Origin of the sequence: Flavobacterium sp. MMLR14_040 (assembly GCF_033657265.1) — a bacterium.
Classification (GTDB): domain Bacteria; phylum Bacteroidota; class Bacteroidia; order Flavobacteriales; family Flavobacteriaceae; genus Flavobacterium.
This window is the reverse complement of sequence record NZ_JAWVWO010000004.1, coordinates 173,014-288,356: the sequence shown is the minus strand read 5'-3', so window position 1 is coordinate 288,356 and position 115,343 is coordinate 173,014. Positions and strand designations below refer to the sequence as shown.

General features: G+C 32.8%; 84 protein-coding genes and 2 tRNA genes (2 of these 86 only partly in view). 44 read left to right on the top strand and 42 right to left on the bottom strand.

What is annotated here, in order from left to right; translation table 11 throughout:
• Positions 1–57, bottom strand: partial view of a hypothetical protein gene (locus SD960_RS08430; RefSeq protein WP_318802221.1) — the beginning only. It extends 1,086 nt beyond the left edge of the window; only the first 57 of its 1,143 coding nucleotides appear in the window; it begins with the start codon at positions 55–57; its stop codon lies off the left edge, out of view.
• 364 nt (positions 58–421) lie between these two features.
• On the opposite strand from SD960_RS08430, the gene SD960_RS08425 reads away from it, so the two are divergent.
• Positions 422–724 carry a helix-turn-helix transcriptional regulator gene (locus tag SD960_RS08425; RefSeq protein WP_318802220.1) on the top strand — a complete coding sequence of 101 codons (303 nt, stop codon included), beginning with the start codon at positions 422–424 and terminating at the stop codon, positions 722–724.
• Positions 725–1,181: 457 nt separating this feature from the next.
• On the opposite strand, the gene SD960_RS08420 is transcribed toward SD960_RS08425, so the two are convergent.
• From SD960_RS08420 to SD960_RS08380, 9 genes are all read right to left on the bottom strand, one after another.
• Complete coding sequence (locus SD960_RS08420; protein WP_318802219.1) at positions 1,182–1,514, bottom strand: hypothetical protein; 333 nt, start codon at positions 1,512–1,514, stop codon at positions 1,182–1,184.
• On the bottom strand, positions 1,514–12,130 hold the full coding sequence (locus SD960_RS08415; protein WP_318802218.1) for a thrombospondin type 3 repeat-containing protein: 10,617 nt from the start codon (positions 12,128–12,130) through the stop codon (positions 1,514–1,516). Before SD960_RS08415 ends, SD960_RS08420 begins: the two co-directional genes overlap by 1 nt.
• Positions 12,093–12,809: a hypothetical protein gene (locus SD960_RS08410; protein WP_318802217.1), complete on the bottom strand. Its 717-nt coding sequence runs from the start codon at positions 12,807–12,809 to the stop codon at positions 12,093–12,095. Before SD960_RS08410 ends, SD960_RS08415 begins: the two co-directional genes overlap by 38 nt.
• A 4-nt stretch (positions 12,810–12,813) precedes the next feature.
• The gene (locus SD960_RS08405; protein WP_318802216.1) at positions 12,814–16,191 is read right to left on the bottom strand and encodes a hypothetical protein; all 3,378 of its coding nucleotides are present in this window, start codon (positions 16,189–16,191) and stop codon (positions 12,814–12,816) included.
• 115 nt (positions 16,192–16,306) lie between these two features.
• Positions 16,307–17,746, bottom strand: coding sequence for a hypothetical protein (locus SD960_RS08400; protein WP_318802215.1), 1,440 nt, complete (start codon positions 17,744–17,746; stop codon positions 16,307–16,309).
• A 110-nt stretch (positions 17,747–17,856) separates the two neighbouring features.
• A complete protein-coding gene (locus SD960_RS08395) occupies positions 17,857–19,419 on the bottom strand; it encodes an immunoglobulin domain-containing protein (RefSeq protein WP_318802214.1) in 1,563 nt (520 codons plus the stop codon).
• A 12-nt stretch (positions 19,420–19,431) separates the two neighbouring features.
• Entirely contained in the window at positions 19,432–25,101 is a 5,670-nt protein-coding gene (locus SD960_RS08390) for a hypothetical protein (protein WP_318802213.1), read from the bottom strand.
• Positions 25,098–25,700: a hypothetical protein gene (locus tag SD960_RS08385; RefSeq protein WP_318802212.1), complete on the bottom strand. Its 603-nt coding sequence runs from the start codon at positions 25,698–25,700 to the stop codon at positions 25,098–25,100. The genes SD960_RS08390 and SD960_RS08385 overlap by 4 nt, the downstream gene beginning before the upstream one ends.
• Positions 25,684–26,184, bottom strand: coding sequence for an OmpH family outer membrane protein (locus SD960_RS08380; protein ID WP_318802211.1), 501 nt, complete (start codon positions 26,182–26,184; stop codon positions 25,684–25,686). Before SD960_RS08380 ends, SD960_RS08385 begins: the two co-directional genes overlap by 17 nt.
• Before the next feature lie 466 nt (positions 26,185–26,650).
• On the opposite strand from SD960_RS08380, the gene SD960_RS08375 reads away from it, so the two are divergent.
• The 12 genes from SD960_RS08375 to SD960_RS08320 all read left to right on the top strand — a co-directional run bounded on the left by SD960_RS08375 (position 26,651) and on the right by SD960_RS08320 (position 38,088).
• A complete protein-coding gene (locus SD960_RS08375) occupies positions 26,651–27,085 on the top strand; it encodes a type II secretion system protein (RefSeq protein ID WP_318802210.1) in 435 nt (144 codons plus the stop codon).
• Positions 27,086–27,567: 482 nt separating this feature from the next.
• On the top strand, positions 27,568–28,974 hold the full coding sequence (locus SD960_RS08370) for a GspE/PulE family protein (RefSeq protein ID WP_318802209.1): 1,407 nt from the start codon (positions 27,568–27,570) through the stop codon (positions 28,972–28,974).
• 125 nt (positions 28,975–29,099) lie between these two features.
• A complete protein-coding gene (locus SD960_RS08365) occupies positions 29,100–30,884 on the top strand; it encodes a type II and III secretion system protein (RefSeq protein WP_318802208.1) in 1,785 nt (594 codons plus the stop codon).
• Entirely contained in the window at positions 30,884–32,068 is a 1,185-nt protein-coding gene (locus SD960_RS08360; protein ID WP_318802207.1) for a hypothetical protein, read from the top strand. The genes SD960_RS08365 and SD960_RS08360 overlap by 1 nt, the downstream gene beginning before the upstream one ends.
• Entirely contained in the window at positions 32,061–32,585 is a 525-nt protein-coding gene (locus tag SD960_RS08355) for a hypothetical protein (protein WP_318802206.1), read from the top strand. The genes SD960_RS08360 and SD960_RS08355 overlap by 8 nt, the downstream gene beginning before the upstream one ends.
• Entirely contained in the window at positions 32,569–33,522 is a 954-nt protein-coding gene (locus tag SD960_RS08350; RefSeq protein WP_318802205.1) for a hypothetical protein, read from the top strand. The genes SD960_RS08355 and SD960_RS08350 overlap by 17 nt, the downstream gene beginning before the upstream one ends.
• A 2-nt stretch (positions 33,523–33,524) precedes the next feature.
• Entirely contained in the window at positions 33,525–34,034 is a 510-nt protein-coding gene (locus SD960_RS08345; RefSeq protein ID WP_318802204.1) for a hypothetical protein, read from the top strand.
• A gap of 328 nt (positions 34,035–34,362) precedes the next feature.
• Entirely contained in the window at positions 34,363–34,956 is a 594-nt protein-coding gene (locus SD960_RS08340) for a hypothetical protein (RefSeq protein ID WP_318802203.1), read from the top strand.
• The gene (locus SD960_RS08335) at positions 34,956–36,167 is read left to right on the top strand and encodes a hypothetical protein (protein WP_318802202.1); all 1,212 of its coding nucleotides are present in this window, start codon (positions 34,956–34,958) and stop codon (positions 36,165–36,167) included. Before SD960_RS08340 ends, SD960_RS08335 begins: the two co-directional genes overlap by 1 nt.
• Positions 36,145–36,486 (top strand): hypothetical protein, encoded by a 342-nt coding sequence (locus SD960_RS08330; RefSeq protein WP_318802201.1) that lies wholly within the window; start codon positions 36,145–36,147, stop codon positions 36,484–36,486. The genes SD960_RS08335 and SD960_RS08330 overlap by 23 nt, the downstream gene beginning before the upstream one ends.
• On the top strand, positions 36,467–36,967 hold the full coding sequence (locus SD960_RS08325) for a hypothetical protein (protein WP_318802200.1): 501 nt from the start codon (positions 36,467–36,469) through the stop codon (positions 36,965–36,967). Before SD960_RS08330 ends, SD960_RS08325 begins: the two co-directional genes overlap by 20 nt.
• The gene (locus tag SD960_RS08320) at positions 36,967–38,088 is read left to right on the top strand and encodes a type II secretion system F family protein (protein ID WP_318802199.1); all 1,122 of its coding nucleotides are present in this window, start codon (positions 36,967–36,969) and stop codon (positions 38,086–38,088) included. The genes SD960_RS08325 and SD960_RS08320 overlap by 1 nt, the downstream gene beginning before the upstream one ends.
• A gap of 343 nt (positions 38,089–38,431) precedes the next feature.
• Here SD960_RS08320 and SD960_RS08315 read toward each other — a convergent pair whose 3' ends face one another.
• Together SD960_RS08315 and SD960_RS08310 are read right to left on the bottom strand one after the other, a co-directional pair.
• Positions 38,432–39,733 (bottom strand): hypothetical protein, encoded by a 1,302-nt coding sequence (locus SD960_RS08315; protein WP_318802198.1) that lies wholly within the window; start codon positions 39,731–39,733, stop codon positions 38,432–38,434.
• A gap of 307 nt (positions 39,734–40,040) precedes the next feature.
• Positions 40,041–42,053, bottom strand: coding sequence for a M13 family metallopeptidase (locus SD960_RS08310; RefSeq protein WP_318802197.1), 2,013 nt, complete (start codon positions 42,051–42,053; stop codon positions 40,041–40,043).
• Between the two features lie 211 nt (positions 42,054–42,264).
• Between SD960_RS08310 and SD960_RS08305 the strand changes: the two genes are divergently transcribed.
• The gene (locus tag SD960_RS08305; protein WP_318802196.1) at positions 42,265–42,960 is read left to right on the top strand and encodes a pseudouridine synthase; all 696 of its coding nucleotides are present in this window, start codon (positions 42,265–42,267) and stop codon (positions 42,958–42,960) included.
• Between the two features lie 268 nt (positions 42,961–43,228).
• A complete protein-coding gene (locus SD960_RS08300; protein WP_318802195.1) occupies positions 43,229–44,344 on the top strand; it encodes a nuclear transport factor 2 family protein in 1,116 nt (371 codons plus the stop codon).
• A gap of 225 nt (positions 44,345–44,569) precedes the next feature.
• Here SD960_RS08300 and SD960_RS08295 read toward each other — a convergent pair whose 3' ends face one another.
• The gene (locus tag SD960_RS08295; protein WP_127340882.1) at positions 44,570–45,028 is read right to left on the bottom strand and encodes an RNA methyltransferase; all 459 of its coding nucleotides are present in this window, start codon (positions 45,026–45,028) and stop codon (positions 44,570–44,572) included.
• Positions 45,029–45,259: 231 nt separating this feature from the next.
• Between SD960_RS08295 and SD960_RS08290 the strand changes: the two genes are divergently transcribed.
• Positions 45,260–46,396 (top strand): helix-turn-helix domain-containing protein, encoded by a 1,137-nt coding sequence (locus SD960_RS08290; RefSeq protein WP_318802194.1) that lies wholly within the window; start codon positions 45,260–45,262, stop codon positions 46,394–46,396.
• Positions 46,397–46,483: 87 nt separating this feature from the next.
• Entirely contained in the window at positions 46,484–47,038 is a 555-nt protein-coding gene (locus SD960_RS08285) for a porin family protein (protein ID WP_318802193.1), read from the top strand.
• A 478-nt stretch (positions 47,039–47,516) separates the two neighbouring features.
• Here the strand turns inward: SD960_RS08285 and SD960_RS08280 are convergent, their stop codons facing one another.
• A complete protein-coding gene (locus tag SD960_RS08280) occupies positions 47,517–48,311 on the bottom strand; it encodes an acyltransferase (protein WP_318802192.1) in 795 nt (264 codons plus the stop codon).
• 179 nt (positions 48,312–48,490) lie between these two features.
• On the opposite strand from SD960_RS08280, the gene SD960_RS08275 reads away from it, so the two are divergent.
• The 27 genes from SD960_RS08275 to SD960_RS08145 all read left to right on the top strand — a co-directional run bounded on the left by SD960_RS08275 (position 48,491) and on the right by SD960_RS08145 (position 84,560).
• A complete protein-coding gene (locus tag SD960_RS08275) occupies positions 48,491–49,132 on the top strand; it encodes a GNAT family N-acetyltransferase (protein ID WP_318802191.1) in 642 nt (213 codons plus the stop codon).
• 425 nt (positions 49,133–49,557) lie between these two features.
• Positions 49,558–49,629: transfer RNA gene (locus SD960_RS08270), tRNA-Glu, on the top strand.
• A 301-nt stretch (positions 49,630–49,930) separates the two neighbouring features.
• On the top strand, positions 49,931–51,025 hold the full coding sequence (locus tag SD960_RS08265) for an exopolyphosphatase (RefSeq protein WP_318802189.1): 1,095 nt from the start codon (positions 49,931–49,933) through the stop codon (positions 51,023–51,025).
• Between the two features lie 581 nt (positions 51,026–51,606).
• Positions 51,607–52,209 carry a DUF4255 domain-containing protein gene (locus SD960_RS08260; RefSeq protein ID WP_318802188.1) on the top strand — a complete coding sequence of 201 codons (603 nt, stop codon included), beginning with the start codon at positions 51,607–51,609 and terminating at the stop codon, positions 52,207–52,209.
• On the top strand, positions 52,206–53,048 hold the full coding sequence (locus SD960_RS08255; protein ID WP_318802187.1) for a hypothetical protein: 843 nt from the start codon (positions 52,206–52,208) through the stop codon (positions 53,046–53,048). The genes SD960_RS08260 and SD960_RS08255 overlap by 4 nt, the downstream gene beginning before the upstream one ends.
• Positions 53,049–53,066: 18 nt before the next feature.
• The gene (locus tag SD960_RS08250; RefSeq protein ID WP_318802186.1) at positions 53,067–55,163 is read left to right on the top strand and encodes a phage tail sheath C-terminal domain-containing protein; all 2,097 of its coding nucleotides are present in this window, start codon (positions 53,067–53,069) and stop codon (positions 55,161–55,163) included.
• A 30-nt stretch (positions 55,164–55,193) separates the two neighbouring features.
• Positions 55,194–55,622, top strand: coding sequence for a phage tail protein (locus tag SD960_RS08245; protein WP_318802185.1), 429 nt, complete (start codon positions 55,194–55,196; stop codon positions 55,620–55,622).
• Between the two features lie 2 nt (positions 55,623–55,624).
• Complete coding sequence (locus tag SD960_RS08240) at positions 55,625–56,071, top strand: phage tail protein (protein WP_318802184.1); 447 nt, start codon at positions 55,625–55,627, stop codon at positions 56,069–56,071.
• 2 nt (positions 56,072–56,073) lie between these two features.
• Positions 56,074–56,232 carry a DUF5908 family protein gene (locus SD960_RS08235; RefSeq protein WP_318802183.1) on the top strand — a complete coding sequence of 53 codons (159 nt, stop codon included), beginning with the start codon at positions 56,074–56,076 and terminating at the stop codon, positions 56,230–56,232.
• A gap of 2 nt (positions 56,233–56,234) precedes the next feature.
• On the top strand, positions 56,235–56,918 hold the full coding sequence (locus SD960_RS08230; RefSeq protein ID WP_318802182.1) for a LysM peptidoglycan-binding domain-containing protein: 684 nt from the start codon (positions 56,235–56,237) through the stop codon (positions 56,916–56,918).
• On the top strand, positions 56,918–58,663 hold the full coding sequence (gene vgrG, locus SD960_RS08225; RefSeq protein WP_318802181.1) for a type VI secretion system tip protein VgrG: 1,746 nt from the start codon (positions 56,918–56,920) through the stop codon (positions 58,661–58,663). The genes SD960_RS08230 and vgrG overlap by 1 nt, the downstream gene beginning before the upstream one ends.
• Positions 58,664–58,667: 4 nt before the next feature.
• Positions 58,668–58,958: a PAAR domain-containing protein gene (locus tag SD960_RS08220; protein WP_318802180.1), complete on the top strand. Its 291-nt coding sequence runs from the start codon at positions 58,668–58,670 to the stop codon at positions 58,956–58,958.
• A 560-nt stretch (positions 58,959–59,518) separates the two neighbouring features.
• The gene (locus SD960_RS08215) at positions 59,519–59,929 is read left to right on the top strand and encodes a GPW/gp25 family protein (RefSeq protein WP_318802255.1); all 411 of its coding nucleotides are present in this window, start codon (positions 59,519–59,521) and stop codon (positions 59,927–59,929) included.
• A gap of 412 nt (positions 59,930–60,341) precedes the next feature.
• Entirely contained in the window at positions 60,342–63,668 is a 3,327-nt protein-coding gene (locus tag SD960_RS08210) for a baseplate J/gp47 family protein (protein WP_318802179.1), read from the top strand.
• A complete protein-coding gene (locus SD960_RS08205; protein ID WP_318802178.1) occupies positions 63,656–66,358 on the top strand; it encodes a hypothetical protein in 2,703 nt (900 codons plus the stop codon). The genes SD960_RS08210 and SD960_RS08205 overlap by 13 nt, the downstream gene beginning before the upstream one ends.
• 12 nt (positions 66,359–66,370) lie before the next feature.
• Positions 66,371–69,808 carry a hypothetical protein gene (locus SD960_RS08200; RefSeq protein ID WP_318802177.1) on the top strand — a complete coding sequence of 1,146 codons (3,438 nt, stop codon included), beginning with the start codon at positions 66,371–66,373 and terminating at the stop codon, positions 69,806–69,808.
• Positions 69,808–71,415, top strand: a complete 1,608-nt coding sequence (locus SD960_RS08195) for a contractile injection system tape measure protein (RefSeq protein ID WP_318802176.1) — start codon at positions 69,808–69,810, stop codon at positions 71,413–71,415. Before SD960_RS08200 ends, SD960_RS08195 begins: the two co-directional genes overlap by 1 nt.
• Before the next feature lie 11 nt (positions 71,416–71,426).
• Positions 71,427–71,996 (top strand): hypothetical protein, encoded by a 570-nt coding sequence (locus SD960_RS08190; RefSeq protein WP_318802174.1) that lies wholly within the window; start codon positions 71,427–71,429, stop codon positions 71,994–71,996.
• A 2-nt stretch (positions 71,997–71,998) separates the two neighbouring features.
• Positions 71,999–72,874, top strand: coding sequence for a DUF6734 family protein (locus SD960_RS08185; protein WP_318802173.1), 876 nt, complete (start codon positions 71,999–72,001; stop codon positions 72,872–72,874).
• A gap of 58 nt (positions 72,875–72,932) precedes the next feature.
• The gene (locus tag SD960_RS08180) at positions 72,933–75,179 is read left to right on the top strand and encodes a DUF4157 domain-containing protein (protein WP_318802172.1); all 2,247 of its coding nucleotides are present in this window, start codon (positions 72,933–72,935) and stop codon (positions 75,177–75,179) included.
• A gap of 11 nt (positions 75,180–75,190) precedes the next feature.
• Positions 75,191–75,694 carry a hypothetical protein gene (locus SD960_RS08175; RefSeq protein WP_318802171.1) on the top strand — a complete coding sequence of 168 codons (504 nt, stop codon included), beginning with the start codon at positions 75,191–75,193 and terminating at the stop codon, positions 75,692–75,694.
• A 12-nt stretch (positions 75,695–75,706) separates the two neighbouring features.
• A complete protein-coding gene (locus tag SD960_RS08170; protein ID WP_318802169.1) occupies positions 75,707–79,867 on the top strand; it encodes a DUF4157 domain-containing protein in 4,161 nt (1,386 codons plus the stop codon).
• A gap of 154 nt (positions 79,868–80,021) precedes the next feature.
• Positions 80,022–80,843: a peptidoglycan-binding protein gene (locus SD960_RS08165; protein WP_318802167.1), complete on the top strand. Its 822-nt coding sequence runs from the start codon at positions 80,022–80,024 to the stop codon at positions 80,841–80,843.
• 3 nt (positions 80,844–80,846) lie between these two features.
• Positions 80,847–82,154 (top strand): ATP-binding protein, encoded by a 1,308-nt coding sequence (locus SD960_RS08160; protein ID WP_318802166.1) that lies wholly within the window; start codon positions 80,847–80,849, stop codon positions 82,152–82,154.
• 145 nt (positions 82,155–82,299) lie between these two features.
• Positions 82,300–83,826 carry an ArnT family glycosyltransferase gene (locus SD960_RS08155; protein ID WP_318802165.1) on the top strand — a complete coding sequence of 509 codons (1,527 nt, stop codon included), beginning with the start codon at positions 82,300–82,302 and terminating at the stop codon, positions 83,824–83,826.
• Between the two features lie 22 nt (positions 83,827–83,848).
• Positions 83,849–84,361 carry a DUF4269 domain-containing protein gene (locus SD960_RS08150; RefSeq protein ID WP_318802254.1) on the top strand — a complete coding sequence of 171 codons (513 nt, stop codon included), beginning with the start codon at positions 83,849–83,851 and terminating at the stop codon, positions 84,359–84,361.
• 126 nt (positions 84,362–84,487) lie between these two features.
• Positions 84,488–84,560, top strand: a tRNA-Met gene (locus tag SD960_RS08145).
• Positions 84,561–85,260: 700 nt separating this feature from the next.
• Here the strand turns inward: SD960_RS08145 and SD960_RS08140 are convergent.
• The 28 genes from SD960_RS08140 to SD960_RS08005 all read right to left on the bottom strand — a co-directional run.
• The gene (locus tag SD960_RS08140; RefSeq protein ID WP_318802164.1) at positions 85,261–86,529 is read right to left on the bottom strand and encodes an energy transducer TonB; all 1,269 of its coding nucleotides are present in this window, start codon (positions 86,527–86,529) and stop codon (positions 85,261–85,263) included.
• A gap of 41 nt (positions 86,530–86,570) precedes the next feature.
• Positions 86,571–86,891 (bottom strand): hypothetical protein, encoded by a 321-nt coding sequence (locus tag SD960_RS08135; RefSeq protein ID WP_318802163.1) that lies wholly within the window; start codon positions 86,889–86,891, stop codon positions 86,571–86,573.
• A gap of 75 nt (positions 86,892–86,966) precedes the next feature.
• A complete protein-coding gene (locus tag SD960_RS08130) occupies positions 86,967–87,521 on the bottom strand; it encodes a hypothetical protein (protein WP_318802162.1) in 555 nt (184 codons plus the stop codon).
• A 172-nt stretch (positions 87,522–87,693) separates the two neighbouring features.
• Complete coding sequence (locus SD960_RS08125) at positions 87,694–88,443, bottom strand: hypothetical protein (RefSeq protein ID WP_318802161.1); 750 nt, start codon at positions 88,441–88,443, stop codon at positions 87,694–87,696.
• Between the two features lie 2 nt (positions 88,444–88,445).
• Positions 88,446–89,399 (bottom strand): hypothetical protein, encoded by a 954-nt coding sequence (locus SD960_RS08120; RefSeq protein WP_318802160.1) that lies wholly within the window; start codon positions 89,397–89,399, stop codon positions 88,446–88,448.
• Positions 89,400–89,537: 138 nt separating this feature from the next.
• A complete protein-coding gene (locus SD960_RS08115) occupies positions 89,538–90,296 on the bottom strand; it encodes a hypothetical protein (RefSeq protein ID WP_318802159.1) in 759 nt (252 codons plus the stop codon).
• Entirely contained in the window at positions 90,296–91,159 is an 864-nt protein-coding gene (locus SD960_RS08110) for a hypothetical protein (protein WP_318802158.1), read from the bottom strand. Before SD960_RS08110 ends, SD960_RS08115 begins: the two co-directional genes overlap by 1 nt.
• Before the next feature lie 89 nt (positions 91,160–91,248).
• Positions 91,249–92,112, bottom strand: coding sequence for a hypothetical protein (locus SD960_RS08105; RefSeq protein WP_318802157.1), 864 nt, complete (start codon positions 92,110–92,112; stop codon positions 91,249–91,251).
• Positions 92,113–92,201: 89 nt separating this feature from the next.
• Positions 92,202–93,152: a hypothetical protein gene (locus tag SD960_RS08100; RefSeq protein ID WP_318802156.1), complete on the bottom strand. Its 951-nt coding sequence runs from the start codon at positions 93,150–93,152 to the stop codon at positions 92,202–92,204.
• Positions 93,153–93,157: 5 nt separating this feature from the next.
• Positions 93,158–93,397, bottom strand: coding sequence for a hypothetical protein (locus SD960_RS08095; RefSeq protein ID WP_318802155.1), 240 nt, complete (start codon positions 93,395–93,397; stop codon positions 93,158–93,160).
• A 125-nt stretch (positions 93,398–93,522) separates the two neighbouring features.
• A complete protein-coding gene (locus SD960_RS08090) occupies positions 93,523–95,091 on the bottom strand; it encodes a hypothetical protein (protein ID WP_318802154.1) in 1,569 nt (522 codons plus the stop codon).
• A 145-nt stretch (positions 95,092–95,236) separates the two neighbouring features.
• Complete coding sequence (locus tag SD960_RS08085) at positions 95,237–96,133, bottom strand: hypothetical protein (protein WP_318802153.1); 897 nt, start codon at positions 96,131–96,133, stop codon at positions 95,237–95,239.
• A 16-nt stretch (positions 96,134–96,149) separates the two neighbouring features.
• Positions 96,150–96,428, bottom strand: a complete 279-nt coding sequence (locus SD960_RS08080; RefSeq protein ID WP_318802152.1) for a hypothetical protein — start codon at positions 96,426–96,428, stop codon at positions 96,150–96,152.
• A gap of 1 nt (position 96,429) precedes the next feature.
• A complete protein-coding gene (locus tag SD960_RS08075) occupies positions 96,430–97,305 on the bottom strand; it encodes a hypothetical protein (RefSeq protein ID WP_318802150.1) in 876 nt (291 codons plus the stop codon).
• Positions 97,306–97,325: 20 nt separating this feature from the next.
• On the bottom strand, positions 97,326–99,959 hold the full coding sequence (locus SD960_RS08070; RefSeq protein WP_318802148.1) for a hypothetical protein: 2,634 nt from the start codon (positions 99,957–99,959) through the stop codon (positions 97,326–97,328).
• 10 nt (positions 99,960–99,969) lie between these two features.
• Complete coding sequence (locus tag SD960_RS08065) at positions 99,970–100,458, bottom strand: DUF4280 domain-containing protein (RefSeq protein WP_073397587.1); 489 nt, start codon at positions 100,456–100,458, stop codon at positions 99,970–99,972.
• Positions 100,459–100,489: 31 nt separating this feature from the next.
• Positions 100,490–101,530, bottom strand: a complete 1,041-nt coding sequence (locus SD960_RS08060) for a hypothetical protein (protein ID WP_318802146.1) — start codon at positions 101,528–101,530, stop codon at positions 100,490–100,492.
• A gap of 231 nt (positions 101,531–101,761) precedes the next feature.
• Positions 101,762–102,934, bottom strand: a complete 1,173-nt coding sequence (locus SD960_RS08055) for a hypothetical protein (RefSeq protein WP_318802143.1) — start codon at positions 102,932–102,934, stop codon at positions 101,762–101,764.
• Positions 102,935–103,515: 581 nt separating this feature from the next.
• Entirely contained in the window at positions 103,516–103,812 is a 297-nt protein-coding gene (locus SD960_RS08050; protein ID WP_318802140.1) for a hypothetical protein, read from the bottom strand.
• Between the two features lie 156 nt (positions 103,813–103,968).
• Positions 103,969–104,769, bottom strand: coding sequence for a hypothetical protein (locus tag SD960_RS08045; protein ID WP_318802138.1), 801 nt, complete (start codon positions 104,767–104,769; stop codon positions 103,969–103,971).
• Between the two features lie 12 nt (positions 104,770–104,781).
• On the bottom strand, positions 104,782–105,801 hold the full coding sequence (locus SD960_RS08040; RefSeq protein ID WP_318802136.1) for a DUF2931 family protein: 1,020 nt from the start codon (positions 105,799–105,801) through the stop codon (positions 104,782–104,784).
• 114 nt (positions 105,802–105,915) lie between these two features.
• Positions 105,916–106,935, bottom strand: a complete 1,020-nt coding sequence (locus SD960_RS08035; protein ID WP_318802135.1) for a DUF2931 family protein — start codon at positions 106,933–106,935, stop codon at positions 105,916–105,918.
• Positions 106,936–107,195: 260 nt separating this feature from the next.
• On the bottom strand, positions 107,196–108,581 hold the full coding sequence (locus SD960_RS08030; RefSeq protein WP_318802134.1) for a DUF2235 domain-containing protein: 1,386 nt from the start codon (positions 108,579–108,581) through the stop codon (positions 107,196–107,198).
• A 14-nt stretch (positions 108,582–108,595) separates the two neighbouring features.
• Positions 108,596–109,564, bottom strand: coding sequence for a DUF2931 family protein (locus SD960_RS08025; RefSeq protein WP_318802133.1), 969 nt, complete (start codon positions 109,562–109,564; stop codon positions 108,596–108,598).
• Between the two features lie 135 nt (positions 109,565–109,699).
• Positions 109,700–109,873, bottom strand: coding sequence for a hypothetical protein (locus tag SD960_RS08020; RefSeq protein WP_318802132.1), 174 nt, complete (start codon positions 109,871–109,873; stop codon positions 109,700–109,702).
• A 4-nt stretch (positions 109,874–109,877) separates the two neighbouring features.
• A complete protein-coding gene (locus tag SD960_RS08015; protein ID WP_318802131.1) occupies positions 109,878–111,743 on the bottom strand; it encodes a type VI secretion system Vgr family protein in 1,866 nt (621 codons plus the stop codon).
• Between the two features lie 218 nt (positions 111,744–111,961).
• Positions 111,962–112,357 (bottom strand): type VI secretion system tube protein TssD, encoded by a 396-nt coding sequence (gene tssD / locus SD960_RS08010; protein WP_042563897.1) that lies wholly within the window; start codon positions 112,355–112,357, stop codon positions 111,962–111,964.
• Positions 112,358–113,059: 702 nt separating this feature from the next.
• On the bottom strand, positions 113,060–115,343 hold the 3' end of the coding sequence (locus tag SD960_RS08005; protein ID WP_318802126.1) for a hypothetical protein. It continues 2,414 nt past the right edge of the window; the window shows 2,284 of its 4,698 coding nt (coding positions 2,415–4,698); its start codon lies beyond the right edge, outside the window; the stop codon is at positions 113,060–113,062.

Sequence of the window (115,343 nt, the reverse complement as noted above, 5' to 3'; positions counted from 1 at the left end):
ACGATTTGTAAAATTTGGTAAGTCAGATTGCCAAGAATAAAAGATTGTCTTCTTCAAAGTTGATAAGTTAAATTGATTTTGGTTTTCGGTTGCCTATATATATGTGTGAGAAACCAAACAAAGCTACCCAAATTTGGATAGATATGTGATAAGTATTATATTTATTTCATTATAAATCATTAAGACGCATATCCGATAATACTATAATAGTCTTCAAAAAGTTGGTTAGATAATTGAATGCTTCCCGCTACTAAGACAAAAAGCTTCAGAGAAATCTGGAGCTTTTTTTTATTTTTAAGTTTACAAAATATATCTACGGACCTCGGATCAATACATATTGTTGTGGGGAAATATTAAAATACTGAGTTTATAATTTTTAAAATCAAATAGAAATGCAGGATTCTTTTAGAATCAACGCTAGATGTTGTTGGGGAAAACATTGAAAATTTCATACATCAATTATTTTTTAACGCAGATTCACAAAGATTTTTCGCAGAGTTTTTTTACTTTAATTTTTTGTCGCTTCACTTTGTGCTACACTATAAGGATTCGTACTAGAGCGGGGATTTCTCAAACAGATTTAGCTACCCAATTAGGTATTCATAAAAATGTACTGGAAAAACATGAGAGAAACGAAGTTTTTCCTTCAATAGATATCGCACGCAAAATTGCCGATATTGTTGATGTCTCTTTATATTTTTTAACCCATAAAGAAAATGTTTAAGTACATAAAAAACCACTCTTTCGAGTGGTTTTCTTTTTTATTATCGATAAACTTCACGATTGTGTTTTCAAGACCAATATTGTTAACCCACACCAAAGCTATGTTACATAATAAGTCATTATAGTGCTCTCGCGCTGCACCATAACCTCATTATGCAAAATATCTCATTTCTAGAAGACCTCTCCAAACCAGACGCCGCTGCCCCGCACTAGGATTGTTTTTTATTTGCTCAGTCGCCGCAAAACGCTATGCTTGTTTTTTTGAAATAATGCCAGGGATTTTATCCTAAAACAAGAAATATCATGTGTGGCATTATTTCAAAAAAACAACCCATAAAAAAACCTCGCATCGCTGCAAGGTTTTCTGTTTTTATTTATTTTGTTTTGTCGATGCTCTTTGACGGCACGCAAAGAATTTCCGCGCTATCGTTGCCTATATCCGAGCAATCGGGTCTTATTCACTTCCACGGATCAATTTTAAAAACATAAATTATTGTTATAACTACTACTAAAACTCCAGCAAAAGGAGTATTCTGAATCCCTATACCTATAGTCAAATTATGCGCTATGGCTAGTAATACATATCCCCAAAAATATCTATTTATCTTTGATGAGAAAAACATAAAAATTAAACTACCTAAAAATAAAACATCTGCAATTGCAAATGGAGTTAAATATCTTATTCCATCATAATTATATTTATTCGAAAAATATTTAATTATATCAATTATATAAAAATAAAGAAGGTAGAAATTAGTCAAACAAAAAATGAATACAGCTATCTTCTTCATTATTTATCGATTTTAGGAATTGTTCCATTATCAATATTTTGTCTTATCACTTCAGGTATATCATGGTCCACACTATGTGCATCAGTCGTAATACCAATGTAATGATCCAATACATCTAAACGAACATTTACAGTTTCTTTATTCTTATAATATCTCTCGTAATTTTCACGATCAACACTATTTGCAAGATCAGTTTGTACTTTATCTTGAGGATTGTAAATATGAATATGTTTGTTTATTATTTTTCCTAAAGACGGGAATATCTTTTCTGCCATTTCAGGATTCTCTACGCTATTTGGGTTATTTACAGCAGGAGTAGCGATTGTAATGATATTAATTTTAATATCTTTTTCTCCGACAGAGTTTAATGCAGCTTTCAAAAGTGGAGCTGCTTGAATTGAAACATTACCACCGTGGCTATGTGCGATTAATGTAATATCTTCACCTTTAATCCTTTTAGCCATTATGTAATTTACTAATTCAGCTGCAGCCTCAGTTCTATCTTCGACATCATTAAAGAAGTTGTTTCCATAATTAAATTTCCATATACTACCCCATTCGAATCCAGTATTTACAAATTTACTATTTTGTAATCTAATTAATTGTTTTGTTCCTTCTTTTAGAGAATTATCATCATTTCTCCATCTTTTATTGTTACTTGTTGTTCCGTGAATGAAAAAGGCCTCTTTACCTTCTAATTCTACGGCATCCATTATTCTGTTTTCACTAAATGCATAAGAACTATTATGTGGGTACTGTCTAAACAATGGATCCACGGCAAAGAACCTTCCAAGCCTCACATCAGCACCTCTAAAGGCGTAATTTGCCCAGTTCCCTTCCCCTTTGATTTCATTGTCCATTTCCTGCCCCTGGAAACCATATCTGTAGCTATCACTAGAGCCGTGTCTAGTAGGTACTAACTGTCCAAAAGGAAAATAATCAGAATAACTAAGAACGTCTGGCATAAAAATACTGCCGCTAACCAATTTTCTGTCTGAAATTACCGAAAGAACGTTACCTAAATGGTTTGATAATTCATATTGTTTGTCTCCCACAAAACGATAAGCAGTTATTGGTGCCCCAGGCACAGCATCTTTTCCTTCGCCTTGTACCAGTCCTTCGCAAACGTCGCCAATACCATTTTTATTGGTGTCTTCCTGCAATGGGTTTTTCATTGTAGGGCAATTATCACATACGTCGCCAATGCCATCACCGTCTGTATCGGCTTGGTCAAAGTTAGCAATTAATTTACAATTATCGCAGGCATCACCTCTGCCATCTTTATCGGTATCGACCTGATCAGGATTATAAATTAAACAATTGTCGCAAACGTTCCCTACGCCGTCATGGTCATCATCTTCCTGCAATGGATTAAATACATACGGGCAATTATCGTTGATGTTAAGCAAGCCGTCGCCGTCACTATCATCAGCTCTTGCTCCGCAATAACTTTGAGAGAAATCAACATCTGCACTATTGCTTAAAATCATAGTTTGTCCTGTTGTAGCTACTGGCGAACCTTTTCCTTCATCAAAACTAAAATAATTGGTTTTAATATCTTCCGGTTCCTGACCGTTATCTACTGTATAACTAAAGTCGCACATCTCGGCTTTTAGGGCATTGTAATTCTTTGCTACTCCTGGACGATGCGTTATAGAGGCAGATCCTACCGAGTTTTTTGGCAATGTGATATGCAGTTCCTCAGATCCGCTTCTCATTCCTTTATTCTCGTCACCATTATATCCTGTGGTTACTTTGGCCACAGTTGAATATTCATTACCGTTTAACTTTATGTTTACAGTGTATTGATCAGCATTTTTATTTATTATTTCTATCTTCAAGTCCCATTCATCTTCTGGTATAACAGGAGAAATAATTTCGTAATCTATTGTCGTTTCATAACTTCTAAAACTATAGCGCCTATTTCCGTCTCCATTTTTATAACTATTATGACCTCTACGATATTTTTGTAACGAAACTACTGGCAGGTAACCAGTACCTGATTTTTTAACCGTTACAAGTACAGAACTTAAGTAAGAATTGGTTCTGTCTCCTGGCCATGAAGTTCCTTCTTCATAAACTCCGTGCAGAGCTGCTACCAAATTAGTTTCTTTGTCTTTATTGGCAGGGTCAATTTTAAAATGCGTGTTTAGGGTTATTGATTCTGTTTTTGTTTTTGAATTATCAAATAAGTTTATCGTGTTCTCCGGTTTTTCATCCCATTTTGCAGATCCATTTATAGTTTTAAAGTTTAATCCGTATTGATCTTTTGGAGTTTCCGCAACTGTAGTCGCTACAATTTGTGTACCCGCCAAAAGATTTCCAGATCTTAGCGTATTTTGTACTACATCTGCCGTGATTTCTTTTCGTCCTCGTTCGACTCCTAAACGGCTGCTGCCATAAATATCCTGTTCCACAAGATAATATTTTATGGTCGTTCCTTCTTTTACCATTTCATAAGTACTCAGTATATTCCCTTGTGCATCACGCTGATAATAAGTAGTGGTTGCATTAGTTCCGCTCGTTATTGTTTTGGCTGTTCTATTGCCCAGACCATCGTATTCAAAATTAATAACGGTGCCATTTGCTTTGGTAACAGATTTTACTTTTCCGTCTACTCGCCATGCAATAGTTTGTCCTTCTTGTTTATCGTTAATTAATTGTCCGATATCATCATAACCATAATTATCTGTAACCTGATTGTCTATATCAAGCGAGGTATCGTTTGCAGCACCGTTTGTAAATACGCTGTTGGCAACGGCATCGTTTACATGTCGCAATTTGTTTGTGCCTGGGCTATAATTATAGGTCAGTTTATCCATTAAGGTTATAACTCCTGTAGATAATGGTGCCCAGCGATTAAGCGTCGCTAAGTTTCCGTTTTTGTCATAACTGTAATCAGAATGATAGCCATCTGTTGGGCTCTTTGATGTCAAATCCGGATTGTAAGAAATAGACTTCGAAGTCATTTCTTTAATCCTGTTCAACTGATCGTATCTGTATGAATTATACTGGGTCGAAATTGGTTTCTGCTGGTTATCAAGCAACGAGGTCACCATTTCTTTGATATTCCCGTTGTACAGGTTTATGTTTCCTTCGAGGTTGCTTTCTTTACTAAAACTAAAAATAGTATTATCCCTGGTATTAAATCTTGACTGATAATCACCTTTATAATAATTTAAGGCAAAACCAAAGGCATCCTGAGCCGCATTTAAGCCGTCTTTTCCGGCATCGTATTGTGATCCAATTCTTTCGGAGTTTACACTTTTAAGCCATCCCTGCAGCGTATAGATATAATCTAATCCCTGTACTTTTTTATCTCCAATTTCCATACGCGCAAGCAGACCGTGGTCGTAATAGAGATAGTTGGCTTCTTTTTCCCAGATTACATTGTCTTTACTGGTGTAAACCTGCTGTATTCTATTATCGGCATCATATTCATAACGGTGTATAAACTGATCTTTGCTACTGTTAGGCTGGTAGGTTACCTTATTTACATTTCCGCTAATTAAGTCGTAATCATAAACGACTTTTTTACAGTCTTGTTTAAGCTGTTTTAGTTTGTCATTATTGTTGGTATGATAGACTAACTCTTTTACGTTGCCGTGTACATCGTAATCGTAAACTATTGCGTTACTGTATTTATCGTATGCTTTTATGGTAACCAAATCGGCAGTTAGCTGATTGTAATACAATACAGCTGTTACTCTTTTTTGGCTGTTATCTGTAGCGTAATTTGTAAACCAATCATTAGTATCTGCCAGCGGAGTATCAAACAATGTTTTGGTAACCTGATCAAGTAAAATACTTTGATTGTACGGATATTTGTCACTAATACCATCAACCGGTACGAGATCGCCTGTATTTGTATACACAAGTCTTCCATTGTCGTTAATAGATAATGTAACTCCTGTCTTAACTTCAAATTGTCCGGCTTCAATAATTCTTCCTAAACCATCATAACGGGTGTAACTAAAACAGGGTTTTGTTTTTATCTGGTTTGCGTTTTGAGAAGCTACAACTCTACCCAGTGCATCATAAGCAAATCTGGTTACATTTCCGTCGGGCGTTTTTTGCCATACCAACTGGTTTAAAGAGTTGTAACGGTATTGGGTTTGCATAGTATGCACCGGTGCAACTTCTACACCATTTACAAGGGTTAAATCTTCTTTTAAAGGATTATTTTCTCTCACTGATGTTATTGCAGCATCTGAACCTGGCAGTAATCTTTTTGCTCCCTGTGGCGGAACGGTCTGGATTAAATTTCCTGCCTGATCATAATAATACAGGGTATATTGATATTCTTTATCAAAAGAAGTCTGAGTCAGGGTCTCGGTCAATCCTTCGAGAGAAGCCTGCAGATATCGCTGTTTAAATTCTTCTTTTTTACTGGCATAAAATGCGTTTTCGATTTCTTGTTTGTTGGATGCTTTTACCGTGTTTTTGTATATTTCGCAAGGGATTCTGGTTTCCGTAACCGGAACTACGAGGGTAAATATTGGCGCCAAAATAGAAGGTGCACAAATTTTATTATCAGCAACATATTTATTGGCATATTGTGACCATATTAGTAGTTCTTCGGTTTTAGCTGTTTTTTGTGCCGTCACATAATTTACATAACTTGTAATAACTGCTGCTGTACTCGTATTTCCATATCTTAATTTTGTAGCACCAAACTCTTCGATTGTTATAAAAAGCGGGTTTTTTACGGTTGTTATTTGAAGCTTGGTTAAGTAGGTTAAATAATCTGTACTGATGTATCCAAAATTTGCTTCGCAAAAATAGTTTGCGTCTGTGGATAAATTTGTTGGTATAATGTAGTCCTGTACTTTGGTGCTTAATCCTGTTTTGAACGCATTCCATTTATCTCCGCAAATTATTGGGGCAACGGTTGGAGGAATACAGAAGGTATTACAATCAGTAATTTCTATTGTTGATGCTGATGCTTTTAATGAAACCGATTTTAATTTTAAATTATTTTCAGTTATAACAAAAAAACCGTTTTCATTTTGAGTAACTTTAGAACTACTCGATATAGGTGCACTACTCTTTAATAATCCATTTTGAATAAATGTTGGATAATCATTAGAAATGAATTGACAAAAACTCGAACATTCTGATACTAATTGATTATTTTGTATTGCAACTGTTACATAATTAGACACTCTTGCTGTATTGTCAGTTACAACTTGATTATTTACATCAATATAAACTAGTTTGGCGGCACCATTTGTATCAATAATATCTAAAGAAATTATTTCTCGAATTTTATCCGCATTCATTACTGCTAATTGTATATTAGATTCGTTGGCAAAAATAAATTGAATAGAATATGCATCGCGATATAAATACAATTGTGTAAGCGAAATAGGACTAGTTGTAGCTCCCGAATATGATTTTAATGAATGATAATAATCTCTTTCTCCTTTAAAATTGTTTATTAAACTTGATTCTAAAATTAAATCTTTAAGTTTACTTGCTTTTGGATTTGTAAATGGGTTTATATAATAAGGAAAGGGATTTTCTATTGCCTCGTTAAATGCGTTCTTTAAATTTGTTTCATAGGTAAATTCAACATTGTTAGCTAACCCAAGAAGGCATGTATCAACTTTAACAGGTAAAATAGGATCGCACAAGTCACCTATTCCATTTCCATCATAGTCCCATTCTCCACAAGGCGAACAACAGTCAAAATAAAGGGGTTTGTTAGCATTTCCAGAAGTAATTTTTGCCACTATTTGTCTGTTCGAAGCAAATGCGCCTCTTCTAACGGTTAGTTTTAACATGTTATATTTGTCATTTTGCAAATCGCCTATGGCAATATTGATAATACGATCTGTACCCAAACTATAACCAGAGAGGTCTATTGCAAGACGCTTCTTATCATTAACCATAATGGTAACATCATCGATATTGTTTTTCCATTTTACAACATCACTTTGTTTAATGCCAAAATAGGTATAGAGATAACCACCTGTAAAAACAGGATTGGCAGTAATGTTTACTTCATTATTTCTAATTGTCCCGCTGGCTTGCAAACTGAATACAAGTTCTCTAAAAGCGCTGTTAAACTTGTCTTTTTTGTCGCATACAGGAACTCCCAGACCTGTGCAGCCATTAATTTCGGCTTTGGTTGTACCTTCTATTATTACTTCTTCGGGCGAAGTGCAATTTGTAGCATCATTTTTTCTTTTTATTACGGCCAGAATCTGAAATTTATATAATTTATTGGCTGCATCATATCCCGGCATTGCATAAATGGTTTTGAAGGCTACAATGTCTTCCCATTTTGGAGCTGTAACTGTTATCCCACAAGGATTTTTATAATCTGTATGAGTATTAGTGAATTGCAACTGAATAGGGGTCGCTATATTATTTTTCTTGTATGTAAAACCAATATTAAGATAGCCTGCGTCCTGTGTTGCTTTTATTTCCGGTGTTTCGGTAGCTGTTTCGAGATTAAAACCAGAGTTAAGCTGTGCATTGAATATTGCCGGGGTCAAAAACGGCATACTCGACGTTTTTAAACCATTTACCAATAATCCCTGGCTTTGGATTGTTTTGTCAAGTAAGCCTTTTAGAAAATATTCCAAATCGTTTGCTCTTGGGCATTGACCTGTTTGTCTATAAACAGCTGCTTCTGCAGTAGCTTTTGCAGCTTCCAAAATTTGCTGGTCGGTTAGTGCCGCATCGTGACTAAAATCGGCTGGAACGAATCTTTTTTCTTTCTTTTCATAAAAAGATGCCGTTATGTCTGAACATGGCAATTCGATACCTGTACTTGCAGGGGTTGTATTGGGGACGGCAGGTGTTTGCGGAATTGTATTGATTAGGGCAGTAAGTGTCGCAAAATTATTTGGTGTTGCAGTTGTGTACTTTTTAAACAAATTAACAAATGTATCCGAGCTTTCCAGATTGCCTATACAATCGTTATAATTGTTGTTTTTAGCGGCATAGATATGAGAGAAAACAGTACGTGTTTTTTGTTTAAAAGCAGTATAATATGTTCTGAAATTAATCCAAATTCTTTGTTTTAAATTATCGTCACTTATGCTGTTAATATCGCTTAACAGCATCGTATTTGATTTATCTGAAAATGTCTGATATTCTGACTGGGCAGCGATACCATTACTATAAACCGCAAAATAATAGGCTGTTTGAAGCATGTTTAATTTTTTGCCATTTGATAATGCCAAACCGTCAAAATTTGTATTTAAAGCTTCTTTAATTAAATCTTTACGAAGTTTATAATCAGCCTCAGATTCTATACTGCTTCTAGAGTTATAATATGGGTCACTTGATTTACTTTGTGAATCAACATTTATAAGATTGGCAATTGTGCCAGTTGATGAAAATATCGTATTGTCTTTTACTGTTTGTGTTTCGGTATCAAAATAATCTGCACTTGTTATTTTTTCATCAAACCCATCTGAGTTGTAGCCGTCGTCATTTAATTTCGTGCAAAAAGAACTATTGTATACGTAATACTGATATTCAGGATGATAAGGCAATAAGGCATTTGCCCAACTTGGTTTCCATAATGCAATAAAATCATCTGTATAACGTAAATATTTAGGATGTACCAAAAATGCATTTGGATCATCACTATCGTGATCTTGTGTAACAACTGCATTATCTATTAGGCTGGGATTGTAAATACCTTCTCCAACCAATGTTACGTTTATTAAGGATGTTTTCCCGTCTTCTTCTTTATAAAATCCTCCGTAAGGGTTTCTCCAGCTGTTATAAGAAACTTTTATTTCTTCGGGGTTATTAGTCTCCGGATTGGTCTCTGTTTTTACAGTATAACCTCCGTACAATAACTGGTTATTATCGTTAAAAACACTTAGTGGATCAAGAATTTTAGCTGTTGTCGAATCTTCATCATCATTAGTTTCGATTCCTTCGACAGAACCGTATTGTCCATGTGGGCTAACATCTCCTAATAACATGTCGAGCTTAAGGCTGCACACGTTAATAGGCTGCTTGCATAACTCACGGCATCCAGCTAATAATCCTCTGAATTCGTATTTAAAATCAGCTGCTTTTGGAAGTATTTCTGCCTGGTTGAAACCTGATGCTGTATATTGAGATCCGTTATAAGTAAATGCAGTTGTTGTAAAAAAAGCATTTAGGTTTTTAATAACATATAGTTTTTCGGCAGCAATAATATCAGATTCTCTGGCAGTTATATTGCCAAGTGAAGATGTATCTGTAGATAACTTTAGTTTAAAAGCATTACATTCTGCCGGGCTTAGATTTTCGCATACTAATGATTGCTCGCAGCTTACACACGTTACATTACAATCTTCTGCTGTTACATCGGCCTCTAAAGCCCCTAAATCAGGTAAGCATTTTTTGTTTTTTATTAGTTCGGTAATATAATCATCTGCATACTGGTTTAATGCATCCTGATTTATTTTAAGATCTTTACTTAAAGGATAAGTGCCCACTTTTAAAAAATCACCTGAATCGAGTCCTTTATATTCTTTTTTTCTAATAGTTAAAGGCAAAGCTGTAAAAGAGTTCAGATTCAATACTCCAAATGTATCAGATAACTGATTGGTTCCTGTCAGTAATTCTAAGGCACAATCATTCTTCATACTTATTGCCCAGTCATATACAAAAGGATATTGTTTTCCGTTCAGGCAATCCTCCGTATAAGAACCTGCTGGCTTATTTAGGGTGTATTCAAATTTAACTTCCCCTTCTTTTACAATCGAAACGGGAGTAATCACACGGATACCATCTTGGTAAACCGCATTAAGCCCAGATGCATATTTGTCATTGTTGGCCAATAAATTAGTCGTGGTCGTTTGATGCAAACCTGTAATAGTTTCATCATCCAACGACATCAAATTTGTATTGTTATCGCCAAGTAGTGCAGTAGCCACAGTTCTTCCCTGAGGATCAAGGTAACTTACACTTGCCTGTTTGGTAGGATCTATAACTATGTTTTTTTTGTAGTGTGCAAAATCACCCACTTTATAACCAAAAATCCTATTAAGCTCTTCTTGTTTGGGCTGCCCGTAAAAATACTGCATTTCATGGCCTTTGCCTATTTGATGATCTGGTCCTACCCCGCCTTTTCTCTTTATTCTGCCGGTATTATCTGGCGTATATTCTATTTGCGAAAAAGGATATCCTTTTGCATCGGGAACTAAATCCTGATAGTTTTCCTGTTTTGCATTATTTGAAGAATAATATTTGCCTGAACCAGCCACATTAGACATTCCTGGTACAGGTACCGCAGCACAATCTAAAACAGTGGGGTTGTCCCAGTCAAAATCATTATGACTGTATATCGAACTGGCTGCATTTTTATTTAAATCATTATAAAAACGAATTCCCGAGGCTTCAACAGGAGCCGGTAAAACTTCAATGGCAGCCCTTCCCTGGTTATCATAGATTACCTCTCCAACAATGGCTTTGTTATTGGTGTTTATTTTCGTTACAGTCTGACGATTACGAAGGCTTCCGTCAAAATAACTCACCACTTCTTTTTTCTTTCCGTCTTCTGCAAAAGAAGATTGATATTGCCAGTTTTTTTGACCTGCTTCATGCGCTTTATCTATTTCTATTAGTTGCGGCCATTCGCTAACCCATTTAAAAGAATCTGTAAGACCCGAAGACCATATTCCGTAAAAGTTTTTAGAAGTATCATCAAGAAAACGTCCTATCGGTCTTATACGGTAAATTAAATAACCATTAGAATATACCAGAGGAATTCGATAAGTAGTATTTTTGGTTTGAATTCTCGTACTGTTTAGTTTAAAATCCTGCTCGTTCAAAGCAATTTGATCTGAAGCTAGTTTACCGCCACTTACACTGTAATTATCAATCCAGATCCATTCAAGTTCGTATTCTACAGCCGGGGCTTTGGCGTCTTTGGTCCAGTTAATAACTAATTCTTCTGCACCATCGCTAATCTTAGGCACCTGTACTTCGCTTGTCCCGTTGTATTTTACCAATTTATGTACTATTGGAAACACCGACGAAAATTCCGTAGCGCCAAGCTGCATGTTGTAATAACGATCTGTGTTGAATTTTAACTCTAAATAAGCCGAAGAATTAGAAACTGTTATAACCGCATCGGCTGCATTATAATATTTAATAGATTCAACTTTTACATCGGCTTTATGAATACCCGGTAATTGATACACCGCATAATCGTTTAGCTGGGCGCCTTTGGTTGCATTGTCGTGTTTTATTTTTAAGGTTACTAAAAAAGGATTTGGATATGATTTTTCTGCATTTTTATTATCCTTAAAAGTGGTCACTATATTACCGGCAGTATTATAAGGTGTAATTTTTAAAGTGATTTCACTATAATATACATCAGATAAATTATCATTAAATCCAAAATGTATGGATACCACGGGATTAACCGAAGTAAAAACATTTTTCTTATTTAAATCTGCAAATTTTGAGTCTTTAACCTGAAGTAACGGCAGACTGTTTAATTGTGTTCCTTGTTTTTTATCTCCCAAAGTTTCTTCCTGCTGGGCGAATGAAAAAAATGAAAACAGTGCGAATACAAATGTTAGTAAATTCTTATTGACAGGCATATCTATATTTTTATTTATTGGTAATGGTTCTTTGATCAGTAACTTCATACTTTTTTAATGGCTCAGACAAAATAATTTGTTTTTTATCTGATGTCGAAAAATAAGTATTGCTTGTAAAAATCGCTGCATTAACTGGATTTCGATTATAATTTGTGTTGGTAATTTCCAGTCTGGGATAGTGCGGGTCGGGCTTTCGGTAATCCTGAGAAAAATTAATTGCTGTGCTATAATAAAAGGTTTGTTTTAGCAAAAAAAAATCTTTTGATATCTGTACAATAATTTTTGAATAAGGAAGACCGGAATAGGTTTTTGCCTGCAGTGTTATTTCCCAATAGGTTTTATAATCAATAAATTTTTCGATTTTACATAAATCCAACAATGGTTTAATATCAAAATCTCCAAAAGATGTTACAATTGGATTCGATATTTCCATTGCTTTTTCGTCATGGTTTATTTTTAGATATACCGTTTTAGAATTAAGTGTTTCAGTATTTGCTATTTTTGTATATACTTCATTTTTTGCATTTTTATAAAAGACCCCTTTATAGATTTGTTCTGCTTTTTCAGAATCAAAATCTTTATATAGCGTATAAGTAGATTTATATTGTAAAGGCAGCGTATTAGTATATTGTTTAGTGAATTTTTGAAAAACTTCACTCACAGTCTGTGTATGGCTCAGACAAGTATTGAACAAGGCCCATACGAATATTATTTTTTTATAAAACATGCTGCTAATTTGTATTTATAACACTGCCGGAGCGTGTTTCCTGAATTGTTTTGATTCCTTTTTCTGTCTCTTTCTTGACGCGGACCAAGCCTCCTTCATTGTCATATTCATAAAATGTCCCGTAATTGTTTTCGTCCAGCTCTGACATTAGCTTGAATGTCTCAGGATCATAAACAAATGATTTTACACTACCTTGCAGCGGATGAATCCTGATATCATCAAAATACACCGGAATACTCGGACTATTATTCTCCAGCTGAATACCTATGGTAATGGTATTGGTGGGGATTTTGAATTTTTTAACAATACGCTGCCAGCCATCGATAATATTTCCTGATGCTTGTACTGATAAGGAATCAATTTTATGTGCCCTAATATCTAAAGCTTCTTTGTTATTGTAAAACACAATTTTAATTGCAGCGTTTTCATACGTTTTAACCTGTGCAAATAGTTCTTCTTTTACCCATGCAGTCAACATATAGTCTTTGCCTGGTTCGGGTTTAAACGAAAAGCAGTCATCGCAAAAATCTTTTATTGATGGGGTACCGCATATGATATGGGCATTGATAAGTTTGTCTGAAAAATAAGTGTCATCTGAGGCTAATAAGCTAAAATCAGGATGTCCAAAATAAGTACCGCTATCAAATTGGTTAATGTCTGATTTTGGGAATTGTGTTTGCGGAAAATCAAATAAGTATTTAAGAGATTTAACAAGATGTGTTGTTAAGGTATTTACCAGATTTTGATTAGAGTTTGGATCTTGATTTGGGGATAGATTTACGTAATAATTTTCATCAACATAAAAACCCTTTTCAATTCCTACAACATATAAATGTGGTAGTGCCGGATTACTTCCCGGAGCATTATTGAATTTTTTCATTGTCGCTTTTAACCCTAATACATCTGCTGTCTGGCAGCCATCTGTTATCATTACTACCATGTTGGGTTTCATAGAATAACCTAAAGCTCCTTCCAGACCACTTCGCCAATAATCCGAAGAGGCGCTTACACCGGTTGTCTTTCCATTTCTGTTGCCCAAAGCATCTATCCATCTATTAAACTGATTTAGACTTGCCGGGGTGTTGGTTAATTTAGTAGGTTTTATAAAATCAGTTCGTGTATTTTCGTCACTGTCAGACATTCCTGTTAATGACACATAAATATTAGACCCAATAGTATCGTTTGTTAGTGCTTGCTGTAAAACAAAAGCCTTTAATTGTTTTTTTATTTTATTGGCTTCTGTTGGGGCAATAGAACCTGATTCATCAACTACTAAAGCGACATGGGAAACGCAGGATAATTCCTGCGGGCAAAAGTTTATATTTCGAACATAACCGTCATTTACATTAACAGATCCGTTACTGAAACTTATAGGCGAAGAAATTTTTGTAGCGGCGTTTTCATATTTGCTTAAATCAATATTTGTGATTGACCCGCCAGCAGATTTTGGCAATTGAACATCATTTCCTATAGCTGTTTCCGAAAAAGAAAAACTTATTTGTGTACTTGTATTAGCAAAGTTGTAAATTTTTGCTTTTTGATCTGTTGTATAAGGAGATAATGCCGCTATCTCTTTAGAAGCATAACTATTTGGGTCTGTGCCATTGGGAGTATTTGCCAGTTTATTAGTAAGAGCAATAAATAATCGATGGATTTCCGGTGTTAGTGTATTTGTTTTGGTACAGGAAATATAAGGATCGCAACTTTTTACACTAATTTGTTTAGAAAATAATATATCGCAGTTTTGTTCACCAGTCGCAGTTAGTTTAATTTCATATTCGCCGGGAAGTTCGGGAATAAATTTATACTCGCCCGTAGTGTTTACAGCCTTATTGATAACCATATTGGAAGAGTTTGTGCTGGACCAGGTGTAATTTAGCTTATTGAAAGTCGTTTCAAAAACAAAATTAATGGGTTCTTTAGCACAAAACCTGCTTTTAACAGTGATGTCTTTTGTAAATGTTGTGGTACATCCGTTTAAATTTGTAACAATAAGTGTTAGAATATAATCTCCTTCTGCAGCAAATTTATACGAATACAATCCCGTCGTATTAGTATTTGAATTAACAATTTCTCCTGTTTTTGTTGCTGCTGACCAAGAATAAGTTAAGTTTGGGGCGGTGGTTTCAAGCGAAAAATCACTTTCTACATTTGAATATAATTCTTCTGATTTTGTTTTTAAGGTTCCAATTATTGGAGTACAGTTAACAACATTCAAAGTAACTGGTTCTCTATCTAAAAATAGAGGTGACATGTCTGGGTTGCCAGTATGTAAAGAGCGACAGATATATATTCCTGAGTCTGTAGATTTTAGATTTGAAATAATATAAGTTCTTGAAGTTGCTCCAGCAATTATTGCGCCGTTTTTGTACCATTGAAATGTATCGTCATTAGTAAATTTATTATCTTCATACATTGTTAATGTTACTGTTTGCCCAATTGGACTATTGACCGTTTTTTGGGTGTCCGTTTTGTTCTGTTGAGCATATTTAAAAGTAATAAATTTAGTTTTGAAATTTTGAAATTGATTTGCAAAATCGACAAATCGAAATTTATTGTAGGTAATATTTAATTCATGTTGTAGATTACTTAAATCTGGAATTGGTCCACTAAAATTATTTAACTCAATTTGTAACCAGGAAAGATTATTTAAGGTACCGATACTATTTGGTATATTCCCATCTAAATTATTTATTCCTATTGCTATTCCTGTGAGTGCATTAAGTTGTTCTATTTCCAAGGGAATTGAGCCGCTTAATGAATTAGCCCTTAGGTATAATGTCTTTAGACTTTTTAATTCAAAAATACCTGAAGAAATTGGTCCGCTTAAAAAGTTATTATGAAGATAAAGTCTTTCCATAAAAATTAACTTTCCTATTTCTGTTGGAATTTGCCCTTTTAAATTATTATTATACAAATCTAAAGATGATACATGACCATTTGTAACTATAATTCCATACCATCCGGTTTTTGAAGTATTGTTCCATGATGTTACTGGTGTAGAGAAATCCCATCCTGTTTTATTTGTCCAATTATCCCCTTCAGTATTGTCATATAGTGCTTTTAATGCATCTTTCTCACTTTGAGAAATATCAATCACAGCTTGTAAACCTGCTTTTAATAACGGCTTTCTTTGCAAAAGTTCGTCCTTGTTTTTTTGTATTTCTAAATATTGTCTTTGGTAGATTTCTCGCATTTGATTAATCTGGCTTAAAATATCTTCAGGATCAGTTATTCCTCTTTTTTGCAGTTCTAAAGAAATTCTTTCTACATCTAAACCTATTTCCTGATCACTGTAATTTTGAGCATAAGAAGATAAAAAAACAAACAGCATGCAAACGGTGAATATCCAGTGTTTTTTTATTTTAAAATTATTTAGCATAAGTGCAATGTTTTTTGTTTTTTTTGTTAAAAGTAATAGCCAAAGACAAGGGTCTTTTTTTTGTTACTATTTGAAATAATTAAGAAGTTAATTTTCTACTGTTTGAAAAATTTATTTAATTAACAAGTTTAATAGCTCCAACTATTGGAGTACAATCTCCTACAGTAAGTGTTATTGGCTCTCTTTCTAACATTAATGGAGACATATCGGGGTTATTGATATGATACGATTTACAACTATACTTTCCTGCATCCGTTGCTTTCAAATTAGAAATCGCATACATTCTTGAAGTAGCTCCTGCTATTGCAGTACTGTTTTTATACCATTGAAAAGTATCATCTGCCAGAAACCTGCCATCTTCGCACATCGTTAAGGTTACTGATTTGTCAGAAGATGATAAGATGGTTTCGGTGATATCCGTTTTTGCTTGAGGTGTGAATAATAAACTGAGATTTAATTTTATTTTTAACGAATTAAATTGAGATATAAAATCAACAAACCTAAATTTGTTGTTTGAAAGTTGAAGTAGAGTTAATTCTGTTAAATTACTTAAATTAGGTATTTGGCCTTCTAATAAATTATTACCTAACAATAACCAATCTAAACTTTTTAACATACCTATTTCAGCTGGCAGGGTACCACTACATTGATTATAATTTAATATTAATGTTCTTAGATTGGATAGCAACCCAATTTCTTTCGGAATAGTACCATTTAAATTATTATCAGAGAGGTCAACAAGCAGTAAGTTTTTTGATAATCCTATTTCTGGCGGGATGGATCCTGTTAATTGATTATTAGATAAATCTAATGAACAAAAATTTATTGATCTTATTTCACGAGGTATGCTCCCCGTTAATTTATTATAATTCAAATTGAAAGATGCAAGTTCCGTAAGTTTACTTATAGATGGAGATATTATACCACTAAGTTGGTTATATGATAAATAGACGAATTTCAGCATTTGTAAATTGTAAAATTCTTCTGGTATACTCCCGATTAAATCTTGATTATTATATATATTTAACGTTGTCAAATATTTTAATTGTCCTATTTCCTTTGGAATTTGCCCATTTAAATTATTGTATCCTAAGTCTATAGTATTAACATGTCCACTATTAAGGTAAATACCCCACCATCCTGTTTGTGTAGCACTATCCCATGAAGTGACAGGAGTGTTAAAATCCCAACCTCTTTTATCTTTCCAGTTAACTCCTCCTGTACTATCGTATAATGCTTTTAGGGCATCCTTCTCGCTTTGTGGAATATCAACAGTGCCTTTTAGAAGTTGTTTTGGCGGTGTTCTTTGCAAAAATTCTTCTTTGATTTTTTTTATCACTATGTATTTCTGTTCATGTATTTTACGCCTTTGGTCAATTTCCCTATTAAGTTCATCAGTATTAGTAATTCCATGCTCTTGTAACGAAGCAATTACCCGGGCTTCATTGAAGCCTATTTCCTGATCGGTTGATTCCTGTGCAAAGGAAGATAATGAACCAAGAAGCACGCAAAGCCCAATTATCCAGTATTTATTTATTTTAAAATTATTTACCATATGTTGTTTTTATATTATTTATTTTGTTAAAAAAAATAAAATAGACGTGTTTTTTAAATTACTTCTATCCATAAAAGATTTACAGTAATAACCTTATGAAAAGTGATTAATTATAGAACTTTAAGTGTACCGGTAATAGGAGTACAGTTAAAGACATTTAATGTGATGGGGTGTCTAAGTAACCATAATGATGACATATCCGGATTAATGTTATGATATGATCTGCAAGTATAAGTTCCTGTATCTGTTGTTTTTGCGTTTGTCAGGGTATAAGTTCTTGAGACAGCTCCTGAAATAGGCGAATTGTCTTTATACCATTGAAAAGTATCATTAGCCGTAAATCTATTATCCTCGCACATTATTAAAGTTACAGCCCGACCAGTTGCGGCAGAAATTGTTTTTGGTGTATCTGTCCACCTTTGTACGTCATAATAAAAATTACTTAAAAGTGATAACTTTAATGAAAGAAATTGATTCTCAAAATCTACAAAACGGAAGTTATTGTTAGTTATATCTAATGATGTTAGATTTAAATTAGTTAAATCTGGAAGTAAATCTTCTAATTGATTACTTCTCAAACGTAAACTTTTAAGATTTTTTAAGTTTCTAATTTCATCAGGAATACTGCCTTCTAATTGATTATAATTTAAAAATAAACTCTCTAATTTACTTACTAGCCCTATTTCGGACGGAATCTGACCTTTAAGCTTATTATTATCTAAGTTCAAATATTTAAGATTTTGTAACTGTCCAATTTCTTTGGGCATAACTCCGATTTCATTAAATGATAACTCTAAATCTATAAGTTTGTTGAGTTGACCAATTTGAAGAGGAATTGCACTAAATTTATTCCAGCTAAAAAATAAGTGCTCTAAATTTATAAGTTTACTTATTTCCGGAGAAATCTCACCGCTAAAAGAATTATCAGTCAAACTACAAACGGAGAGCTTTATTAAGTTGTAAAAACTTAAAGGTATTTCTGTTAATTTATTTCCGCTCAATTTTAATGATTCCAACAAAGAAAGATTACCGATTTGCGACGGAAGCGGTCCGCTAAAATCATTGTATTCTAAACTTAAAAATGCAAGATTAGTTAATTTACAGATATCAGAAGGTATATTCCCACTTAGCGTGTTTCCCTCCAACTTAAGTAGAACAAGGCTATTAAGCTGTCCTATTTGAGTAGGCATAAATCCATTTAAATTATTATAGATTAGAGATAAAGATGTTATGTGTCCATTGGTAATAGTAATTCCATACCAACCTGTATTAGTTGCAGCGTTCCATGAAATAACGGGAGTTGAAAAATCCCAGCCTGTTTTATTTTTCCAGTTAGCACCGTTTGTACTATCGTACAAGGCTTTTAATGCATCTTTTTCACTTTGGGGAATATCCGCTATTGCTCCTGCTTTTAATAGTTGTCTCGGTTGTATTCTTTGCAAAATTTCTTCTTCCCTTTTTTTCATCACTATGTATTGCTCTTTATTCGTTTCCCTTATATGCTCAACTTCTCTATTGACTTCCTCTGGATCAGTAATTCCATGCTCTTGTAATGAAACAATTACCTGGGCTTCATTGAAGCCTATTTCCCGATCTGTTAATTCTTGAGAACATACAGTTGTTGTAATAAAAAGGCATATAATGCTAAAAGCGAATGTATATATTGATTTCATAAGGCTTATAAATTAATTTTTATTGATTGCGCCGGCTGTAACACAGTTCACCACTTGTTTTTTGATTACTGCTTTTTGATTTGGTGCGACTTTCAAGCTTTTTTTACCAGTATGCGATTGCTTGTCTGTTATACTTACATCATTGATTTTTAACTGCGCCTGAAAATCAAAATGAGAGGCATTGCCACAGGTTGAAAAATCGTAATCTTCAAATCCGTCAGAAGCCAGTTCACTGTATTTTGTATTTGAGCCAACTGCCACCGGAAAACGATTATTGTAGCCATATAAAGCCGAAGAATAACGATTTAATGCATCCTTATTTTCTACTTCTTGCCCGGCAGGATTGTATTGAGTCACTTGGGAAGCAAATGTCCATCGGTCATAATTTGTTCCTGTTGTTATGTTCCATGTGTTATTTGTAAACACATAAAAAGGATAAAAATCAGTAAAGAAGCCCGTTTTTCTTGGTGTAGGATCAACTGTATAATTTCTTCCGGTTAAATAAGCATACGATTTATTTGCTCTCCAATTTCCTAAAACATTATACAAATACGGATTGTATGATTTTTTAACAATGTCGGCTTCCTCAGCCTTAGTATCTGTATTTTCATATTCAAATTTTAACGCCCCATTATCAGCAAAAGTCATTTTAGGCAAATTGCACTCACATTGTGATGGCCAGACATTGTTGTATTCTATCGCTGAGGCATTCATAATTCTGTTGCTTGCTGTGCTAGACATAAAAGGGTTGCTTCCTATATTTCCTTTTGCGGTTATAATGTTGTTGTTCGTATCATACATATACAATGGATTTGTCATGGAGGTTACCGTTGCCATAGATGCCATTTGCATATTCCTGTGTCCGGAACGAATTACTTTTATCTTCGCCGTATATACCAGATCATTTTTGATAAGTATTCCTCTTTCATCAATAAGCTGGAAATTATCTTTAGTTACTTTTACTACCCAGACTTTCATTTTTGGTTTGGTTCTATCAGGACCAACTCCGTCTATCCATAATTCATCTCCATCAAAAAGGTAGTCAGACTCATTATAATTCTCTGTAAATTCATACTGGTTGCTTCCTGTTTTACTAATATTCCATTCCAGTCCAATATTTTTAGCTGCCTGGCTCATACCATCGTAACTCCAATAGGCAGGAAAATTAAAACTAAAGTACTTGTCATTATACTCATTCGCAGTTTCGGTTAATAAAACATCTCCGGTTTCAGCATCCCACGCTAAGTTTCTAGTTGATACTTTTAAACCCAGATCATATGCTATTTCTTCAGAAAGAATTGCCGTTGTATGTATAACTTTTGTTGTTACAGCAGTTCTTATCTGGCTTTCGTGTTTAGAGTAACTGGGTATTGGTGTTGGTACAACTACTATAATCAGGGTAAAAGGCAAAGTTGCAATGTTTAAATGAAGACCTCCGGTTGTAGTTACCGTTTTACTTTCCCTAAAGTCGTTTATTACATCATAATCTACACCTACTAGTTTAGAAGCGATAGCTCCTTTTGAATCGACTGTCTGGACAACATTGTTTAATTTTCCCTGGTTTTTATCACTGCTTTGCGTTATTGTATTGTATTTGTAATCAACACCAGAGATATACTCCTTTTGGCCTTCACCAAATACTCTTTGGTTTTTCATTTTACCATCCATATCATTGGTATGGATAGAATATCCTTGTGATAAAGTAATATGATCTTTTACATTTAAATTTAAGATACTGGCTAATGCAGTAGAGGTATCATAATTTGATGACAAGGTCGTACGATCAACAATAGTTGGGAAATCTTTTGAGGTATAAAATTCTGTAACAACAGTTCCTGTTGCGTGTTTTTTTACTATTGCGGTAACTTCTTTTTTATCATTATACTTGTTTCTTGGCAAGTTGGTTACACAGACCCTACTGTAGGTAACTTTTGGTGCCGGAAAAAAAGATTCCCCAAAAGGCTCTTCTACATAATTATCTGTATCGGGGCCTAGTAATAATTCCCTTCTTTTCTCGTCGTAAGAAGGCTTTATAAAAGGGTTTTCTTTACAGCCAAGGGGTTCATATGCAGCTACACCAGATGATGTCCCGTTTGCTAATTCATAGGTGTATTTTTGTCCGTACGATTGTTGATAAACTGCATTGTCTTTATGATTGGTCATTAAATCCCACTGATCGTGAATTTGAATTTCTTTCACACGGCTTCCTCCGCCAATTTTTCTACCGTCAGGATTTAAAAGTCTGATCCATGATTTATTACTCACAAATTTACTTGCTATACCATTCTTTTCTAATTGAGCATTTGGACTTTCAAAAATTTTCAGAAGTGCTGGCATCCAGCCTATAAGCTCCATAACAACACCTTCTAAATTATTAGTATCTTCCTCGTTATTCATGCTGTACATAAGTCTGTTCAGGTTATGTCGCCCGAAATTCCAGCCTGCTTTTTCAATAGGATTTACTTCTTTTTTATCCGGCTCAAATCCATCGCCTTTTCCAACATATTTAACTGGTATGGCTACATATTGTTTCCCGTTTGATTCCAGAAATCCGTAATTTAAATTTGCTCCTTTTTCTATGTTAAGGTATCCTGTTACGTAGTCGTATTTATCTGTCCCATCAATACCCGGTAAAGGATCAGGATTCACCATATTTAATAAGAATCTAAAATATAAGGGATTGCCTGTGTCTCCGATGTTTTTGATATATTTATCATAAAAAAGCTGAGGAATTTTCGGATCATTAATTGATAATTTCTCATCAATTTTATGATCTAATGCAACATAAATGTATGCTCCCAGGATCCTCTTTTGCATTTTATCTGCAATATCCACATTTGCAGCAGTCAGTCCTTCTTTTGTGCCGCTTCCCACTACTTTAAACATTTGCATGGCTGCCTTGTCCTGCACATATGCATAATCATCAGATTCATAATTTACCTCCATCTCACCACCCGAAGGTAATCGGATTGATTTTAGCAGCCACGCACTTGCATACTCGTCAGCTTTTTCCCGATTGCTCTGATCTACAAATGGATATTCTGGATTTGATAATTTTGACAACGTTTCTGGTCCCAATTGACTATTGGCTGGTTTGTAATTTCCCCAAACATCATATGCCTTCATGTTGTATGGAGGATTGTTGATTGCATCACTTTCAATACGATAGCCTGGCGTATTGTTGATTAAAACTTTAGGTGCATAACCAAATACATAGGGCGTAAATTTTCCCAAATTTGATTTTTTATAGGTAAAATAAACCTTATTTAAAGTTAGTTTCCCTTTCTGTCCCAGAGTTTCTGGCGTATTTTTACTTATATCGATGTTGTTATCAATATTTTGACATAAACTATAAACATATTCAAAATGAGTTTCTTTTATCGGAGTAGCATTCTCTCCACTCGCAGTATATTCCGGTTTTGAATAAAGCGATATTTTATCCAATTTGTACATCATTTGAGACTTATCTCCAAGTCCACCGTTTTCATCCGTAACGCCATATGCATCATTTCGCTGTGAGATATGAAAAACTGCAATGTGCGTTTTGGTAATTATTTTTTTTATATAAAGAAGCTCTTTTTCTCCATATTGGTAATTTCCTTTATTGTCTTTTTTACTTGATCTTAAACCTTCATCATAATTTGCCTGATTTTTCAGAAATGGAACCCTCCATCTGTAGGGATTTTTTTTGTCAGGCGTTTTGTTCTCATATTCAAATTTGGTATAAGTCCCTAAATCATCATCACTAGGTCCGTCATTTGTTAAATCCTGATAGTCGGCTGATAAAACAGAGGTGAGCAAATACGAATGTGCATAAGCTGGAGTCGTCACCCTGTTAAAGTATTGATCTCCGTCTTTGGAGTTTTTAGCCGAATTGTCAATATCGGGAGTATAGGTTACCAATCCATTATTGAAGGTGACTTTCTCGTAAGGATTTTTTGTATTACTTACATCAAATGTTGCTTCTTTTTTGACCGTATTATAGACTGCCCTGCCATAAATATAGCGTTCACCTCCTTCTTTTGTGATTTGTATTTCGGTTGTATGATGGTCTTTGGCAAATTCACTAAGCTGTTTTTTTGAACCAAATTTTTTAGATTCCAGAGCGGTTAATTTTTGAATAGTTTGATTTCTGGATAATCTTGATTCTCTCTTAATAATTCCATTATCGCTAATTACTCCATTGCTTTTGGCATAGTTTAAACTCGTGCTTCTGGAAAATTTACCACCAGTTAATCCTAATTTTACAGCATTATACCCCCCTAAGTTGTTGTCAAACAAATTTAATTCCTTGTCAACGTGTGCTCCGCCAATATTCTTAAAAAATACTTTTTCATAGTCAGGTCGGTTTTCGCTTTTTTTCTCTTTGAATCTAGCCAGAGCAGGATTTGAGTTTTCCCATAATGAACTGGTGCTTTTACCAAGTGTTACAGTAGCATCAAACCCAACATGAGCTCCTCCACCAGCGCCAAATTCCACACCTAAAGCCCCTCCATTACTATCATCATGCATTTCATTATCATAGACGTACCCTACTTGCGACTTATAAGGACGATACATTCCTGAAACCCCTTGTCCTTGTATACTATATAAATCATAAGTATTATTGGTTAAGGGTAAAGAAGTAGTGTTTTTATTAAATGTTCGGTCTTTTTCCCTATTAAAATCTAGGATATCTGCTTTCCCTGCATCGTATGTGTTTTCAAATCCGTAGGCTTTTTCAGTCTTATATTTTTCTGAATCCTTAACTCCCTGACTTATTCTGTAGCCCGAAAATTTCGCACCCGGTTCTAAACCCCAAAATTCTGTTTGAATATTTAAGTTAAACATATAATTCGAAGATACCATTCCTACACGTTTTGTCGGGGTATAAGAAGCGTTTATCATAGAAAGTGATCCTGAAGTTAAAGGATATCTTCCTATATTATCTTTAGTTGATTGTTCAATTTTGCTTATATGAGAAGACAATGTTGTGCTTTCTATTCCCTTTCTGCTATTATAACTTACACCTGCATTAGCATTTAAATTAATATCATTTAGGTCTTTTTCTCCAAGTTTTTTAGAGAATGAAATGTTTGGACTTAGTGATACGCCTTCGGAAGCAGAAGACTCTAAATCCATACCTACTTTTAAATTATCTCCTATCTGAAAACTTAATCCACCATTTGCAGAAACTCCAAATCCATCATAGTTATTATATTTAATACCGATACCTGCATTTATAGCTCCCTTTACTGCTTCATTAATTCCAAAGCCGGCCACAAAAACACTAGTATTTGCCCCAATAGTTATATTAGGCTTCATATTGTTTTCATAAATCATTTCATCCCCGTTGAAATCATCAGGGAGTCCGCGTACTTGTCTTGAAATTTGCCCAACACTAAGATCCCAGCCAAGTCCTACCCATGAAGCTTCCTGATCCATAGTTACATTAGAATTATAAGCAAGGTTTAATGGATATCCTCCAACATCCATTATGGGAATATTATAGTTAAAGTCTCCACTTGCCAGATCCACCATATCAGAAGTGCCAATTGGAGTGAAGGAATCAAATTCAGGTTGAGATGGCCCTCCGGTTAATGCATAAATCTGTATGGGCTGAAAGGTTTCCAGAAGAATCATCATAGCTAAATAAATCGCTGCGGTTTTTTTAAATTTACTTACTTTTCTTTGCTTGGTCATAAGATTATAGGTGTATAGGTGTCTTGAAATTTAAATTTTAGGATGCCTTTTCTAAAAAGGAAATCGGTATATACAAGTTGTATTTTTTCGTTCGGGTCTATTCCTGAGAAAAACAATAGAACTTTTTGATATGGAGCTATTTTATAACTTCTTTCATAGGTAACGCCGGAACATGAGATGGTGTCATTTTTTGATGTTACTACATAAAAATCTTTGCTAAGACCAAAAGACATGTATTTTACAGCATCAGTATACTCCATACCTGTAAAATCTTTTGAGAGCAAGTCTTTTTCTTCTTCTTGCTGAAAAACGAATTCAAGCACGCGTTCTCTTTTGTTTGCTTCATAAAGAGAATCAACCCTTTTAAAGTTTTCAGTACCAAAATCTTTTAATAAGTAATATTGAATGGGAACTTCGGTAGCTATAAAACCTATACCCTCTACTTTTTGAGTATATACACGAGATTTCCAGCCTATTTTTTCAAGGTTGAAGTAATGCTCTCTAATTTCTGAGCTGTCTAAATTTGATTGTGCATCTTTTTTACAAGAAAACAAAGCAAAAAATGATAAGACAAAAATGAACTTATTTAAGTCCTTCATATTTTTTGTTTATATAAATGAGTAAATCATTAGTTACATCAATATTTTGATCGGCAAACAAAACATTAAGTTTATTCTCAGATCCAATAATTAATTGGTATTTGTTTTCATTTGCAAACTCTGATGAGTAGCTCTTAATTCTTGCCCAGATTTTTGAAGATTGTTCAGAAGCAAAGATTTGATTGAATTGCTCCAGGTCACTTTTAGATTGAATAAATTCCTTGGTTATTATTTCTTTTTCCGAAAGTGAAAAATTAGGCGATTGAAGCTTTTGATATAAGAAATCTGTTTTTGTTTTTTTTGCATTAAACTCTTTTTCTCCTAATCGTTTTAATTCTTTGGTCATGTTGAAATTCTCAAATAGTCTATTGCTGTCTACATACACAATTTTAGAATTTGTATTGAATAACTTGAATAAAATAGTTACTAAAATAAAACAAACAAGTAAAATTATAAGGTTTGTCTTTTGTGAAAGTTTCGGCATAAAATCGTTTATAAGGCTTGTACAAGGGAATTGCTTGATACTTTTTTTATATACAATTTTAAGTTATTGTTAACACATTATAAACCCCGTAAAAAGCATAAAAGTATTAAAATAGGGTTTTTCCAATCTTAATAACAGACGTGAAATATTTTTTATTTACTATAATAACGACCTCTTTCCTTTTGTAGTAATCTTAAATAATGAAAAAATACTCGTGCAAGAATTAGTATTATCGCAATAAGACTATTTAGCAGTTATCGCCAACAAATAAAAAGTTGTTGAAAAAACATCTTATTGACATTTATCCTCTTTTCTAAATCTCAACAAAATTCCAAAAACCCTATTATATCACAATTAAGACTTATTAGGTTTAATTATTTTAACAACTCCCATTAAATTCGTTTGTTATTTACTAGATCAGATTTATTAATTTTTAACAAATCCTCTAATAAAAACAAACTTACGAATGTCAAAAAAGATTGAAAAAAAATATCAACTGAATAAAAAGCTATTAATCAAAGCTTATTCCTTAACAGAGATTTTAATTGTCTTATGTATTATTGGAATTCTTTTACTTATGGTTTTACCGAACCAAACCTCTGTAATTGGACAAGCCAAAGCCATTGAAGCACAGGCCATGCTTAATCAGGTTTATGGTTTAGAAAAAAGTTATTTCTACAGACATTCAAAATATTCAGGTAGTCTGGAAGAAATTGGTTTTGAACAGGAAAAAACAGTTGACGAAGGCGGACAGGCTGTTTACAAAATAGAAATATTAGAAGCCTCAAACGATTCATTTTCTGCACGCGCAACAGCTACATCAGATTTAGATGGTGATGGAAATTTTAATACCTGGGAAATCGACAGTAAAAAAATATTAACAGAAGTAACAAAAGAATAAGTTGAAAATAGCCCCAGCAATTTTGTTGCTTTGTTTAATATGTGTTTTTATTCAGGATTGGAAAGATAGAAAAATACACCTTTTTTTACCTATCGTAATTTTTGCAGTGTCCTTTTTTATTATTCCACTGAAAATAGTTGATCAGTTTGAAATAACACTTTTCAATACTAGTTTCTTTTTAATCACATTAGGCATATTAACAATTTATATGAGTTTGAAATCTAAAAAATTCCTAAACCCTTTCCAGCATTATTTTGGATTGGGTGACTTATTATTTTACGTTGCTGTGGCTCCCCTCTTTTTATTAAAAAATTACATTTTGTTTTTTATTTTCTCACTTCTATTTGCCCTGTTAATGCAATTTGGATTAAAGAAATTATTAAGGAAAAAACTGTGCCTCTGGCAGGATTTTCGGCTTTGTTTTTATTCATTATACTATTGAAAGACAATTTTATTGATTTTCAAAAAATCACCTTATTATAATGATACAAGATATTATAATCCTTCCCGAAATACAACATACTGTCTCTAATGACTTAGCCAATCAGTATCGAATATTACCTAAATTAATTCTTAACAATACATTAGAATTATATGTCGACAATTCTAATAATAATCAAGATGCAAAAGAAGAGCTCGAACTTTTCCTTGGAAAAAACATTGTTTTTTATCCTGTAAATGCCTCAGAAATAGAAAAAGCATTATCTATTTATTATCGAAAAGAAAGGGCTCTAACTTCGAATAAATCTTTAAACGTAGACAAAGGTGATTTCCTTGAAAATTTACTGACAGAGGCAAAATCATTAAAATGCAGTGATATTCATTTTGAGGTTTATGAAGATTCTTCCCGAATTCGTTTTAGAATTGACGGTCAATTAATTGAGCGCTACAAGATAGAAAGAGATAATTATCTTGAATTGGTCAATAAGGTCAAAATTAAAGCCAAATTAAACATTACAGAGAAAAGGCTTCCGCAAGATGGAAGAATTACTAATGAATCATTTGATATCAGGGTGTCAATTTTACCTACTTTATTTGGAGAAAAAATAGTAATGCGTCTTTTAGGCCAAGATGCATCAAATATAGATTTAAGCACATTGGGACTTCAAAAAGAAGAACTCGAAAGTTATCTCGAAGCAGTAAAAAAACCTAACGGAATTATTTTGATAAGCGGTCCAACGGGTTCAGGAAAAACAACTACACTTTATGCTACTTTAAGATTACTTAATGATAGCCGAAGAAATATTGTAACGGTTGAAGATCCTATTGAATATACTTTAAAAGGTATTAATCAGGTACAATTAAAAGAAGATATTGGACTTACCTTTTCATCTGCATTAAAATCTTTTTTACGTCAGGATCCTGATGTAATTATGCTGGGAGAAATACGTGATTCTGAGACCGCACTAATGGCCATTCGTGCTTCATTGACTGGTCATCTTGTTTTATCTACCATACACACCAATTCAGCCACCGGAACGATTTCCAGATTAATTGACATGGGAGTTCCCTCCTATTTAATTGCCGAGACTTTAAACTTATCTGTTGCACAACGACTCGTTCGAAAACTATGTAATAATTGTAAAAAACAAGCAATCAGCAATCCTAAAGATTTTCCTTTAAATTTCAAATTTCCTTATGAAATATCATCTTATTACAAACCTGTTGGCTGTAATAACTGTTTTCACACAGGCTATAAGGGTAGAACTGCAATTTATGAAATTTTAGATATTGACAATACAATTGCCGAAGCCATTAAAAATAATACTATCACTAAATTATATAGTGCCGATAAAAATTATAAATCACTGCCCGAAAAAGCATTTGAAATTTTAGCCATAGGAGAAACTTCTCTCGAAGAAATATACTCAATTTTAATAAACATATAAACACAATGCTTAAACAGGTTGTTTGCGTACTAACCGCATTATTTTTTAGTAATATTATTGTAGCCCAGCGGGATATCGTTGAGTTAAGTAGAAAATTTGACGAACTATCAATACAAAAAAAGGGAATGAACGAAACCATTAAAATTGATGTTTCGGGACTTACCTTACATGATTTTATTTCTTCAATTGCTGAAGAACATCAATTAAATGTTGATGTGGATACGGAGCTAAATCAGCCGGTTTCCAATAACTTTTTTGATGTAACTGTAAAAGATATTTTTATACATCTGGCACAAAAATATGACCTGGAAGTTTATTTTATGAATAATATTATAGTCTTCAAAAAAAGAAAAATTGTAACAGTTATAGAAAAAAAACAACCTAAAGCCATTGATGTTGCCTATAATCCGCAGAATGATTTTTTGTCTGTAAAACTCGAAAATGATACTTTGTCTGCAGTTGTAAAGGCAATTATAGATAAATCAGGAAAAAATTTAATTCTGGCTCAGGATGTCAAAAACATCAGGATTTCCTCTTATATTTTGAATCGTCCTTTTGATCAGGTGATCGAGATGATGTCGAAATCAAATGATTTAGTAGCCACTAAAGATGATCATGACGTTTACTTTTTACAAAAAAACATATTTGACAACGACAATATCAAATCCAAAAACCCTAAAACAAGAGAACCAAAAGTTAGCCTTGGCGTTCCTGGATTTTATGAAGTAAATGTCAATAAATACGGATTTTTACAAATAAATGCTTATATCGCAGATGCTTCTGATTTGCTTACAGAAGCTGCAGAAAAACTTCACATCAATTATTTTTTATACAACAAGCCCGAAGATGAGAAGACAACACTTTCTGTTGATAACATCACTTTTGATGAGTTGTTAGCGAATATCTTCAAAGGAAAAAAGTATACTTACAAAAAACAGGATAATTTTTATTTGATTGGAGAAGAAGCTACAGAAGGGTTGCGAATTACAGAAATGATTCAATTGGAAAACAGGTCTATAGAATCTGTTATCAATACACTGCCAAAAGTCTTCTCTGAAAAATTAGAGATAAAAGAATTCATCGAGCTAAATGGACTAATTGTCTCAGGATCAAGATCAATACTTGAAGAATTAAAAGTATATATCAAACAAATTGACAAGGTTGTGCCAATGGTACAAATCGAAGTTATTATCGTTCAGTACAACAAATCATACGACATTCAGACAGGAATGAAAGCAGGTTTGGATAAAATAAACTCTGTACAGACAGGTAGTGTATTGTTTCCAAGCTCTGATATTACTTTAAACGGATCTTCTGTAAATAGTTTAATAAATGCCTTTAATGGATTTGGACTATTCAAATTAGGAAAAGTAACCGATGCTTTTTATCTCAATCTAAAGCTTTTGGAAAACAATTCGGTTCTAAAAATAGAATCTACACCTAAAATTGCAACAATAAGCGGACATGAAGCCAAACTATCGATTGGAGAAACTAGTTATTATTTTGAGCAAAACAATCGATTAATAAACAGTAACATAGGAAATGATATATTAAATTCCGGAACCTGGAAAGCAACAGATGCAAATTTAAGTGTGTCGATTAAGCCATATGTTTCCACCGATGAGAATGTAACACTTACTATTGCCGTAGAAAAAAGTTCTTTCCTGGCCAGGGTTGGTGAAGATGCACCTCCGGGAAAAGCCACACAAAAATTTGAATCTTTAGTGCGGGTTAAAAATGGTGAAATGATTTTATTAGGCGGATTAGACGAACTTAAAAAAGAAAATTCAGGAAGCGGAACTCCATTAATGTCAAGGATACCAGTTATAAAATGGTTTTTCAGCAGTAGAAAGAAAGGTAAAAGCGATTCTAAACTTCATATTTTCATTAAACCAACAGTAATTTATTAATGTTAGCTACTTTATCTAAATTCATAAAACTGAACGATTTAAATATCGTTGGCGTAATTAAAAAAGAAGATTACGAAATCTATAATTTGCTTACAATTAAAAAGAAAGCAAATAAGATTTCTATTATTTCTAAACAAACTTTCGAAAATTTTGAAACGCTGACTAAAACTGCCGACAAAAAATTGCCTATCATAATAGTTGCAGAAGGTAAAGGTGTTTTGAATAAAGAAATAGATTTTGAAAATGAAGCCGATTTAAACTGGCAAAAAAACATAGATTACAATGCAATTTATTATACAGATCTAAAAGGTGCAATATCTAATTTTATAAGTTTCTGTCGAAAAAACATTATCGACGAAACAATAACTAAATTTCAAAAAAACGGATTTCAGGTAATAGATGTTTATATAGGTTCTTTTTTAGCTGCGTTACTAAATAACGTTCTTAAAAAAGAAGTTTTATTTTCAAATGATTTGCACTTAGAATTTGAAAACGAAAAACTGCTCGGTTTCACCAAACAAAGTGAAGAAATAATAATAAATTATCAAATTGGAGAAGAAACGGTTTCGAATATTTTTTTACCATTATACGGAGCTATTATACATTTTTTTGTAAAACAAAAAGAAGTTTCAAAGACAACAAATCCAAATTTAAACAGTGAAGAACTTATATATAAAAAGGCCTTTAGTTTTTTTGAGATATTCATCCTAATTGGTTTTCTAAGTTCCCTTCTTTTTAGTTATTTCATGATTCAATATTATGGAACTAAAAATGCAGAACTGAATCTTCAAACTGTATACTCAAACCAATCTTATCAATTAATATTGGATCTGGAAGCGCAAAAGGAAAAAAAAGTGAATATCCTGAAAGAATCCGGAGTTTTATCTTCAAAATTTCTTACTTACTATGGATATGAAATTATTAAATCAATTCCTGGTAATATTTCTTTAAACGAGTTAAATATTATTCCAGTACAAGAAGAATATAAAGAAAACAAAAGAGCTTTTTTTTATAATAAAACGATAATAATCAAAGGAGAGACTTTTCAGGAATCCTCTTTTAATAAATGGTTAGAGGATCTAAAAAAAATGGATTGGCTGCAACGCTTTGAGATTATCAGCCTTAAAAAAGACAAAAAAAACAAGTCAATATTTGAAATTAAAATAACCTTGAAAAATGTTTAAAAATTACTCTTATAAACAAAAATTTTCTGCCTTGATCCTGCTCTTTTTTATCCTGTCAATTACAGCATATAAAAGATCTTTTCATGCTTTGTATGATGTTATTATGGAATATCAAACACTATCAAAAAAGGCAGATGATATCAATAAAAAAGCAAAAAATACTGATGGTCTAACTAAGGACGTTGCTTATCTGGATAAAATTATTGGAAAAGAAGGTGTTACAAAAGAAATGGTACAGCAAGGTATTGTGAGCTTTGTCTCCGAAAATTCTCCTGAAGTTTCTATAAGTGATTTAAAGCCTATTCATGATTTTGCCGAAGATGATTATCATATTATTACAAATCAATTGGATGTAATCGGAAACAGTAATCAACTGTTAAGCCTAGCCTATAATTTTGAAAAGAAATTTAGCTTTTCGAGAATCGTAAGCATGAATTTTTACATCACAAAAAAGAATAACAAATCTGAAGTTTTACATTTAAAAATGATTTTTCAAAACTATGAAAATAACAAATAAAATTATACTTATTGCCTTGGCAGCCCTTACCTATTCTTGCGAAGATATTCTCGAAGAAGACATTAGCAGCAATATGGTGCAAATATTGTCTCCTGCAAACGATTCCAAGATCGAGAGTAATGTAGTCGACTTTAAATGGAATGCCCTTAAAGGCGCCAACAAATATCGTGTACAGGTATATCAACCTGACCAGAGTTTAATACTGGATTCCTTAACAACCAAAACCAGTATTATTCTGCCATTAGACGTAGGGAATTATATGTGGAGGGTACGTGGGGAAAATTATGCTTATGAATCAATATACTCGTTTCCGTCTAATTTTTCTACCACCATTCCTGATGATTTGACAAACCAGCAAGTAATCCTCTCAAGTCCTGAAAATGATAAATTTGTAAACTATATTAATGTAAGCCTAAATTGGGAAGCCCTGAATAATGCAACAAGTTACAGTGTTAAAGTAGTTAATACGGTTGCGGGCGAGGAAGTTTTTTCTGAACCTGCCTTAACTGATACTTCTATAAAACTTGCTTTAACCACTTTGGCAGACGGAACTTATGAATGGAGACTAAAAGCTAAAAATGCTGAGAGTGAAACAAAACAATATTCTGCACGTAAATTCAATGTGGATACAACGAAACCAAACCAGCCAAAAAATACTTTACCAGCCGATAACTCTACCCAAAGCTTAAATACAAGTGTGAGTTTCTCGTGGAGTATCGCAGCCGATATAGGAAGTGCAAAATCACCTGTTTCTTATATTGTTGAATTTTCAAATGATGCTGATTTCAATACAATCATTGTACCTCAAAATAGTAATAGCACAACATTACAGAAGACTTTTACAAATGCAGCTATTTATTACTGGCGTGTAAGAGCCATTGACGGGGCAGGAAATATTGGAACTAGCAGTACAGGGTTTAAGCTTACCGTGAATTAGATATGGCCAAAAAGAAAATAAATATAATTCTCATTCTGGTTGTGCTGGGGCTATGGGGAACTGTAGGCTACAGAGCAATCAATCACCAATTTACAGGCAATGAAACAATTCTTGAGAAACAGAATCAATTAGGTAATATCACCATGAATCAAATCAATAAGGATACTTTTGAACTGGAAAAAATTAATAGAGATGCATTCTTAAATAAAGAATTTCAAACTGCTCTTCAAGCTCCAAAAGTGATAGTTTCACATTACAAGCCAATAAAAAAAGTAGTCATTCCGATTGTCTCAAAAACAAATTCAAATATTAACTGGCCAGCACTCACCTATTACGGATATGTAAAAACTAAAGATCAGGAATTAGTTTTATTAAAAATAAATTCTAAAATATGCAGACTAAAACTTAATGAATTAATGAATGGTTTAATAGTAAAAAAAAAAAATAAAGACTCTATTCAAGTTTGGTTTAACGCAGAAAACAAAACCATTATACGTAACTCATTAGATTAGATTAGACTCACTTATTACTCCTTTTGCAAAACATAGTAATGTAATTAACCTTAAAAAAGGTATTAATAATTTATAAAAAATATATATTTTGAAAACATTTATTTTATCCCGTCTTTCCTTGATAATTTTTTTCCTTACTTTAATGTCTTTTGGAAATCCTTATACAATTAAAAGAATTTCTGACAAAGATTTTAGATATGAGTTTTATACTATTGATAAAAAAATAAAACCTGACAAAAGGTATATTTATTCATGGTTTAAGGGCGGACTTATTCACGAAGCCCAAGGTGGAATTTCCGGTGACCTGCTTAATGATAAATTCACAAAAATGTATCATGACAATCAATTGGCTGAACAAGGTCAATTTAAAAATGGACTTAGAGTTGGAGAATGGAAAACCTGGTACAAAAATGGTGTTCTAGCTAGTATTCAAATGTGGAACAATGGTTTTAAATCCGGAAAATTTTTTAAATATGATTTAAATGCAAATCTGATTGAAAGCGGACAATATATGACTGACTTAAAAACTGGTAAATGGATTAATATACAAAATAGAGATACCATTAATTACAAAAGGGGTATTGCAGTTATAAAAAAGCAGAAAAATACAAGATCTGAGAAATACAGGATCAATCAAGAAAACATTCAGTTAGAAAATGCTCGAAAAACTCAAAAAGCATTAGACGCTACATCTGATGCAGCTAAACTTGCAAGCCTAAAAGCCAAAACACAAGAAGAAAGAGAAATAGCTAAAGAAAAGGCAAAAAAGGAAAAAGATATTGAAGCTGAAACCAAAAAAGCTGCAAAAGAAGCTAGAAAAGAAGCCAGAGAACAAGAAGCTAAAAACGAACCTAAAAAAGAATCAAAAATTTCAGCTTTTTTTAATAACCTTTTGAAAAAAAAAGATAAAGCCGCAAAATAATGGTTAAAGCTCATAGTTTGTTGTATGCCATTTATATTTGCTTAATTGTTTCTATTATTTGTGGAGCATTATTGTATTTCTCTAATTTATACAACCAGCTTAATTTCTATTATAATCTTCAGGAAGAACTCTATATTCAAAATCAATCAGTTCTGAATTTTGCTTTAGGTAATAAAACAGTTGTTACAGAAATTGAAAAAGATGAAAATTCAGGGATTGAAGGGAGTTATGTGACAAAATCTTATGGATTACTTTCGTTGGTTTTAGCCAAATCCTATATTTCCAATGATACGGTTTCTTCCGTACATTTTGTGGGCGAAAGAAATCTTGATAAAAATTCCATTTACCTGACTAATTTATCAAAATCACTTTTTTATTCGGGAACCGTAAAACTTATTGGAGATAATCAGTTACCAAGTACTTTTATTGAAACCTCATACATCAACAATGATCTCAATAAACTGGTTACAGAAGGAAAAATTTCGGTTTCAGAATCTCAATTGCCGGAGATCAATACTGATTTTAAGAAAATATTTCAAAGCATAAAATCTGAAGCAACAAAACTTAGTGATCTGGAAAAACCTAAAGATTCGTTATTTTTCAATTCCTTTTTTAATACTACCAAAGAGATTAAGGTAAAATCAATTTTGTCTAACATGATATTCAAAGGCAACTTCATATTAAGATCTGAAGATTCTATTCGGGTAAAAAAAAACACAGTTCTTGAAGACGTAATTTTAATTGCACCAAAAATAACTTTTGAAGAAGGTTTTAAAGGTACTATTCAGGCATTTGCTACCACAGGAATCGAACTTGAAGAAAAGGTAATTTTAAATTATCCATCGGTAATTTGTGTTTATAATGACAGTAGTGACGAATCTAAAATAAAAATAAAAAAGGAATGCCAGGTTAACGGTGCTGTAGTTTTATTTGGTAATACAAACAATCTGATTGATAAAAACACAATCGAAATTGATGAAGAAGGTTTACTTTTTGGTGATTTGTACTGCAGCGGCAAATTAATGCTTAAAAGCAATGTGTATGGTTCAGTATACACCAATCGTTTTTTTCTAAAAACAACCGCTTCATCCTATGAAAATATGATTTGTAATATAGAAATCAATACCAGTAAACGTCCCGATTATTTTATTTCGATTCCATTATTTAATACTCAAAAAACAACTTACAGTGTTATTAAAAAAGTACTATAATCTTAAGGCCAATTCGATATTAGAATCGGTAATTGCGCTTACCATTATTTCGATTTGCCTGTATTTTGCAGTCATGATTTTTGCTTCGGTCTATACACCAAAAACTTCGGCTAAATTTTATAGTACACAAAACAAGGTCAACGAGCTTTTTTATTTATCTGAATTAAAAATTGATTCTATAATAAATGAAAGTGAAAACGAAAACCTGCTAATAGAAGAAGAACCAGTAAATGAGTCCTTAAAAAAGATTTCAATTCAATATAAAGACAGTTCCCAATTTAAGTTTGAAAAAAGTTTCTATGTTCAAAATAACCCCTAACAATGTAATGTCAATTCCTGCTTTTTCTATTATAGAAGCAGTGCTTGGTATGGCTATTACAGCCACTATCATGGGTGTTTTGTTTGTTATCTTTTCGATTATTACAGGAAGAATGCTGGATTTTAAAAATCAAAATCAATTAGTAAACGATTTAAACCGATTAACCTATAGCATAAATAAAGATATTTTTGAAAAAGAAAAAATAACCGTCTCAGAGAACGATATTTATTTTAATGGATATACAGGAGAAAAAGTTTCCTATCAGTTTTCAGATGATTATATATTGAGAAATAGTGAGACTTTTGTTGATACATTTCGCATTAAATTAAAAAGAATTGTGATGGATACTGTAAAAAGCAAAACAGAGCAATTTGTTTTTCAAAAAATAAAATTAAACATAGAATCAAATGAAAAAGAACTGGATTTACGATTCTATAAAAGAATATATCCAAATGAATTATTACAAACACTGAAAAAATAATGAGTTTTGACTTAACCACATATAAAGCACCAAAAGCTGAGAAAAAAGACTTCAGGATTGAAACAGGTTCTTTTCAGTTTTCTAAAAAACTTTCAGACAAAAAAAAGGAAGTTTTCTATCGAGAATTAGAAATGCTCTTGCGATCTGGTGTAGATTTCAAAAAAGCATTAGAGATTCTGGCAAATCAATCGGCCAATAAATTTGAGAAAGGACTGATTCTTGAAATCAAGGAAAAAGTTGTTGAAGGAAGAAGTATTTATGAATCGATGCGTGAAACCAATCAGTTTTCGGCTTACGAGTATTATAGTATTCAGATTGGTGAAGAGACTAGAAAACTGGAAGAAGTTTTAGGGGAATTACAAAAATATTTCAACCGAAAAATTCAGATGAAAAGGCAAATCATTTCAGTTATGACATATCCAACAATTGTTATGCTGGTTACGATTTTGGTTTTGTATTTTATGTTGAATAAGGTCGTTCCGATGTTTAGCTCGGTCTTTAAACAGTTTGGAAGTGAATTACCTAAAAGCACACAAATTATACTAAAAATATCAAACCATTCAGGAATGATTTTCTCTGTGGTAATTGGCAATATAATAGGTTTAATTGCAATTCATATGCTTTTAAAAGATAAGGATAGTTACAGATCGTTTACCACAAAGATGATTTTAAGAATCCCTTATTTCGGAAACTTGATTCGTAAAATATACATCTCTCGTTTTTGCCAGGCCATGAATTTACTGATTACTTCAAAAACAACTTTAATAAATTCGCTAACCTTAACAGCAAAAATGATTGGCTTCTACCCTATCGAAATTGCTATACATCAAATAAAAGAAGACATTACAAGAGGGGCATCTTTAAATGAAAGTCTAAAAAAGCATACTGTATTTGAAAACAAAATTGTTTCTATGGTTGAAGTCGCTGAACAGGTAAACCAACTTGAAACTATGTTTGAAAGATTGACAGAACAATATAACGAAGAGATCAGTCACCAAACTAAGATGATCGGAGTTATTTTAGAACCCATGATTATCATTGTAATTGGAGCTATTGTAGGGGTAATTATGGTCTCAATGTATGCTCCAATGTTTGATTTAAGTAAAATTATAAATAAATAAATAAAAAAATTCAGTCATTAATATAAACTTTAAATTCAATTTGTCTTTTGTAGCTATAATACTATTATCTTTTTAAATTATTGATGCTAACATAGCAACACTAATTAAACACTCCAAATCTTGCACAAAAAAGTTCTACATTAGTTCGGGCAGGTTACTAAATGAAAGCTTCAGAGAAATCTGGAGCTTTTTTCTTTCAATACTACTTTTTTTCATCTTGAACAAAGTAAAAAAAAACAAAAGTTAATCGTTTATGACTATTAAGAACAAAAAAATGCGCAAAGTCAGAGACATTTGCGCGGCTTTTCATAAGAAACACTCTTCGAAGAGCGGGGATATTTTTTTAATTTAAGGATGTTACCGTTGTAATGAGTCCATTAATGTTTGTTTGAATTGTAACCAAATTGGATATAGAAATTTTTGCCACAACATATTGTCCATTGTTTAAATCTACTGCACTAAATGTTACGCCATCTTGGTCTACATTTATTATTTTGTCGATGTCGTAATTTCCTAATTTTGTTTCATCTAAATCGTAAACCACAGAAGTGTTTCCATTCAATACATTTATTAAAGTTAAAACAAAAGTCGCTTTATCAAAGTTATATAAATCGTCATTTAATACATAATTAGCCTTTACTGAACAAGGAATTTCTGTAAATTCCATTTCATTCGAAAGATTAAAAAATTTGTTAGGATTATATTCATAATAAGTATATATTATTTTTCCTTTCACATTAAATACATTTCCAAATTTCCAATCATTTATATTCATTTTTGACTGTTTAATTACTAAAAAACCTCCATCTTGTATTTTTCCAAGATATGAATCATCTACAGTATTCATCTTAGCACCATATATCTGCCCATCTGTTCCTGTCCAAATACGATTATAGTATTTGCCTTCCGGAAAAGTAGTATTTATAAAATTTCCTTCTGATTTTCTGTAACGATATTTATAATCTTGGGTATTGGAATCATAGTATCCATAATGAATATTTCCATTTCCATCTACACAAAAACCATAAACATTATCATTTACGGCTGAAATTTCTTGAAATTGTAATAAAGAAGGTGTATTTAATGATACTTTAAGTATTTTATGATCTGGATAAGTTGTGTAATAAATATTATTGTTTTTATCTTCTTGAATTTTATTTTCTGTATTTAAATATTGATGCAAATAATCATATTTATTCCCTACTACGTGAGGCATATACTTTCTCGGTATCTCGAAAACTTTGCCGTCTGATTTTTTTATTAGATAGGCTTCGTCAAAACCACTATTGATTAAATAACTTGCACCAAAGCCTAATACTATAAAGTCTTTTAGATTGTAAATATAGGCAGGATCTGATTTTTGTATTTCTTCTCCCGCACTATTCAAGTATTTAATTTCAAAAATTACTTCAGTACCTGATGTACTCTTGCCAGAAATAGCAGAAGATTTTACACCATATAGTTTACTCCCTTCTTTTGATGATGAAATAAATAACGCCTTTGAATTTTGAATAGTAATTGATGACAAATTATTATTGGTGTTTTTTTCACCACCATTGCCATCGTCATTATTACATGAATTAAAGATAATACTTGTTAATCCAAAAACTATTAACATTCCAAAACTTAAAAATACTTTTTTCATTTTTTTTACCCTAAATTGTGTCGGGCGCAACTTTATAAATCATAATTAAATTGTCAGCCTTAGATGTTCTACTCTATACATGCTTCAAACTTTCTACCACTTGTACATATACTTGGCAACCGACTTACTATCCTGAATTGATAGATATATCTTACAAAGATCAGTATTTATTTTTTAATTCATCCTGAAAAGTAAGATTTTTATTTCGCAATAGCCGAACCGCTTTAATTTAAGAAACTAAAAAAATGCGCAAAGTTAGAGACATTGCACATTTTTCCACGAATATCCTTCAGGAGAGCGAAGGCCATTACCAAATAGTTATCCTGTCTTTCTTCGGCAAAAACATTTTATCTTCAGGTTTTACATTAAATGCTTCGTAAAAAGGTGTCGTATTCATTAGCGGACCATTAACACGCCAATTTGGTGGAGAATGCGGATTATTGTTGATCCACAAACGCAGGAACTCGTCTTTCATTTTTACTCGCCATATTTTGGCTATCGAAATAAAGAAGCGCTGGTCTGGAGTAAAACCGTCAATTTTTGTGTTCCCTTTTCCTTGTTCGGTCATTTTAAAAGCATCGTAGGCAACAGCTATTCCGGCAATATCCGCCGTATTTTCGCCAACTGTCATTGCACCATTAATGTGCAAATCGTCTAAAACTGTGTATGTACTGTACATATCTATAACCTGTTGTATTCTTGACTTAAACTGTGCATAATCTTCTTTTGTCCACCAGTTTTTTAAGTTGCCATCCTTGTCATATTGAGCACCCTGATCATCAAAAGTATGGGTTATTTCGTGACCTATCACCATTCCAATTCCTCCATAGTTAAGTGCATCATCTGCATTATTATCAAAATATGGAGCTTGTAAAATACCGGCAGGAAAAACAATTTCATTTGCAGTAGGATTATTATATGCCGTAACGGTTGGAACTGTAGTATACCATTCTGATTTATCGACTGGTTTGCCCAATTTTGCCAATTGAAATTGATAGGCAGCTGTAGCGGCCGAAACCATATTCTCAAAATAGGTATTCCTTGAGATATTTACCTTGCTATAGTCTCTCCATTTATCCGGGTATCCTATTTTCTTGGTCATGGCTGCCAATTTTTCTTTCGCTTTTTGTTTCGTACTTTGACTCATCCATTCCAGATTATCAATTCTTTTGGCATATGCTTTCTGCAGATTATTCACGAGGTTTAGCATACGTTTTTTGGCATCTTCAGAAAAATATTTCTTTGCATACAATTCACCCAACGCGTCACCTAAGTAATTGTCTACGACATTAGCCATTTTTTCGCCACGGGATTTTTGAACAGCCTGACCCGAAAGCACTTTGGTATACTCAAATAAAGCATCGACAAAAGGCTTACTTAAATCATCTGAATATCTTTCTAAGGAATTTGCTTTCAGGTAAATTTTCCAATTATTAATAGGGACGGTTTTTAATAACTTATTAAGCGCATCATAATAGGCAGGCTGACCTACATTAATAGAATCGGTTTTAGCACCTAAATTATTTAAAAAAGTAATCCATTCTATGTTCGGATGTCTTTTTACAAGATCTGCCACAGCCATTTTATTATAATTTGCCTGCACATCGCGAAGTTCAACTTTTGTTTTATGCGAAACGGCGAGTTGTTTGTCAATATCGTAAACCAAATTAGCATTCTTTTGAGCCTCTTGGGCATTGCTGCCGGTTTGTTGAAATAATGTAGCAAGGTATTTTTTATATGCTTCCTGTATGGCAACAGTTGATGAATCTGATTTGAAATAATAGTCTCTGTCAGGCAAGCCGATACCGGTTTGATAGATTTCAGCAATGTTCATGCTGCTGTTTTTCTGATCGGGTGACACGCCAAAAGCTATAATAGAAGAATTACCCGTTTTTGCCTCATTAACTACAAAATTCATTAAAGATGGTAAATCGCTAATGGCTTCAATTTTCGCAAGTATAGGTTTGACAGGCGTATAACCGCGTTTGTCAATGGTTACAGTATCCATACCTGATGCATAAAAGTCTCCTACCTTTTGTGCTATACTTCCTTCTGGATTCTTGCTTTGCGAAAGACTATCTAATATTCCCTGCAGGCGCATTCGTTGTGGGAAATTCATAAACATATAAGCACCAACTCCGGCTTGGGACGCAGGTATTGATACAGAATCGTACCATTTGCCATTTACATATTTAAAAAAATCATTACCAGGCCGCAACGTGGAATCTATTCCTGTGATCGCAATATTTTTTTTACCTTCATGTTTTGAGCATGCTGTAAAAGCTAAGAATGCTATGAATAGCATTAATGAATTTTTCATAATCTGGACTATTTCTATTAAAATGAACTGAAAAACGGCAGAACAATATACGAATTCAGTTTTTAATTCTAAAGTTTTTATTAGAAATACTACTTACAAAAGTCAGAATTATAAGCGGCAATCCAGTATAACGTTCCGCGACTACGAAGAAAGTATAGAAACAAATACGTATAAAAGTGGTTTTAGTCGAAATCTCTTCTACTTTTGTCCAATGTTAGAAATTCTTTACCAGGACGAATATATTATAGCCATTAATAAACCAAGTGGATTGTTGGTTCACAAATCATTTTATGCACGCGATGCAAAAGTTTATGCTATTCAGGAATTGAGAAATCAAATTGGGCAGCACGTTTATCCTATTCACCGGTTGGACCGCAAAACATCTGGTGTCTTGTTATTTGCGTTGGATAAAGAAGTTTTGAAAATCATGAATGATCGTTTTGCCACACGTGAAGTCGAAAAAAAGTATTTAGCCATTTTACGTGGCTGGTCGCCCGAAGAACTAACGATTGATTATGATTTAACCAATGATGATGACATTAAGCAAAATGCAATAACATACTTTCATCGTTTGCAAAATGCCGAAGTTACCTTAGAATTTAATAATCGACCAACATCACGATATTGTTTGGTAGAAGCGATTCCTGAAACCGGACGTATGCATCAATTACGAAAACATTTCAAGCATATTTTTCATCCCATTTTAGGAAGTCGTCCACATGGTTGTAATAAACAAAATAAATTATGGCTGGAGAATCATAACCTGAAAGGAATGATGCTTCATGCACATCAGTTAATTTTTAATCATCCAATAAAAAATGAGCAACTGATCCTGAATGCAAAGATTAATGAAGAGTTTAGCAGAATAGGTACTATTCTTAATCTGGATTTGAATAACTATAAATAGAATAATGATTTATAGTAAAGATGATCAGATACTGTTTCAAAAGCGTGTTAGTTCAAAAGATGCTTTAGGTTTTGAATCCGGGGTTTAATTCCAGCAGTACAATAGTTCATTTAAAAAAATTACAGGTACTACACCTTCAAATTACAAAAAGCATAATTTCTATTCCTAAAATATAGATTTGTACTCCAGTATTATAAACTTGGAATGATTTAAAACTTAATCAATATAATTTTGAGAAACATTTTTAAACCATTCAAATCAAAAGTTTATGAAAAAAGCCTTTTTCGCAATCTTATTTGCACTAGTATCAAATTTATCTTTTTCACAATCAGAACAGTCTCTGATTGAGAGCTGTATTCAAAATTATATTGAAGGCACATCTTATAATAAGCCCGACAGTATTATTAAAGCTTTTTATTCTGAAGCCAATCTTTTTCTAAGCAACAAAGAAAAACCTTTATGGATAGTTCCAATTTCAGAGTATGTCAGTTGGTTTCAAAAGAGCAACAAAGGAGAATTTAACGGTCGTTTAGGAAGAATCATTTCTATAGAATTTTATAATGATATCGCCATTGCAAAAGCAGAAATTCTCATTGCTGAAAAAAAACAAGAATTTATGGATATGTTCTTACTGAAAAAAATTCAGGGTGAATGGAAAATAATTAGTAAAGCTGCCAGTAGCAAAACAAGCAATAAATCCGGTAAAAAAATATTATTTATTGTTTCCAATGCTCATTATTACGGAAATTCTACAATTCCAACGGGTAATAGCTTTGCCGAAATCGTAAACGCTTATGATACTTTTATAAATGCAGGTTATACTGTTGATTTTCTAAGTCCAAAGGGACGTGCTATTCCTTTAGCTTATATCAATACCTCTGATACCCTGCAAAAGCAATATCTATATAATCAAGACTTTATGTACGCCATAAAACATACTATGACTCCTAATGAAATTGATTATAAAGCTTACAAAGCAGTTCATTATATTGGAGGCGGAAGCGCAATGTATAATGTTCCTGAAAACTCAGATATTCAACACATTGTTATGCAAATATACGAAGATAATAATGGCATTATTTCTTCGGTATGCCATGGAACAGCGGGTATTGTTAACCTGAAAACTAAAAATGGTAAATTTTTAGTTGAAGGAAAAAGAGTAAGTGGTTATCCTGATTCTTTTGAAAAACAAGATGATGAATATTTTAAACACTTCCCATTCTTAATTCAGAAGACAATAGAAGAAAGAGGAGGGAATTTTAAATTTTCAAAGAGGAATGAATCTTACGTTGAACATGATGGCCGAATTGTTACAGGACAAAATTTTCAATCATCAAATGGTGTTGCCTTAAAAATTATTGAAATGATTGAGAAAAATAATTAGGATACTTTATCAATAGCCAAGAAGATTGTAAATGGCTAAAACATAAAAACTTCATTACGGAAAATTATAGCAAAGAATAAATTTTAAGTCATACACAATTAGATAAATTGAATACTTCCCCCCCTACTAAGACAAAAGCTTCAGAGAAATCTGGAGCTTTTCTTGTTTGAAATACTTTACAATTACGAGTGATACAATGATTACCAAATAACTAAGGTTTTTATTTTAAGATCTCGGTTTAGGCAAATTTCTGTCGTACATAATAATAGTTCCTGCGACAGCCACATTCAGGCTTTTTACCGATTTAAATTTCACTAAATGATGGCATTTAGCCATAACTTTTTTGGATAGTCCATGATCTTCCGCTCCCAATAAATAAACACAACGTCTTGGATGCTCAAAAGTCTCTAAATCAGAAGCTTTTTCATCTAATTCCACACCAACTAATCGTGCTCCTTTTGGTAAGTTTTCAAAAAAGGCTTCAAAAGTATCATAATGAAAATAAGGAATTGCTTTTACCGCATCATGCGTATCAGAGGCTTGCTTGGCATATCGATTACCAATGGTAAAAATAAAAGTAGCGCCTAAGTTTTGCGCTGATCTCCATAAAACACCCAAATTTTCAGGCGTTTTACCATTTTGTATTCCAATCCCAAAATATTCATTTATAAAATTATCATTCATAAGGCAAAAATACAAAGTGCAAATATAAAAATCAATTTTATTGAGTTGAAAGAAAGAGCTTCTTCGGGAAAGAGGCATTTTAGTTAATCATTTCTTAATCCCCTAAGAAAGTAATCAGTATTAATATAAATTCGTTTTATCAATTCGTATGAAATAAGTTATGTTTCAAAAAATGACTAATTACCACGATATCCAAAAACAAATCTTAAAGGCAACTCTTATATTAAAAAATTGATATATACTACACTTTTAAATATTGCGGTTTTTCAGGGAATAGTCTTAGGCTTAATTATTTTAAAGTCTGCTTTATTCAATAGTAATTCAAATAAATACCTGGCATACTTACTATTTACATTTTCAATTATTTTACTGAATCACGTTTTTGAGATCGAAGATGCCTTTACTTCCTATCCTTTTCTACGGTTTATTGACCACATCGAATGGGTATTTCTAGTTCCTGCTTTCCTATTTCTGTTTATTATCAACCGAATTGATGATACTGTAAAAAGTAAACAAAAAAATTATTTATGTCTTATTCCATTTGCCTATTCCGCAGTCCTGAATATTATACAAGATCTTGATCATGTTGCAGGAATTTATACTATTCCTGAGTTAGGTATTGATCTCATCAATATACTGGGTCTGATCCATCTTGTTTTAGCCGTTACATTCATCCCATTCCTACTATTTTACTCTTATTTTATGATAAGACATTTAAAAGATTCACAGGAAAAAAAATGGATAATTACTTTATTAACAATTATTTCTTCATTGGTATTCGCTTTTCTTATTACTGCTCTGGTTGGCTTATTTCTTCAATATGACATTTCTTCTACTATGAGCGTCCTGGCGTTATCTGCAACATTCATAATTCATTGGACAGCTTATATAGGCATTTATAAATACAAACTGGCCAAAAACAAAGATGCCATTTACAATTTTTTAAATGAAGATTTAACTATTTCTTATACCAATCTGCAAATTGTAGAAAATGACAGACCAGAAGAATATAGAGAATCTATAACGGCAGATAATCTTTATTTTCAAAAACTTGAATTTCTCTGTAAAGAACAGCACATTTATACAGACAGTACATTAAATAGAGAAAAAGTTGCTGAAAAACTAGGCATAAGCGCCGGATATGTTTCACAAATTATAAATACGATAACAGGAGAAAATTTTGCCCATTACATCACTCAATATCGAGTTGAAGCTGTCAAGGAAATGATGTCAAATTCTGAATATGAAAACTATAATTTATTGACGATGGGATTAGAATCTGGTTTTACTTCAAAAACAACTTTTTACAAAGCCTTTAAAAAAGTTACTGGTCAGACACCAAATGAATATAAAAACACCAGCAAATAAGTACCAATTTATACACTTTTAAGCTTTTGAAACCTCGCCTAATTTTTCTTAAGTGAATTTTGCATCATATAATTCAAAACACTTTTTATGAAAAAATTTTTATTACTAGCTGTTGTTACAGTTTTAGGATTTACAAATGTTAATGCCCAGGAAATTAAATTTGGCGTTAAGGGAGGTTTAAACTTTGCAACTATCAGCGGAGATAATACCGAAGGCATTGATGTCGTAACATCATTTAATTTTGGTGTTGTATCAGAAATTCCACTTTCTGATAAATTTTCTTTTCAACCCGAATTAATGTATTCCGGTCAGGGATACAGTTTCAATGATAATACAGTTGCCTTAAGTTACCTGAACGTTCCTTTAATGGGAAAATATTATGTAACAAAAGGATTGAGTCTTGAAGCCGGACCGCAAATAGGTTTTTTACTTGCCGCTAAAAATGAAAAAACAGATGTAAAAGATTCGTTTAATACTGTTGATTTTGGTGTTAATTTTGGTTTGGGCTACAAACTTGAAAACGGACTTAATTTTGGCGTAAGATATAATCTGGGATTAACTGATATTAATAATGTAGATAATTCCTCTTTTAAAAATAAAAACGGAGTATTTCAAGTATCTGTTGGTTATTTCTTTTTCTAAAAAACTTGCAATTCATCATTTTAAGGCAATAGAATACCGGAGAAAATATGCAAATAATTAAACTAAAAATCCTTATTCAGAAAATGAATAAGGATTTTTTTTCATTCTTTTTATGGTAGAAAGGCATTAATTAGTGAATAACATTCATATTGCTTTCATGGTTTTGTTCCTTATTTTCATAAATGTTTTTTCTATTGTCAAGTGAAGAATATAGGCTCCTAAAACACAGGTTATCAAACAAATTAGAAGCATTAGATTATTCTCTATTTCAAAGTCTTTTAATAGTTTATGGGTTGTATGAATTATCCCTTTATGAGTTAAATAAATAGCAAAAGAAAGATTAGCGATAAACGTTGTAATTTTTGAATTCATTTTATATAAAAAACTTGTAGGGCTAATCGAACCTACAACTATAAAACCAAAGCCAATTGCAATTAATGGAAATCCAAAAACAGATACTTTGAAAGTCAGTAAGTCTTCACATAAAAAATAAGCAGCCGTCAAAATGCATACACTTAATAAAAGAAAGTGATTGCCATATTTTGAAAGTCTGGTCCATACATAAATTTGGCAAAAATTGATAAATTCCTGCAATAGAAACACCAACTAAAAGTCCGTCTAAGCGATTGTAAGTCGGATAGTAAATAAACTTATACCAGTACATCCAGCTATTTTCTTCATTAATTTTAGGTAAATACAAGTGATTAAAACTATAAAATCTAATCGCAAAACCAAATAAAAACAGGCCTATTAATAGCCAATATGATTTAAAGAACAGTTTTGAAGTCTGTAGAAATATTAGAATAATGGGTAAAAAAAGATAAAAATGTTCTTCTACGCATAGCGACCAGCAATGCGAAAATGTTCCGTAGTCTTTTAAATTAAGATCAAAATTTTGAGTAAAAGTAAGAAATCTCCAAATTGAAGGCAGTGCTTCTTTTTCTCTGAAATACGGAATGCAAAAATAAATTCCAACTGTTGCTAAATAGGCAGGAACAATTCTAAAAAATCGTTTGATAAAAAAGACTTTAAACGAAATCAGTTCCCCTTTTTTAATTTGCAGAAATAGTTGCGAAGAAATTAAAAAACCACTTAACACAAAAAATAAATCAACTCCTGTCCAGCCAAATGAAGCTACATCAGGAAGCCATTCGGGCTCTCCGTCACTTATAATATAATAATGAAAAAAGAAAACTAAAATAATAGCAAAAGCTCGTAAATGATCAAGCCCAAATAGTTTTTTATGAACTTTAATCTCTGATTTATCTATCACTATATATTTCTAATTTTAAGTTTAATTTTTCGCTGAATTGTGAACAAACATAACACTTAACTTTTCAATACAAAATGAAAAAGGAAAGTAAAATTTAAAGTTTTTCACAGTTAGTGTCTTACAAATAATTCGGATTTCTTTGGCCTTCTTTTTTTATATTTGTTTATAATAATTTAAATATGGAAAATCATATTTCTTCAGATATTATTGACAGCTGGCTTAAGGCTTGGAGCATGTCAAGAGAATTGCCATTACCTGTTAAATTTAAATCCGGGTTAAAGGTTGATGTAGGTTTTGAAAAACAGAAAACCCGCTATGTTTTTACTGAACTTAATGACGATTTTATTCAGCTTTCAAAAGATATAAATGAACCTTGGGTATTTTTAAAAGTTTGTGCTTCCCCAAGCGAAGTAAAACGTCATGTATTGAAGAAATGGATAGTTCAACCTCAAGGATATATGATGTCCTGTTTTCATCCGATGACTATTCCTGATATCTGTTTACATAATGATTATAAATTAGAAATAACTAATTATAATTCCACTTATGTTATTAAAGTAGTTACTCAAAAAGGCGAAGCAGCATCTTTAGGCCGCCTTATTCTTGTTGATGAATTGGCGGTATATGATAGAATTTTAACTGATGATAATCATAAAAGAAAAGGCCTTGCAACATTTTTAATGAAAGAACTTGAAAAAATTGCATTATCAAAAGGTATTTCCAAAAACTTTTTAGTTGCCACAGAAGAAGGAAAACCCTTGTATGAATCACTAGGCTGGAAACTTTATTGCTTTTACACTTCCATCGTTATTCCTCTTTGATTTTTGATATTTTCTTATGGGTTGAAGAAATACTTTTAAATCAAAGAAATTCAAAAATGAGACAAGACCTTTTGAATAAAATTTATGATACAGTCTTGAAATAATAAACATAAAAGAGCAAAATCAAAGGAATACAACAATATGTAACAGTAAAAAAACCAAAAGAATATTCTTTCAAAATAAATAACTTTCAAAATAATTTTAAATTTCTTCAAAAAATATCATTGAAATAAAAAAAGAAAAAACCACTTTTCTATGTAATCCAAAAAATTATTAATCAAATAAATACGTCTTAAATAGCTAATTTTATTTACGATTAATTATTTCTAAATGTGATATTTTTAGGGTAAGTAAAAACAATTTTCTGAAAAAAATTTTTGTGTATTCTAAAATTAATTGCATTTTTGCACCCGCATAGAAAAACAGGCCCGTTCGTCTATCGGTTAGGACGCATGGTTTTCATCCATGTAAGAGCGGTTCGATTCCGCTACGGGCTACAAAGCTTCAGAGAAATCTGGAGCTTTTTTCGTTTTATTAGTTTGTCCTCTAAATCAATTTGACGTATTATTCTTTCTCAAGACCCTGGAAATAATAAAAATCGCACATAATTGTCCTCAAAGCACTATCCTGCTAATTAAATTCTATATTTTACAATAACTGCATTTATCTTAGTAAATGTTTTTATAAATTTGCGATCTTATATTAAAACCCATTATTTTTAATTTAAAATTATGATTTTCGCATAATTACTTTAAAAACTTTATTCAAACAAATATATTTTAACCATAATTAAATCAAATGCTTAAAAAAAACAAACCCCAACTTCTTATTTTTATTCTTTTAAATCTATTTTTTTCCATTAATTCATTTTCGCAAAAAAGTCTTTATGCAGGAATCGAAATCGGTCGCAGAGCTATAAAAGTTTCAGTTCTGGATGTAAACAATATCAAAAAAGCGGATTATAAGATTCTGTATTTCTGGACTGAGAGAATTAATTTTGCAGAACATATTGATAAAACCGGAGAGATTACTCAGGACGATATTGACAGAACCAGTGCTATAGTTGTTGAGCAATTAAAAAAAATAAGAGCAGAATATAAAATGCCCGAAGAAAATATTTTTATTGTAGCTGCTCCCCTTTTTACATCTGCCCGCAACATTGACGTTTTAAGAAATAAAATAACTTCTCAAATTAACAAAGATGTTGAAATCCTTAATGTTAACGAAGAAGCTAAAACCCTGGTTAAAGGTGCTATACCGCCAGTTGATTATGCTAACGCATTTTTGCTTGACATTGGAGCGCAAACTACCAAAGGCGGATATATCGATGAGCTTAAAGATGATAAATTAGAATTTATTCCTTTAGAGCTTAATTTCGGTACAATGACACTTACTGATGCTGTACAAAAAACGGTTGTAAACCAAAACCAAGCTAATGACATGTCGGTATATCAGGAAAAATCTTTTGATTTTAACTCTGTATTGCTAAAGAAGGTAAAAGAAATGTTTGATAAAAATCCTCTTTTATCAAAAAAAGAAAAAATGTATTTATCAGGCGGAGCTGTCTGGGCGTTTGCAACTTTATATTATAATGAAAACGTTAAAGAGCATTACGTTGCCTTAAGCAAAGAAGATGTTATTAACTATGACGCAATATTAAAGAATAATTTCACCAAGTTTACTACGCTTGCTAAAACAAATAAAGAAGCTGCCAGAGTTTTAACCACCTATGACCAGAAATACTTAATTTCTGCAAATAACATTTTATTATCGTGTCTGGAAAGCATTCCGGATTTAGAAAAAAAGAAAATATTCTTTGTAAAAGAAGGACAAACAATTTGGCTAATCTCATACATTGCAGATCGTTCTAAAAAAGTGAATACTAATTTTTAAATATAGTTTTTCGATTAAAAAAGCCTTAGAATTTAAAATTCTAAGGCTTTTTTTTATATCACATTTAAGAATTTATTTTGATTTGAAATAAAACTTAAATGAATTAATTCTACACATAACAGGTTTCTCATACATTATTTGCGTTTTAGACAGCCAGAATAAATTTCACTTAAAAATCAAACTTTCAGGTATTTTTCAAATTCTCCATTTTTTTTCCAGTTTAAATCTAAAAATTAAATGTTTTTAGATTTTTTTTTACTAAAGTTTTATCGATTTCAATAGATTACGACGTTTGCTTTTTTACAAAAGATAAAATTAGACTTTTACAAAGATACAATAATCTGTAAATCAAATACTTAACAAACTGTTTTACCCTAAAAAAAAGGGTCATTTCCCCCTTTTTTAATACACTCCCATTGTTCTACTTTAGACAAACCTACCAGCCTTATTTCTATTCCAGGTTTTAAGCAAATTCAAAAGCCCCCATTTTTATTTTTCAACCTACATATTGATAATGAGATTTTTAGCAAATTATCATAACTATATAAGTACTGATTTTTAAAATTAAAACTTTATCACAAATGGTTTTTGAAGTTATTCAAATAATTGCAGAACAAGTAAACAACTATCTCGACGAAATTGGGTTAGAAAAAACAGTTGTGGCCGAAAATATTGCTTTTTTAGAATCTCAAAACGAAGCCGTATCCGGAAATTTAGAAGATAAAGTAGCCCTTACCCTAATTAATTTGGATGAAGAAGCTACTTTAAAAAACTTTCCCAATCATTCTGTTGAAAATGCTAAAACAATTTACAAAAATAGCGTCATCAATTTAAACCTGTATTTACTTTTTAGCGCCAATAGAAATATATACATCAACTCGCTTAATGATATTTCAAAAATCATCGCATTTTTTCAGGGAAAAAGACTCTTTACACAAGCCAACACTATTTACAACAGAAATAATATTGCAATGGCAAATATTGATGATTTCAGATTTTCGGTTGAACTCTACACGCCCACTTTTGAAGAGCTGAACTATATCTGGGGAACATTAGGAGGCAAGCAGCTTCCCTCTGCTTTATACAAAGTAAGTATGATACAAATTGAACGCAATATCCCACAAGCTGAAGGACAGCTTATCAGCAAATTTAAAGGTCTAACAAAAACAAAAGAACAGTCATGAGTTTTGCTTTTACATATGAACTATTATTTGAAGTAACGCTTTTTCACAATTATTTTCTGAATAGCGGTGAAGATGCTTATACAAGTATGTCTTTAGCAGATAAGGAAAAAATGCTGCAAAAATTCGACAGTAATTCCTTTGCCACTATAGTTCCAACAGTAGAAACCAAAACAAGATTAAAAAATTATAAAATGGCTTTTAAGCTGTCAAAAACAGGTTTTCGGGTATACACTAAAGTCAAGGAAGTCGATGAAACTGATCCTTTTATAAGTATTCCGGCAGATTTAAAACTGGACTTTAAAATCTCCATCAACGATTATCAATTTGAGAATTATACTGATTTGGATTTTGTCCTAAATCAAATGTTTTTATTCAGTAACGTGAAACCTACAACGGAAGCCGTAACATTTAAATACATTCCCAAAAACAATGAAAATATTCTGATTTCAAATGATTTTTTAGTATCCGAAAAAACAACGGCACATTTTTTATCAGAGCTCTATCCACAAGAAAGACAAGATGTTTTCGGAATCATCTCCTTGACAATGAAAGGCGATAATAATCCGGGAAATATTGTGAATAATTCGGGAAAAATACTGAGCCCTCATTTTAAAATTCATTTTGACAATAGAAAAACGTTCTGGAAATACATCAACAGAAAAACAAAAAGCGAAATCAAAACCGATACTGTAAAACCCCTAACCTATTCGGGTTTTGTTGAAATTGACCCTCTCACCGATTTTACGCCCAAAGAACCGGTAAACAGCCAGTATCCAAATCCTTCTGTAAAATCAATAACAAAAAGCAATGGCGATTATTATTCGGAAATATTTATTTAATAATTAAAACAATCAATTATGGCAACAACTTACAAAACACCTGGCGTATATATTGAGGAAATCGTAAAGTTTCCTCCTTCTGTAGCCCAGGTTGAAACAGCGATTCCCGCTTTTATTGGCTATACTGAAAAAGCTACGAACAAGATTAATGGAGATTTAAAATTGCAGCCAACCAGAATCACCTCTCTTTTAGAATATGAACGTTTTTTTGGCTTTGCAAAACCGGAAACAACAATTAGTGTTACAATTAATGATGTTTCCAGTAATAGTGGCGACACAAGATCTATTATTGTAGATCAGCCAACTTTAAAACAGCCTTTTTTAATGTACTATTCAATGCAGTTGTTTTTTGCAAATGGCGGCGGTCCTTGTTACATTATTTCAGTAGGGCGTTATGGAAATGATTTAGATGAAACAGACTCTCCGGTTACAGTAATCACCAGTAGCGCTGCGCTGAATGATGGATTGGCTGAGTTAGAAAAAGTAGACGAACCAACTCTAATTTTATTTCCAGATGCAACAAAAGTAGATGGAATACTTCCAACTGATTTTTACGGATTATACAACAGTGCACTTACACAATGCCATAATCTTCAGGACAGGTTTACCTTAATTGACACTCTAAATTACGATGAATCAAGTCCAACAGACCCTAACATAGACGCTTTAAGAAATGAAATTAGTTCTGAAAAAGATACTATTAAGTACGGCGCGGTTTATTATCCGCACCTGGAAACCATACTGGACTATGCTTTTGATGCTACTAAAATTACAATAAAACATTACTCTTATACAGCAAAAGCATATGATCAAATTGCTGCAGGATTGGCGCTTATAGAAAACCCTACTACGGGAATTGACGCAACTGTAGCCAAATTGGTTGACGATTCTGTTGCGGGAGATATTGCTGGTCAGATCAGTGACATGTTTTTACAAATGTATAGTAATGACGCGACCGGTTTTGATTTAGGAGGAACTTTTGTTACCGACGCTGCCAAAAAAACAGCTTTTTTAAAAAATCTGGATAATCTGCTTAGTACTTTAGAAAGTTTATCGCTTTTGAGAAGCTCGCTAAACGACGAAGCAAATGCTGCAATCAGTACAATATCTGATGAAGATCTGGTTATTGCCGGTAACATTTCAAGTGCCCTGACAGCCTTTAATTTGAATTTTACTGCCTCAAATAAAATTGACTCTGTATATAAAAATTTAAAAACATTAAAGAAAAAAATACAGGATGAGAACGCAGCACCTAAAATGCTTAAAATTATATCTACCGATGATGTAAGTTTTGATAAAGAATTAAAAAAACTGGTAATCTATAATCCCCTAAACGCTCAAACGGGAATTGCAGGACTTACAAATAATTTTTCTGGTATTAAAGGAACGCTACTTACACTTTTAGGACACATTAAATCTGTTAACGGAAAAGATGTAAATAATGGAGCATTAAACGGAAGAAAATTAAGCACGTTAGAAGATATTGACAACGCAACGTTCAATAAAATACTTACCGAAATTTACAATCTGCCTATAACACTTCCTCCAAGTTCTGCTGTTGCAGGGGTTTATGCAAGAGTTGACCGAGACAGAGGAGTATGGAAAGCTCCCGCGAATGTAAGCCTGAACTATGTAATAAAACCAACCGTTAAAATAACAAATACAATTCAGGATAATTTAAATGTTGATACTGTGGCCGGTAAATCCATCAACGCCATCAGAAGTTTTACGGGAAAAGGAACCTTGATTTGGGGATCGAGAACACTGGCAGGTAATGACAACGAATGGCGTTATGTACCGGTAAGACGTTTCTTTAACATGGCAGAAGAATCTATCAAAAAAGCAACCGAACAATTTGTATTTGAGCCTAATGATGCCAATACCTGGATAAGAGTCAGAGCGATGATTGAGAATTTCTTAATTCTTCAATGGAGAGCCGGGGCTTTGGCCGGAGCAAAACCCGAACAGGCTTTTTATGTTAGAATCGGACTGGGACAAACCATGTCGGCTTTGGATATTTTGGAAGGCAGAATGATTATTGAAATTGGAATGGCGGTAGTTCGTCCGGCTGAGTTCATCATCCTTCGTTTCTCTCACAAAATGCAGGAATCTTAATTAAATATCAACATTAAAAAAATATAGATCATGAGTTATCCATTAGCAAAGTTTCATTTCTCAGTTGACTGGGGAGGAACAAAAATAGGTTTTACAGAAGTCTCCGGATTAGATGTAGAAACTGAAGTTATTGAATACCGCCAGGGCGCAAGTCCGGAGTACAGCAAAATCAAAATGCCGGGCATGCAAAAGTTTTCTAATATCACCCTGAAAAGAGGAACTTTTAAAAGTGATAATGAATATTACACCTGGTGGAATACGGTAAAGTTAAACACTATCGAAAGAAGGGACATTACCATCAAATTGCTGAATGAAGAACACGAGCCGGTGATTACCTGGAAAGTAAAAAATGCATGGCCAACCAAAGTACAGTCGACTGATTTAAAAGCCGATGGAAACGAAGTGGCGATAGAATCAATGGAATTGGTTCACGAAGGTTTATCGATTCAAAATGATTAATCATGGCTAATTATTATCCACCGGTTGGTTTTCATTTTTTAGTTGAATTTGAAGGTCTTGGCTCACAGGCAAAAGACCATCAGTTTCAATCGGTTTCCGGTTTATCTGTTGATATTGAAACTGAAGAGATAGCCGAAGGTGGTGAAAACAGATTCAAGCATAAACTTCCGGTAAAGACAAAATATCCAAACCTGAGTTTAAAAAGAGGAATGCTCATAGATTCTGCAGTGATCGACTGGTGTCGGGACGCTATCGAAAACTTCTCGTTTAAGCCAGTTAACCTGACCATCAAATTGCTTAATGAAGAACATCAGCCTTTGATTTCATGGAATGTGGTTCACGCCTATCCTGTAAAATGGGCCGTTGAGGATTTTAATGCTCAGGAAAGTAAGCTCGTTGTTGAAAGCTTTGAACTCACTTATAATTATTTCACTTTACTTAAAAGTTAGTCATGCCGATAGAAATAAAAGAGCTTCACATCAAAATAAATGTGAACGAAGGATCAAAACCGAATTCGGTTCCCAATGCTTCAAAAAGCAAAGGCGAAGATCCGGTAGCGGAATGTGTAGAACAGGTAATGAAAATTATTGAACGTAAAAAAGAACGATAGTCATGGCTGGAGAATTAGAAAAACTGCAAGTTGTTGCTTATAGTGATCCGGAATTTAACACCAAAATTGCCGATGGTAAATTTGATACTTTAATGAATCCGGAAAAGTACACCTATCATTATAAGATTGAAACCGATGAAAATCAGGCTGCAGGTACAAGTACGGTTTCTCCGAAGTTCAATAAAAAACTACCTGAAAATCTGGAACTCGATTTTGTTTTTGACCGAACAGGAGTAATTAACGGCTTCGAAAGTGCTCCAAATGGAATTATGGATGACATTGATAAATTCAAAAAAGTCATCCTTGATTACAATGGCGACGAACACAAGCCCAATTACCTGATTATTTCGTGGGGAGCATTGCTTTTTAAAGGTGCTTTGACCGAAATGGATATTGAATTTAAACTCTTTAAACCAAATGGAACGCCTATAAGAGCGATTGCAAAAGCAAAATTTCAGGGTTTTGTTGAAGATCAGTTAAGGGCTGCAAAGGAAAACAATAAATCGCCGGATTTGACACATTTCAGAACCGTAAAAGATGGTGATACATTGCCTCTGATGTCCTTTACTATCTACGGAGATTCTAAGTATTATCTGGAAGTTGCAAGGGTAAATAACATTGTCAATTTCAGAAAATTAAAAACAGGACAAAAACTATTTTTTCCACCCTTACAAAAACAATCCTGATGAACAATAGCGGAGTCATACAAACCAGTCAAAATGCCGATTTAGTAACGCATAAAGTTTTAATTGAAGGAACAGAGTTATCTAAAACCTATCAGGTAAAAAGTATTGTGGTACAAAATGAAGTAAACCGGATTCCTATGGCTCAAATTGTTTTGACAGACGGAGAAGCTTCTGAAAGAGATTTTAAATTAAGTAATGAAGATTTGCTGATTCCGGGGAAAAAAATTGAAATAACCGCCGGTTATCACAACGACGAAGAAACGATTTACAAAGGCATTGTCATCAAGCATTCTATTAAAATAAAAAGCGGCACTTCTTTGTTGATTATCGAATGCAAAGATGAAGCGGTAAAGCTTACTATTGGCAGAAAAAGCAAATATTTTTATGATGTAAAAGACAGCGAAGCATTTGAGGAAATTATTGGTACTTACGGATTACAAAAAGATATAGAAGCAACCAATTTCAGCCACAAAGAACTCGTTCAGTACAATACATCCGATTGGGATTTTATGGTTTCGCGGGCGCAGGCAAACGGTAAACTTTGTTTTGTTGAAAACGGAAAAATTACCATTAGCAAACCAAACGTAACATCTTCATCTGTTGAAACCGTAACTTTTGGAGCAAGTTTATTAGATTTTGATGCTGAAATTGACGCCAGAAATCAATTTACAAAAGTGTCTTCGTATAGTTGGGATTACAGCAATCAGGAATTGGTTGAAATTGAAGCTAAAGATCCGGGTATTTCTTTAAATGGAAATTTAACGGCATCAGATTTAGCCGAAACCATCGAACTGGAAAACCTTGAGTTACGTCACGGCGGAACAATCACCGAAGCGGAACTTCAGGATTGGGCAGATGCAAAATTACTTTTTCAGCAATTATCAAAAATTCGCGGAAGAGTGAAATTTCAGGGAATTCCGGCAGTAAAACCCAATACCATAATTACGCTCGAAGGCGTTGGTGATCGATTTAACGGAAAAGCATACATCACAGGAGTTTTTCATGAAATATCAGAAGGAAACTGGACTATCGACGCACAATTCGGATTGAATCCGGAATGGTTCTCTGAAACATTTGACATTCATACGCCCACTGGTTCCGGAATTATTCCTGCTATAAAAGGGCTTCACACCGGAATTGTAACACAGTTGGAAAGTGATCCAAATGGCGAAGATCGAATTTTGGTAAAGATTCCAATCATCAATAATGAAGAACAGGGAATTTGGTGTCGCGTGGCTTCTCCTGATGCGGGAGAAAACAGAGGTGTTTTCTTTAGACCTGAAATTGAAGATGAAGTTATCATTGGTTTTATTAATGAAGATCCGAATAATGCCATCGTTTTAGGAATGCTTCACAGCAGCGGAAAACCTGCTCCGATAACGGCTTCTGACGATAATCATCAAAAAGGAATTGTTACCCGAAGTGAAATGAAAGTTTTGTTTGATGATGAAAAAAAATCAATTGGAATTGAAACTCCGGCAGGAAAAAAAATTACGCTTGACGAAGACAAAGGCGTCATTGTTATTGAAGATGAAAATTCGAACGTAATCACCATCGACAGCAACGGAATAAAAATGGAAAGTGCCGGAAACATTGAAATAAAAGCAACCGGAGATGTCAAAATTGAAGGAACGAATGTTTCGATAAGTGCCACCGCACAATTGAAGGCCGAAGGAAGCGCGGGCGCTGAGTTATCATCTGGCGCAACAGCCATCTTAAAAGGAAGTATTGTACAAATAAATTAAAATTATGGGAGCACCAGCCGCAAGAGTTTCAGATATGCATGTTTGCCCAATGGTAACGGCTACCGTACCGCATGTGGGCGGGCCCATTTTACCTGCCGGCGTACCAACCGTTTTAATTGGCGGAATTCCCGCAGCCTGTGTTGGCGACATGGCTACTTGCAGTGGTCCGCCGGATAGCATCGTAATGGGTTCATCAACGGTTTTAATTGGCGGAAAACCAGCAGCCAGAATGGGAGATTCAACCGCACACGGCGGAACAATAGTAGCCGGATTAGCAACAGTTTTAATAGGATAGTTAATTCAGATTAGTGATTTAACAACCATGTAAATCAGGTGGTTTTAAAAATATTAAAATGTAATCCCTACGGGATATTTTATCTGGTGGTATTCTATTTTTCTACCAAGATTCAAATCCTAACGGATTATTTTATTGGAGTTATTTGTTATTACCGAACTGTTTGTCATTTCAACGAAGGAGAAATCTCAGCGGGAAGCTCCACAAAGATTGGATTCTCATTGCATAATCATAAAGATCATATCTCGTAGAGATTATATGTTGGTAGCAAATAATTTAAAATGGCAATATTGTCCCGTAGGGACTACATATTATTAATTAGCATTACGTAGTGTTTTATCATTTTGACGAAAATATTCTTATGAAAACGAGTTTCCTAGCCCCGATAGAAGTGGAAATCCTTTTGTGGCGGGGTTCGCCACAAAAGATTGGAACGGATAGCGGGATTAGCTCCTGAAAATTGTTTTTTTATCATAGAAATCGTGAAATAAATGAGAAAAAAACTTTGCTAGATTTTAATTGGGGATTAAAAAATGATCGACAAGCAAATTGAATTAATTATGGAAAGTGAACAAGCTTTTTTAGGGACCGGATGGAGTTTTCCTCCAGAATTTAAAAAAACAACAAAATCTGTTGTCATGATTTCTGATGAAGAGGATATTAAGAGCAGTCTGGAAATTTTATTATCGACCAAAATTGGAGAACGTATTATGCTCCCAAAATATGGATGCAATATGGATGAACTTCTTTTTAATCCGCTAAACAGAACATTGAAAACCTTTGTATCTGAATTAATAAAAACCGCTATTCTATATCACGAACCACGAATTGATGTAGAGAAAATCGACATCACTCAGGGAGATGACTTAAATGGCGAATTATTAGTGGTTTTAGATTATAAAGTAAGGGCAACCAATTCCAGAACCAATATGGTATATCCTTTCTATAAAGAAGAAGGAACGAATATATAAATTAAAAATTGGGAATTAAAAATCTGCTTAAATCTTTTTAAATCTGCGTGAAAAAATTTTAGCCACAGATTAGAAGATTAAAATGATTTGAACAATTAAAAATTGAGAATTAAAAATTAAAAATCTGCTAAATCTGCGTGAAAAAAAAGCCACAGATTAAAGGGTTTAAACGATTTGTCAGGCTGAGCGGAGTCGAAGCCCACGTGCCAATTGGAACGCCCTTCGACTTCGCTCAGGGTGACACAAAAAACAAACTAAAAGAGAGAAATCTGCTCGATCTGCAAAATCTGCGAGAAAAAATTTTAAAACAAAAAAGGAATACCTACAAGGTTTTGAAAACTTTGCAGGATTAGCAGTAAATAAAAGATTAAAAATAATTACACCTCAGCGAAGGTTAATATTTAATAGTATTATGTGTAACAACAGCGACCATACAAACGATATATTATTCAAACGAAATGGCACAGACCAAGGCGATCGCCTGAATACTATTCTGGATCCCAACAATTTGCAGCTCCATGACTTTGATATGGAAGATTGGTTACTTTTTACCTATAACTTCGCCAAACAGGTTAATTTTTTTGAAACCAATGACAGCGAAAATCCAGCTGGTAACTGGCAGGAAATCTTTGATCATTTTGGCATTCCCAAAGATATTTCTAACAGAAATGACAAGGCTTACAATAACGTAAAACAAAATATTTCAAAAACACTTCGCAACATTGAGTTTGAAGGCACATTAACACCACATATGACTCTTTTTGTGTGTTTTTTAAAACTATTGGAATTATCTAAAACACGTTTTAATTTAATTACAAAAAAACATCTTGATTTCTTTTATAAAGACATTTTGCAAATCGAAAAACTTCCTGCAAAAGCAGATAAAGTACATGTTATTTTTGAATTGGCTAAAAAAAGTATCGAGGAACAAATTGCTTCACAAACTGAATTAGACGCCGGAAAAGATGCTGCAGGAAACAAACTTATTTATAAAACTACCGAAGAATTAATTGCAAATAAAGCCCAGATTACACAACTTAAAAGTGTTTATAATGATATTAAGCGAGGTGAAATAAAAGCAAGCGAAGTGACAAATTCCCTTGATGGAAAAGGAGAAAGTCTTAAAGATGAAGCTAAATATTGGCTGCCTTTTGGATATACTTCTGCTGAAAAAAAATATACAGAACTACAAGCGGCCAAACTTGGTTTTGCAATTGCTTCTCCCTTATTCGAATTACAGGAAGGCGAAAGGAATATTGATATTACAATCACTTTTAACGAGGCTTTTGATTTTAAACCCGAATCTTTTACCCGAGAGGATCTTATAAACAATCTCAGCATTTTCTGTAGTGGCAAAAAAGAATGGCTTGGCGATTTTAAACTTGGCGAAACTTCTGAATCCAATATTTCAGGAAAAGAATTAAGACTTGTTTTTCAGATTCCAAAAGATACTCTGGCAATTGTTAATTATAATCAAAAAATATTAGGCGAAGCTTTTTCAAGTGATCAACCTATTATTCGATTTTTAATTCATACTGAAAATAAAAAAGGACATTATTTATTTAGAAATTTAGTCACAAAAACGATAAGTAAAATTAAAGTACTCGTAAATGTAAAAGATGCTACCTCTTTATCGCTTGAAAACGACAATGGTTTATTAAATGCCGCCAAGCCTTTCTATCCTTTTACAACACAGCCCGTTAAAGGATCTTCATTTTTGATTAATTATCCTGAAATCTTTTCGAAAAAATGGAAAACTATTGACGTTACCATCAATTGGAAAAATACGCCAACCTCCTTCGTATCACATTATGATGCTTACAAAACCAAATATCTTACTACAATAAGCAAGAGCATTTTTTATAAAGGAATGTTTATGGAAGAAATAGTAAAAGATTTATCTGTCAACCAGCCCGAAGACCCACAACCGAAAGAAAATATAACTATTAATATTCCGGAAAATAAAACTAAACTAATTCTAAACCAGAACGTATCAGATCTTATAGTAGATTCAGATCAGTATTTTAAAGCGACAGTATCTGTATTAAATAAAGAAAACTGGGAAAAGAAAGAGCCAGGCATTGCACTGTTTACAATAGACAATATTACGAAGGGATATAAAACAGATTTTTCTGTAAAAGAAAACAATTATGATATTGACAAAAGCGGTCCGATTCGATTAACATTAAATCAATCTTTTCTGCATTCTTTATATCCAAAAATATATACGCTTGCGATAATGAGTAAACTTGCTGATACGCTTATTCCAAACGAAGCTTACACACCATTTATCGAAACAATCAGTTTAAATTATGCTGCAGAAGAAACTACAAATTTTGCCAATCAAACCGAAGAACAATACGAGACAGAGCGTATAAAATTATTTCATGAAGGGCCTTTCGGACAGAGTGAAGAGCATTCGTATTTAAAAAAACTAGCAGTACAAAAAGCTGTTTTTGACACAAATAGTTCAATTGCAAGCCGTCTGGTTCCTGATTATTGTAATGGTGGTGAATTTTATATAGGACTTGACGAAGCTGAAACCGAACAACAAGTCGCTTTATTAATTCAAATACTGGAAGGAAGCGAGAATCCGCTGGCTGAATCCTTTACAGGAAAACAAAAAGTACAGTGGTTTGTGCTTTGCGACAACTATTGGAAAAATATTGAAAATGACCTTTTGGCGAATTCCATCGATAATTTCTTAAAATCGGGTATCGTAAAATTTACTATTCCGAAACAAGCGTCCAAAACAAATACTTTATTCCCGGATAACCTCATCTGGATAAAAGCAAAAATGCATAAAGCTTATGATGCGGTCTGCAAAGTTATCGATGTAAAAACACAAGTCGTTACTGCCGAGTTTTTTAACAATGAAAATGATTTATCGCACTTAGAAAAAGGATTGCCGGCCGAAACGATTTCTAAGCTTATCAACCGAATCACGCAAGTCAAAAGTGTTTCGCAGCCTTTTAATTCTTTTGGAGGAAAACCTATAGAATCTGATGATACGTATTACAAACGTGTAAGCGAACGCCTTCGCCATAAAAACAGAGCAATAACACTTTGGGATTATGAACATCTTATTCTTCAGGAATTTCCCGAAGTATTTAGGGTAAAATGTCTTAACCATACCAATAATGCAACCAATTCATTTCTTTCGCCTGGCGATGTAACCCTTATTGTGGTTCCCGATATTATCAACAAAAATGTATTTGATATTTATGAACCAAGAGTGAGTACTGCAACTTTAAATAAAATTCAAAATTACATCAGCAATTTAAACAGTATGCATGTCGATGCGGTGGTTATTAATCCGGAATACGAACAAGTGGTGGTTAAATTAAGTGTCAAATTTTATGCTGAATATGATGAGAATTTTTATAAAAAACAATTGAATGAAGATATAGCAAAATTCTTGTCGCCGTGGGCATTTGATACTTCTCAGGATATTCTTTTTGGAATTGAATTGCACCGAAGCACCGTGATTGACTACATCGAAAAATTATATTATGTAGACTATTTAGCCGAATTGGAAATGGCTAAGCTTGAAGAGGACAATCCAGAACCGGAAAATCCAAATGATGCTGCGTATCAGGCTAAATTGGAATTTCTGCCAATAGTCTCACCATCAGACCCAAAACGCATTCTTGTATCGGTAAAAAATCACATTATTTCTACAGATATAAAAACTTGTAAACAACCAATTATTGAAGCACCAGAAACATGTCAGTACTAAACCCACATAGCACTATTCCTAAAAAAGTTGCCACCGAAGACGACCTGGATTTCTTTTTTCTAAGAAAAAAAGGAATTGAGTACATCGAACAGCTTGGAGGCAAATTATGGACTGATTTTAACTCGCATGATCCGGGTATCACGATGTTGGAGATGTTATGCTATGCCATAACAGATCTTGGTATGCGAATGAATCTTCCTATCGAAAACATTTTGGCATCTGAACAAAAAAGCAAGGGAATTGCTTCTCAGTTTTTTAAAGCTTCAGAAGTATTGCCTACAAGTCCTGTAACAGCACTCGATTACAGAAAATTGTTTATCGATATCGACGGCGTTAAAAATTGCTGGCCGGCAAAACACAAAAAAACAGTTTATGTAAATTGTAAAGAGGATAAATTATCTTATGATTCTAAAGATTTTAACGAAGTTCCGAGAGGTTTTAAAAAGCAGTTTGAACTAAAAGGGCTATATGATCTTTATGTAGATTTTGAAAGCAAAAACCCCTTGGAAATTAATGGTATTAAAAACAAAATCAGAGAGAAATACCATGCCAACAGAAACCTGTGCGAAGATCTGATCAACATTATAAAAGTAGATGAATACCCAATAAAAATATGCGCCAGTATTGAAGTAGATACCCAGGCCGATGAAGAAATGGTTCACGCGCTTGTACTGCATGCCCTTGATGGCTATTTATCGACAACAGTCAATTTTTATTCGGTTAAACAAATGATGGATAAGGGATATACTTCGTTAGAAATTTTTGACGGTCCTATTCTTGAAAACGGTTTTATAGATACCAAAGAATTAATCGAAGCCGAACTAACCAGCGAAGTACGATTATCTGATATTATAAAATTAATCATGAATGTGCCGGGCGTTATCTCGATCAAAGATATCGCCATGGGAGATTGCGGAGATGGCGATGCAAATTTAAATCAATGGTTGATTTGCCTTAAAGAATATCAGAAACCGTTAATTTGTTATAAAAGTGTTTTCAATTATAATAAAGGTTTGCTGCCGTTAAATATCAATAAGGCGCAAGTAGCAATTTATCTTGACGAAATTGATGCTGCAAAAGATGCGGCTACTGCTTTTTCGAGCCAAAATAAAGAGCTAAAATTACCCGACGGAAGGTATCTTGACATTGAAAGTTATACAACAATACAAAATGATTTTCCGGATACTTATGGTATTGGAGAAGAAGGTTTGCCAACAAGAGCTACAGCTGCCCGAAAATCTCAGGCAAAACAACTTAAAGGTTATCTTTTATTTTTTGATCAGATTTTAGGAAGCTATTTTAAACATTTAGGACAGGTGAATGAAATGCTTTCGGTAAGCGGTAATCTTACCAAAACATTTTTTACTCAGGCGATAAAAGACATCGACGGACTTAGTGAACTGGTAACCAATTACCCTGAAAATAATGATGAATATCTGACAGAAATTCTTTTTGAAAAACTGGACAATAATATAGAAAGAAGAAATGATATTCTGGATCATCTTTTAGGGCGTTTTGCAGAACGTTTTTCTGAATATGTTTTCATCAACAAAAGCATATACGGAACTGCAACTGATGAAGTGGTTCTTAAAACGAAAGAAGATTTTTTGAAAGATTATAAAATCGTAAGTAAAAATCGGGGCAACTCTTTTAACTATTACAAACAGCCCAATAGTAATTTATGGGATACCGATAATGTTTCGGGAGTCAAAAAGAGAATTTCCAGACTTTTAGGAATCAAAGATTATAATAGAAGACACTTGTCAGACTCTTTTGTTGATTTATATCATTTTATTGATTCAGACAATCAGCTTGTGTACCGATGGAGAATCAGAGATACAGAAGACAATATTGTACTCTCCGGAACAACAGAATATTATGACACTTCTGTAGCCAATAGAGAACTGTATTTTGCAGTTTTGCAAATTATTCAAACCAGAGAATATAATGTTGAAGAAGCTTTTAAAAAAGGAATTTCAGATCCTGAAGTTATTGACAACATTCAGATTCATCAGGCTGATTCAGGCAAGTATTCGTATGATATCATTAATCCATTAATTACAGACGAAGACAACGCCGACCGAATTATTGCAAAACGATACACGTACTATGATACTTTACAGGAACTAAAACAATCTATTCTGGATTTGATTTATTTCATGAAAGAAGTTTTTACAGAAGAAGGAATGTTTATCGTAGAACACATGATGCTTCGTCCCGATGTAAATTTAGTTACTGTAAATCCGGAAACTTTTTTACCTATTTGTACAGATGAATGCAAAAACTGCGAACCTCTGGATCCCTACTCCTATCGTGTAAGTATTGTACTTCCCGGATACACATTGCGTTTTGCGAATATCGATTTCAGAAACTATATGGAAAAGGTCATTAAAGAAGAATTACCATCGCATGTACTGGCAAAAATTTGCTGGATCGGATACAGGAAAAATGAAATTGACAACCCGGCAGAAAATGAGCTTTTGCAGTTTGAAAACTCTTATAAAGAATATTTGTTTGCCAAAACGATATTGAACCAGGAACAACCGGAAACAGAATTAATACCATTTATTAAAGCTCTGTCCAACCTCAGCAATTTATATCCTACGGGAAGACTATTTGATTGCAGCGACGAAAACGAAAATCAATTCGAAAAAATAATTCTAGGAAAAACAAATTTAGGATCACTATAAATACCATTCAAAATGTTAGCAAAACTTTCAACCATAACAACCTTGTACCGAAAATTCACAAAAAATCAGGTACTTACAGAAGGACATCTTAACGAGATTGTAGATTATTTTGATGATCAGGACCGTATTTCCAGAATTGGTCTTAGTGGTGTGGGCATCATTTGCGGATTTCAGGTTTCTTACAGTGAATCGGCAAAAAACATCTCCATAACACAAGGCAGCGGAATAACCACTGATGGTGATCTTATACACTTATACAATAGTCTTCCTAATGGTGACAAAATAATCGATTTTGAAAGCAAACAATACACACATTATAAAGTACACGATAATAAAAAGGCTGCTTACAAACCTTATTTTTACAATGGCAGTGATCAGCTTGAAATTTTCGAACTCTTAACTTACGAACAGCAGGCACTTGATAATGTCAATACTTTCCCTATACAATACCTTAAAGACAATACAGGACTAGAGGTAAATGATGCTGTAATACTATTGTATATAGAAACTTATGAAAAAGATTCAGATCTATGCGTTAGTCTTTCCTGCGATAATCAGGGATTAGAAATTATTGGCAATCATAAAGCATTATTGGTTAGTAAAACTGTTGCCGCGCAAATTAATAGCAATGACAAATTTATTAGTTCAGTCAATTTCTCTAACCTGTACTATAAATTGCCAGACGTAATATCAAACCGCATTGTATTGCAGCCTGAAAAATTTATTAATTACAACGAGGTTAAAAAAGAATTTACCTATGGTATATTTAAAAACAATGTGGTCAATAAACTACGTGATGGCTTTGAAATACTTTTGAATGGTTTGCAAATGCCGGTAATGCTTGCTTCTGTCAAAAAAAATCTGGGAGAATTATATAGTTTTGATAAAAAAAGTGTTCCTCCGGATTTTCAATATCGATATGATCTTCTCAACGATTTAATTGATACTTATAATGAGATAAAACTCTTATTATCGAATATGGATGGCGAGTTTTGCTGTCCGGACATCAAATCGTTTCCAAAACATTTAATGTTGGGAGAAGTATTAAAAACCGGTCCTTGTTTTGAATACCGACATGCTTTTTACAAATCTCCTTTGCTTACCGGTCAAAACCTGAGCACCTGTAGTGATTGCTTATCATTTGACCAACTTAATGAGTCCGGAACTGAAGATACAATTCCTGAATTTATTGTTGATCCGGAAGGGAAGGAAGTTAAAATTTGCTACGGAAAAAATACGGATTTACAGCAATTGTACAGCCTGATAAAACGCTCTGTACAATTATTGGCCAACTACAATGTCAATCACAATATTATAAAAATTACACCGAGTTTTGAATTAGGAGTTTTAGGCAAAAAAGCGATTCCGTTTTATAATAATGTCGGAAACCATCTTATTGAACTTTGGGATTACAAAAAAACAGCGATAGCCAAACAACGCGATAATAGAAGTTATCATGACCAGTTTTTAAATACAAAACTGCCTTTAGAATTTATTGCAGACCATGATTTTTATAGAATTGAAGGACATCAAGGCAAAAATTACAAAGAAGCCTTAAAAACAATTCAGGAAATTAGACGCCAAAATGGTTTAGGTTTTAATGTGGTTGTACTCGCTATAAATGCCTACGAAATGCAAGAAGTAATTGAAAACTTTACCTCTTACTATCTTAATAAAAATCATGGATATGAGCACAAAGCGGGTGTAGCGCCTGGAGGCACGTTTGTGATGATTTATATTGAAGGAGAATACAGCCAATATCCGTATTATTATGGCTCTGAACTTTCACGTAGGAATTCCTTAGCGGGCGATTTTGAAAGTGAAGCAGAGGATGGTGAACCAGTTTTACTAAATCCAGTTATAGCCGATTTTACTTTACCTTATTTATGTTGTGATGATAATTTGATATCGCTGACTTTACCGGTAAACAAAATTTGTTTTGATGAAACAACTCCTTATTTCCTATTTCATATTACCCCAACAGGAGGTTTTGTAAAAGCAGATATAGATGAAGATTTAAACGGAGGAGTTACAAAAAATCAATACGGCGAATTTGTTTTTGATCCAAAACTGGTGAGCGAAGAACTAATAGGCCAGCCAATCGCTTTTACGGTTAATAATTTTGAAACAAAATGTGAAATAACCATTTTCAGAAAACCAAAATTTGATTTTACAATTGAAATCACAAAATCTGAAGAAAGCAACGAAGTTACTGCTGATTTTACCATTACCGGTGAAAATCAGGATGGAATGCAATATACATGGGATTTTGGCGACGGAAGCGAAAGGGTTATTACCAACGAAACAAAAATGCAGCGTGTATATAAATATGAATTGCCAGTAAGAGACAGTTTTTCTTTTCCGGTAAGTGTTATTGGCGAAAATGGAAACTGCAGCTATCAGGTAAAACATTCGGTAATTTTTGAAATTACAGACATAAAAGTCAATACCGACAGCACATCTATTTGCAGAAATGATAAATCACATCATATCCTTGCCATTGAATCCAAAAACAAAGTAATCTTAACCGGCGACGGTGTCTCGCAGGATAAAGCAGGACAATACATTTTTATTGGCAGCAATGTTCCTAAAGAAGTAGACAAAGTCGTTATAATCGCAAACGGCAAACCTACAGATCTTGTTATTACCATGCAAAATGCACCGTTTGCACGTTTTAACTATGCTATAAAAGGTGATGATCTTATACTTACCAACAATTCTACAGACGCAGAAATATACAGATGGGATATTTCGGGAGAAGTAATAGAAACAGAATCAAAAGACCAGATCATACGCTCTGTTTCTAAATATAACAGCGGATCCATAACCGTATCACTCACCGCAATGAACAAATTTTGTGGTGAAGGCATAGATGGTCCAAAAGAAATTATTCTTAGGGAACAAGTAGAAACAAATCCATGTCTTGAAACTGTAAGCACGTTTACCAAAACAGCAATCGAAGACATAGCCAGAATAAGACTTGTACGCACCTTTAAAAGTTTTAGTGCAGAAACTGTTTCTCTGGTCGATCAAATTGAAAACCAATTGATCACCGTTGACCAAAAAACTGTTGCTTTTATAAATGGAGAATTTAATGATCAGCTAGCAGAAATGTTCACAGAGAGTATTTATGGCAACTTATTATTGGCCATAAAAAACACTGAACTTGCGGCAGAGAAAAATGTGCTTAGTTTCCTTGTTGAAAACCATATCTCTTTATTTTATTATATTTTAAAATGTCAGAAAGCAGATAACCTTATAAAATTCAAAGAACCTATTACAGCCATTACAGATCGCTTTGAAATACTGATAAAAAGTTTTATAGAAATAAAATACAATACTGATCCTAAAGGAACATTAACAAAATTCCTTTCAAATATCAAAGCTTCATTTAAAGATACAGAATACATTCTGGAAGCAATCGATCGATTATTAAGCAATTTAGGCTAATGCAGACTTCTGAAAGACATATCATCAATAAGGTATTTCTTGAGATTAATACACCTTCAAAAGACAAGGCGTATTATCTGAAAGACCATCTGGATGCGTTTCTAAAAGAGGAATTATTTCCTCTTTTAGAAACATATTTTGATACGCTCGGTAGTAAAATAGCATCGCAGAGTATTCAGATAGAAAAATTAAATATGGACTTTTCTGTTGCCAATGATCTCAATTTCAACAGTATAAAATTGGAAATTATGAATCAGTTTCAAAACCAAATCGAGAAACAAATTGATAACGGTTTTCCAAATACGAAACAGTATACATTAATAACTAAAAAAGAAAAAGACATAAATGAGTTCTTCAGTTTTTTAGAAACCGGAACTACTCCCTGGTGGGTTATTTCAAAAAATATACTTGATATAAATAGCGGTAATCAATTTGAAAAAATCATCAGCGACAAAGCTTTTAGCTCAAAATTGTTAAATGCATTAGAGAATTCACAAACCAGAATCCGATTTACAAAACAATTATCAGATGACCAGATTGATATCATTTTAAAAAAAACACTCCTTTTAGAATTAGCTTCTGAAGTAACTGTGCCCAATAAATCAACTGAATACGACTGCATTCAAAAAATAAAAGACAATATGAATAGTATAATTTCAAAATCCAATCACGGATTACATCAAAGAAATTTAATTTGGGACATAACCTTACTACAACTATTAAAACATAATGACAGTACAATAAGGGAGAAATTATTTAAGCTGATTACTTCTTTTGATTTAATTAGAAAATACAACGCCCAATTTGCTTTAGAAGAAATTAATAAACAAATAACAAATAAATCTGTTTTAAATGTACTAAGCAATCTTGCCAATGAAGTTTCTATTATAGCCGTTATTCTAGAACAAAAGGCTGTAGAAATTCTTCAAAAAAACAACAAAGATCAGTCTGTACAATCCGAATTTTCAAAAACTGGTGAAAATGAATTAGAGACTTTCAGCAGCAAAAAAAATGCAGAAATAAAGGCTGTTTTAAATACTAATGAGGAAATCGAAGAAAAAGAAAGTTTGCCTGATTCTTTATTTTTAAGCGAAGAATCATCTCCTGAAACACCTTCTAATTATTATGTAAACAATGCAGGGTTAATACTGGTCCACCCCTTTTTGAAACAGCTTTTTGAGAATTGCAAATTACTAAATAAAGACAACACGATAAATAATCGGGAAGTTGCAGCACACCTTTTACATTATGTCGCTACAGAACAAGAACAGGATTATGAGCATGAAATGTTGTTTGAAAAACTATTATGTAATATTCCTGTAAACCAAACCATTAACAGAAACATTATACTATCAGAAGAATTAAAAAATCATGCTGATGAAATGCTTAGGGCCGTTCTGGAAAACTGGAAGGTTATGAAAAACTCTTCTGTCGGTTTGTTGCGAAATGAATATTTGAAAAGACCAGGCAAAATAATTCTTACCGGAGATAATCCTAAGCTTCTTGTTGAAAGAAAAACTCAGGACATTTTGTTAGATAAGATTGACTGGAATTTAGGAATTGTAAAACTGGCATGGAAAAACAAAGTGATTTTTGTGGACTGGTAATTAAAAAAATTATGGAAACCAAAGAAAAAGCATTTCTGAAAGAAGATGAAAAAAACATCTTTTATGAGCAGCAACAGGCTCTTAAAAATATTTTTGAAAAACTCGATTTGTCAAAAATTGCCTTCGTAGGCGGAATCGCAGATTACATTAATCTGCGCAGCTATTATGATATGCCGGTAAATGATATTGATCTTATTTATGAAGATGAAGAAGATTTATTGCCTATTAAAGAACAAAACGGGATTAGAAAATATGCCACCAAGTTTTACAATATGAATGTTGGGGAAGTTTTAGTCTCAGAATATTTAGTGAATAACAAAAAAGTTCACACTGATTATTACAAAAGAGTTTTCTCTAAAATAAAACTTAAGCAATCTCCATTATTGGGTGAAATGGTCTGGCATGCATCTTTTAGTGAGATGAAAGCATTTCATAATAGTCAGGTTCCCGTAGTAACCTCGCAGGCAATGGGTGAAAAATACGAATGGAGACGACTTTACAAGCACAGTAAAAAAGCTTCATTATACAACAACGTATGTTATTTGGAAGAAAAACAGCTGCTTGAAACACTTAAAAAATAATCATGAAAGAAGAACCAAGAATCATATATAGTCTCGATGCTTTTCCGCTAATAAACAACCGTTGGCAAATGGGAAATAAACTTAAAGAAACCATCTACATGACCGCTTTAAGCGTTTTATACAGTCATCTTTGGTACAGGGACATAGAACTTTATGCTGATGAAACAGCCTATAAATTTCTCTATATGCTGCCGTGCAGAGTGACAAAAGTAAACAATGAAAAAAATAAAGACCTATGGATGAAATCGAAAATTCATGCTATCGAAAAACAGACAAAACCATTTGTTCATCTGGATACGGATGTGTTTATAAAAAAGAAAATCAATTTTGATTTTGACAAGATAATTCTGGAACGAAAAGAATGCGGTTATGAAATGCATTACAAGAAACAGATTGACTTTTTTAACCAATACACAAAACATTTACCTTATTGGCATTCAGATTTGGGATACTCATATAGTTGTGGCGTACTGGGTTTTAATGACCTTAGACTTCGCAACAATTTTGTAAACGCGTACTATGATATGGAAGAAATTTTTATAGCACGCCGTCAGGAATTTGAACCGTTAAAACAACAAGGATTCGAACCATGCATTGTAATAGAACAATACAACCTGGCCTCAATATTAGACTATAATAATATTAAGCCTTCATTATTGCTTAAAGGAAGAAATATAATTGAGCAAAGCAAATATGCCAATGAAATGGGTTACAGCCATCTCTTTGGCCTCAAAAAGTACAAAAAAGACATTACAGATGAAATTGAATATCGACTGTTTAAAATATTTCCGTACTGGTATGAACAAATAAAAATTGAATTAGAAAAACATCAGATCATCCAGAAAGAAGATGTTAACTCCAGAATTATGGTAGCATAAAATTAATCTTTCAAGGTTAATTAAAATTATTTGTTTCGAATAATAAAACAATGAAGTTATGAGAACTTTAGAAAACAGAAAGCCGGACAATCACTCCTCTTCTCCTTTTTTTGAACCAAAAATCCAAAAGAAACTAACGACCGGTACCGTAGGAGACAAATATGAAGTTGAAGCAGATAATGTTGCCGATAAAGTAGTAAACAAACAAAAAGGCGGTGGATTATTACAATCTAAAGCAGAAGACGGAGTGCAAAGAAAACCAATTTCTGAAACTATTTCAACAGTTCAAAAGCAGGATTTGGAACAAGAAAAACCTGTTCAGAAAAAAGGCAAGGAAAAGGAAGAAGAGAAAAAGAAAGTTCAGAAAAAAGCCAATAAAGAAGAGGATAAAAAAGTTCAGAAAAAGGGAAAAGAAAAAGAAGAAGACAAAAAGAAAATACAAAAAAAAGCTGATAAAGAAGAAGATAAAAAAATACAAAAAAAAGTAAAAGGAAAAGAAGACGATAAAAAGAAAACACAAAAAAAGGCTGATAAAGACGAAGATAAGAAAGTTCAGAAAAAAGGAAAAGAAAAAGAAGACGACAAAAAGAAACCCGTTCAGAAAAAATCAAACAATAGCGAATCTTCTGTAAACAACAACAAATTAGAGAGTAATCTAAAAAGTAGTAAAGGCGGCGGCTCCCCACTTTCGAAAGGGGTAAAAAGCGAAATGGAATCTGGTTTTGGAACTGATTTTAGTCAGGTTCGCATTCATACCGATAGTAATGCCACACAAATGAGTCAGGATTTAGGCGCTCAGGCTTTCACAAACGGAAATGATATTTATTTTAATTCAGGAAAATACGATGCCAATAGCCAACAAGGCAAGCATTTATTGGCACATGAACTTACGCATACAGTACAACAAAGTTCCAATGTTCAAAAAAAGGAACAAACCCAAATACAAAGAAGCTGGCTTGGCGATGCCTGGGATAGCGCAACAGATACCGTAAGCGATGGCTGGGATGCCGCAACCGGAGCGGTTTCTGATGCTGCTTCTAGTGTTGCTGATACTGTAAGTGAGGGCTGGGATGCGGCTACAGGAGCAGTTTCTGATGCGGCCTCAAGTGTTGCAAGCGGTTTAAGTTCTGCTTGGGATACTGCTACTACATTTCTTGGAGATACCGCTTCTGCAGCCTGGGAAGGCATGAAATCATTAGGAAGTGACGCGCTTGATTGGTTGTCTGGTGCAGCATCTTATGTTTGGGACGGAATCAAATGGTTTGGAAATCAGGCGTGGGATATCATTAAAGTTATTGGCACTTTTTTATGGGACAAACTATGCCTGTTAGGCAATAATGTCTGGTCGTTCATTTCGAATATTCCATCCAGATTATGGAGAATAATTGTTCACGGTTGGGACGGAATAACAGGCATTTTAGGTTGGGCCTGGGATGGGTTAAGTGGCGCAGCAGGGCATTTATGGCAAGGCGTTAAAGGTGTTTTTGGATGGTTGGGCGGTGGCTTAATGGGAGCCGCAAACTGGTTATTAGATGGTGTAGTTGCAGGTTATGACTGGGCAGTAGATTTTGTCAATGCTCCAAGCTTGTCAAAACTCTGGAATGCTTTAACCGGAACTTTGGGTTGGGTCTCAAAAGGTATTTCCGGCTTTGCACAATGGGGATGGGATGGTGTTGTTGGCGCAGCAATCTGGGCATGGCAAGGAATAAAAGGTTTCGCTTCCTGGATCTGGGATGGCGTTTTGGGCGGACTTACCTGGGCAGGAAAATTGTTATTATACATTATAGATCTACTTGGAATATTCGAAATATTACAGCTTCTATGGGGTCTTATTTTTAGAATGAGAAAATTGACCGACGTAGAAATAAACGCATCCCTACAAGTTCATCCCGCAGGAATGATTCCCTACGATCTCGTATATGTTGATGAAGGATCTCTCGTTGCCTTTATTTCCGGATATTTTTCAGGAGGAGGTTACAGAGCAGTAACAACAGCACACATCATTCATGCTGCACCGGGAGAAGATACCGCCACAATGGTTCACGAATTATCTCATGTGGCCCAATATGAACACGCAGGATCTGTATATATGGCGCAAGCAATACATGCACAAGCTTTTGGCGAAGGGTATAATTATACAAATACTGATGGGACATTTAAACATCAGCATTTTAATGAATTCAACAGAGAACAGCAAGCTTCAATATGTGAAGATTATTACAAAGCATTAAACGGCGGTGGCGGACGTGCCTCTGCCGGAGCTCTGCAGCCTTTTGTAAATGAAATGAGAGCAGGTAAATTTTAAAAATTGAAAATATGAAATTCTATTTTGCGCTTATTTTCTGTTGCTGCTTTTTGGGATGTGATACTATTTATCAAAACAAATCAAATGTTTTTTCTGTAAAAGCAGATTCATCTGTATCAAAATGTTTGAGAGTTGATGGCGTATTATCGATTTTTCCGAGTTTAAAAAAAATATACATCAATCCTAAAAATGACAAGGTTTTAAAAGAAGATATCCTGATTCTTATTTTTCACGATAAAGAAGATTTAGTAGCCTTTAGAAATAAAATAACCCAAGAAAGCAACAAATCAATTTCAAATATAAAACCGAAGCTTGATTCTAGAAATGTAGAATCTGTTTTAGTCCAAACAAATAGTACGATTCCATATGTTTTGTCTTTAAATAATACAACAGTTTTTAAAGATGGATTGTGGATTGTTTTTTATTCTGAAAAAAATCAGAATATAGAAACCTTTTTAGAATTTAAAAGAATGGGAGTTGACGAAATTCCAAAAACAGATATAATTCCAATTTAACATTGATAAAGAATGCCAGCCTTTTCATCAAAAACAAAAGCAAGTTCTTCGCACTCCTCGTCTCATCAAGACAAGGGGCAGGAATCTTTTTTTGGTGTACAGGCAAAATTAAATATCGGAAAATCTAACGATAAATTTGAAGCGGAAGCCGACAGAGCTGCAGATCAGGTTGTCGCTAAAAAACAAACGCCAAATACAGATCCGTTCTTTTCGCCTTCGCCTGTAGTACAAAAGAAACTGGCAGGAGATGTTCAAAAACAAGAAGAGCAAAACAAGGAAATTCAGCAAAAAACAGTTGCAGAAACCATCACTCCGGTTGTGCAGCTAAAAGAGGATTTAATCCAAAATAAACTCGATTCCAAAAAAACGGAAAAGCGCGAAATCAGCAAAGATTTTTCAAAACCAAAAACAGTAATTCAGAATAAAACTGAAGATAACGTTCAGAAAAAAGAAGCACCAATACCACCGAAAAAAGAGGTTAAAAAAGCAGAAACTCCTGTTGCGAAAGCAGTTTTAAAAAAGCCGCTAATTCAAACTAAATCGGAAGAAGAACTTCAAAAAAAAGACGAAAAACCAAAAGAGGAGAAAAAGACTGAAATTCAAAAGAAACCTTTAGTCGAACCTATAACTCCCGCAGTTGCAGAACTAAAAGCGGAAAGCAATAAAATTACTGCAACTATAAAACCGGTAATTCAGCCAAAAGCGGAAAAAGAAATTCAAGCCAAAGAAGAAGAGGAAATCCAGACCAAGGAAGACGAAAAGGAGCTTCAAATGAGCGCGAGTGCAGATGCAAACCCTTCTGATACTTCTAATCTTGAAAGCACTTTAAACAGCAGTAAAGGTGGCGGTTCTCCCCTACCCGGAAAAGTAAAAACGGAAATGGAATCCGGTTTTGGAGCTGATTTCAGTAATGTTCGCATCCACAACGATTCAACCGCTGTTCAAATGAACAAGCAATTGGGCGCTCAGGCTTTTGCAACGGGAAATAATATTTATTTTAACGAAGGAAAATACAATCCAAATTCGCAATCCGGCAAACACTTACTTGCCCACGAATTAACGCATACGGTTCAGCAAGGAGCATCCATTAGAAAAAAACCTGAAAATAATATATCCCCTGCCCCCCAAATGATTCAGGGTTCATTCCTCGATTTAGTTCCGGATTGGATTATTAATCAGGCGCGACACATTCCGGGTTATACCCTATTTACTGTTATTATTGGTTACGATCCGTTGCGTGAAGTTGATGTAGAACGAACTCCAATTAATCTCGTCGAAGGATTAATGGGATTGATTCCTTTTGGAACAGCCATATTTGATAAACTTCAGGAATACGGAATTCTGCAACAGGTTTTTGATTGGGTCGAAGGAAAACTAAGCGAACTTGGATTAACAATCGACAGTATTATGGATATGGTTGAAGATATTTGGGATAACGTTTCTTTCCCATACACCGATATCATTGATTTAGTTGCTGAAAAATTTGAAGAATTAGTTAACAGAATAACTTCTTTTGTAACTGCAACAGTTGATCAGGTAATTACCTGGATAAAAGAAGCTTTGATTGGTGTTGCCGAACCAATATTGGCAGAAAATAAGGCTTGGGCATTAATCAAAAAAATAATCAAATACGATCCGTTACGCGATGAGGCAGTTAACGCAACGACGGTAGAAATATTAGAAGATTTCCTTATTCTGATAGGAAAAGAAACCGAACTCGAACAAATGCGTGAAAAAGGCACGCTGCAAAAAACTGCCGATTGGCTTGACACACAAGTCGGAACTTTCACTTCGTTATTAGGCGAACTTCGCGGACTTATAACTTCGGCTTGGGATGCGATTCAGCCTTCAAATTTGATGAATATTGCTGATAATCTTTCAGCACTTGCTGCACAAGCTGGCGGATTCCTGCAACGCGTTTGGGATTTTGCTTCAGGCGTAGCGCTCAAAGTTCTGGAACTTGTCAAAGAGTCACTATTAGGATATCTTTCTTCGCAAGCCGCAACAGTTCGGGGTTATTCATTAATAAAAGTAATTATAGGACGAGATCCTTTTACTAATGAAAATGTTCCGCGATCTGTTCCAAATCTAATTAGAGGTTTTATGAGCCTGATGGACGGTGGCGAAGAACAATATGCGCAAATGGTGGAAACGGGTGCAATTGCCCGAATCGTTGGCGAAATCGAAGCTGCTGTTGCGACTTTAAACATGACTCCGGCGGCTATTATTCAGCTGTTTACTGATTTATGGAACTCGTTTACGATTGATGATCTTATTCATCCGCTTGATGCTTTTGTCCGAATTATCGAAAAATTTAGAGAACCAATCGGACGTTTGATTGCTTTTGTAGCAGAAATTGTAAGGATTGTTATAGTTGCTGTACTTGAGATTATGAATTTCCCTTTCGACTTGATCGGAAACATCATAACTCGTGCAATGCAGGCAATTGACGACATTAAAAAAGATCCTATTGGTTTCCTTAAAAATATATTGCGCGCCATCAAACAAGGATTTGTTCAATTCTTTGACAATATTGTAACACACTTAATCAACGGTGTTACCGGCTGGTTAATGAGCGAATTGAAAGAGGCCAATATTCCGGTTCTGACTGATTTCTCTTTGCAAGGCGTAATTGCCTGGGTACTTGAAGTGCTTGGAATTTCAATGGAAAAAATATGGGAGAAACTAGCGGCACATCCTAGAATTGGTCCTGCAAGAGTGGCCAGAATCCGCAGTATGATTAATACTCTTGAAGGCATTTGGACTTTTATAAAAGATGTTCAGGAACGCGGAATGGCTGCTATTTGGGATAAAATTCAGGAACAACTTAGCAATTTATGGAATACTGTTCTTGATGCGGTGAAAAACTTCATCATGGAACGCATAGTAAACCGCATAACTGCGAGACTATTAAGTATGCTGGATCCAACAGGAATTATGGCTGTCATAAATGGCGCAATTGCTTTGTACAGTGCCATTCAGAGTTTTATAAAATACTTACGTGAAATGCTCGAAGTTGTCAATTCGTTTGTCAACGGTGTTGCAGATATCGCAAAAGGAAATGTTGCCACAGCAGCCAATTATCTCGAAAATACTATGGGACAAGCCATGCCAATTGTAATTGGATTCCTTGCCAATCAGGTTGGACTTTCCGGAATTGGAGCACGAATTGGCGAAATGATCGTTTCTGTCCGCCAAATGGTTGATGAAGCATTGACTTGGCTGGTGAATAAAGCGGTGGATACAGGAATGAATATGCTGGACAGATTGATGGGCGGAAGCGGTACAGATAGTCTTGCGGTTGTAAAACAAAACCTGCATCAGGAAGAACAATCCCGTTTAACAAATGGAGGTATTAAAAGAGAAGAAGCTCAGGAAGTCGCCCAAACTGTAGCTGCCAGAAATAATACATTGGTTAATTCTATAAGTGTAGTTGATGGAGGTCGCAACTGGAATTATAACATTGTTCAAAAAGCAGAAGAAGACGGTCCTCGAAAAGAAGAAATTGTTAGTGACGGCGCAACTCTCGAAGTAATTTTTGAAGGAGATAGAATAAGATTAAATTTTGTAGATGAAGAAACATCCGCAGTTGTAGCTCCTGCAGTTAGTGATGCAAGATTAATTCAGGTTCTTCGTCAATTAAAAATGGATATGCCGCAAGCGATGTTATTCGTTAATGAATTAAAAGGAAGAAACATCATCAATACTAATGAATTCAGACAATTGTTAATCGCTCATGCCAGACCTGCAACCGCCGGAATGGATCCTGTTGAATTCTTAACCAACAAACTTAATATGAATCAGTCAACTGCTGCGGCATGGAGCAGACCACAAGGAAGTGCCATGAGAAACAGAGGTGTAAATCTTGGTCCGGATCAAGACGGTAATCAAAGAGAAACCTTATCTCAATATGCCCAAATTTTTTATGAAAAAGAAGTTGGTGACTGGGTTGCCAGACCTTTAGAAAGAAGTGCGGGTCCTGACGAACCTCGTATATTGGAATATATCTATCAAAAAGAAGGAAATCCTAACGTAGTTTCTTTAGGGGTTGTTGAACTAAATGATGCTGGAGAAATTATAAAAATCGAGACTGTAAATTCAGCCAATATAAGTGGCGGTCAGCAAGGATTGATTCAATTATTAAGAAGAAAAAGATGGGCAATGAAACTTTAGGACTTAAACATTGGTAACAAAATAAAACCACCAGATAAAATATCCCTTAGGGATTATAATTAAACCTATTTACAAACAATCTGATTGGCTTAGCAACTTTTCAGACTATAAAAAAACATTATAACTACTATTTATAAACTTAAAATCTTTAGTCATGCAAAAAACATTCTACCAAAAAGAGCTCGTTATTAAAGCAACACAACAAAGAAAAGGAGCAAATAATAACAAGAAAGACATTGAAAAAATTCAGTCGTGGCTTAATTTATTTGCTATGCAAAATCCAAACTCTGGAACTGCAACGGGCATCGACGGAGATTTTGGACCGGCAACAGAAAAAGCGGTGCTTAATTTTCAAAAATTCAACAGCTTGCCACAAAATGGAACTGTAGATCAAAAAGTATTCGATATACTGGTTTCGCCACTCAAAAAAGCTTTTGAAGATTCTGTATCAGGTAGCAATTTGAGAGAGTTAATAGTAAATACAGCAAAAAATCATCTCAAAAGTCATCCTTTTGAACTCGTAATCAACAATCAAAGCAATATGGGACCCTGGGTTCGAAGTTATATGGATGGCAATGAAGGAGCCGACTGGTTTTGGTGCATGGGATTTGTTCAGGCAATAATTGATCAGGCAGCTTCTATTCAGGGAAAAAACTTCAAAACGCTAATGCCGCTAACCTACAGCTGCGATACTGTTGGTGTGACAGGAATTCAGAAAAAAATATTAACCCGTTATCAGGCGGCAAGAACTAATCCGGCTTTGATAAAACCCGGAGATATATTTCTGATTCAAAAAACAACAAACGACTGGTTTCATACCGGAATTGTAACGGCAGTTCATAGCGATATTATTGAAACTATTGAAGGCAATACCAATATTGATGGTTCGCATAACGGAAACGCTGTCATGAACAGAATCAGAAATTATAAACAATCAAAAATAGATTTTTTCTCAATCGAATCCTTAGTAGTCTAAAAAATGGAAAATGTATTCACCCACTTAAAAAACCAATTTACGTTTCAGCTTGACACACTTTTTCAGGCCGAAAACCTAATGGTGGAAAAACCCGTATTAAGCCAGCTTGATGCAACTGGATTTATCAACGAATTTATCGTCGAAAATAATCTTACTGAAACCGATATACTCTTGCTGGGATTGGCTTTAGTTCCTCATATAAAACCTGATTTCTTAAGCTCCCTTATTGCCGACTATTTACCCAATGGTGGTGAATTACCAGAGTTTGGTGGAATTAAAACGAAAAACCATCGTGGAATTTTACCTACTGGTGAAACGGCTCAGTTTTTAATTGCAGGAAATAATTTAGATGACCGGATTTCGTTCTACAATTACTTACACAACCAGTCATTTTTATATCAAAAAAGAATTATCAAAATAGAAACTGTTCCATATGGTGAACCTAAATTGAGCGGCTTGCTGATTTTGGAAGACGAATACATCGAAAAATTTATAACCGGAAAAATTTTAAAACCTCAGCTTAGCAGCATTTTCCCTGCTCAATTAATCGAAACCCAACTAGATTGGGAAGATCTGGTACTTAATTCTTCCACTTTAAATCAAATTAAGGAAATAGAAACCTGGCTCAAATTCAACGAGATTTTACTTCACGAATGGGATATGAAAGCCAAGATAAAACCAGGGTTCAGGGTTATGTTTCACGGTGCGCCCGGAACCGGAAAAACACTTACGGCTTCTCTGCTTGGAAAATACACCAAAAGAGATGTATACCGAATTGATTTATCTACGGTGATTTCAAAATACATTGGTGAAACCGAAAAAAATCTTTCTTCTCTTTTTGACAAAGCTACAGATAAGGAATGGATTCTCTTTTTTGATGAGGCCGACGCTGTTTTCGGAAAAAGAACAAATGTTAGGGATGCGCACGATAAATACGCTAACCAGGAAGTTTCGTATTTGCTGCAGCGTATTGAAAATCATCCCGGATTGGTAATTTTGGCTTCTAATTTTAAAACAAATATTGATACAGCTTTCACGCGAAGATTTCAATCTATTATTGAGTTTGAAGTGCCTTCTTATGGTGAACGCTTAAAACTTTGGGAGAATAATTTACCAAAGGGAATTAGAATTGCCGAAGATGTAAATCTTAATGAGATTTCAAAAAAATATGATATTACCGGCGCTAATATTGTCAATATAATTCAATATGCCTGTTTGAGAACATTAGAAGATGAGAACGAAAGTATCAACCTTGATCACTTGCTTCAGGGAATTAAAAAAGAATATGCCAAAGAAGGAAAAATGATGTAAAACCACATTTTAGTACAATTGCAAAATATCTTATTTGTTTGATTTATTCCTGCAAAATCCTGGTTTTAGTTTCGGTTTAAAATAAATTATATATTAGCTAAAGAAATTAAAACCAAAAACTTTAGTCATAAAAACCAAACGCTCAATGACCAAAAAAACCATAATTTTAATCGGATTTGTAATTTTAAAATTTGCTTTACAATATATATTATTAAGTCCTGAATATGATTTGCAGCGTGACGAATACCTTCACCTCGATCAGGCACATCATTTAGCCTGGGGTTATTTGTCGGTTCCACCAGTTACTTCCTGGTTTTCGTATATTATTTTTTTACTTGGAAATTCTGTTTTCTGGGTCAAATTCTTCCCTGCCCTATTTGGCGTTTTAACACTCATAGTAGTCTGGAAAACTATTGAAGTTCTTAAAGGAAATTTATACGCTTTACTTTTAGGCGCAACTTGTATTGTGTTTTCATCATTGTTGCGAATTAACATGCTTTATCAACCCAATTCACTAGATGTTTTGTGTTGGACAGCTTTTTATTATGTTGTTATTCAATATGTCACAACCGAAGAAAAAAAATGGTTTTATGTTGGTGCTGTCATTTTTTCTTTTGGTTTTTTAAATAAATACAACATTCTTTTTCTGCTTATTGGTCTTTTTCCGGCGTTATTACTTTCTGAACAAAGAAAAATATTGACCGAAAAAAAACTTTTTTTAGCCTTAATTTTAGGATTGATATTAATTCTGCCGAATCTTTTATGGCAATACAATAATGAATTCCCAATTGTACATCACATGAAGGAATTGGCCGAAACACAATTGGTAAATGTAGATCGTTTAGGGTTTCTTAAAGAACAATTATTGTTTTTTATTGGTTCACTATTAGTGATTTTTTCATCGTTATATTCTTTGTTATTCTTCAAACCTTTTAAAAGATATAAATTTTTCTTTGCATCAATTATTTTCACATTGGCAGTCTTTTTATACTTTAAGGCAAAGGCTTATTATGCAATTGGTTTATATCCAATTTATATTGCCTTTGGATCCGTTTTTCTTTCCGAAATTCTAAAAACAGGCTGGAAACGTTATTTGCAGCCCGTGTTTATCCTGATTCCGTTGTTGCTTTTTATTCCGATGTACAATTTAGCTTTTCCAAATAAAAGTCCGGAATATATTGTCAGCCATCCGGAAAAATATAAAAAATTGGGAATGCTTCGCTGGGAAGATGGAAAAGATCATAAATTGCCACAAGATTTTGCCGATATGTTAGGCTGGAAAGAGCTTGCCCGCAAAACAGATTCTATTTATGACCAAATCCCAAATCCCAAGAAAACCCTCGTACTTTGTGACAATTATGGTCAGGCTGGTGCTATTAATTATTACACAAAAAAGAGAATTAAAGCTGTTTCTTTTAATGCCGATTATGTAAACTGGTTTAATCTTGATGTACAATATAAAAACCTAATCCGGATTAAGGAATTTGAGGAAAACAGCACAGAATTTAAAGAGACAAGTCCTTATTTTGAACATTCAAAAATTACTAGAGAAATTACTAATCCAAACGCCCGTGAATACAAAACCATAATTTTTGTTTTCACCAATGCTAAAGTCAACATTAATAAAAGGATAGAACATGAAATTAAAGAAGAAAAAAATTATAGTAAATAATGACAGACTTTACTAAGATAGAATATTAAAAAATGGAAATCAAAAACAGGTTCTGGCTTATAAAATACTGACAGAACACAATGTCTTAGCAAACATTGCTGAATTTGAACCCATTTTAGTTGGAACCATTCCGATAAATATTGATATCGAGAACAGTGATCTCGACATTATTTGCTACTGTGAAAACAAAACAGATTTTATTGAAAAATTGGAATCTATTTTTGGAAATAAAAATGGATTCACAATTAGAGAAACAATAATTGACAATGCAGAAACAGTCATAGCAAATTTTAAAATAGAGCTTTTTGAAATTGAAATCTTTGGACAAAATATTCCCACCAAAAATCAAAACGGGTATAAACATATGATTATAGAACATGAGATTTTGCAGTCGAACAATGAAAGTTTTAGATTAGAAATTATTAAACTCAAACAAAAAGGTTACAAAACCGAACCTGCTTTTGGTTTTTTATTAGGCTTAAAAGGCAATCCTTATCAGGAATTACTAAATTATAAAAGTGATTCTGTCTCTTAAATCACTTTATAAAACACACAAACAACTGTTTATCAATAAATTGCTAAATTTAATAGTACTTTAAAAAATATTTTCAATTTTTCTTTGGATAACCGTATATACTGCTTATCTTTGCACCCGAAACATCGCGGGATAGAGCAGTAGGCAGCTCGTCGGGCTCATAACCCGAAGGTCACAGGTTCGAGTCCTGTTCCCGCTACTAAGATAAAAGCTTCAGAGAAATCTGGAGCTTTTTTTGTTATTTAAGATCTGCAAAACAATGTCTGATTCAGATTGCGGGTGCGAAGTCGGGAGAAATTCGCACAGCTTTCATAAGAAGTCTTCGGGGAGCGGGGTTGATGATATTATTTTTTAAATAAGACAAACTGGATTTATTTGCTTTCTCTTATCGTTTCCATTTTTTTTAAAATTTACAAAGTTCATTACTATTTAACTACTTTATCTTGGCCCTATTTCCACAATAATACACCTCCATGACCAAACATTGTAGATCATGAATCAACTTCCTGAACAACCTCTTCTTTGCAAGAATTAACAACAAATAATAAAGAAATGAATATGCAAACAAAAACTGGAGAAAAAGTTACCCACCTTACATATTCTTTTTAATAAGCTTTCCAGTCTTTTAAATTTTTCAAAACAGGAATTATTGGTTTTCCGTAATCTATACTTATTTTACAAGACATAAATAATGATAGAAATAATAGAAAGTATATTGGCTTCATTTTATGTTAATAATTAGCAGTCTAGAGCATGTGAGCTGGAGCTGCCACTACATACTACAGCTCCTGCTGTACATTCACTACATTTACCATTATCATTGCAAAATTCATAAGAATGATATGTTGACGAGTAATTAAAAAGAGTATTGAAATTAGAAATGTATATTAACATTGCCATTATTTTGATTGCAATGGTAACTTAATAGGCAGGGTATAGAGACACCTTACCTTTTTGCCCTTCTGTTCTCCGGGAATCCATTTTTCAGATTTACGCAAAACCCGAACAGACTCTTGTCCTGTACTGTATCCAATATCTCTGAGAATCTTAATATCTGATAGTGAGCCGTCTTTTTCGACGATGAAAGAAAGATAAACTGTTCCTTGCAGTCCTTCCTCCTCTGGCATTATAAAATTATCATGAAAAAATTTATACAAAGCATCAATACCGTTTGGGTATTCTGGCTTTATTTCTAATGCTCCTGATTGGTATACTTTATTCTCTAAATCTTCATCAGCAGTAGGCTCGGTTTCATTATCCATTTCGGGATCCCCTTTTACTGTTTGACTATATATCACTTCCTTTCCATCTTCTGTATATTCTTTAGATTCCCCATTTTTCTTATATCGATAAATTTTTCCGCTTGGATAGTATTCTGTTTCTATTATATAACTTTTACTGATATGGTTTCGCTTGTGAGTTTTTTTGCTCTTGTTAATTGTTCCGTCTGGATTCCAAATTTGATCTTCATCAAATTCCACCTTTTTTATTGCAAGTTTCCCATTTTCATAACCTAAAGTTTGGATTTCTCTTGTTTTCCAATTATAGTCGATTTGTTGTGTCAACACTCCCAAACTATCATATTCTTTGCGATAATAGAAACAGGTTTCATCTGTCTCCAATGCACCGTTTTCATAATAATCGTATATTTTTAAATCGTGTTTAAGGCCTTGATAAGTTTCTTTATAAATCTTGCCTTTTTCTTTAAATATCTGACCTTTTTCATCAAAGTAGTAATGTACAGAAACTAGCTGAGATTTAGTTTCCCATTTTTTTAGCATATCATTGTAAGTTTCAATATTCTTGTTTTTTATATGTAAGCTATCCATTGTTTTTCCTGCGGAATCAAAATAAACGTCACTTTGCCATGCCCCTTCCTTCAAGATCGTTTTGCAAAATGACTTATTGTAATAATATATTATGAAAAGCCCATCAACATTCCCTTTTGAGCTAATGTAAAACTGGATTGGAACTTTTTCTTTCTCTATTTTCGTTTCGTAAAAACCCATTGGTAGTTTTGACCCATCTTTGTTCGTAATGGAAACGGAATTTTTTGCAAAGAATCCATTACTTTTATAAATAAGTTTTGAAGAATTTATCTTTTTATACTCTTGGGCATTACCAATTTGACTTATTATTGATAATAGAATGATGATGATTAATTTCATTTGTTTTTTAAAATTATTTGATTTTTAACTTGTATAATTTTTTAATTAGTTTGCTTGCCGCTTTTAAGGATAAATTGGGGAATATCCATATTTTGCTCTCCGGCAGTTCTTCCAGGTGTAAATGAAAAATCTACCAGAACGTCATTTACGTAGGCTTCATATGTGCATAAATTTGTGTTTACTTTTAGCTGGTAAATAGGATTGTAATCGTATGATTTAACATCTTTATAAATATTTTTAATTTTCTCTCTGTATTCTGTACTGATGTTTTCTTGTTTTTTTATTTCTTTTTGTGCACAACCTGCAATGCTGTAATTAACTAACAACAGAACCATTATTTTTTTCATGATTAATATTTCCATTTTCCTCCTAGTTTTACTTATAAAACGAACAAGTCTACCATTTGAATAAATTCTTACTTCGCAACCATCCCATAATTACCAGAAATTCCAATTTCTTATGGTAAAAAAACGCGCGTACTTCAATTCTTGATTATTACAAACAGCTTTTATAATAATATTTACTGTCTCAAAATATGTAATTGTTATTACTTCATATTCTTTTACTTTTTTATAATCCACTTCACTTATATAAATACCTTTTTTTTGATCATCCTTATTTATTAGATACAATCTAAAATAATGACTGTCAGACTCATATTCAGAAGTATGAGTATAACTATTTTTTCTCTGAATACTAAAATCTTCTGTTATTTTGTATATTTTTTTATTGGTAATCCTTTTATTGATAATAATTTTTCCATATAAAAAATTTACAATCACTACTCCTAAAATAGAGTATATATAAAGAGATAATAAATTATCTAAATGACCGTGGAATATAAACAAGCCAATAAAAAATAATAAAAAATAAAACGGTAGAAACAAAAACGTTAGAATAAAAGGCATGACAATTATTGATTTCCACAAACTTTTGTTGAATGCTTTTTTTACAAAAACAACTTCCTCTATCTTAATTTTCTCCTTTAGCATTTTGTAATTTATAATTAAATACTTCTAATTGTTCTTTATATTTTGAAAGGTAAATGTTTGCTGCTTTTTCTATATTTTCCCGATTCTGTATGTCTTTTTTTCTTCTTTTTGTGCACAAGAAAATAAAAAAGCAAAACATACAAGTATTTTCATAAGTGCATAATCTACTTGGTCATTCTTCTATGCTTAAATACCTCTTTTCAACTAAATAACTATTTGCTATAAAAGCTACATTAAAAAACATTGCATATGCAATTTTTGCTTTATCTGTAAATATGTCATTATTTATATCGTTTCCTGAAAAATAAAAAATTATATTAAATAAAATAAAAAATGCACATAAACAAAATGCTATAATTCCAGAGTTGAGATAAACTTTGAATTTTAATAAATATGATTCTACAGATTTTTGTGGATTGTAAAGAATATAACCTATGTTTAAAAATAAAAAACTATAAACACCATAATACAATTCAGATTGATTTACATTCCGCGCAAATCTAAATGGAAATTTTAGTACTTCTAAAAATGGAAGCCCCAAATAGTTAATAATTAATACAAATCCAATTAGAATTAAGGAGAAGAAAAAAATAAATAAAATGGTAATTAAATATGGTGTTAACGCATTGTCTAATAATATAATGTTATAGCTCATAATATCAAAATATTTTTTATTTTGTTTTTTTCTATTATCTATTCCCCTTTTTGCACTAATAAATATTTTTAAAGGATTCAATATTGAAAAAAAAATAAGTAAAATAATAGATGATACTTGAAAAAATAATAAATTTATAATATCAGCCCCTTCATCTGTATAAAAATCTTTAGAATAAAATTTAAATAGATAAAGAATGGAATAACTTAAGTTAAAAATGACTGTCGTAATGAAAAAAAAGCTGAATTTGTTTTTAATTGAATTCATGCTTATCTAATCACTTCTAATGGAGCTCCAGCTTTGGGACGGTAAAGATACATTGCATAAGTTTGAAAGTTACCTTCTGCATCTTCCCGTATTAAGTTTGAAAAATTAAAATAATATTTATCTGTTCTTACTAAGGCAACCATTTTTCCGTTTCCATAAAATCGCATGGCGTAATCCTCAAACACAAATGGCTTAATATCATTTACATGTTTTACCCATCCATCTATCAGCATTTGAGAATCTTCGGGCTGATTTCTGTATCCCACTTTATCTAATTCTAATTGCCTTTTATAATATTTTCCCGCTATAGCATTTACATCCTTGGCATCATAATATCCTATCATTTCTTTGTAGAAGTCCTCTACTTCTTTCAAAAGTTTGTCTTTGTCTTCTTTGGTTAAATCAACACCATTTTTCCATCCTTCTACATCATTCTCATAAGGAACTATTGGAGCATCAAATTCTAGATGTACTTCATAATAGGGTAATTTACCTTTTTGCTTGGGTAATTCATATCTTAGAGCTTCTTTAAAATCTTTTACTTTTTCTTTTCCATAATCTCCATAATTAATACTAAGCTTCAATGCTATATTTTCCATGTCAATTTCCTTTGCCATAATAAAATCATCATCTTTTAAAGGGGTCATCCGGATTGTTAGTTTTTGTTTTCCAGAATGTAGCAATGCTTCATTAATTGGCATAGAACCTGTAAAATTCTTTGAATTATAATTTTTTATCAATTGTTCATCATTTACCAAGGCTTCGAAAGTAAAATTGGAAACCTTTTCAATATGCAGTGTATAACTAGGTTTATAATCGTACTTTTTTACTTCTTTATAAATGTTTGCTACTTTTTTTACGTTTTCCTTATTAATAATGTCTTCTTTTTTTATTTCTTTTTGTGCACAACCTCCAATGCTGTAATTAATTAATAATAGAACCATTATTTTTTTCATGATATCAAATATTTTTTTACAAATTTGTAATTCAAAAAGATTTACCTCTTCTCCTATAGTCCTCCTATTTCAAATAAAGGTTTATTATTCTTTAAGTTTACATTACCACCTTTTAAAACTGGGCTTATATATAACTGATTATTCTTTTTCCTCTAAGTATAATTCGCCTTTCTCTACTAAATAATAATTATAAAGCAAACTCACATTAAAAAAAAGCACAAAAGCTATTTTTAGTTTATTTTCGAAATCAAATGAGTCTGCATTCATAAAAATTATATAAAATAATCCATTGAGAACTGTAAACAAAAAACTAAATCCTGCAGCAGCTATGCAACTACGCAGATACAAATAGAACTTTAAATTATATGTTCCGAAAGATTTTTCAGGATTTGAGAGAATGTATCCAACGTTTAGAAATAAGAAAACATAAATTCCATAATACAATTCAGATTGATTTATATTTTTCATTAAATCAAATGGGAACTTTAAAATATCAATTATTGCAGGGCTTATAAAATATAGAATTAATAGAAATATGGATACAGCAATAAAACTAACTAAAAAAATCATGCCTGAAATTAGAAATACAGCCATACTATTATCTAGCTTTATGATATTAACACCCCAATAATCATAATACTTTTGGTTTAGCTTTTTTCTTTGCTCAATACCTTCTTTAGCACTAAAAAAAGCATTTACTGGATTCAAGAATGAAAAAAAGATGAGTATAAATGTGCCGATTACTTGGAACCAGAGTAGATCCATTATATCTAATTCATTTCCTACATTAATTTTTTCGGAATAAAACATAATTAAATATAAGATACCATAACTAACACTGTAAATAAAAGTGGTGATAAAATAAAAACTGTATTTCTTTAATGAAAAGGTTATCATTATCTAATAATTTCAAGTTTTGCTCCTGGGCTTGGGCGATAAAAAAATAATCCATAAAATCTTAATTTTTCACCAGTGGTTCCATAAACAACAGGGAAATTTTTTAGTTTACCTTCATTCTTCAATAAACATACAACTTTCCCATTACCTAATATTTTCATAGAGTAATTATCTATTGGCTTCATTTCAATTAGTGCATTACATTTTTCTTCTAATTCTTTCCAACCATTGTTATAATTACCATTACTTTCTGAATCGAAAAAAAAAGCTTGAGCTATTTCTTTTTCTCTCTTATATATCATTGTTGCAATTGTATTAACATCTTTATTATTAAATGCATCTTTAACATTATTGCATTTTTCTAACACTTCTTCTTCTAGTTTTTTAGGCTCTTCTTTGCTTAAATCTACTCCTTTACTCCAGCCTTCTAATTCATAAGGAACTTTTGCTGTAAAATTCTCTTCTACTTTTATGTATGGAACATCATCATCTATTTTAGGTAATTTTGCACGATAATCTTCGATAAAATCTTTAAATTTTGTTTTATAGTATTCTCCATATACAATTCGCAAACTAAATTCAGTATCATGATCTACAAATTTCTCTAAGATTCCATTTTTTATAGCTTTTGGATAAACAACGTAACGTACTGATTGAATTCCACTCTTAAGAATATATTGGGGTATATCAATATTTTGTTCACCAGCCGTTCTTCCTGTTGTAAAAGAAAAATCAACCAACATATCATTAATGTAAATTTCGTAAGTACAAAGATTAGTATTTACTTTAAGTTGATAAGTTGGGTTATAATCGTATTTTTTTACTTCTTTGGATATACTCTTGTATTGTTCTTTGGTTATCATGGTCTTCTTTTCTTTGGTATTTTGTGCGCAACTGTTTTGCAAAAACAACACACTAAAAAACAAGAAAAATTTATAAATTGATTTCATATTTACCTAATGATTTCAAGCTTAGCACCAGCTCGTGGGCGATAAAAATATTGTGGATAAAAGTCAGAATAACCTCCTTCAACTCTACTACGAATTATGGATTGATTTCTAAAAGAACCATCAGTTATCAACACAGTAACTAATTTTCCATCGCCCATAATTTTCATTTTTCCGTTTATTAATTCTACACTCTTTGACTCATTTAGAGCTTCTTGCAATTCGCTCTCCCATTCCGCAGAATTTTCTTTGGTATTAAAATAAAAAGCTTGATCTATTTCTTTTACTCTCTTGTATTGCTCTCTTGCCAATCCTTCAATATCTTTATTTCGGTACAAATCCGCAATTTCTTTCATTCTTCCTTTTACTTCTTCTTCTAGCTTTTCAGGATCTTCTTTGCTTAAATCTACGCCTTTGCTCCAGCCTTCTAAAGTATAAGGAACTGTTGCCGTAAATTTTCCTTCAATTTCTATAAAAGGTAAATCTTTGTTTATTTTCAAGGATGTTGAATGATAATCTTCAGTAAAATCTTCAAATTTTGTTTTATAGTATTCTCCATGTACAATTCGCAAACTAAATTCAGCATCATGATCTACAAATTTCTCTAAAACTCCATTTTTTATAGCTTTTGGATAAACAACATAACGTACTGATTGTATTCCGCTCTTAAGAATATATTCAGGAATATCTATATTTTGTTCTCCAGCTGTTCTACCAGTTGTAAAAGAAAAATCGACAAGTATATCATTTATATAAATTTCGTAAGTACAAAGATTAGTATTTACTTTAAGTTGATAAGTTGGGTTATAATCATATTTTTTAATGTCTTTGTATATATTTCTTACTTTAGTAATATATTCTGTACTCATATTATCTTGTTTTTTAGTATTTTGTGCACAACTGTTTTGCAACAACAACACACTAAAAAACAAGAAAAATTTACAAATCGATTTCATATTTATCTAATAATTTCGAGTTTTGCTCCTGGGCTGGGGCGATAAAAATATTGAGGGTAAACAACATAAGTATCTTTTGTCTCGCTTCTTATTACTGCTTTATTGTAAAAAGGGCCTTTATCAATTAAAATTGTCACTAATCTTCCTTCGCCCATTATTTTCATTTTACCTTCTACAACTTCAACACCAATTGATTGATTAAAATCATCTTTTAATTCTGTTTCCCATTCTTCTGAATTTTCTTTGGTAGTAAAATAAAAAGCTTGATCTATTTCTTTTACTCTATTATATTGTTCTCTTGCCAATCCTTCAATGTCTTCATTTCGGTACAAATCGGCAATTTCGTTCATTTTAACTATCACTTCTTCTTCTAATTTTTCAGGATTTTCTTTACTTAAATCAACGCCCTGACTCCAACCCTCTAAAACATATGGCACCACTGCTTTAAATTTGCCTTCTAATTCTATAAATGGTAAATCTTTGTCTATTAAGGGTAATTCAGCTTTAATAACTTCAGTATATTTCCCATTTTTCTCTCTTTCGTAATCTTGATACGTTACTCTTAATTTTAGTTCTGCATCTCTAGAAACAAATTTTTCGAAATTTTTATTTTTATCTAACAAAGGATAAATTTTCACTCTAAAACTTTGTATTCCACTTTTAAGAATATAATCAGGTACTTGTACAATTTGCTCACCTGCAGATCTACCTCCACCTGCTAAATAAACAACCAAAACATCATTAATATAAACTTCCATGGGACAATTATAACTTTGATAACGTAATTGATATATAGGATTATAATCGTACGATTTTACATTTTTATAATTATTTTTTATTTTATCTCTATATTCGGTACTCATATTTTTCTGTTTTTTAGTGTTTTGTGCGCAACTGTTAAGAGTTATTAAAATAGTTGCTATTGCTATTGTTTTTATAATGTACTTGTTCATAATCTTTATTTTAAATAAAATTTGTCAGACTCAAAAGTATGCTCTAACATTGTTATTTCTATCTCTACTTTACTCTCACCATCTATAATATCTACCTCTTTTACAGTTCCATCTTTTTGCAATACCTCTTTTTTAACTTTAGCTCCAATCACAGCTGTAAAAGTTAATTTTATACCATCAAAAACTAGGCTAGATTGCATCCAAATCCCTTGGTCATCGACCCCTAAAGTGCCAACAATACCCAAACCTACTTCTCCTTTGGCACCAACACGCACCTCTGCGACAGCAGTATATTTTCCTGAAATTATCTTTCCTTTAATATTTATAGAAATTTCAACACCTGCTGTAATGTGCGCATCGCCCTTGGCTATTATTTTTTGGGGTCTGCCAGTGTGTTGCCTTTATAACTTAAATCAGTACTTATTTGTCCTTGTACCCAAAAATCTACTACTATACCATCAGGATTATCTCCTAAAGCAGCGAGTAAAGTTTTTACAGCTGCCAGTACAGCATAGGCAATGGGGTGTCTGCGGCAAAGCAAATCAAGAATATGCCACGTAATTTTCATTCCTATTAATGGGCTTGCCATAAAAACAACATTGTAGCCCAATCCTGAGCGTCCTGCCAAGTCAGGGTATTTTTGGCCATCGACAAGCTCAAATTGCCAATCAGCTCCAATTTTAAATTCAGGAAACAAGATCTCTACTTCTTGTGTAGATCGAGCGAGTGATTCTTCGAGACCTTTGATTCTTGATCTTGCTTGTGCATCACTTAAGAGACCATTTATCTCTTTGTCTCCCTCTGCTTTATTTTTGGGTGTATCATTTTTACCTTCGATGATTTCAGACACCCATTTTACCATATCAAAAAGGCCCTTGTACTGTTTTGCTAAAGCAACTGTGTTTTCCAAAAAATCTCTTGTAAGCTCTAGCTCAGTGTCTTCATATATTTGTGCTTTTATGGACACATCTACATCTTTCATGATTTTGAGTAAAGTCGATAGTTTTCCTTTCTTGGTTGTGGGGCTATCTATAGTAGGAGCGGCTTTTGCTTCACCATATACTTTTTTATAACTATCAAGTGTTTTTTGATTTATCTTGTCTAAAGTTTCTTTTTTATTCTTCTCATTATCTATTTTTTGCTGTATTTCTCTCTTGGCATCTTCATTAGTCTCAGTATTGAGTTTTGCCTGAAGTTTATCTGTAAACTTGTTGCCATCCCAACTGTATTTTTCAATTGTTTTTTTCTGATCCCAAGAAGGAATAAGTATTTTTAGTTGATCTTCTTTAACATTAAATCCAAAAATAAGACTCCATTTTATGTCTGGATAAATAGAAATATTTACATTTTGCTGAAAAGCACAAGTGCTAGCGAGTGCTTTTATTTTTGAAAGTTTGCCTTTTTTTTCGAGATTACCAAGCCAAAAATATTTTGCAACATCAATATATCTAGCAGGGCTATCCATAGAAATATTATAATTATAAAACGCATCAAACTCTATTTGATTTTGTTTTACGGTTATTATTCCTTTTTCTTTGTTTACCTCTTCTTTTTGGGTTGTTTTTATCCCGCCCAAATACGTTAAATTATTACTACTGCCTGAACTAATCTTTACCAGCTTATCTTCTTCTTTTGCGGGATGCACAGCGGTTGCACTAGGATCAATTTTTAACTCATAATCTTTTGGAATGCTAAGTACTTTAAGTTCTTTGTTAATGTGTTTGACAGGTTTATTTTCGCATTCTGCAGTTTGAAAATCAAAATCGAGATAGCGAGTTTTTTTCTTTCCTGCAATAACTTCTACATCGATTGTCGTTTTTATTCGTTGATAAATATTGTTAGAATCAAAAACAGAGGTACCATCGAGCTTAATGCTATCATACCTGCAATGCTGAAAATGCGCCACATTAGTCTCAACATTCCCTACAATCAAGGGCATATTGGTAGCTGGAATTGGTTACTTATATTTTTTACTTTCCTTTTTTTAATTTACTAAAGTTTTTTTCTTGACAACTTACTATATTAACTAGAAGCAAACTCATTAAAACAACCTTAGTTGTGAATTTTATATGTTATAAATATGATTATCTTATTACTTGTAATGGAGCGCCAGGCTTTGGGCGATGAAGCAAAAGTTCGAAGATTTGTGTGCTTTCATCTTTTAAAACTGCTTGCAAAGCAGATTCTCCATTAAAATCTTTATCTATACGCACTAAAGCTACAATTTTACCATTACCATAAAATCTCATCTTATATTTTTCAAGTGGAATAACATCTACAATTTTTTTAAATGTATTAATTGTTTCTATTCTATTGTCATCTATTTGTTCACTAGTTAAATAAAGATCTATATCTGTCTCTTTGTCCCTATTTCTTGTTTTATCAAAAAATACTTTGTAATCTTTTTCTTTTAATAAATTACCGAAATCATTATAAGTTTTTACTGTTTCAGAGATTAAATTATCTAGATTTTCCTTGGATAAATCGACAGAACCCGACCATCCCTCTACTTTATAAGGAACTATAGCTTCAAATGAAATTTCCTTAGAAACTAATGGTGATTCTCCAAATTCTTTTAAAGTAAACTCTTTTATTAGTATTCTGTCTTCAGGAGACATATTTAATAAACCGTTAGGATATTTATAAATTTTTACGTCGAAATAATCTATCCCTAATTTATCTACTAAAACTTTACCATTTTCTGGTAACAAAACTATTGCTATAGACTGAATACCACTTTTTAAAATAAAATTGTTAATATGTAACTCAACAGTAGAGCTCCCACTACTATAATCTCTCTCTAAAGGCATATTATTTACATATATTTCATGAGGATTTGCAGTTGATATTCTGAGGGTGTAAATTGGCTGTTCATTCATTGTGTCATTCTTTTTGATTGTATGTCTAATATTATTCTTTTCTTTATTTTGGCAACTTAATACGTTAAACGCAAGTATTCCAATTAAAATTAACTTATTCATATGTTTTTTTATTATACTAAAAATTATTTTCTTTTCCTTCACCAAATTTCATGCTAATAGGTGTGCCTGTATAGCTTGGAATTAAAGTGAATGGATTGAATGCTTTTGGGGCCTTATTTTTTGAATCCTGTTTTAAAGTTAATTTAACATAGCCTGTAATAATTAATCCTGAAAATTTTGTTGTCCAATCTAACATATTGTCAGAATTAGCATTAGGGCTTGCTGTAATTTTAAAGTAACAATAACCTTCTAGTTGCTTTTTAATTTGAAAAAAAGCGGTAATTAACCGCTTCATTTTATCTTATTACCTCTAATGGTGCATCAGGTTTTGTGCGATATAATATAAACCCAAAATAATCGGTATATTGATCTGTTTCATATGATAGAGGAGAAAAACCGTCCTTATCTTCTAGTGTAGCCAGATGACCATCACTATATATCTTTAAATGCAGTTTAGAAAAATCAATTGGATGCATTTTACTTTTAGCATCAAGCACTCGTTGCTTTATTTCATCTTGCTCCTCATTGACTTCAGGTGAATTGTAAAAAGCAATTAAATTTTCTTGATGTCTCTTATTAATAATTTTATAGTATTCAGCATAGTTACCTGAATTTATTATATTCCAAGTCTTTTGATAAAACTGTTGTACTTCATTTAATAATTCATCATTATTTTGTTTCTTCAAATCAACTGAATTAGTCCAGCCAGTGACATTATATGGTACCATAGCTCTAAAAGTCCAAGACTGTGTGTGTGTGTATTTGTCTTTTGATAAACTTTCGTTGAAAGTACATTCTTCTACAACTTTTACATCTGGAGAATCAAAACCATTATATTGTACAATTTTAAAAGAATAATTTTGCAATTCATTTTTGGTTAGTTTATCTTCTGACTGTAAAATTATTTGTACAGTTTGAGCTCCAGAAGCCAAGATGTTGCTATTAATTGGTAATGTAACAATTGAAGCTTCTTTATCTTTATAGGAATAAATCGAAATTCCATTAACATAGATTTCAAATAGGCCTATTGAATGAACTTTTATAGCATATATCGGTTGGGTTGCACTCATCATTTTATTTTCTTCTTTGTTTATTTTGTTATAAGATTTTTTGTTTTCTTGACAGCCTGCCATATTGTAGACAAGCAAACTTAATAATATTATCTTTTTCATGTAATTACATACTGATATTGTTAAAATTTATTCTCAGCACCTTCGCCATATTTCATACTAATTGGTGTACCGCTATAACTAGGGATTAACTCAAATGGATTTAATTTTTTAGGAACTTTATTATCTTTTTGGCTAGTCACTTTAACTTTATAATATACCGTGACAATTAGCCCCGAAAATTTAGTCGTCCAGTCTATTATGTTATCATAATTTGCATTTGGGCTTGCTGTTATTTTAAAATAACAATCGCCTTTAATTCCAGCTTCAAATTCGATTTTGGGTTTTGCTGTAATCTGTGTTAAGCTTAATTTTACTCCCATTTCTAATTCTAGTTTACCACCCAATGTTCCAGAAATTTTTAAATCAGCATCTAAGCGCTTCCCTTTTTCTTTTGCTTCGTTGTATTTTACAAAAGCTTCTTCCAACGCAAGATTAGCATAAAAAGTAAGATCTATTCTATAGTTAATGCTAAGCGTATTCATTGCAATTTTTTCTACCAACCAAGTGGTTAAATCTAATGCCGTAACAAGTTTACCAAATAAAGGTATCTTATCTGCTAATGCCAAAACATCTATCTTTAAGTCTCCGCCTATTAAAGGAGCTATTTTTGCTTTCCCTGCTAATTCGATTCCTAACCGATTATCTATATTATTATATTTCCAACTTACACCAACAGATGGTGCAGGTGGTAATAGCGAAAGACTCATCATATTCCTTCTTCCTAATAAGGAAGGCGGTAAACTTTCAGAAGCTTCTCGAGCTTCTTTTGCTCCTGCGATCTTATCTACCAGATCGTAAATAGATTTTAAAGCAGATAATGTTTTGCGGTAATTTTCAGCAAATTTAAAACTTAATTCCTGACTTTTACCATTGTCATATACCGCTTTTACTGATAGGCCAAAATTTGATTTTGCATCTCCAAAATGCCTATTAGCTGTTGTTGCTATTTTTTTCTTTCCGTCTCTTGCATTTGCATTATTTAGATTTTCTTCTCTTTTTAAATCAGCTAATGCTACTCTATTTTGGGCACCTCTGATATCCCCTATTGAAGTATTATCCCTTACTGCTGTTTTTTCTGTTCCGTAAATATCATACGTAGGACTAGATTGACCATACCAAACAGGATCTTGAGTATTATAAAGAAAATTGATTGTCCATTCTATTTCTGGTACGACTTTTAATAAAATATTGTGTTGATGCCTACAAGTAGCTGCTGTGATAGGCACTTTAGATATAGCCTTTGAATTGTCGTCAGATAACCAGAAATATTTTGGTAAATCAGCAAGATCAAACTCAAAAAAAGCAGTTCCTTCGATACTTTTAGGCTCATGCTTAGTAATACTTATGTTTTTAGGCAATTTAGCTTTATCAAAAGTAAAAATATTTTTTCCGTGATCATTAGGTTTTTCATGAAATCGACATTCATCAGTATCACTTTTCTCATCCACTTTGATTGAGAATTTTTTAGGCACAGATCCTACGATTAATCCTATTTCTACATTGGGATTGTAAAGTATCCCAGGCTTTTCTTTAAAAATTTCTACTGTTTCAGTTTTTTCGCCTTTTTCGTATTCTAGCTCAATTGCAGTATACCTGCAATGCTGAAAATGGGCCACATTAGTCTCAACATCCCCTACAATCAAAGGCATATTGGTAGCCGGAATTGGCTCCTGATCTGGTGTTATGCTTTTTTTCTCGTCACTAACGTGTATATAACTCCTGCTAAACTCCTTAAAGAAAGTTCCTGTTTTTATAGATTTTACGACAGCATATATTTGTAAATTGGCTCCTGCCGTTTTTATCCACGCATTATCAAGGACTACTTCTATTTCTATTTTTTGTGCATAATCTACCTGGTCGTTATCTACTGTTAGAATACCTGAGACACCTTTTTTATTAATATCGTTAGGTTTTACTTTATAAACCTTTACCTCACGGGTAAAAAAATCTTCTCCGGCAATTTTTAGTTTGTCATTAGGCGTAAATATATCGCTATCTGCCAAATGCACCTCAACTTCCTGACCATAAAGTCCGGCAGTATAAATATGCAATATAGCCTTAGACCCAAAAGCTACTGTTGTGCCCTGATTAATTGTGTTGTATCTTAAATCAGTCCATTCTGCACGAACAATTTGGGCAACACCTTCTGCCTGCACATACATCCCAAAGGGAGATATTCCTTTTGGTTTTTCTTTTTCATGCCAGGCTTCAAGCCACGCAATACCTCCTCCTTCTAATAATTTAGGAAATGAGATACGCTCATGAATGCCTTTTTCAAAAGCAGCATAATGTGTTATTTTATTGGGATCTACTCCGTTATTCACTAATTGCCAGGTCCAGTTTAAGTCCTCAAATTTTTTTAAACTTTCATTATATACCTTTATTTTTTCATTGTATTTTTTTACATCAATATTATATTGCATTACATCAACATCGTAATTCCATCTTGCCGTTTCGCTTATTTTATTATATTCCTCCTTAGACAATTCGGTTATGGGCTTAGGAGCTGTGGGCTTTTGTTTTTTTAACTCCTCTACCTCTTTTATTGTTATATTAAAAGATTCTGCTTTTTTTAATACTAAACTGTTTAGTCTAGGATCGTATTTTTGTCCTGCCTCTACCTTTTTGGGTATGATGTGTACTTGTTTTTCCATCTAATTTGTATTATAAATTATTAGGTATTTTTAAAATATCATTTTCTGAATCATCCAAATCGAAGCCGGGAAATAACTCGGTTGCAACTTCAGGACTGGTATTTTTTATATTTTGCTTGCTTAGTTCCGCAACTTGTCCGTGGTTTTTTATGATTATGCAATCCGGCCCTCCTATTGGACAGGTGGCTTTACTATCTTCAAGCAAAATTTTGCCCTGGTTTGAGAGGGTAACTTCCTGATAAAAACCACTCCACTCTGTAATTACAGCCTGGCAAGGCTTGTAACTAGAACCCATGGGCTGCTTTTTGCATTTGCCAAAGGTGTTTGCCTCCAGAGTCTGCCCAATTTCTTTAGTAGTAGCAATAAGTTTTTTAGACCCATCTTTGTCATTACCATAATGTTTGGAGTGGGTTTTGACCTGTAAAATATCGGTTTTAGGAGTTTCGCTAAACTTGCATTCGCAAGTAGCTCCATGAACAACTACGTGTTTTTCTGCCATAATTTTTTATTTTTTCAATTCAAACAAAAATCTATTGTTGATATATTTCTATCTGAACTTTGTTTATTTTTTCGTTGCTCATTTTGGTATTGAAAGTTCCTATTATAGAAAACATGCTATTATCAGCACTATTGAGTTTATATTGTACATTTCCCTCAGATTGTATGTATTGAATATTAGGGCGCTCTTTTTCCAATACCGTTTTGTTTTGCAAAACTTCGTCAATAGTTCGGTGATCTGCTATTTTTCCTATATGATTGATCATTACTTTACCACTCTTAGTATAAACATCTTCCAGGTTTTGTTTTATTTCATATTCTACTAATCTCTTCGACAAGAAGGGTATTTTGGTTGTATATTGAATTTTAGGAGAATTATTATATATAGGTTTAAAAAACAGATTAAAAAACCAGTTATTTGACAGCATTCCTATCAATTGTTTTTCGTTATTAAAGTATATGTCTGCTTTGTTTATGATCGCATCTGATTGCTCTTTTTTATAATACTGCAGTAGTTCCTCTTTATTAGCAAGCCAGCGTTTTTTAATTGTTTTATGGTTTGCAATTGCTATTATCACTCCGCTATCATTAATTTCCAGCGCGATAGGAAACATGTTTTGGGCAATTTTATCTAAGAGTTGTTCTATTGCAACATCTGGCATTTTATGGTTTATATAAACTTGTTTGCGATTTATTTCTATAATTTTTAAATTATAATCATTTTCTTTATAAACCGTATCTACCTCATAATGAATCTTATTTTTTAGACGATCTCCCTCATAATTTTCAAGCGTATAGCCATACGTTTTTGGGGTATAAAACGGAATAGGAACCAGGTTTATCCCTATTTCTTTCTTTCTCTTTTTTTCAGGCGATTGTTCTGCCAATACATCCGAATAAACATAAATCTCAGTCAGGTGTTTAGGAAACCTGCTTCTAATTTTATCCCAGAATCCAGCCTTAGCATTGTGCACCTCTTTTAAGTATTCTGTTTCAATATTTAATTTTTCGGCAACACTCTCTAGTGTGTCTCCTTCTTTTATTGGATATTTTGTAAGATAAATTATGCTCATTCTTTGTATTATAGTATTTATGTCTTTATAATTGTTTTTACTCTTTGATTGCATTATATTTTAAAATATTTGGTGACTACAATTCTATAATATAGAATTTGAAAAAAAATAAACATGCCATAAAAGGAGAATAATAAAAGTATCGTTCCTAAGATGTACATCTCAATTCTATTAGTTTTCCTTACTTCAAATATTGTTACTACCACAAAAAAATACAATCTTGCCAAATGGTTAGCGGTAGTTTTTTTGTCTCAAAATATACAACCCTGCATTTTTTATGATAGGCTCATAAATACCTGTGCTATCGTTTGCATAGCCACCAACATTAACTTCATAGCTCATAAAGGCCACTTTTGATTTTGTTCTCAAATGCTTGGGCAATTCGTATAAATATAAATCGTTTTTACATTCTAAATTTTTAAAATACTTTATCGCTTTCTCTTTAAAAAACAAACTTTCGTTGTTATAAATAACTTGATAATAGGCTGTGTTAATAAAAGATGGAGAAACCCAATCTGGAAAATCAAAATAACCGCCCGTGTAATAATACTCATCTTTTTTTCGAGAAATCAATTGAATTGAATTTGAACTTTGGTAATCAAATTTTTGTTCTTTTAACAGTTGTGTAGAATACATTTTTAGATAATTATCATCTATTTCTTCACCAATCAGTTCGGTAGAATAAATTCTTTTTCTCTGGTCTTTTAAAACAATTAATCTTTTATCTGCAAATTTTGCTGGAAAATTTAAAAAATCGATCTGACCAATAGTCTCCGTTTCAAACTTGTTACTTTGATTATGTGTAAACCTATGATCTCCTTTTTGTGAGAATAATAAAATCCAATTATTTTTTATTTTAAAATACATTGGAAGGTTGTCAGCTTGATAATCAAAATTCCTATCAGTATCATAAACTACCACTTCAGCATCGTTGTAATATTTTTCAAAAAGTAGTTTAAAGTCAGCGTCCTTAATTTCATTTTGAGAATTTAGTACTTGCGAAAATTTAGTATAAACCAGCTTTTTTTCCGAAAAATCATACACTCCATTTTCTGCAAATACATACGGAATAAAATTTGCGAAATCAAAAACAGAGGTATATTTTTCTTTTGCTAAATCATCAGAAATAACAATGTTACCTAAAGAATCGTATTTAGTCAATCCCTTATCATTAGAAACGTAAAAATCATTATTAATACTATCATACAATATAGGAAAAGTACCCTCCACTAGTACAATTTCATAATTTTTAGATTGTGGTTTTTCTATAAGGCTTTTAGAATTTTTTAAATCTTTTGACTTAAATAAGTCATTTGTTGTTATGTTATAGGTTGTACATCTGTCTAAAAATAATAATAATAGTAGAATAGCAATAATAATCAAGGAGTAAATAATTTTTTTCATATTTTTTTGTTCAATTTACACTTCCGAAGAAAGATATATTCCAACCTAAGGTAGTCATGAATTTTACCTTTTTTAACATTTTATTAATTCTCATATTTCCAAATATTCTCAAAATCTATTCTCCTGATAGGATTTTATTGTTTTGCAGGTTAAAAATTAGGCTACAATTCTGAAAAAAAGATAGACATGCCATAAAAGGAGAATAATAAAAGTATAGTTCCTAAGATGTATATCTCTATTCTGTTAATTTTCCTTACTCCAAATATCCTCACACAAATTCTGTCTATTATCGCTACTGCTATTATAAATGGACTGAATAACAGGCCAAATCGAGCTACGTAGTCAACTAGGAGACTACACTTGCTAAATAGAAGTTTTATAATTATTGAAGGAACAATTATTCCTAACAAAGCAATTAGACTTATTCCAAAAAATAGTGTTAATGTTTTTAAATATCGTGTCATAAAATTTTTAGTTTTATATATTCTATTTAATTACACTGTATAAAATTCCTATTAACAGCACAAAGGCTATTATTATAAGTGCTTTATTGATAAAATTAAATTTCATTTTTCAGGTTTTTAAGGACGAAATGATTTCGAAGAAATCCATAGTACACTATAGCACAACACATTAAATATTGAAAGTAAAATAAAAAACACTTTTCCAAGTTGGTATTTTTTTCCATGATAACTAAATGCATAAAAACCCAATAAAACATTCACGCTCATACTAAGCCAGAGAAATTTTCCCTCTGATGTTAGCTCATCTTTTAAATTACCTACATTCATATAAATAATAAGCAATGTTATATTAGCTATAATAAGCAGAATACTCCAATCGCTATTTTCTTCTTTAAGAAGTTCTTGTTGATTCATATATCCATTTTTTAATTTTCGTACCTCCACATATTCTCAAAATCTATTTTCCTCATAGGAATTTATTTGTCTCCTTGTTTAAAATAGACTGTGATTGCTAAAACCTTACATTCATATGCAAAAACATTATCTCAAGACTAAATAACCTGAAAAGATTTATTTTCTTTTGATAATATAAATATCATTTCTATTTACAAAAAAACAAACATCTAATCGTTTTTGATATTTCTTCGGAATTTCATAATATCCAAGAAAAAAATCAAATGAATCCACAAAAAATAAATTCGATAGCTCATCTGGAAATTTAAACCTAAATTTTTCCCTTTTTGAGATCAGATCAAAATATGCTATCCCGTCCCAAGTATTACAACTTGTATTTACATGAGAAAGTCCCAAACTCATTGAAGGAATAAAGCAAGGTTTAAATCCCGTTTTTAAGAAATGTTTCATGAAAATAAAGCCTGATTTATCTTCCCAATCTTGTGGATGATCTATTTTATTCTCTAGCAAAACACAATTTTCTAATCTATAATTAATACTGTCAATCTCTATTCTTTTTACAATTTTACCTCCTTTGTCAATTGTTACATAATTTTCTTGATGAACATAATTATCATTCATTTCAGAACCTGATATATGCTCATCTATATCAATTATAAAGTTCAAATTAAGAGTATCTAAAAAAATATGTCCGTTATACTCTTTACTATTATCAAGGAGTTCGAGAATGCCATCCGAATCATACTTATCCATATAAAACTTATTGCTATTATTATATTCTAAATTCCCTTCAATATTGATTTTTTTCATTTCATATTTTTCTGCAGTAATCCCTTTATCAAGCTCCAAATATGTTTTATCATAATAAAAAGCTAGCATTCTGTTAACAAATAATAATAGTAACGGAACAGCTATTATAAGTAAAATTATCTTTTTGTATTTTGTTATTTTTTTCATTAAATATTACAATTAATAAGGAAATGTTTTTGTAAACGATTCCTGCGAAACAATCGCATCTTTCATATCGATTTCTGAAGTCGCTGTTTTTAGTTTTATCTTAATTCCTGTTGTTTCCCTTGGCTTAGTATTTCGATCAATTTCAATGATAAATTGTATGCCTTCGTTAGGTTTGGTTTTCTCAAAAATTGCCATTGCTTTTTTTTCATCAAAAACCACATCGCTTTCCATACGTCTGTCGTTTATATCGTGCCAAACCACATTTAACTTTCTTGGCACAGCACGTTGCTGTATAGGCATAACATTATTGTTTAAACTCAGAAAAATAGATTCAAATTCGCCATTGATATAATTAAGTTTTATAGTTTCTACTTTATCTTCGGTTTTCACTACAGGCATTAAATGATATTTCCTGAAAAGTTTTTCCCAGTACCCAAATGGTATCGTTCCATTTTTAATTTGATCTTTTATTTCTTCGGGTAAATCTTTAGTCATAACTCCCACTACTTTATCAATTCCTGTCTTATCTTTCATTATTTCATTTGCGATACCCCAATCTACATTTTTATCCTCATGTGCCTGATAACGACCTACAATAGTCATTTTTGAAGGACTAAAAACGTATAAGACAACCATACCACCTGGAAATAATCCTGCATTGATCGTAAAATCAAAATCTTTTACAATTCCTACTTTTTTAGTTTCCGGATCCCAATATGGTCTTTCACTCCCATTAATCATTAAGGCTTCTATTTTTTCTGAATCGAGTTTAAAAATACCCGAGTAACTTTTGTTCTCCGTAAAAGACATCCAGGTAATGTCTAATGTTTTTGGAGATATTCCCGTGGCTTCACCTGAAGATGAACCATCATTATCACCTAAGTCTTCGCTGTTAATAACTCGATCAAAGGGCATATATACGTAGTCGCTTTCAGGAGTATTACCCACTATTAAATGTCCTGAAAAAATTTCAGCAGGATAGTTTTTGGGTGTACATACAGATGCATCCCAAAAATATTTTTTTTGTTTCATATTATTTTGGCAAGAGATGAGTATAAAATTGCACAAAGTGATAAGTGCAATAAATTGAACTGTTTTTTTCATGGTTATCCTGCTATTATTTTCTCTCTTGTCAAAATATTACAACTAATACGGAATAGACTTTGTAAAAGACTCCTGTGAAACAATCGCTTCTTTCATATCGATTTCTGAACTCGCTGTTTTTAGTTTTATCTTAATTCCTGTTGTTTCTCTTGGTTTTGTATTTCGATCTATTTCAATGACAAATTGTAATGCTTCATTAGGTTTAGTTTTCTCAAAAATTGCCATTGCTTTTTTTTCATCAAAAAACACATCGCTTTCCATACGCCTGTCATTAATGTCGTGCCAGACAATATTTATTTTTCTCGGAATAGCTCGTTTTTTTATAGGCATCATGTTGCCGTTTAAACTCAAAAAAATAGATTCAAACTCTCCATTGATATAATTAATTTCAATCGTTTCTACTTTATCTTCTGATTTGACGACTGGGTTTAAATGATATTCTTTAAAAAGCTTTTCCCAATAATCAAATGGAATTGCTCCCTGCTCCATCTGATTTTTTATTTCCTGAGGCAAATCTTCTGTCATGACACGAACTACGTTATCTCTTCCTTCTTTGTCTTTCATTATTTCGTGTGCTTTTCCCCAATCAACATCTTTATTTTCATGAGCTTGGTACTTTCCAACAATAGTCATGTTTGATGGACTAAATACATACAACACAACCATACCTCCAGGAAATAAACCGGCATTCACTACAAAATTATAGTCTTTAAAAATTCCAACTTTTTTAGTTTCGGTATCCCAATAAGGTCTTTCACTTCCGTTTATCATAAGGGATTCTATTTTCTTAGAGTCAAGCTTAAAAATTCCAGAATAACTTTTGTTTTCAGTAAAGGACATCCAGGTAACATCCAATGTTTTTGGAGATATTCCTGTTGCTTCTCCTGAAGAGGAGCCATCATTATCGCCAAGATTATAACTATTAATTACATCGTCAAATGGCATATAGACGTAGCTACTTTCTAGTGAGTTTCCTGTAATTAAATGGCCAGAGAAAATTTCTGCTGGATAATTTCTTGGGGTGCAAACTGCTGCAACCCAAGTATATTTTTTTTTATTCATATTGTTTTGACAAGAAATCAGAGGAACGTTTAATAATATTATTACTGCAATAAGTTGAATTTTTTTCATGTTATCCTGATATTATTTTTCGTTTCCATACAATATTATTGTGTTTATCCTGGTTTGGTTCCATACTAATACCATCCATACTAGCAGAACAGTGAAGATATTTATAAGGCCGAGCATTAATAAATTAAAAGGCTCGTAACACAAAAAACTTTTGATTGAGATAGCTAATATTTATTATCTTATTTAATATTTTAATGTACTTCCCTTACTCCATTTGATCTAGGATCCATTCCTGTGCCGTCGTAATCTGCTGACCAATGCAGGTATTCATTTCTTAGTATTCTTAAGTTTTTCTGTTCTTCAAGCTCTTTTTGGTATTCAAGATAGCGTTGATCGGACACTTTTACGCCTTTATATTTTTCATGTATCTTAGTAAACCACTTGAAAGCATAAGGTTTTCCATCTTCTAAAATGTAGTCTTTTAAGCGCTCTTTAACACTTATTAGCAGCTTGTCCTCTGATATTGAATACTTTTTTGTAATTTTTTCTATACTAAATGGCAAGTCATCTTTTATCCCATGGTCTGCCATAAAATGCAGCGGAATATAGCTATATGTTTTTTTTACAAATCGATCACTAGAGAGCTTATCACTAACTGTATAATTATGAATGACAAATAATTGTTTGTCTTTAAACCAGCCCTGGGCTATAAGCTCTTCTTTTCTCTTTAATAATATTTCTTTATCACCATTTAAAATTTCATCTTTTTTTTCTGTTCCATTCTCGTAACTGCCGCCAATATCACAATGCACTCCTGGAAATTTTTTCTCAATACCATAATATACAGGCTTTTGTTTTACTCCGTTAATTTCTTTGTCGACAGCTACATTAGTAAGATCAAAGTACACCCGATGCTCATTTTCTGCAACAAAATGAACTATTTTTTTTGCTTTTGTAATATTATCTAAATGTAATTGTTCAATATCATTAGAAAAATTAGGACTTGCTGTCAAAGTATCCTCAGAGTAAGAAGATACAGTATCGAAAAGCCCCAAAAAGCGAATTTTTACTATTTCTATCGTAAGCCCAGCTTTTTTCAATTCTGAGCCTAGATTGCCATAAGGGGCTATATACGGTACTTTTTGTCCGCTTTTAGAAACTTCATATACAAAATGTCTTGCAGCTGCCGCACCTCGGCTAAAACCAAAAACATCTATAGTAAGAGTTTTTACCTTGCAATCTTCCCCTTTAATCTTTCTAATATCTTTTGCTTTTTTAGCAATTTCTACGCACCCCTTTGTCACTTTAGCAACAATTCCTGTCTCTTCTGCTCCAAAAGCCTTACCGTCTATCTCGTCACCTTTTCTATCATCTGTCCCAATGCCTTCTATATAAACACCAATGTCTTTATCGTAGTTATCCCACAACCGTGCTACATTACTCCAATCGTTATTATAGCTAGTGCTATCCTCAGGGTCTCCTCCATGTTTTTTATAAGTTTCGGTTTTTGCCAAACGCTCTTGAGTATTCGTTTTATTGTTTAATGTACCATCAAAAAAAACACCTATTACTATATCAATTATTTTTTTTGGTGACTGAGGCTGAGTATAATTGCCAAAACTAATGTTTGTTGCCATGTTTAATATTTTAATTATTCACAAGTTATAACTGCCTTTTTTAGTTCTATTTCTTCTATTTTGTTTTTTACAAAAATTCGACAGCTTTCATTGTTTAGGGCTACTTTAAAAATTAATTCAATATCTTCTTTGTTCCCTAGTTTTTTAAAAGCATTTAGTATCTCTTGTTCATCAAAAGGATCTACCCAAACTCCATAACTATCTGTTGTTTTGTTTTTCCAAAAAGCCACAAAATAAAAAGGGATGGCTCTGCTTTGAAAATCATTTTTTAAAACTTCGTTTACTCCTAATATTTCTAATTCTCCATTTAGGAAATTTATAGTAGATGATTTCCAAACCCCTTCCTCAGGAAGTAGAATTACAGGTTTCCAATTGTATCGCTCTCTGTAAAGATCATACACAGCAGGGTTTGACCTACCATATTTTGCTATTTTTTCTAGAGTTTCGGGTTTAAATGTTTTGTAAATAGGGTCATTTACAATATCTTCTGCGTAATCTTTTTCTAACATATACCGTGCATTTTCATAAGCTTTTTCTTTGGTAATAATAGTATCATGCGCCTGAAAAACACCTACTTCTTTTTTAATGCCCGCAGCACTTGCCCAAAGCACCACACGCCCTTTGGGAGCTAAACCTATTATAAATGTATCATAAGTCGCTCTTTTATTGGTGTCATAATCCATAAAACCTTCTTCAAACAAAGCCGTGATTTTTTCTTTGTCCAGCTTCCATTTGCCGGTATAAAACTTTTTTTCTACCAATGAAAGCCAGGTAAACTCTAAAGTGTGCGGAATTTCCATTTGCTCAGTACTCACACTCATTGTACCTCCCTGATTACCCCAGCCTGTATTCTGTGTTCCCCATATTGCATCAAAGCCATAAGAGAAATCATCAGCAATTAGATTGCCTAGGTAAACTTCAGCAGGGTATTCCTTTGGTGCAGATACTGTTGCCAGCCAGTGATATTTTTTTTCTTTTTCCATACTTTTACAAGAAATTAGAGTCAAAATGAATAAAAATTGAATTATTCTGTTTATTTCTTTCATTTGTTTATTTTTCTAGAATTTATTAAACAATAGGAAATTTTTAACTTTTGATGATAATGTATGATGCAAAAACTATTTTTTATTGCCATCTGATATTATCTTTTTATTTGAAACTAAAATCAGGTTCTCCTGAGTAGCTTCCACATTAAATTGATTGGCGATTTTTGTTAATTCACCACCAACCACCAAATTATACTCCTGATTTACAGTCACTTTTCTGTTTTTAGAAATTTTGTTTATTCCCATAATTTTAAAACATTTTAGATTTCTCTGCACTATTAACCTCAACCATTTTACCACTTTGCAAGGTTAAATTCTCTTTATTGCTAAAGATAGTAACCCCAGAAGCTATTACATTTGAGGTATCTGCCTGACGTAAAAAATCCTTATCAACCAATTCTCTTCTATTGTCTGAACTTTCAGTAATATCTCCAGTTGCTCTTTGGGTCAAATCATTACCGGCAGTTTGAGAAATATTGTTTCCGGCATCACAATCCATATTTTCTCCCGCGCCAATTTTTATATTTTTACCTGCGTTAACAATAAAATCTTCTCCTGCATTAATCGTGATATTTTTTGATGCGGTAACATTAATGTTCCCTTTTCCATCCATAAACCAGGTATTGCCTGATGGGTCTTTTACCAGAATACTCGAATTTCCTTCGTCAAAAGTAATTGTGCTTCCTGTGCGGGTATAAATACTTTTGATGTTGTTTTTAAGGTCACCACCAGATCCCGTTTTACCATTAAATAAACTACCAATTACAAATGGTCTGTTGGGATCGTTATAGCGAAAACCCAGCATAACCTGATCGTCCACTTCGGGAATAAAAACCATACCGCGGTTGGTATTAACCTCACCACTACTTCCTGCATCAGGTGTCATTACGCGTAACCATGGTGTAGATTGTTGTTTGGCAGATTGCCATAGCATTTTTACACGTATCCTGCCTTGTCCTCTTGGGTCTTCATTATCTACTACTTCAGCTTGTTGCATTTGTGCTACAGGAAAAGCGATATTTGGTTCAGGCAGCTTGCGTATTTTGGCCGGCAAAGCTTTAAAACTGTTTTCGTACTCCCCTATGTCGCTGGCTTTATGAGTTATTTCGGTGATGATATAGATCCCTACTTCGTTGGTTTGGTAGTTGATTTTATTAATGTCTTGTCCGCTGGTATAGGCAGCCAATTTGTCTTTTACCTGCATGGCATCTATACTGATGCTCATCCCTATTCGTAAGCTTCTGTTTCGGCTAGTTGCGGTTATAAAATTAGATTCTGCTGCGGCACTTTGCTGCCTGTTTTGCAGTATGGTTTGCAAATACATATCGTCACCAGCGGCAATTCTGCCATATTCTAATGATGATGTAGCATATAGTTTTTGAGAAGCGGTTATGGCATCAGTACCCAATTTTGGAAATCCTTCTATCTGGTCTCTGGTTTTGGCTTGATACAGTTTGCCCGCATCTTCGTTATAAGTAAAGGCTCCAAACTGATTAGGAATTGCCTGAACAGAAATATTTAGGTTATAAAGATCTTTGTTATAAATCAATTTTGTAAACTCTGTAGCAGTATTTGGTTTACCAAAAAAAAGTTTTTCTCCATCATAATACAACCATTCATTGTATTGTTTGGCTAAGCGTTGTATGAATTGAAAATCAGTTTCGAGGTATTGGGTCTGATAGTCTAAGTTATTGCCAAACTCTGGTTTGATATCGTTTTGCAATTGTTCACCTGCTGCTGTTTTTATTACTTCTTCAACAATATCCTGCAAGTTGGTATCTTGCCAGGAGTTTAGTTTTGGTCCCGATTCAAGAAGTATGGTTTTAGAATAACCCGAAATAATAATCTGGCTTCCCACATGTCCTAATTCCTGGGCATATTGAATATTGGTTACTATTCCCAAAAAATTATTATTGTTTTCAAAAACAATGTGCAAAACGCCTCCCAACCATTTTTGAGCGCTCTGCATCGTGTATGCTCTTGGTTGTTCGATCACAGAATGCGGAACACTAATTTTAAAATGATGGTGGTTATTTATGGTTTGGTGTAGCTCGATAGTCGTGAAATGTGAGATTTCTTTTCTATCAATACCAAATATTATTTTAGGAGTAACCATAATATGTTTAGTTATAAGTTTGATTTTAATTTTTAACTTAAATAGATTATAGTCTAAAATTCTTATTTCTAAAGTTCTTATACCGAATTCGATTCTAAGCTAAAAATATCATGTTCTGAAAATATAGAAGTGATATTAATCAATGTTTTGTTCAATAAATTGCATAAAAAAAACAAGAAGCGACACATAACCGCTTCTTGTTTATCAATAGGGAAAAATTAAATTTTAGCCCAATTGTTATCTAATGTTGCATTCCCTAAAGTGATTTTTTCTGCTGAGAAAGTGATCTCAGTAGTCATTGGAGTTTCTGCCATAGCATCAAGCTGCTCGCTGAAGAATACAATAAATGCATTTTCAAAAGAAAGTTCTTTCATTACTTGTTCAGAATCTGCTTTGAAAAATTTTACTTTTCCGCTTACAGGTTTGTGCTGACTGTTTACTGCCTGTTCAATTACAGTAGTATTGTCTGTAGATTTTAATTTTAGGTTTAATCTACCTCCTTTAATTTCAGATGAAACAGCTCCTTTACCATCAGTATGTCTTAACATATCAACTTTTGAGAATAATACTTGGTACTCGTTTCCTTCGAATTCTAAAATTGCTTTAAATGCCATAATAAAAATAATTAATTTGTAAAATTGTTAAAAATTGTTTTTAGAACCCTCTCTCTGTTGTCTGACTAGTATAAACAAAAAAAGAGGCATTCTATATGATTTTAGAATACCTCTTTTTTGTACTAATGTACTTTTTTGATTTGCTTCTTGTAGGAAGATGAAGAGGATTCGCAATCAATTTGTTTGTACGAATATACAACTACAAATGACATAACCAAGCCAATTTGTAAAATTTTTCATAAAAAAAATAAAAAAAGGATTTAACAGAATAATTATAATATGTAAGAATTCAGCATTTACGTGGTGTGGCAAGGAATTTGTATATTTTTTTATATTAAAAAAACTACTGAATTTAAAAAAAATACAAAATTTCTATATATTGAAAAATTATTACTGTTTCATGTCTCGTCTTTCATTTACCTAGCAGTATTCATTAGGGAAATTAACTATGCTAATCAAAATGTTTTTTCATGATTTAACTTTGTCATGAGTTATTTAGAGATGTTTAAAACAAACCTACGCAATCATCTAACAATCAACAGCTATCACATCCAAAATAGAGTCATTATTTATATTTTCAATTTTCACCAACACATCTCGACACAAGGACCGTTTAAAATCATTTTTATTTGATTTAAAATATTATAAAATAAAAAAAACAACCCGAAGGTTGTTTTTTTATAAAGAGATGACTGAAAAAGATTATCTAAAATTATTATTGTTTTTAAATTTATAAACAAACTCGTTAGACTGTTTATCTCCCGGAAGATTGTACTTCATTGTTATTTCATAGTTTCCATATCGCATAAAGAGAAAACTAGCACCCATAAAACGTTTGGCAATTGAATCGGCACTTGCATCTCCATTAACATAAGCGTTAATAATTTGATTGTTTAAATCAACCCAATCCTGTTTGTAAAGCAACGGCATATTATACTTAAATGGAAAATTTCCTTTTGTCCATGCCTGGTTTACATTATTCTCTATACTGCTCATGTAATAGGCATTAAGCGGAATTGCTTTTGCAGGAATAACGCCCAGCTCTTCTGTATCTCTATTATTGATAGAAAAATTACCATTTAGCGGATAATCTTTATATAAGTACGGAAATATATCAGCATTATAATACTCATCATTTAATTTAGACTGCGCAATTATTAAAGCTTTATTGTCACTGTAAGCCGCTCCTTGCAGTTCTGTTAAATCAAATGCTTCCTGACTTGAAATAGTGTTAGTCAAATAAATAACATCTGAATACAGGACTCCAAAATTATAATTTTGCGTATTTATGGCATTCATTTTAGAGTTGAATGTTTTGTATTTACTTGTATTAAATGAGTAAGCTAAACGTTCAATACTACCTTCTGCTTTTGATAATGCATCAGCCTGATTTTCTTTTATCTGTATGTCATTTCCATCTTCGCTAATTGTATTTGTTTTTGTTGCTGCTGTAGTATTTTTTTGTGCAGTTTGTTTCAAATTACTTACTATAGAAAAGTTGTATTTTTTTTCCTGATTAATATTTGGTAAATCATAATAAATTTCATTTGAGCCGGTATTATAATTAAAAGCTGTCGCCTTTGAATTAGAGGTTCCGTCTTCATCTACTTTGATACTGGTTTCCCAACTTCCATCTTCAAACAAGTAATCCTGGCCTCGCTTAAGTTGAATATAACCCTTTGGGTATTCTTCTTCCAGAAAATATTTTTGATCTACAACAGGATAAGAATACTTAACGTTAGTAAGCGGAATATGATTAGGTGCACCCCCTGTATTAAAGATTCTTTCTTCATATTCTGTAGCTACCTTTCCATCGACTTTTATCGGCTGAAACACACCGTTTATCATCTTTTGAAAACTAACTTCAACCTGAACTTTAAGTTCTTTATTTGGTGGCAAAATGTCTGCTGATACAAAACTAACTTTATCTTTCATTGATCCCCACTCGAAAACACCAGGAATTTCTGTAGTACCATCAAAAACCTTGAATTTTTCTAATATTACTTTATAGGTGACATCTCCAACATCTTCAGGGATTACAAACGCTTCGTTTACTTTCATTGAAAAAGCAGCTTGTGGTACAGCAAAAACATCTACATCAGTTGAACTTTGTTTTGGAGTTACATCTGTTATCAATTTAAGTCCTCCTAATGGTGATGCATTTTCAAATTGACATTCTTCTCCTAGTTCAAATTTAAAACGGAATTTCCCTTTTATTAATCCGCCAAGAATATTCATGTTTCCGGCTACATAACCTCGCATCCAAACGGGATTTGGTAATTTTGCCTGCAATAAAACTGCAGCTCCTCCTGAGATAATTGGAACTTTGAATTTTAAAAATGATAGTTTAACCCTAATTCCTAATTCTCCTTGCAGATATGCATAAGATTGTCCGTTAGCATACCATCCGTTTATACCTACCTGATCTCCTGTATTAGAACATCTCGCTTCCTGATAATCTTTAAGCATAATATCGAATCCCATTCCTGCCTGAAAACGGGCATAAAAAAGTAAGAAACTCAAATCTCCAGTGTCAAAATCTAAGCTTGCGCCAAAGGCTAAACCTCCTCCATTTGCTAAAGCATTTTCATCACGCATATAATCTAATTCCTGGACATCAACACCCAAAATTTGCGCAACAACCGGTGGCGGTGGCGGACTTCCCGGAAGAACTGTTCCTGCCATAAAGTAACTTGTTGTTTTTAAGAACATTCCGGCTACCCCTATTTTAATACCACATCTGTCATCTGGCGTCCCCATGTACATGTACCAGTCTTTTGGATCTTTATGGAAAACTCCCCAAACGGCTCTTCCTCCCGGTCCTGTTCCTGAAAGGAAATTACCTGGCGTATTGATATATACATCTGTTGTAGCATGCATAGAGTTATTCTGAAAATCAAATTCAATAGCTGCTGCCATCTTTATTCCTACCGCTGCCGATAAATCTCCGGGAATGGCTTCTTTTGCTTCCGGAATATATTTACTG

Bases quoted from the DNA above. Each gene is read 5' to 3' on its own strand.
- SD960_RS08205 (WP_318802178.1), top strand. From the start codon at position 63,656: ATGTCAGTACTAAACCCACATAGCACTATTCCTAAAAAAGTTGCCACC.
- tssD (WP_042563897.1), bottom strand. From the start codon at position 112,357: ATGGCATTTAAAGCAATTTTAGAATTCGAAGGAAACGAGTACCAAGTA.
- SD960_RS08210 (WP_318802179.1), top strand. From the start codon at position 60,342: ATGTGTAACAACAGCGACCATACAAACGATATATTATTCAAACGAAAT.
- SD960_RS08160 (WP_318802166.1), top strand. From the start codon at position 80,847: ATGGAAAATGTATTCACCCACTTAAAAAACCAATTTACGTTTCAGCTT.
- SD960_RS08405 (WP_318802216.1), bottom strand. From the start codon at position 16,191: ATGCTAAATAATTTTAAAATAAAAAAACACTGGATATTCACCGTTTGC.
- SD960_RS08350 (WP_318802205.1), top strand. From the start codon at position 32,569: ATGAAAATAACAAATAAAATTATACTTATTGCCTTGGCAGCCCTTACC.
- SD960_RS08250 (WP_318802186.1), top strand. From the start codon at position 53,067: ATGGCAACAACTTACAAAACACCTGGCGTATATATTGAGGAAATCGTA.
- SD960_RS08240 (WP_318802184.1), top strand. From the start codon at position 55,625: ATGGCTAATTATTATCCACCGGTTGGTTTTCATTTTTTAGTTGAATTT.
- SD960_RS08055 (WP_318802143.1), bottom strand. From the start codon at position 102,934: ATGAAAAAAATTATTTACTCCTTGATTATTATTGCTATTCTACTATTA.
- SD960_RS08065 (WP_073397587.1), bottom strand. From the start codon at position 100,458: ATGGCAGAAAAACACGTAGTTGTTCATGGAGCTACTTGCGAATGCAAG.
- SD960_RS08385 (WP_318802212.1), bottom strand. From the start codon at position 25,700: ATGAAGGACTTAAATAAGTTCATTTTTGTCTTATCATTTTTTGCTTTG.
- SD960_RS08060 (WP_318802146.1), bottom strand. From the start codon at position 101,530: ATGAGCATAATTTATCTTACAAAATATCCAATAAAAGAAGGAGACACA.
- SD960_RS08415 (WP_318802218.1), bottom strand. From the start codon at position 12,130: ATGAAGTTACTGATCAAAGAACCATTACCAATAAATAAAAATATAGAT.
- SD960_RS08320 (WP_318802199.1), top strand. From the start codon at position 36,967: ATGAGTTTTGACTTAACCACATATAAAGCACCAAAAGCTGAGAAAAAA.
- SD960_RS08085 (WP_318802153.1), bottom strand. From the start codon at position 96,133: ATGAATAAGTTAATTTTAATTGGAATACTTGCGTTTAACGTATTAAGT.
- SD960_RS08025 (WP_318802133.1), bottom strand. From the start codon at position 109,564: ATGGAAAAAGAAAAAAAATATCACTGGCTGGCAACAGTATCTGCACCA.
- SD960_RS08375 (WP_318802210.1), top strand. From the start codon at position 26,651: ATGTCAAAAAAGATTGAAAAAAAATATCAACTGAATAAAAAGCTATTA.
- SD960_RS08215 (WP_318802255.1), top strand. From the start codon at position 59,519: ATGGAAAGTGAACAAGCTTTTTTAGGGACCGGATGGAGTTTTCCTCCA.
- SD960_RS08230 (WP_318802182.1), top strand. From the start codon at position 56,235: ATGGCTGGAGAATTAGAAAAACTGCAAGTTGTTGCTTATAGTGATCCG.
- SD960_RS08260 (WP_318802188.1), top strand. From the start codon at position 51,607: ATGGTTTTTGAAGTTATTCAAATAATTGCAGAACAAGTAAACAACTAT.
- SD960_RS08110 (WP_318802158.1), bottom strand. From the start codon at position 91,159: ATGATAACCAAAGAACAATACAAGAGTATATCCAAAGAAGTAAAAAAA.
- SD960_RS08245 (WP_318802185.1), top strand. From the start codon at position 55,194: ATGAGTTATCCATTAGCAAAGTTTCATTTCTCAGTTGACTGGGGAGGA.
- SD960_RS08035 (WP_318802135.1), bottom strand. From the start codon at position 106,935: ATGAATAAAAAAAAATATACTTGGGTTGCAGCAGTTTGCACCCCAAGA.
- SD960_RS08015 (WP_318802131.1), bottom strand. From the start codon at position 111,743: ATGGTTACTCCTAAAATAATATTTGGTATTGATAGAAAAGAAATCTCA.
- SD960_RS08315 (WP_318802198.1), bottom strand. From the start codon at position 39,733: ATGAAAAAAGTATTTTTAAGTTTTGGAATGTTAATAGTTTTTGGATTA.
- SD960_RS08325 (WP_318802200.1), top strand. From the start codon at position 36,467: ATGTTCAAAATAACCCCTAACAATGTAATGTCAATTCCTGCTTTTTCT.
- SD960_RS08050 (WP_318802140.1), bottom strand. From the start codon at position 103,812: ATGAATCAACAAGAACTTCTTAAAGAAGAAAATAGCGATTGGAGTATT.
- SD960_RS08220 (WP_318802180.1), top strand. From the start codon at position 58,668: ATGGGAGCACCAGCCGCAAGAGTTTCAGATATGCATGTTTGCCCAATG.
- SD960_RS08395 (WP_318802214.1), bottom strand. From the start codon at position 19,419: ATGAAATCAATATATACATTCGCTTTTAGCATTATATGCCTTTTTATT.
- SD960_RS08075 (WP_318802150.1), bottom strand. From the start codon at position 97,305: ATGAAAAAGATAATATTATTAAGTTTGCTTGTCTACAATATGGCAGGC.
- SD960_RS08390 (WP_318802213.1), bottom strand. From the start codon at position 25,101: ATGACCAAGCAAAGAAAAGTAAGTAAATTTAAAAAAACCGCAGCGATT.
- SD960_RS08300 (WP_318802195.1), top strand. From the start codon at position 43,229: ATGAAAAAAGCCTTTTTCGCAATCTTATTTGCACTAGTATCAAATTTA.
- SD960_RS08175 (WP_318802171.1), top strand. From the start codon at position 75,191: ATGAAATTCTATTTTGCGCTTATTTTCTGTTGCTGCTTTTTGGGATGT.
- SD960_RS08380 (WP_318802211.1), bottom strand. From the start codon at position 26,184: ATGCCGAAACTTTCACAAAAGACAAACCTTATAATTTTACTTGTTTGT.
- SD960_RS08030 (WP_318802134.1), bottom strand. From the start codon at position 108,581: ATGGCAACAAACATTAGTTTTGGCAATTATACTCAGCCTCAGTCACCA.
- SD960_RS08195 (WP_318802176.1), top strand. From the start codon at position 69,808: ATGCAGACTTCTGAAAGACATATCATCAATAAGGTATTTCTTGAGATT.
- SD960_RS08295 (WP_127340882.1), bottom strand. From the start codon at position 45,028: ATGAATGATAATTTTATAAATGAATATTTTGGGATTGGAATACAAAAT.
- SD960_RS08425 (WP_318802220.1), top strand. From the start codon at position 422: ATGTTGTTGGGGAAAACATTGAAAATTTCATACATCAATTATTTTTTA.
- SD960_RS08340 (WP_318802203.1), top strand. From the start codon at position 34,363: ATGTATCATGACAATCAATTGGCTGAACAAGGTCAATTTAAAAATGGA.
- SD960_RS08165 (WP_318802167.1), top strand. From the start codon at position 80,022: ATGCAAAAAACATTCTACCAAAAAGAGCTCGTTATTAAAGCAACACAA.
- SD960_RS08180 (WP_318802172.1), top strand. From the start codon at position 72,933: ATGAGAACTTTAGAAAACAGAAAGCCGGACAATCACTCCTCTTCTCCT.
- SD960_RS08310 (WP_318802197.1), bottom strand. From the start codon at position 42,053: ATGAAAAATTCATTAATGCTATTCATAGCATTCTTAGCTTTTACAGCA.
- SD960_RS08355 (WP_318802206.1), top strand. From the start codon at position 32,061: ATGTTTAAAAATTACTCTTATAAACAAAAATTTTCTGCCTTGATCCTG.
- SD960_RS08125 (WP_318802161.1), bottom strand. From the start codon at position 88,443: ATGAATTCAATTAAAAACAAATTCAGCTTTTTTTTCATTACGACAGTC.
- SD960_RS08265 (WP_318802189.1), top strand. From the start codon at position 49,931: ATGCTTAAAAAAAACAAACCCCAACTTCTTATTTTTATTCTTTTAAAT.
- SD960_RS08130 (WP_318802162.1), bottom strand. From the start codon at position 87,521: ATGCTAAAGGAGAAAATTAAGATAGAGGAAGTTGTTTTTGTAAAAAAA.
- SD960_RS08120 (WP_318802160.1), bottom strand. From the start codon at position 89,399: ATGAAAAAAATAATGGTTCTATTATTAATTAATTACAGCATTGGAGGT.
- SD960_RS08305 (WP_318802196.1), top strand. From the start codon at position 42,265: ATGTTAGAAATTCTTTACCAGGACGAATATATTATAGCCATTAATAAA.
- SD960_RS08115 (WP_318802159.1), bottom strand. From the start codon at position 90,296: ATGATAACCTTTTCATTAAAGAAATACAGTTTTTATTTTATCACCACT.
- SD960_RS08200 (WP_318802177.1), top strand. From the start codon at position 66,371: ATGTTAGCAAAACTTTCAACCATAACAACCTTGTACCGAAAATTCACA.
- SD960_RS08400 (WP_318802215.1), bottom strand. From the start codon at position 17,746: ATGGTAAATAATTTTAAAATAAATAAATACTGGATAATTGGGCTTTGC.
- SD960_RS08360 (WP_318802207.1), top strand. From the start codon at position 30,884: ATGTTAGCTACTTTATCTAAATTCATAAAACTGAACGATTTAAATATC.
- SD960_RS08020 (WP_318802132.1), bottom strand. From the start codon at position 109,873: ATGGGAATAAACAAAATTTCTAAAAACAGAAAAGTGACTGTAAATCAG.
- SD960_RS08170 (WP_318802169.1), top strand. From the start codon at position 75,707: ATGCCAGCCTTTTCATCAAAAACAAAAGCAAGTTCTTCGCACTCCTCG.
- vgrG (WP_318802181.1), top strand. From the start codon at position 56,918: ATGAACAATAGCGGAGTCATACAAACCAGTCAAAATGCCGATTTAGTA.
- SD960_RS08045 (WP_318802138.1), bottom strand. From the start codon at position 104,769: ATGAAAAAAATAACAAAATACAAAAAGATAATTTTACTTATAATAGCT.
- SD960_RS08285 (WP_318802193.1), top strand. From the start codon at position 46,484: ATGAAAAAATTTTTATTACTAGCTGTTGTTACAGTTTTAGGATTTACA.
- SD960_RS08365 (WP_318802208.1), top strand. From the start codon at position 29,100: ATGAACGAAACCATTAAAATTGATGTTTCGGGACTTACCTTACATGAT.
- SD960_RS08080 (WP_318802152.1), bottom strand. From the start codon at position 96,428: ATGAAGCGGTTAATTACCGCTTTTTTTCAAATTAAAAAGCAACTAGAA.
- SD960_RS08275 (WP_318802191.1), top strand. From the start codon at position 48,491: ATGGAAAATCATATTTCTTCAGATATTATTGACAGCTGGCTTAAGGCT.
- SD960_RS08345 (WP_318802204.1), top strand. From the start codon at position 33,525: ATGGCCAAAAAGAAAATAAATATAATTCTCATTCTGGTTGTGCTGGGG.
- SD960_RS08410 (WP_318802217.1), bottom strand. From the start codon at position 12,809: ATGTTTTATAAAAAAATAATATTCGTATGGGCCTTGTTCAATACTTGT.
- SD960_RS08040 (WP_318802136.1), bottom strand. From the start codon at position 105,801: ATGAAACAAAAAAAATATTTTTGGGATGCATCTGTATGTACACCCAAA.
- SD960_RS08185 (WP_318802173.1), top strand. From the start codon at position 71,999: ATGAAAGAAGAACCAAGAATCATATATAGTCTCGATGCTTTTCCGCTA.
- SD960_RS08070 (WP_318802148.1), bottom strand. From the start codon at position 99,959: ATGGAAAAACAAGTACACATCATACCCAAAAAGGTAGAGGCAGGACAA.
- SD960_RS08105 (WP_318802157.1), bottom strand. From the start codon at position 92,112: ATGAGTACAGAATATATTACTAAAGTAAGAAATATATACAAAGACATT.
- SD960_RS08255 (WP_318802187.1), top strand. From the start codon at position 52,206: ATGAGTTTTGCTTTTACATATGAACTATTATTTGAAGTAACGCTTTTT.
- SD960_RS08190 (WP_318802174.1), top strand. From the start codon at position 71,427: ATGGAAACCAAAGAAAAAGCATTTCTGAAAGAAGATGAAAAAAACATC.
- SD960_RS08100 (WP_318802156.1), bottom strand. From the start codon at position 93,152: ATGAACAAGTACATTATAAAAACAATAGCAATAGCAACTATTTTAATA.
- SD960_RS08370 (WP_318802209.1), top strand. From the start codon at position 27,568: ATGATACAAGATATTATAATCCTTCCCGAAATACAACATACTGTCTCT.
- SD960_RS08155 (WP_318802165.1), top strand. From the start codon at position 82,300: ATGACCAAAAAAACCATAATTTTAATCGGATTTGTAATTTTAAAATTT.
- SD960_RS08090 (WP_318802154.1), bottom strand. From the start codon at position 95,091: ATGCCCTTGATTGTAGGGAATGTTGAGACTAATGTGGCGCATTTTCAG.
- SD960_RS08335 (WP_318802202.1), top strand. From the start codon at position 34,956: ATGGTTAAAGCTCATAGTTTGTTGTATGCCATTTATATTTGCTTAATT.
- SD960_RS08420 (WP_318802219.1), bottom strand. From the start codon at position 1,514: ATGAAGAAGATAGCTGTATTCATTTTTTGTTTGACTAATTTCTACCTT.
- SD960_RS08135 (WP_318802163.1), bottom strand. From the start codon at position 86,891: ATGGAAATATTAATCATGAAAAAAATAATGGTTCTGTTGTTAGTTAAT.
- SD960_RS08235 (WP_318802183.1), top strand. From the start codon at position 56,074: ATGCCGATAGAAATAAAAGAGCTTCACATCAAAATAAATGTGAACGAA.
- SD960_RS08140 (WP_318802164.1), bottom strand. From the start codon at position 86,529: ATGAAATTAATCATCATCATTCTATTATCAATAATAAGTCAAATTGGT.